Origin of the sequence: Psychrobacter sp. NPDC077938 (genome assembly GCF_044542635.1) — a bacterium.
Lineage (GTDB): Bacteria > Pseudomonadota > Gammaproteobacteria > Pseudomonadales > Moraxellaceae > Psychrobacter.
The window spans coordinates 57,672-173,014 of the sequence record NZ_JBITUW010000008.1 but is presented as its reverse complement, the minus strand read 5'-3'; the positions used below and the strand labels follow the sequence as shown (position 1 = coordinate 173,014).

General features: G+C 42.6%; 104 protein-coding genes and 1 pseudogene (2 of these 105 cut by a window edge). 43 read left to right on the top strand and 62 right to left on the bottom strand.

Annotated features, from left to right (window positions below; genetic code table 11):
- The 9 genes from pobA to ACIGBM_RS13145 all read right to left on the bottom strand — a co-directional run.
- A protein-coding gene (gene pobA, locus ACIGBM_RS13185; protein ID WP_397478058.1) for a 4-hydroxybenzoate 3-monooxygenase crosses the window boundary here: on the bottom strand, positions 1-272 show its beginning. The gene continues 919 nt to the left of window position 1, outside the view; the window shows 272 of its 1,191 coding nt (coding positions 1-272); it begins with the start codon at positions 270-272; its stop codon lies beyond the left edge, outside the window.
- 96 nt (positions 273-368) lie between these two features.
- Complete coding sequence (gene pcaG / locus ACIGBM_RS13180; protein WP_397478057.1) at positions 369-992, bottom strand: protocatechuate 3,4-dioxygenase subunit alpha; 624 nt, start codon at positions 990-992, stop codon at positions 369-371.
- Positions 993-995: 3 nt separating this feature from the next.
- Positions 996-1,724, bottom strand: a complete 729-nt coding sequence (pcaH, locus tag ACIGBM_RS13175) for a protocatechuate 3,4-dioxygenase subunit beta (protein WP_397478056.1) — start codon at positions 1,722-1,724, stop codon at positions 996-998.
- Between the two features lie 95 nt (positions 1,725-1,819).
- The gene (locus ACIGBM_RS13170) at positions 1,820-2,992 is read right to left on the bottom strand and encodes an alpha/beta fold hydrolase (protein WP_394123924.1); all 1,173 of its coding nucleotides are present in this window, start codon (positions 2,990-2,992) and stop codon (positions 1,820-1,822) included.
- Positions 2,992-4,203, bottom strand: a complete 1,212-nt coding sequence (gene pcaF, locus ACIGBM_RS13165; protein WP_397478055.1) for a 3-oxoadipyl-CoA thiolase — start codon at positions 4,201-4,203, stop codon at positions 2,992-2,994. The genes ACIGBM_RS13170 and pcaF (ACIGBM_RS13165) overlap by 1 nt, the downstream gene beginning before the upstream one ends.
- 215 nt (positions 4,204-4,418) lie before the next feature.
- Positions 4,419-5,198 (bottom strand): class II aldolase/adducin family protein, encoded by a 780-nt coding sequence (locus tag ACIGBM_RS13160; RefSeq protein ID WP_298810624.1) that lies wholly within the window; start codon positions 5,196-5,198, stop codon positions 4,419-4,421.
- Between the two features lie 14 nt (positions 5,199-5,212).
- The gene (locus ACIGBM_RS13155) at positions 5,213-6,130 is read right to left on the bottom strand and encodes a TauD/TfdA dioxygenase family protein (RefSeq protein ID WP_372863329.1); all 918 of its coding nucleotides are present in this window, start codon (positions 6,128-6,130) and stop codon (positions 5,213-5,215) included.
- A gap of 207 nt (positions 6,131-6,337) precedes the next feature.
- Positions 6,338-7,396: a TRAP transporter substrate-binding protein gene (locus ACIGBM_RS13150; protein WP_397478054.1), complete on the bottom strand. Its 1,059-nt coding sequence runs from the start codon at positions 7,394-7,396 to the stop codon at positions 6,338-6,340.
- 475 nt (positions 7,397-7,871) lie between these two features.
- Positions 7,872-8,669 (bottom strand): IclR family transcriptional regulator C-terminal domain-containing protein, encoded by a 798-nt coding sequence (locus tag ACIGBM_RS13145; RefSeq protein WP_227677028.1) that lies wholly within the window; start codon positions 8,667-8,669, stop codon positions 7,872-7,874.
- Between the two features lie 24 nt (positions 8,670-8,693).
- Between ACIGBM_RS13145 and ACIGBM_RS13140 the strand changes: the two genes are divergently transcribed.
- The 3 genes from ACIGBM_RS13140 to ACIGBM_RS13130 all read left to right on the top strand — a co-directional run bounded on the left by ACIGBM_RS13140 (position 8,694) and on the right by ACIGBM_RS13130 (position 12,514).
- Positions 8,694-10,058: a lyase family protein gene (locus ACIGBM_RS13140; protein WP_397478053.1), complete on the top strand. Its 1,365-nt coding sequence runs from the start codon at positions 8,694-8,696 to the stop codon at positions 10,056-10,058.
- A gap of 95 nt (positions 10,059-10,153) precedes the next feature.
- Complete coding sequence (gene dctP, locus ACIGBM_RS13135; protein ID WP_394124378.1) at positions 10,154-11,200, top strand: TRAP transporter substrate-binding protein DctP; 1,047 nt, start codon at positions 10,154-10,156, stop codon at positions 11,198-11,200.
- A 168-nt stretch (positions 11,201-11,368) separates the two neighbouring features.
- A complete protein-coding gene (locus tag ACIGBM_RS13130) occupies positions 11,369-12,514 on the top strand; it encodes an NAD(P)-dependent alcohol dehydrogenase (protein ID WP_397478052.1) in 1,146 nt (381 codons plus the stop codon).
- A 519-nt stretch (positions 12,515-13,033) separates the two neighbouring features.
- Here ACIGBM_RS13130 and ACIGBM_RS13125 read toward each other — a convergent pair.
- The 13 genes and pseudogenes from ACIGBM_RS13125 to paaA form a co-directional block, all read right to left on the bottom strand.
- A pseudogene (locus ACIGBM_RS13125) lies at positions 13,034-13,273 on the bottom strand (hypothetical protein); the annotation flags it as partial.
- Positions 13,274-13,513: 240 nt separating this feature from the next.
- Positions 13,514-14,113, bottom strand: coding sequence for a gamma carbonic anhydrase family protein (locus tag ACIGBM_RS13120; RefSeq protein ID WP_397478064.1), 600 nt, complete (start codon positions 14,111-14,113; stop codon positions 13,514-13,516).
- 51 nt (positions 14,114-14,164) lie between these two features.
- The gene (locus ACIGBM_RS13115) at positions 14,165-15,100 is read right to left on the bottom strand and encodes a PaaX family transcriptional regulator C-terminal domain-containing protein (protein WP_397478051.1); all 936 of its coding nucleotides are present in this window, start codon (positions 15,098-15,100) and stop codon (positions 14,165-14,167) included.
- A gap of 67 nt (positions 15,101-15,167) precedes the next feature.
- Positions 15,168-16,469 carry a phenylacetate--CoA ligase PaaK gene (paaK, locus tag ACIGBM_RS13110; protein WP_397478050.1) on the bottom strand — a complete coding sequence of 434 codons (1,302 nt, stop codon included), beginning with the start codon at positions 16,467-16,469 and terminating at the stop codon, positions 15,168-15,170.
- 65 nt (positions 16,470-16,534) lie between these two features.
- Positions 16,535-17,740 carry a 3-oxoadipyl-CoA thiolase gene (gene pcaF / locus ACIGBM_RS13105; protein ID WP_397478063.1) on the bottom strand — a complete coding sequence of 402 codons (1,206 nt, stop codon included), beginning with the start codon at positions 17,738-17,740 and terminating at the stop codon, positions 16,535-16,537.
- Positions 17,741-17,771: 31 nt separating this feature from the next.
- Positions 17,772-19,298, bottom strand: a complete 1,527-nt coding sequence (locus ACIGBM_RS13100) for a 3-hydroxyacyl-CoA dehydrogenase (protein WP_372886187.1) — start codon at positions 19,296-19,298, stop codon at positions 17,772-17,774.
- 2 nt (positions 19,299-19,300) lie between these two features.
- A complete protein-coding gene (gene paaG, locus ACIGBM_RS13095; RefSeq protein ID WP_397478049.1) occupies positions 19,301-20,092 on the bottom strand; it encodes a 2-(1,2-epoxy-1,2-dihydrophenyl)acetyl-CoA isomerase PaaG in 792 nt (263 codons plus the stop codon).
- A complete protein-coding gene (locus tag ACIGBM_RS13090; RefSeq protein WP_298810656.1) occupies positions 20,092-20,862 on the bottom strand; it encodes an enoyl-CoA hydratase-related protein in 771 nt (256 codons plus the stop codon). The genes paaG and ACIGBM_RS13090 overlap by 1 nt, the downstream gene beginning before the upstream one ends.
- Positions 20,863-20,959: 97 nt before the next feature.
- Positions 20,960-22,018, bottom strand: coding sequence for a 1,2-phenylacetyl-CoA epoxidase subunit PaaE (gene paaE / locus ACIGBM_RS13085; RefSeq protein ID WP_397478048.1), 1,059 nt, complete (start codon positions 22,016-22,018; stop codon positions 20,960-20,962).
- Between the two features lie 72 nt (positions 22,019-22,090).
- A complete protein-coding gene (gene paaD / locus ACIGBM_RS13080; protein WP_298810664.1) occupies positions 22,091-22,591 on the bottom strand; it encodes a 1,2-phenylacetyl-CoA epoxidase subunit PaaD in 501 nt (166 codons plus the stop codon).
- A 24-nt stretch (positions 22,592-22,615) separates the two neighbouring features.
- Entirely contained in the window at positions 22,616-23,371 is a 756-nt protein-coding gene (paaC, locus tag ACIGBM_RS13075) for a 1,2-phenylacetyl-CoA epoxidase subunit PaaC (protein ID WP_397478047.1), read from the bottom strand.
- Between the two features lie 15 nt (positions 23,372-23,386).
- A complete protein-coding gene (gene paaB / locus ACIGBM_RS13070) occupies positions 23,387-23,677 on the bottom strand; it encodes a 1,2-phenylacetyl-CoA epoxidase subunit PaaB (RefSeq protein ID WP_394123935.1) in 291 nt (96 codons plus the stop codon).
- A gap of 23 nt (positions 23,678-23,700) precedes the next feature.
- On the bottom strand, positions 23,701-24,639 hold the full coding sequence (gene paaA, locus ACIGBM_RS13065; protein ID WP_397478046.1) for a 1,2-phenylacetyl-CoA epoxidase subunit PaaA: 939 nt from the start codon (positions 24,637-24,639) through the stop codon (positions 23,701-23,703).
- A gap of 263 nt (positions 24,640-24,902) precedes the next feature.
- Between paaA and paaZ the strand changes: the two genes are divergently transcribed.
- From paaZ to ACIGBM_RS13045, 4 genes are all read left to right on the top strand, one after another.
- Positions 24,903-26,954, top strand: a complete 2,052-nt coding sequence (paaZ, locus tag ACIGBM_RS13060) for a phenylacetic acid degradation bifunctional protein PaaZ (RefSeq protein ID WP_397478045.1) — start codon at positions 24,903-24,905, stop codon at positions 26,952-26,954.
- Between the two features lie 239 nt (positions 26,955-27,193).
- Entirely contained in the window at positions 27,194-28,516 is a 1,323-nt protein-coding gene (locus ACIGBM_RS13055; RefSeq protein WP_201569033.1) for an MFS transporter, read from the top strand.
- A gap of 762 nt (positions 28,517-29,278) precedes the next feature.
- Positions 29,279-29,446 carry an antibiotic biosynthesis monooxygenase gene (locus ACIGBM_RS13050; RefSeq protein WP_224737664.1) on the top strand — a complete coding sequence of 56 codons (168 nt, stop codon included), beginning with the start codon at positions 29,279-29,281 and terminating at the stop codon, positions 29,444-29,446.
- A gap of 219 nt (positions 29,447-29,665) precedes the next feature.
- The gene (locus tag ACIGBM_RS13045) at positions 29,666-30,751 is read left to right on the top strand and encodes an L-dopachrome tautomerase-related protein (protein WP_397478044.1); all 1,086 of its coding nucleotides are present in this window, start codon (positions 29,666-29,668) and stop codon (positions 30,749-30,751) included.
- Between the two features lie 246 nt (positions 30,752-30,997).
- Here the strand turns inward: ACIGBM_RS13045 and ACIGBM_RS13040 are convergent, their stop codons facing one another.
- From ACIGBM_RS13040 to ACIGBM_RS13030, 3 genes are all read right to left on the bottom strand, one after another.
- Positions 30,998-32,680, bottom strand: coding sequence for an NAD-dependent malic enzyme (locus ACIGBM_RS13040; protein ID WP_101205849.1), 1,683 nt, complete (start codon positions 32,678-32,680; stop codon positions 30,998-31,000).
- Positions 32,681-32,976: 296 nt separating this feature from the next.
- Complete coding sequence (gene dld / locus ACIGBM_RS13035; RefSeq protein WP_397478062.1) at positions 32,977-34,743, bottom strand: D-lactate dehydrogenase; 1,767 nt, start codon at positions 34,741-34,743, stop codon at positions 32,977-32,979.
- 32 nt (positions 34,744-34,775) lie between these two features.
- Entirely contained in the window at positions 34,776-36,482 is a 1,707-nt protein-coding gene (locus tag ACIGBM_RS13030; protein ID WP_397478043.1) for an L-lactate permease, read from the bottom strand.
- A gap of 264 nt (positions 36,483-36,746) precedes the next feature.
- Between ACIGBM_RS13030 and ACIGBM_RS13025 the strand changes: the two genes are divergently transcribed.
- Entirely contained in the window at positions 36,747-37,652 is a 906-nt protein-coding gene (locus tag ACIGBM_RS13025) for a LysR family transcriptional regulator (protein WP_397478042.1), read from the top strand.
- 242 nt (positions 37,653-37,894) lie between these two features.
- Here the strand turns inward: ACIGBM_RS13025 and ACIGBM_RS13020 are convergent, their stop codons facing one another.
- The 6 genes from ACIGBM_RS13020 to ACIGBM_RS12995 form a co-directional block, all read right to left on the bottom strand.
- Positions 37,895-38,959 (bottom strand): hypothetical protein, encoded by a 1,065-nt coding sequence (locus ACIGBM_RS13020; protein ID WP_397478041.1) that lies wholly within the window; start codon positions 38,957-38,959, stop codon positions 37,895-37,897.
- A gap of 81 nt (positions 38,960-39,040) precedes the next feature.
- The gene (locus tag ACIGBM_RS13015) at positions 39,041-40,570 is read right to left on the bottom strand and encodes a YHYH protein (RefSeq protein WP_397478040.1); all 1,530 of its coding nucleotides are present in this window, start codon (positions 40,568-40,570) and stop codon (positions 39,041-39,043) included.
- Positions 40,571-40,888: 318 nt separating this feature from the next.
- Positions 40,889-41,623: a hypothetical protein gene (locus ACIGBM_RS13010; RefSeq protein ID WP_397478039.1), complete on the bottom strand. Its 735-nt coding sequence runs from the start codon at positions 41,621-41,623 to the stop codon at positions 40,889-40,891.
- Positions 41,624-41,966: 343 nt separating this feature from the next.
- Positions 41,967-42,512 carry a hypothetical protein gene (locus ACIGBM_RS13005; RefSeq protein WP_397478038.1) on the bottom strand — a complete coding sequence of 182 codons (546 nt, stop codon included), beginning with the start codon at positions 42,510-42,512 and terminating at the stop codon, positions 41,967-41,969.
- A 127-nt stretch (positions 42,513-42,639) separates the two neighbouring features.
- A complete protein-coding gene (locus tag ACIGBM_RS13000; protein ID WP_397478037.1) occupies positions 42,640-42,945 on the bottom strand; it encodes a hypothetical protein in 306 nt (101 codons plus the stop codon).
- A 26-nt stretch (positions 42,946-42,971) separates the two neighbouring features.
- Positions 42,972-43,268, bottom strand: a complete 297-nt coding sequence (locus tag ACIGBM_RS12995; protein ID WP_201569043.1) for a hypothetical protein — start codon at positions 43,266-43,268, stop codon at positions 42,972-42,974.
- 469 nt (positions 43,269-43,737) lie between these two features.
- Here ACIGBM_RS12995 and ACIGBM_RS12990 point away from each other — a divergent pair, with 469 nt between their 5' ends.
- Positions 43,738-44,664, top strand: coding sequence for a hypothetical protein (locus ACIGBM_RS12990; RefSeq protein WP_397478036.1), 927 nt, complete (start codon positions 43,738-43,740; stop codon positions 44,662-44,664).
- A gap of 367 nt (positions 44,665-45,031) precedes the next feature.
- Here ACIGBM_RS12990 and ACIGBM_RS12985 read toward each other — a convergent pair whose 3' ends face one another.
- Positions 45,032-46,093 (bottom strand): helix-turn-helix transcriptional regulator, encoded by a 1,062-nt coding sequence (locus ACIGBM_RS12985; RefSeq protein WP_397478035.1) that lies wholly within the window; start codon positions 46,091-46,093, stop codon positions 45,032-45,034.
- Positions 46,094-46,332: 239 nt separating this feature from the next.
- Between ACIGBM_RS12985 and ACIGBM_RS12980 the strand changes: the two genes are divergently transcribed.
- On the top strand, positions 46,333-48,051 hold the full coding sequence (locus tag ACIGBM_RS12980) for a GMC family oxidoreductase (protein WP_397478034.1): 1,719 nt from the start codon (positions 46,333-46,335) through the stop codon (positions 48,049-48,051).
- A gap of 122 nt (positions 48,052-48,173) precedes the next feature.
- Positions 48,174-49,625 carry a coniferyl aldehyde dehydrogenase gene (locus ACIGBM_RS12975; RefSeq protein WP_397478033.1) on the top strand — a complete coding sequence of 484 codons (1,452 nt, stop codon included), beginning with the start codon at positions 48,174-48,176 and terminating at the stop codon, positions 49,623-49,625.
- A gap of 217 nt (positions 49,626-49,842) precedes the next feature.
- Here the strand turns inward: ACIGBM_RS12975 and ACIGBM_RS12970 are convergent, their stop codons facing one another.
- The 4 genes from ACIGBM_RS12970 to ACIGBM_RS12955 form a co-directional block, all read right to left on the bottom strand.
- Positions 49,843-50,589 (bottom strand): glutathione S-transferase family protein, encoded by a 747-nt coding sequence (locus ACIGBM_RS12970; RefSeq protein WP_397478032.1) that lies wholly within the window; start codon positions 50,587-50,589, stop codon positions 49,843-49,845.
- A 39-nt stretch (positions 50,590-50,628) separates the two neighbouring features.
- Positions 50,629-51,372, bottom strand: coding sequence for an NAD(P)H-binding protein (locus tag ACIGBM_RS12965; protein WP_397478031.1), 744 nt, complete (start codon positions 51,370-51,372; stop codon positions 50,629-50,631).
- A gap of 118 nt (positions 51,373-51,490) precedes the next feature.
- Complete coding sequence (locus tag ACIGBM_RS12960; protein WP_397478030.1) at positions 51,491-51,931, bottom strand: antibiotic biosynthesis monooxygenase family protein; 441 nt, start codon at positions 51,929-51,931, stop codon at positions 51,491-51,493.
- Between the two features lie 272 nt (positions 51,932-52,203).
- The gene (locus ACIGBM_RS12955; protein ID WP_397478029.1) at positions 52,204-52,947 is read right to left on the bottom strand and encodes an outer membrane protein; all 744 of its coding nucleotides are present in this window, start codon (positions 52,945-52,947) and stop codon (positions 52,204-52,206) included.
- Positions 52,948-53,129: 182 nt separating this feature from the next.
- On the opposite strand from ACIGBM_RS12955, the gene ACIGBM_RS12950 reads away from it, so the two are divergent.
- Both ACIGBM_RS12950 and ACIGBM_RS12945 read left to right on the top strand, forming a co-directional pair.
- The gene (locus ACIGBM_RS12950) at positions 53,130-54,068 is read left to right on the top strand and encodes a LysR family transcriptional regulator (RefSeq protein ID WP_397478028.1); all 939 of its coding nucleotides are present in this window, start codon (positions 53,130-53,132) and stop codon (positions 54,066-54,068) included.
- A gap of 525 nt (positions 54,069-54,593) precedes the next feature.
- Complete coding sequence (locus tag ACIGBM_RS12945; protein WP_397478027.1) at positions 54,594-55,490, top strand: 3-hydroxyacyl-CoA dehydrogenase; 897 nt, start codon at positions 54,594-54,596, stop codon at positions 55,488-55,490.
- A gap of 164 nt (positions 55,491-55,654) precedes the next feature.
- Here the strand turns inward: ACIGBM_RS12945 and ACIGBM_RS12940 are convergent, their stop codons facing one another.
- Both ACIGBM_RS12940 and ACIGBM_RS12935 read right to left on the bottom strand, forming a co-directional pair.
- Positions 55,655-55,900 (bottom strand): hypothetical protein, encoded by a 246-nt coding sequence (locus ACIGBM_RS12940; RefSeq protein WP_057760113.1) that lies wholly within the window; start codon positions 55,898-55,900, stop codon positions 55,655-55,657.
- Positions 55,901-56,155: 255 nt separating this feature from the next.
- Entirely contained in the window at positions 56,156-56,407 is a 252-nt protein-coding gene (locus tag ACIGBM_RS12935) for a hypothetical protein (RefSeq protein ID WP_379544332.1), read from the bottom strand.
- Between the two features lie 364 nt (positions 56,408-56,771).
- Between ACIGBM_RS12935 and pqqA the strand changes: the two genes are divergently transcribed.
- The 6 genes from pqqA to ACIGBM_RS12905 all read left to right on the top strand — a co-directional run bounded on the left by pqqA (position 56,772) and on the right by ACIGBM_RS12905 (position 61,144).
- The gene (gene pqqA, locus ACIGBM_RS12930; RefSeq protein ID WP_082894360.1) at positions 56,772-56,846 is read left to right on the top strand and encodes a pyrroloquinoline quinone precursor peptide PqqA; all 75 of its coding nucleotides are present in this window, start codon (positions 56,772-56,774) and stop codon (positions 56,844-56,846) included.
- A gap of 71 nt (positions 56,847-56,917) precedes the next feature.
- Positions 56,918-57,829 (top strand): pyrroloquinoline quinone biosynthesis protein PqqB, encoded by a 912-nt coding sequence (gene pqqB, locus ACIGBM_RS12925; protein ID WP_397478026.1) that lies wholly within the window; start codon positions 56,918-56,920, stop codon positions 57,827-57,829.
- 42 nt (positions 57,830-57,871) lie between these two features.
- Entirely contained in the window at positions 57,872-58,630 is a 759-nt protein-coding gene (pqqC, locus tag ACIGBM_RS12920; RefSeq protein ID WP_102078380.1) for a pyrroloquinoline-quinone synthase PqqC, read from the top strand.
- Positions 58,627-58,923, top strand: a complete 297-nt coding sequence (pqqD, locus tag ACIGBM_RS12915; RefSeq protein ID WP_201547112.1) for a pyrroloquinoline quinone biosynthesis peptide chaperone PqqD — start codon at positions 58,627-58,629, stop codon at positions 58,921-58,923. The genes pqqC and pqqD overlap by 4 nt, the downstream gene beginning before the upstream one ends.
- Positions 58,920-60,092 carry a pyrroloquinoline quinone biosynthesis protein PqqE gene (pqqE, locus tag ACIGBM_RS12910; protein WP_397478025.1) on the top strand — a complete coding sequence of 391 codons (1,173 nt, stop codon included), beginning with the start codon at positions 58,920-58,922 and terminating at the stop codon, positions 60,090-60,092. The genes pqqD and pqqE overlap by 4 nt, the downstream gene beginning before the upstream one ends.
- Positions 60,089-61,144, top strand: a complete 1,056-nt coding sequence (locus ACIGBM_RS12905; protein ID WP_397478024.1) for a dipeptidase — start codon at positions 60,089-60,091, stop codon at positions 61,142-61,144. The genes pqqE and ACIGBM_RS12905 overlap by 4 nt, the downstream gene beginning before the upstream one ends.
- 79 nt (positions 61,145-61,223) lie before the next feature.
- Here ACIGBM_RS12905 and ACIGBM_RS12900 read toward each other — a convergent pair whose 3' ends face one another.
- On the bottom strand, positions 61,224-62,138 hold the full coding sequence (locus tag ACIGBM_RS12900) for a LysR family transcriptional regulator (protein ID WP_394123960.1): 915 nt from the start codon (positions 62,136-62,138) through the stop codon (positions 61,224-61,226).
- Between the two features lie 172 nt (positions 62,139-62,310).
- On the opposite strand from ACIGBM_RS12900, the gene ACIGBM_RS12895 reads away from it, so the two are divergent.
- From ACIGBM_RS12895 to ACIGBM_RS12885, 3 genes are all read left to right on the top strand, one after another.
- Complete coding sequence (locus ACIGBM_RS12895; RefSeq protein ID WP_397478023.1) at positions 62,311-63,285, top strand: hypothetical protein; 975 nt, start codon at positions 62,311-62,313, stop codon at positions 63,283-63,285.
- A gap of 303 nt (positions 63,286-63,588) precedes the next feature.
- Positions 63,589-64,245 (top strand): oxygen-insensitive NAD(P)H nitroreductase, encoded by a 657-nt coding sequence (nfsB, locus tag ACIGBM_RS12890; RefSeq protein WP_397478022.1) that lies wholly within the window; start codon positions 63,589-63,591, stop codon positions 64,243-64,245.
- Between the two features lie 168 nt (positions 64,246-64,413).
- Positions 64,414-64,803, top strand: coding sequence for an ester cyclase (locus tag ACIGBM_RS12885; RefSeq protein ID WP_397478021.1), 390 nt, complete (start codon positions 64,414-64,416; stop codon positions 64,801-64,803).
- A 114-nt stretch (positions 64,804-64,917) separates the two neighbouring features.
- Here the strand turns inward: ACIGBM_RS12885 and ACIGBM_RS12880 are convergent, their stop codons facing one another.
- The gene (locus ACIGBM_RS12880) at positions 64,918-65,811 is read right to left on the bottom strand and encodes a LysR family transcriptional regulator (RefSeq protein WP_397478020.1); all 894 of its coding nucleotides are present in this window, start codon (positions 65,809-65,811) and stop codon (positions 64,918-64,920) included.
- Positions 65,812-65,958: 147 nt separating this feature from the next.
- Here ACIGBM_RS12880 and ACIGBM_RS12875 point away from each other — a divergent pair, with 147 nt between their 5' ends.
- Together ACIGBM_RS12875 and ACIGBM_RS12870 are read left to right on the top strand one after the other, a co-directional pair.
- A complete protein-coding gene (locus ACIGBM_RS12875; RefSeq protein WP_397478019.1) occupies positions 65,959-66,834 on the top strand; it encodes an MBL fold metallo-hydrolase in 876 nt (291 codons plus the stop codon).
- Positions 66,835-66,967: 133 nt separating this feature from the next.
- Positions 66,968-67,582, top strand: a complete 615-nt coding sequence (locus tag ACIGBM_RS12870; RefSeq protein ID WP_397478018.1) for a GNAT family N-acetyltransferase — start codon at positions 66,968-66,970, stop codon at positions 67,580-67,582.
- Between the two features lie 88 nt (positions 67,583-67,670).
- Here ACIGBM_RS12870 and dddP read toward each other — a convergent pair whose 3' ends face one another.
- Together dddP and ACIGBM_RS12860 are read right to left on the bottom strand one after the other, a co-directional pair.
- Positions 67,671-69,023, bottom strand: coding sequence for a dimethylsulfonioproprionate lyase DddP (gene dddP / locus ACIGBM_RS12865; protein ID WP_397478017.1), 1,353 nt, complete (start codon positions 69,021-69,023; stop codon positions 67,671-67,673).
- 194 nt (positions 69,024-69,217) lie between these two features.
- Positions 69,218-70,087 (bottom strand): DMT family transporter, encoded by an 870-nt coding sequence (locus ACIGBM_RS12860; protein WP_238070073.1) that lies wholly within the window; start codon positions 70,085-70,087, stop codon positions 69,218-69,220.
- Between the two features lie 131 nt (positions 70,088-70,218).
- On the opposite strand from ACIGBM_RS12860, the gene ACIGBM_RS12855 reads away from it, so the two are divergent.
- Both ACIGBM_RS12855 and ACIGBM_RS12850 read left to right on the top strand, forming a co-directional pair.
- Positions 70,219-71,109 (top strand): LysR family transcriptional regulator, encoded by an 891-nt coding sequence (locus ACIGBM_RS12855; protein WP_397478016.1) that lies wholly within the window; start codon positions 70,219-70,221, stop codon positions 71,107-71,109.
- Between the two features lie 122 nt (positions 71,110-71,231).
- The gene (locus tag ACIGBM_RS12850; protein WP_397478015.1) at positions 71,232-71,978 is read left to right on the top strand and encodes a carbon-nitrogen hydrolase family protein; all 747 of its coding nucleotides are present in this window, start codon (positions 71,232-71,234) and stop codon (positions 71,976-71,978) included.
- Positions 71,979-72,149: 171 nt separating this feature from the next.
- Here the strand turns inward: ACIGBM_RS12850 and ACIGBM_RS12845 are convergent, their stop codons facing one another.
- Positions 72,150-72,737: a 2-hydroxychromene-2-carboxylate isomerase gene (locus ACIGBM_RS12845; RefSeq protein WP_397478014.1), complete on the bottom strand. Its 588-nt coding sequence runs from the start codon at positions 72,735-72,737 to the stop codon at positions 72,150-72,152.
- A 56-nt stretch (positions 72,738-72,793) separates the two neighbouring features.
- Positions 72,794-73,522 (bottom strand): SDR family oxidoreductase, encoded by a 729-nt coding sequence (locus ACIGBM_RS12840; protein WP_397478013.1) that lies wholly within the window; start codon positions 73,520-73,522, stop codon positions 72,794-72,796.
- Positions 73,523-73,624: 102 nt separating this feature from the next.
- Between ACIGBM_RS12840 and ACIGBM_RS12835 the strand changes: the two genes are divergently transcribed.
- Both ACIGBM_RS12835 and ACIGBM_RS12830 read left to right on the top strand, forming a co-directional pair.
- Positions 73,625-74,098, top strand: coding sequence for a winged helix-turn-helix transcriptional regulator (locus tag ACIGBM_RS12835; RefSeq protein ID WP_397478012.1), 474 nt, complete (start codon positions 73,625-73,627; stop codon positions 74,096-74,098).
- 1 nt (position 74,099) lies between these two features.
- Positions 74,100-74,345 (top strand): zinc-binding dehydrogenase, encoded by a 246-nt coding sequence (locus ACIGBM_RS12830; RefSeq protein ID WP_397478061.1) that lies wholly within the window; start codon positions 74,100-74,102, stop codon positions 74,343-74,345.
- Positions 74,346-74,511: 166 nt separating this feature from the next.
- On the opposite strand, the gene ACIGBM_RS12825 is transcribed toward ACIGBM_RS12830, so the two are convergent.
- The 3 genes from ACIGBM_RS12825 to ACIGBM_RS12815 form a co-directional block, all read right to left on the bottom strand.
- Positions 74,512-74,817, bottom strand: a complete 306-nt coding sequence (locus ACIGBM_RS12825) for a putative quinol monooxygenase (RefSeq protein ID WP_201569072.1) — start codon at positions 74,815-74,817, stop codon at positions 74,512-74,514.
- Positions 74,818-74,916: 99 nt separating this feature from the next.
- Complete coding sequence (locus ACIGBM_RS12820) at positions 74,917-75,966, bottom strand: zinc-binding alcohol dehydrogenase family protein (RefSeq protein ID WP_298810964.1); 1,050 nt, start codon at positions 75,964-75,966, stop codon at positions 74,917-74,919.
- Positions 75,967-76,153: 187 nt separating this feature from the next.
- A complete protein-coding gene (locus ACIGBM_RS12815; protein WP_397478011.1) occupies positions 76,154-77,017 on the bottom strand; it encodes an SDR family NAD(P)-dependent oxidoreductase in 864 nt (287 codons plus the stop codon).
- A gap of 458 nt (positions 77,018-77,475) precedes the next feature.
- Here ACIGBM_RS12815 and ACIGBM_RS12810 point away from each other — a divergent pair, with 458 nt between their 5' ends.
- Positions 77,476-77,781 carry a LysR substrate-binding domain-containing protein gene (locus tag ACIGBM_RS12810; RefSeq protein WP_397478010.1) on the top strand — a complete coding sequence of 102 codons (306 nt, stop codon included), beginning with the start codon at positions 77,476-77,478 and terminating at the stop codon, positions 77,779-77,781.
- 188 nt (positions 77,782-77,969) lie between these two features.
- On the opposite strand, the gene ACIGBM_RS12805 is transcribed toward ACIGBM_RS12810, so the two are convergent.
- On the bottom strand, positions 77,970-78,908 hold the full coding sequence (locus ACIGBM_RS12805; protein ID WP_397478009.1) for a response regulator: 939 nt from the start codon (positions 78,906-78,908) through the stop codon (positions 77,970-77,972).
- A gap of 33 nt (positions 78,909-78,941) precedes the next feature.
- Positions 78,942-81,299 (bottom strand): ATP-binding protein, encoded by a 2,358-nt coding sequence (locus ACIGBM_RS12800; protein ID WP_397478008.1) that lies wholly within the window; start codon positions 81,297-81,299, stop codon positions 78,942-78,944.
- A gap of 610 nt (positions 81,300-81,909) precedes the next feature.
- Between ACIGBM_RS12800 and ampC the strand changes: the two genes are divergently transcribed.
- The gene (gene ampC, locus ACIGBM_RS12795; RefSeq protein WP_397478007.1) at positions 81,910-83,085 is read left to right on the top strand and encodes a class C beta-lactamase; all 1,176 of its coding nucleotides are present in this window, start codon (positions 81,910-81,912) and stop codon (positions 83,083-83,085) included.
- 131 nt (positions 83,086-83,216) lie between these two features.
- On the opposite strand, the gene ACIGBM_RS12790 is transcribed toward ampC, so the two are convergent.
- Entirely contained in the window at positions 83,217-84,434 is a 1,218-nt protein-coding gene (locus ACIGBM_RS12790) for an acetamidase/formamidase family protein (RefSeq protein WP_397478006.1), read from the bottom strand.
- A 258-nt stretch (positions 84,435-84,692) separates the two neighbouring features.
- Positions 84,693-85,874, bottom strand: a complete 1,182-nt coding sequence (locus ACIGBM_RS12785) for an MFS transporter (protein ID WP_397478005.1) — start codon at positions 85,872-85,874, stop codon at positions 84,693-84,695.
- 265 nt (positions 85,875-86,139) lie between these two features.
- Between ACIGBM_RS12785 and ACIGBM_RS12780 the strand changes: the two genes are divergently transcribed.
- From ACIGBM_RS12780 to ACIGBM_RS12765, 4 genes are all read left to right on the top strand, one after another.
- Positions 86,140-87,519, top strand: coding sequence for a PLP-dependent aminotransferase family protein (locus ACIGBM_RS12780; protein ID WP_397478004.1), 1,380 nt, complete (start codon positions 86,140-86,142; stop codon positions 87,517-87,519).
- Between the two features lie 244 nt (positions 87,520-87,763).
- Complete coding sequence (locus tag ACIGBM_RS12775; RefSeq protein WP_397478003.1) at positions 87,764-88,726, top strand: EamA family transporter; 963 nt, start codon at positions 87,764-87,766, stop codon at positions 88,724-88,726.
- Positions 88,727-89,004: 278 nt separating this feature from the next.
- Entirely contained in the window at positions 89,005-90,435 is a 1,431-nt protein-coding gene (locus tag ACIGBM_RS12770; RefSeq protein WP_397478002.1) for a patatin-like phospholipase family protein, read from the top strand.
- Positions 90,436-90,857: 422 nt separating this feature from the next.
- The gene (locus ACIGBM_RS12765; RefSeq protein WP_298810842.1) at positions 90,858-91,289 is read left to right on the top strand and encodes a DUF6789 family protein; all 432 of its coding nucleotides are present in this window, start codon (positions 90,858-90,860) and stop codon (positions 91,287-91,289) included.
- A 191-nt stretch (positions 91,290-91,480) separates the two neighbouring features.
- Here ACIGBM_RS12765 and ACIGBM_RS12760 read toward each other — a convergent pair whose 3' ends face one another.
- From ACIGBM_RS12760 to ACIGBM_RS12750, 3 genes are all read right to left on the bottom strand, one after another.
- Positions 91,481-92,608, bottom strand: coding sequence for a M14-type cytosolic carboxypeptidase (locus tag ACIGBM_RS12760; RefSeq protein ID WP_397478001.1), 1,128 nt, complete (start codon positions 92,606-92,608; stop codon positions 91,481-91,483).
- Positions 92,609-92,816: 208 nt separating this feature from the next.
- The gene (locus tag ACIGBM_RS12755) at positions 92,817-94,361 is read right to left on the bottom strand and encodes an ATP-binding protein (protein WP_397478000.1); all 1,545 of its coding nucleotides are present in this window, start codon (positions 94,359-94,361) and stop codon (positions 92,817-92,819) included.
- Position 94,362: 1 nt separating this feature from the next.
- Positions 94,363-95,085, bottom strand: a complete 723-nt coding sequence (locus ACIGBM_RS12750; RefSeq protein ID WP_057760064.1) for a heavy metal response regulator transcription factor — start codon at positions 95,083-95,085, stop codon at positions 94,363-94,365.
- A gap of 256 nt (positions 95,086-95,341) precedes the next feature.
- Between ACIGBM_RS12750 and ACIGBM_RS12745 the strand changes: the two genes are divergently transcribed.
- Positions 95,342-95,626, top strand: a complete 285-nt coding sequence (locus ACIGBM_RS12745) for a hypothetical protein (protein ID WP_397477999.1) — start codon at positions 95,342-95,344, stop codon at positions 95,624-95,626.
- A 111-nt stretch (positions 95,627-95,737) separates the two neighbouring features.
- On the opposite strand, the gene ACIGBM_RS12740 is transcribed toward ACIGBM_RS12745, so the two are convergent.
- Entirely contained in the window at positions 95,738-97,045 is a 1,308-nt protein-coding gene (locus ACIGBM_RS12740; RefSeq protein WP_397477998.1) for an RNA-guided endonuclease InsQ/TnpB family protein, read from the bottom strand.
- A 74-nt stretch (positions 97,046-97,119) separates the two neighbouring features.
- Here ACIGBM_RS12740 and tnpA point away from each other — a divergent pair, with 74 nt between their 5' ends.
- From tnpA to ACIGBM_RS12705, 7 genes are all read left to right on the top strand, one after another.
- The gene (gene tnpA, locus ACIGBM_RS12735; protein ID WP_058025812.1) at positions 97,120-97,518 is read left to right on the top strand and encodes an IS200/IS605 family transposase; all 399 of its coding nucleotides are present in this window, start codon (positions 97,120-97,122) and stop codon (positions 97,516-97,518) included.
- 185 nt (positions 97,519-97,703) lie between these two features.
- Positions 97,704-97,982: a hypothetical protein gene (locus ACIGBM_RS12730; protein ID WP_397477997.1), complete on the top strand. Its 279-nt coding sequence runs from the start codon at positions 97,704-97,706 to the stop codon at positions 97,980-97,982.
- 194 nt (positions 97,983-98,176) lie between these two features.
- Positions 98,177-98,770: a c-type cytochrome gene (locus tag ACIGBM_RS12725; protein WP_397477996.1), complete on the top strand. Its 594-nt coding sequence runs from the start codon at positions 98,177-98,179 to the stop codon at positions 98,768-98,770.
- A 154-nt stretch (positions 98,771-98,924) separates the two neighbouring features.
- Positions 98,925-99,578 (top strand): DUF411 domain-containing protein, encoded by a 654-nt coding sequence (locus ACIGBM_RS12720; protein WP_397477995.1) that lies wholly within the window; start codon positions 98,925-98,927, stop codon positions 99,576-99,578.
- 117 nt (positions 99,579-99,695) lie between these two features.
- The gene (locus ACIGBM_RS12715) at positions 99,696-101,396 is read left to right on the top strand and encodes a copper resistance system multicopper oxidase (RefSeq protein WP_397477994.1); all 1,701 of its coding nucleotides are present in this window, start codon (positions 99,696-99,698) and stop codon (positions 101,394-101,396) included.
- A 25-nt stretch (positions 101,397-101,421) separates the two neighbouring features.
- Positions 101,422-102,504 (top strand): copper resistance protein B, encoded by a 1,083-nt coding sequence (locus ACIGBM_RS12710; protein ID WP_397477993.1) that lies wholly within the window; start codon positions 101,422-101,424, stop codon positions 102,502-102,504.
- Positions 102,505-102,547: 43 nt separating this feature from the next.
- Positions 102,548-103,015: a DUF305 domain-containing protein gene (locus tag ACIGBM_RS12705; protein ID WP_224737935.1), complete on the top strand. Its 468-nt coding sequence runs from the start codon at positions 102,548-102,550 to the stop codon at positions 103,013-103,015.
- A gap of 35 nt (positions 103,016-103,050) precedes the next feature.
- On the opposite strand, the gene ACIGBM_RS12700 is transcribed toward ACIGBM_RS12705, so the two are convergent.
- Positions 103,051-103,272 (bottom strand): hypothetical protein, encoded by a 222-nt coding sequence (locus tag ACIGBM_RS12700; protein WP_191115288.1) that lies wholly within the window; start codon positions 103,270-103,272, stop codon positions 103,051-103,053.
- 109 nt (positions 103,273-103,381) lie between these two features.
- Positions 103,382-104,521, bottom strand: a complete 1,140-nt coding sequence (locus ACIGBM_RS12695; RefSeq protein WP_397477992.1) for an alkene reductase — start codon at positions 104,519-104,521, stop codon at positions 103,382-103,384.
- Positions 104,522-104,691: 170 nt separating this feature from the next.
- Between ACIGBM_RS12695 and ACIGBM_RS12690 the strand changes: the two genes are divergently transcribed.
- A complete protein-coding gene (locus ACIGBM_RS12690; RefSeq protein WP_397477991.1) occupies positions 104,692-105,579 on the top strand; it encodes a LysR family transcriptional regulator in 888 nt (295 codons plus the stop codon).
- Between the two features lie 164 nt (positions 105,580-105,743).
- Here ACIGBM_RS12690 and cobA read toward each other — a convergent pair whose 3' ends face one another.
- The 5 genes from cobA to ACIGBM_RS12665 all read right to left on the bottom strand — a co-directional run.
- Positions 105,744-106,655, bottom strand: a complete 912-nt coding sequence (cobA, locus tag ACIGBM_RS12685) for a uroporphyrinogen-III C-methyltransferase (RefSeq protein ID WP_397477990.1) — start codon at positions 106,653-106,655, stop codon at positions 105,744-105,746.
- Between the two features lie 157 nt (positions 106,656-106,812).
- Positions 106,813-110,310, bottom strand: coding sequence for a molybdopterin-dependent oxidoreductase (locus ACIGBM_RS12680; RefSeq protein ID WP_397477989.1), 3,498 nt, complete (start codon positions 110,308-110,310; stop codon positions 106,813-106,815).
- On the bottom strand, positions 110,307-111,785 hold the full coding sequence (locus tag ACIGBM_RS12675) for an NAD(P)/FAD-dependent oxidoreductase (RefSeq protein WP_397477988.1): 1,479 nt from the start codon (positions 111,783-111,785) through the stop codon (positions 110,307-110,309). The genes ACIGBM_RS12680 and ACIGBM_RS12675 overlap by 4 nt, the downstream gene beginning before the upstream one ends.
- Before the next feature lie 52 nt (positions 111,786-111,837).
- Positions 111,838-113,787: a protein kinase gene (locus tag ACIGBM_RS12670; protein WP_397478060.1), complete on the bottom strand. Its 1,950-nt coding sequence runs from the start codon at positions 113,785-113,787 to the stop codon at positions 111,838-111,840.
- Positions 113,788-113,995: 208 nt separating this feature from the next.
- Positions 113,996-115,343: the 3' portion of a NarK family nitrate/nitrite MFS transporter gene (locus ACIGBM_RS12665; protein ID WP_397477987.1), read on the bottom strand. 161 nt of this gene lie beyond the right edge of the window; only the last 1,348 of its 1,509 coding nucleotides appear in the window; the start codon falls outside the window, past its right edge; it ends in the stop codon at positions 113,996-113,998.

Genomic DNA, 115,343 nt, shown 5'->3' with positions numbered 1-115,343 from the left:
TCTAGGTCTATATGATAGTGCTCACCTTGAAAACTAAAGTCAGTACCAGTGTGAACCAATCCTTCTTTATCCATTCGCTCACCAGCGCCCGACTCGCGAATCAGATTTACAGTGCCCTGCTCCAAAACGCCTGCACGGATACGTCCTAGGACATACTCTCCTGTTTGACGCTCTAAAATGATGTTGTCGATACCCGCTTTGGTCAGTAGTTGACCGAGCAATAAGCCTGATGGGCCAGCACCAATGATGGCCACCTGAGTTTTATAATTCATGAAATCCCTCTCATTACTTGATAAATTCCTATTTGCAATACATTTCTATCAACCGCTTCTTTACGAAAGCCATTAGCTATCCGTAAAAGTATTCACTTAAAAATCAAAAAAGACAGTCTCTCCATCACCTTGTAAGTAGATGTCAAATCGGTAGCGAGGTTTGCCATCGCCTTGTTCTTTTTTGGCTATCAATGTTTTTCGACGTTCTGCTGAAGGCACACTGTTCAATATTGGACACTGCTCATTGGCTTCTTGCTCATCATCGAAATAGGCTCTGGTTTGCAGATGTAAATTAATACCACGTGCAAAAATGGCGATATTGACGTGTGGCGCCATAGGCTTACCATAAAAATCTACTTGTCCAGGTTTGACGGTATGGAAATGAAAATCCCCATCTAAAGCACAAGCACTGCGTCCAAATCCGCTAAACGGTTCTTTGTTATCAAAATTACTAATATAATTACCGTGGCTGTCTGCTTGCCATATCTCGATCAATGCATCATGTACCGCTTCGCCATTACCGTCGTATACATGACCGACCAATTCTATGTGCTCACCTTCAGCACCCTCTTTGGCCAAGTCTTGCCATATCTCGTCAGATCGTGACTCAAAACCAGCAATTTCTAACGCCAAACCGATATGTACAAAAGGACCTGACGTTTGGGAGGCCGTCTCACGCAACAGACCACTGTCGTCTTGTAATTTGTATTGTCTGTACATGATTTACTCCTCAAAATAGGTTTGTAATGCGCCGCGTACCACGATATCAAAACGATAGGCCAAACAGTCCATTGGCTTGCTTCTAGTCATATCCAAGCGTGCAATCATCGTTTCAACAGCCTCTGGATCTTTTAGCACTTTTACAATTGGGCACAGTGGAATAAGTGGATCCCCTTCAAAATACATTTGGGTAATCAGACGTGTAGAGATTGAAGGACCCATGACAGATACATGAATGTGCGCAGGTCGCCAAGTGTTGACCCCGTTCGGCCAAGGATAAGGCCCTGGACGCACTGTACGAAAACGATAGCGACCTTCAGCATCAGTGATACATCGCCCAACACCGCCAAAGTTAGGATCTAGTGGCGCCAGATAGCCATCTTTTTTGTGACGGTATTTACCACCAGCATTTGCTTGCCACATCTCAACCAACGTATTGGGCACAGGCTTACCGAACTGATCGATTACCTGACCATGCATGATGATACGTTCGCCAATAGGCAGACCTGCTTGCTCACCTTCTGCTCGAAAATTCATCAATAAGTCATTGTCATACTGACCGATTTCTAAACCATCAAATACAGGACCACTACGCTCTGAATCGCTCGCTCTTTGGAGACTGACCAACGCTTGACGCGGTGAACGTGCCACCGAGGTTTTGTAACCCGGCGTGTAGGGTTCTGGCTGCCAAGTGCGATCACGTGATAGAAAAGAGGGATACTTATGGCTCATTACATTGCTCTCCGTTTTTATAAAGCAAACTTTATCAATATCGGGTGCTAACTAGCTGCTGTGCTAATTAACTACTGTGCTGACTCATTGCTGCCTTAACTGATGGGATTACCCCATCCATTATCTTTGGCTAAAGAAAACGCATGATTGGCCGCTGGTACGCCAGCATAAATCGATACATGCATCAGCACCTGACGTAACTGATCTTCATGAATACCTAGACGATGCGCGGTACGTAAATGCAAGCCCAGCTCACCATCACGTCCAAGGGCAGCCAATATGGCAGTGGTAATCATGCTTCGTTGTTGCACAGTTAGGCTAGGATCTCCCCATAACTCTCCCCAAGCATTGCGTGTGATAAATTGCTGAAAAGGTCCATCTAACGTTGTGGCATTTTTGGAGGCTTTGGTAACATGGTCTTCACCAAGGATTCGCTTACGTTGTGTAAGACCTTGCTCATAACCAATACCCGTCTGTCCAATAGAATCACGCATAGGGTTGTTTTGTATGTATTTGGCTAACTGTTTAGGCATTTCAACCGCTGGCACGTGTGCTAACCCGTCAAATACGGTTAGCTCAGCATCAGCAAAAGCTTCTTGCAGTGCGGCGAGTGTCGCAGGCGGTGTAGAGACATCTTCTGCACCTGCTAGCAAGGCAACCTTGCCCGTATAACTTGATAAGTGTTCACGATTATCAACGTGTGCAATGGCCTCACAAAGCTTGGCATAGCTCTCATCATCGTTGCGCGATAACTGTACTTGCCAGCCAAGCAGTGCATCAGGGTTTTGTTTAATATATGCAGGTGCAAACCAGCGCGGGACAATCCCTTCAGCCATTTGAGCCAAGCCCAAACTGCGAACGTTGGTAGCGCGTTCAGCCCACGCCTCAGCTGTCCCAATCACAGCACCTGTATTGGTGAGCCAAACCTGCTCTAAAGATTCTGGCGAAATTTGGCATAGGCTTTGTCCGATCATGCCGCCAATAGAAGTACCAATGAAACTAAAGCTTTCAATATCTAAAGCGCTTGCTAAGCTGAGTACATCGTAAGCCAACTGCTCTATCGTCAAATCTGCACAGGCAGCGCCACTGCTGCCATGGCCCGGCAAGTCCCAACGTATGCAGCGATAATGACCATGCAGCTCATCACATACTTTGTCCCATACGTTACGGCTCATGCCTAATGGATGCGCCATAAACAATGCTGGCAAGTAGGTTTCACCACTATCTTGGTAAGCAATGAGGTGTGTGTCTGTTGTCAAAAATACCATTATTGTTCTCCTGCTCTTGAAACCACTAAAGCAATACCTTGTCCAACACCAATACACATCGTACAAAGTGCACGATCTTTTTTGGTACGTTGTAACTCATGAATGGCTGAAATCAAAATCCGTGCACCAGAAGCGCCAAGTGGATGACCTAAAGCAATGGAGCCACCTTTAGGGTTCAGTCTTGGATCTCGATCTTCTAATCCTAGTTCCCTAGAACATGCCAGTGCTTGGGCAGAAAAGGCTTCGTTAAGCTCGATGATATCAATATCGTCTAAACTAAGATTAAGACGCTTTAATAGTTTTTGAGTGGCTGGTACCGGACCAATACCCATAATAGTTGGTGGCACACCAGCGGTTGCCATTCCTTCGATTTTTGCCATGGGTGTTAGACCATATTTTTTTACGGCCGCTTCACTAGCGATTAACATCGCAGCAGCACCATCATTGATTCCAGAGGCATTACCAGCAGTAATCGTCCCTCCTTCGTAGATAGGACGCAACTTTTCTAGAGTAGTCATATTGGTATTCGGACGTGGATGCTCGTCTTTATCGACGATTAACGCTTCTTTCTTGCGTCTCTCAATCGTGATAGGAGTGATTTCAGCCGCTAAACGTCCATCATTTTGTGCTTGAGCCGCCTTTTGTTGTGACCATACTGCAAAAGAATCTTGGTCTTCACGAGAGATATTATATTTTTCCACTAAATTTTCTGCGGTACGCGGCATCGCCTCTGTACCATATATAGTGTCCAGTTTCTTATTAATAAAACGCCAACCCATGGTCGTGTCTTGCAGCGTTTGACGACGATCATAAGCACCTTCAGGTTTACCCATCACAAATGGGGCGCGGGTCATTGATTCAACACCGCCAGCGAGTGCCAGTTCCATCTCACCACTGACTATCGCCCGAAAGGCCGTTCCTACTGCGTCTAGGCCTGAGCCACATAGTCGATTAATGGTTGTTGCCGGTACCTTTTCTGATAACCCTGATAACAAACCACTCATACGCGCAACGTTACGATTGTCTTCACCGCTTTGATTGGCACACCCCATAAAACTGTCTTCTATCGCACTATGATCAAAGTCAGGTGCATCATCAAGCACTGACTTTATTACTTGTGCTAATAGATCATCAGGACGAATATCAGCCAATGCACCGCCATACCGACCTACTGCTGATCTTTTTGGATGACAAATATAGACTGCTGTCATATCTTGCTCCTAGATATTTAGAGATACGCTGTTTTGTTCTTAATTAGAATTATTGTTCGTATAGTGAATTAAAATATACGTTTTATTGGCTTTTGTCAACAAGATTTGCTTTTTTTCCAAAATAAAAAACCCACGCTAATTCGTGGGTTTTCATTGCTAAAAATCATACTAATCTATGTAAGCAAACTGACAAAACATCAGGAAGAACAAGTAGTTTATCTTATCCAGTTAGGATCAATCCGATTCATCAACCGATAGTATGCTGGCCATTCAGGTAGCCTAACTTGGGCACCAGCTTGCGCCTCACCGCCCTCGAACTGCTCTCTGGTTTTAATCATTGCTTCATCACTGGCTTGAAGTAATTTACCACCAGAAGCCATTGCTTTTAGCTGAACCTCACAGCCTTGTATAATTTGGTACATTCGCATGAATGCCCATGACACATCAGGGCCAGTGGTAATAACACCGTGGTTGTTAAGCATGAGCGTGTGATTGTCAGTACCAATTGACTCAACAAGTCGCTCTTGTTCTGTTGCATCCAATACAATGCCTTCAAAAGGATGATAACCAATACGGTCATGGAACATATACGCTTCCTGGAATAAAGGTATAAAACCACACTCCAAAGCACTAACTGCCTGTAAATCTGTATTGTGAGTGTGCATCACACAATGAATATCAGGGCGACCTTTATGGATGGCAGTATGAATGACGTTGCCCGCTTTATTGATCGGAAACGGTGAGTCATCAAGTTTATTACCATCAAAATCTATTTTTACCAGATTTGAGGGGGTGATTTCGCTATATAAAAGCCCGAATGCATTAATCAGCAAATGATCTGTACCCGGAATTCGATATGAGATATGGTTATAAACTTGTGTGGTCCAGCCATAGTAGTCAACCATTCTATAGCATAATGCCAGCTCAATTCTCGCCTGCCACTCATGATCACTATAGCCAGGCGGCGTTACTATTGATTCAAAAATATCTTTCATTAAGCCATCCTTTTCTATTCTGGTTTTTCGCCCATGACGACTGCCCGATACATCTCTCTTCTGTAACCATCATAGTCATTAAACGCCTGATGCAAGCAGATTCGGTTATCCCACATGATAACCGTATTGTTATACCACTTAAGTCTGCAAACAAAAGACTCTTGGGTCACAAAACCTGCTAAGAAATCCAGTAGAGGACGTGACTCTTCTTCTGTCATACCTTCGATACCGCAGGCATAGGTTTTGTCTACATACAGTGATTTTTCGCCCGATACAGGATGTGTTCTAACCAGCGGATGATAAGATCCTTCAATCATTTTTTGTGTATCGACATCAAGCTCTAAACTGCCTAATTCACCAGATTTTCTTTGCTGTGATTGTTTTTCAGCTTGCATAGAGCTCACAACGTGTTTAGCACTCATCCACACTTTAAGAGGGGCTATCATCTCTTTCATTGCTGGACTTAAGCTATTGTATGCGAGTACAGAGTTTGCAAATAAGGTATCACCGCCATATGGAGGCATATCTTTACCATAGTTGATCGCGATTGCAGGCGGGCAGTCTAAAAAAGCGGAATCTGTGTGCCAGCCACTGCCAAACACCATTTTTGTTTCAACATTTGCTTCTTTGATGACCGGCTGGATGTTCTTATGCCCCTCTACACCTTTGGTATAAGCATCTGTTCCAAAATCACCAAATCTGAGCGTTATATTTTCATGATCCGTAAAAGAGATATCTTGCTCCCTAAAGAAGATAAGCTTATGCCTATACAAGGCCGCTTCGATCTCAGCAAAAGCGTCGTCGCTCACATTACTGAGATCTACGCCTTGTATTTCTGCTCCCATAGCTGCCGCTAAAGGAATAGCGGTAATATGCTTATAGTCTTTTGCGCCATTGTCAAACAGTCCGGTTGGATGTGTAATACTCTTCATAATTTTAATCCTTTAAAATTTTTTGTTGATTTTTATCAACTGTCGAATAGGAGATCAAAAAATACTTTTTTAGAGATAATCCCTTGTCAATCTTGAAAGTCACGCTTAGGCTCACCGCTTACAGCTAGTAAAAGGCTACATATTGGACAATCATTATGATTATCTACAATAATTTTGACTGTATACATGAGAACTACCTGACATTGTTTAAGCTTTACAGCCTGCACTGACCGTTTTTACCTTTTCGTAGATACCATCAGCATCTAAACCTAATGTTTTAACATCACTCAGATATTTCTGAGTGCCTTGCAACAAAGGCCCTTTCCAATCAGGATTATTGAGCGGATCAGGAATGTCAACCATGATATGTCCAGCAGCACGCGCTTCTGCCATATATTTAGCATCTTCTCTATCTGTTACTTCGCCTACCAAATCAGACATCACTCTTCCTGAATTGTCATCTAGGACTTTTTTAAGGTCATCAGGTAAATTCTCATATTTATTTTTGTTCATGGTCACGAGCAATGCTGAATTATAAAAAGGTATGTTGGTGTGTGCTTTAGTTAACTCGACCAGTCTAAAGTCACCCGTTGGCTGCCAAGGAAAGCTGAGGCCATCAATCACGCCACGCTGTAATGAGGTGTAGATATCATTAGCTGGAAGACCCACTGGTGTGCCGCCAGTGGCTTCAATGATATCGCCTGCAATGGCTGATGGTCGACGAATACGCAAGCCCTTCATATCAGAAGGAACACGGATGGGTTCACCAACCGTATGAATTGCAGCCGGTCCTGCGCCCATGAGAAATAACAAATGCGTATCTTCATATTCATTGGCGATAGTGCCATCGTCATAAAGTGTTTGTAGAATGCAGCCCATTTGGGTGGCAGAATTTGAAAGGCCGGGAAGCTCAGCAATCTGTGTGAGTGGAAAACGACCAGCACTGTAGCCGTGTGCCTGAGAGCCAATATCAATGACGCCTTTAGCAGCAGAATCATACATCACGTCTGGCTTGCTCAGCGTTGCTGATGGATAAATCTCAACCTTTAACTGGCCATTAGATTCCGTCTCAATTTTTTTTGCCCATGGCTCAAAGACTTCAACATGCATCGCAGAGGTTGCAGGCCAAAAGTGTGAGAATCTTAAAACGGTGGTTTCAGTTTCAGAGCTTTGCTCATTTGATTGACTAGAACACCCTACCATGCCTAATGCCAAGGCTATCAGTACGGACATGCTCTTCATTTTGACATTGTCTTTGATTTTCATTTGTATACTTTCCTTGTATATAAACAATACATGAGTCAGCTTGAAGGCGGTCAATGCCAACTGCTCTACCATCCTTGGCGCTGCAGTAATATATTATGAATCTATTAAAGGTAACCTGTCCTTTTAAAGTAAAAAGGCAGATGGCAGCAAATAATTATCTCAATTTTCTTGATAAATATGATATTATTTGTTCTTTATTAGAATTAATGTTCATATTATGAACTTCAATATACTGTCCTTTTACCATGCTGTCAATAATTTATCTTTTAGAAAATACAATTGTTTTGAGTGAGGAAACAGTCATTTTAATCCTAACTCTTGGCTGCTTAGGTTTACTAAAAGACAAAAAAAAGGTTTCCAATGCAATTTTATATAAAGCATTGGAAACCTTTTCATGATGCCCATTCAATCGTGATTTCTATCTACTCACAATGTCGTATAAACTCAGACAGGTGGCAACATTTAGCTCGGCTGACTAGATATAATACGTTTGGATTTTTTCAGCGCAATCACGCAATATGGGCAAAAACTCTTTAATAAGCGTCTCTTTTGACACGCGCATGGCATTGGTACTGATATTGATAGCACCGATGAGTTCATCATTTGATTTATAAACAGGCAGTGCAAGGGATCGCAGCCCAGTATCAAGCTCTTGATCGACAACCACGTATTGCTCGTCATGAGCGGCACTTAACATGTTTTTGAATTGTTCACGATCAATGATACTAAAGGGTGTATACGCGTTTAGCTCGATTTTGTCGACATAATCTTCACGCTCATCTTCGGGCAGGTTAGCCAAGATAGCACGGCCCATAGAGGTGTAAGCGACAGGAAGCCGAGTACCGATAGAGAGCGAAATAGATAGCAGGCGATGCTTTGCAGCAGACCGTGCGATATAAACCACTTCATCATCATCTAGTACGGCAAAGGAACAAGATTCACCCGTTTTTTCGGTCACACGTTCGAGATAGAACTGCACGATGTCGTGATGATGCGCACTACTTAGATAGCTCGAGCCAATACTGAGCGTTTTGGGAGAGAGTTTGAATTGGCGCTTATCCTTATGAACATAGCCTAACGCATGCAGCGTCAGCAGATAGCGCCGCGCTTTTGCTCTGTCCATATTGGTACATTCGGCAACTTCACTCAGCGTCATCGTCGAATGGTTGTCATCAAACGCTCGCAGAACACTTAGTCCACCTGCGAGAGACGTCACGAAATCTGGACTATCAAAGGGTATTTTCTTATCTTGTTTCATAGATATATTATTCATACTTATCAAAGTTAGGGATTCTAAATGAAAATCAATCGATTAATCAATCAGCCTTTTGTACATTCTGATGTTGCCAATTCGTTTTCTGATCGGGCTTTCGTTCAAGCCATGTTAGATTTTGAGTTAACCGTGCTAGAAGTTCGAGAAAAAAATCAGCTTATCCCAAAAAACATCTTTCAACAATCCTGGCAAGCGTTAGCCTTAGAATTGTTTGATATTGACGCCATTGGAAAACAAACATATTTGGGCGGTAACGCTGCTATTCCTTTTGTGACACAAGCAAAGTCTTTACTTCCAGCCAATATAAAACCGTTCTTTCATCAAACACTGACCAGTCAGGACGTGATTGATACCGCGCTGATGATGATGCTCAAACCGTCATTTAGACACATCCATCAAGATTTGATTGAAGTATTAAAAGCTTGTGAGGTACTGATTCAAACACATCGTGCAACACCCATGGCAGGCCGAACGCTAATGCAACAGGCGCTACCTATCACCTTTGGTACCAAAGTATCCCAATGGGCAGCTTCATTGATAACCATCATATCTAAGGTAGCACAATTAGAGCAGTCAGGGTTTTACTTACAGTGGGGCGGTCCTGTTGGTGTAAGTAATGAAGAAAACGAACATCATAATCTGCCGCAACAGGTAGCAGAGTCACTGGGTTTATCCGCTCCTCTACTCCCTTGGCACACCAATAGACAACCTATTTATGCCATTGCTTCTACATTAGATGCCTGTGCTGGGGCACTAGAAAATATCGTCGAAGACATTGCTTTGATGTCTCAATCTGAGCTGGGTGAAGTTGCTGAACCGTCTATTGAGGGAATGGGCGGCTCCTCATCGATGCCGCACAAGCGCAACCCTGTACTATGCGCTTTGATTAAAACCGCCACATTGCGAATGCATGGACATATGAGTGTGATTAGCAATAGCACAGCCCAGCCTTTTGAGCGCGCATTAGGACAGTGGCATGCTAGCTGGGTTCCTTTGACTGAGGGCACAGCTTTGATGGCAGGTGCTGTATCGTATTTGAAGACACTATTGCAAGGACTGCAAGTCTACCCTGAGCGTATGGCGGCCAACCTTGATTTAAATAGCGATGCCTATTTAATCAAAGGCCTAGAAAAACATTTTGAGGCAGACAAAGACAAAATCTATCCGTTGATTAATCAAGCGAGCCAACAAGCCCACAATCAGCATCAAGGGTTTACAACTACCTTTTTGGCTTTGCTATCAGAGCAATCTATAGGTTTGAGCAATCATGATGAGCTTAAAACAGTTTTATCGCCTTTGACCTACTGCGGTGCAGCGCAAAGACAATGTCAAACCATATTACAAGCTATTGAAGATATCACTTCAGGAATTGGGTTCTACAAGCAATAAAGCAGATTGACAGAAAAGTAAAAACAAGGTATTTTTAATTCACTATACGAACAAGAGTTCTTATTTAGAACAAAACATCGAAAAAGGATTTTATGATGCGAAAGATACTGCCCCTCAGTTTGACGCTAGCCGCTATGATTGGATTGACTGGCTGCTCGCAGTCGAACGAAGCCGCAACGGCGAGTACTGAAGAAGTCACCACGTTACGTTTTTCACATTTTTGGCCAGCAACGGCAGCCACTCATTCGGAAATCTTTGAGCCTTGGGCCAAAAAAGTCGAAGAGGAATCTGAAGGCCGTATTAAAGTTGAAATATATCCTTCAGCAACGCTGAGCAAACCTGATGCTACTTACGATGCAACTGCCAAAGGCACCGTCGATATAGGCTCTCAGCTACAAGGCTATACCAATGGCCGCTTTCCATTAACCCAAGTAGCAGAGTTACCAGGCCTTTCTAACTCAGCGATTCAGATGAACTGTATGCTACAGACTCTATATGATGATGGGGTGATATCGAGTGAATACGAAGACACTCATTTGTTATTTATGATGGGTACTGGTCCTGGCGGGATGCATACTATTGATAAAGCCATCCGCACACCAGATGACCTAAAAGGGTTGCGTATGCGTCGCCCATCAGCGATTGCTGGAGATATTATTGAATCTGCAGGCGGTACACCAGTAGGTCTACCTGCCACTGATATCTATACGTCTCTTCAACGTGGTGTTTTGGATGGCTTGAGCTTACCGTGGGATGCGACAGGCTCTTTTAGACTGATTGAGCTGACCAATACTCATACTAATATTCCTTTTTATAGCTCTGCCATCATGGTCACCATGAATAAAGATAAATACGAGAGCCTTCCTGACGATCTCAAAAAGGTCATTGATGATAACTCTGGCAAAGCCATGGCTGCGATGGCAGGCAAAGTCTTTGATGCAGAGGACGCAAAATTCATGGCAGAAGCCAAAGCAAAAGGCGACACTATGATAGACATTCCTGATCCATTAAATGACCCACAATGGAAAGGCCCATTAGAAGCGGGTACTAAAAAATACCTAAACGATGTCGCAGCATTAGGTCTAGACCCTCAAGCTGTCTATGAAAAAGCCAAAGAAGCTAGTGCGGCTTGTAAGGTTTAGTGACCTGTAGTTATTTTTTTGTGTTTAGCATCCCATATCTAGCGCCAGATGTTTAACGCTTTGTATGAGTAATCTAACTAGAATCACCCTATTAGGGTCTCTGAATATTATTCAAAATAGTTAAATATAAGGTACTCTCATCTTAATCGGCATACAAAAGGAATGATCATGACATATCAGTTACCTGACTCTTATATGGCAGCAGTAATTCGCCAGCAAGCAGGACAGTTCCAAATTGAGCAAGTTAAACCCACTTCTATCAGAGACGATGAGGTGCTGGTACGCGTAGTGGCAACAGGTATGTGTCATACTGATATGGTCGCACGTGATCAAGTTTTTCCAGTTCCGCATCCAATAGTTCTAGGTCATGAAGGTTCTGGCGTCATTGAATATGTCGGTGACGCAGTCACAAATATCGAGCCAGGCGATCATGTGGTCATGACCTTTTTAAATTGCAATAAATGCACAGCTTGCTACGAAGGTCATCCTGCTTATTGTGAAAACTTCAATCAGTATAACTTTTCTGGTCAAAGGAATGATGGATCGCACGCCTTGATCGCAGACGATGATACTGAGCTAAATGATCGTTTTTTTGGACAGTCATCATTTGGTGAGTATGCCGTGGCAAATGCTCGTAATGTTATTAAAGTGCGTAAAGATGCACCACTGGAACTACTTGGTCCGTTAGGCTGCGGCATACAAACTGGTGCTGGTACTGTGATGAACGCGCTCAAAGTGACTCCTGGTTCTAGCTTTGTGGCCTGGGGCGGTGGTGCTGTAGGTCTATCAGCCATTATGGCAGCCGCGGCCATAGGCGCAACAACCATCATTTCAATCGATATTGTCCCCTCACGCTTGGAGTTGGCGCTTAAATTGGGAGCAACCCATATCATTAATAGTCAAGAAGAAGACACCATCGATCGTATTCAAGAAATTACAGGTGGCGGCGCACAGTTTGCAATGGATTCTACTGGTATTGGTAAACTTGTATCAGACATGATGGTGTCTTTATGTCCGCGGGGTATTGGTGCAATTGTTGGAGCATCTAAACCAGGTACCACAGCGGCACTAGATTTGACAGATATAATGCAAAACTGTAAAAAACTTATTGGTGTGGTTGAAGGTGACAGTGTTCCCAGTATTTTAATACCAGTTCTAGTAGATCTCTATATGGCGGGCAAATTTCCATTTGATCAGTTAGTAACATTTTATGAGCTCAAAGACATTAATCAGGCAGCAGAAGATAGTGAGAAAGGCATCACTCTTAAGCCTATCGTTAGAATGGAGTCAGATGATATTTTTACTACAAGTTGATGAAACAGATTAGATAGTCTTTTTTTATGATTTAAACGCTTTTACTCCATAACAATATTGTTCATTCCAGAACACTTGAATTAAACTTGGGATAGATGAGCCAATAACTAGTTCTTAGTGAGCTGGTTCAGTTATTCATGTTGGTGAAGTATATTTATTTTATATAGGACAAGGTACGGTAAAACGTGCTATTTAAGCTTGGAAAGCTATAGCTGCACCTAACACGGTCTATTCATCATCGGCTTGCTCAGACAGTTGATTAAAAACCTACCCCTACACTAAATATTTGTATTTTTTATCTGTTTCTCAGCGACAGCAATGTACGAGCCAGAACATAACTGCTTAGGTGATGATGACCTCACTATCGAGGGACTGAAAATCTGATTATAATGAACGTATAAACTTATCTTTAGATATTAAAAATACAAAAGAAAGGTTGTCAACGCTATACCAAATATAGCTTCGGTAACCTTTTTTAATTTGGTTCTTTACTTAGGTGATATTGTTAATATTGGGGTTTGAACCCACGCCGCCTTCTGCGCCAATGACCAGTACTGATAAAGTATTTGTATTTGCATCAGCACTATTGTCACTTGCAGCGCCCTCAACGTTTTCAGAAACAAGTACCTGCAAGTGGTTGAACAGCATCTCCCAAGCAGTGATAATAGCGAGTAGTAATGCAGCCGCCTCAACAAATGATAAAGAAGCTAGCGTGTGCCCAACGATACGCTCATCGACCAACTGGTACTCAGCATTGCTGCGAAATTAGTTCGAACACAGAGCCGCTATCTGTTGCTAAAACAAATTCTTTCAGGTAACGATAGCAGTACTTTTATCGTAGCCAATATATCGATATTACATGAGCTATTTGAGAGACTGAAATATTCAAAGCCCTTAAAGATAGGCTGCATATGACATATAGACCTCTCAGACCTTTAATATTTTTAGGTGAGGTTGTTAATATTGGGGTTTGTTCGCAAGCTATGATGGCCTTTGTTATTAAAGTTCTGATTTGATATGATGTTGGGCATTAAATTGCTTATGTGTTAACCGCTCGTCTGCATCCATGGTTAAAGGCTCAACTTCCTTTAAAGAGTGCAAACAACGTTTGGTAAGATCTATATATTGCTGAGTACCATGAGCTTTCCAAGCCAACTCCTTTTCTTTAAGTTCTCTTATCACTTTTGTAGGGCTGCCTAATGCCATGACATTTGGCGGAATGATCATCTTCGCTTTGACGGTACTATTAGCACCAATAATGCTATTTTCACCTACTTCTGCTAAGTCTAAAATGACACTATTCATTCCGACTAGTGCATTCTTTCTCACAATACAGCCGTGCAGAATGGCTGCATGTCCAATATGTCCATACTCTTCAACCACTACTACATGGTTGGGAAAGCCATGTATAATGCAATTATCTTGGATATTGGCGTTTTTTTTAACACGAATACCACCGAAATCAGCACGTAATGAAGCGAATGGACCAATATATACACCTGCTTCAATCACAACATCGCCAATGATCACGGCAGTTGGATGAACATAAGCATCTGGGCTAATAACCGGTATTACACCGTCAATGGCATAGCAAGGCATCATCGTTTCCTTATCAAAAAATATCAATCAAAGTTTAAAGTCATCATTCGCTTAAGTTCCTTCAGCATACTTTAACCCGCCAAAGCGTTTATAAAACTGGAGCCTTGCTGGCGGCATGGTTCCCTCAGCAGTGCGAGCAATGTTAAGAAAAAATTCTTCTGACGAACTAATAATCATTTGGTACACATTACTGGTCAAATTACGCGCGGTCAGTGCCAGCCAATCCGATGGCAATAGTTCTAGAGGTAAATTCGGATCTTTTAATAAGATACGTCGGTACTGGTGAATCAGTAGAATACGAATTTGAAACGCTTGTAGTTGATTAAACTCACCATCTTCGATGAGGCTCAAAACATTACGAAAGTCGTTAATAAATTTATCATAGCGTTGATGCAGCTGCTCGATGGGCCAGTTCACCTCAATCATACGCTTGAGTGTTGGGTATGACTCTTGCCACAATTGCAAGGCTTCGGCACGAAACACTACAACTTGTTCGGTCATATTGAGATTAAATAGTAAGTTTTGCAGCTGCAGTTCATCACAGCTCGGATAGGCCATGAGATTGGTGGTAATATTGGCAAACCCTAACCACTCCAATTCTTTTTTGAGGAGGGTTTTGTTTCCAAGATCAACCGAGCTTAATAACACCAAATCCCATTTTTGATCCCATTCACCCTGATTTAAACCATAAATTTTTTCATGGGCGGCAGCAAAGCGTTCACGGCTGACTTCGGTAATGCGGTAGTAACTGGTACGCCCGATTTTTTCGGAGCTTAACCAATCATTTTGCACTAAGCGAAACACCGCAGTACGCACGGAGCGTTCGTTAAAACCTAACACATCCATGAGTTGAATTAGACTGGCTAAACTAATAACCCCTCCTCGTTGAAAGATACAATCACCAAAGATTGACATAATTAACGAGGTGCCACTTAATACGTCTTCACTGGTAAGCTCATCAATACATTGTTTTAATTTAGCATTCATATCATTTATTCGTCGTCTAAAAGGCACGCGATAATATCCAAGGGACTATCGTGCGGGGTTAATTACATTAGGCAGGTACAGCGGCATTGCGTAGGTCAACAACACGTTGAGCTTTACCTTCAGAACGAGGTAATATACCTTGTGGTGAGACTTCTACATGAACGCTGATACCCACCATGGTTTTTATTTTTTGTTTAAGTTTATTGGCCAACTGCATCACTTCGATACCACTGGCATCACTACGTGACTCAACATGGATACATAGGGTGTCTAAGTGACCGTGCTTGAGGATATGGATCTGATAGTTTGGCAGTAATTTTGGTACTTGTAAAATCTGTTCTTCGATCTGCGAGGGAAATACATTAACGCCACGAATGATCAGCATATCATCACTACGGCCAACAATCTTTTCCATACGACGCATCGTTCGTACAGAGCCTGGTAATAAGCGGGTCAAATCTCGGGTACGGTAGCGAATGATAGGCATACCCTCCTTAGTAATGGTGGTAAACACTAATTCGCCCAGCTCGCCGTCTGGTAGTACTTCCCCGGTCTCAGGATTGATGATTTCTGGGTAAAAATGGTCTTCCCAAATGGTTGCGCCGTCTTTAGATTCTAAGCATTCCATGGCGACACCTGGGCCCATGACTTCTGACAAGCCGTATATATCTAGCGCATCAATACCTAAACGCGTTTCGATTTCTTGGCGCATGGCGTTAGTCCACGGTTCAGCCCCAAAAATACCGGTTTTGACAGAACAGTCTTTGGCTGTACCAAATTTTTTCTCTAGTGCTTCAATAATGTTCAAGCAATAAGAAGGGGTAACCATTAATGCGGTTGGTTTAAAGTCATGGATTAGCTGGGCTTGGCGATCAGTTTGGCCACCTGACATTGGGATAACCGTTGCACCTAATCGTTCAACACCATAGTGCGCTCCCAAACCACCAGTGAATAGGCCATAACCGTATGATACTTGGATGGTATCTTTGCTAGTGAGGCCAGCCGCACGCAGTGAGCGTGCTACAACATCCGACCAAGTCACGATATCTTGCTTGGTATAACCGACAACGGTAGGTTGGCCAGTAGTACCTGATGATGCATGAACACGGACGATCTGTTCACGTGGGACGCTAAACATACCGAACGGGTAATTGTCGCGCAAATCTGATTTGGTGGTGAATGGGAATTTGGCTAAATCTTCTAATGATTGACAGTCTTCGGGGTGGACACCGACTTGGTCAAATTTCTTCTTATAAACAGGGTTGTTTTCGTATGCGTGTTTGAGTGTTTCTTTCAAACGTTTCAACTGTACGCTACGCAATTCGTCTACTGATGCGGTTTCGATGTGTTCCATAACGTTATGATTCATGTAAAACTCCTTTTCGTAGTCATCCTGACTACATTTCCAATTAAAAAGCTCTGTTAAAGCCGTGATTAGACGTTTTCTATCACCATTGCCACACCTTGACCCACACCCACACACATGGTGCATAACGCATACTTACCGTTACGACGTTTTAATTCTTTCATTGCGGTGATGACCAAACGTGTACCACTCATTCCTAGAGGATGACCTAGCGCAATGGCTCCACCATTTGGATTGATACGTACGTCATTATCGGTAAGACCCAGTTCGCGAATTACGGCAAGGGATTGCGCGGCGAATGCTTCGTTGAGCTCGATAACATCCATCTGGCTTAATGTTAGTCCGGTTTGCTCAAGCACTTTTAGTACTGCAGGCACAGGGCCAATACCCATATAGCGTGGCTCGACACCAGCACTCGCCATACCAACAATACGCGCTTGCGGCGTTAGATTGTGTGCTTGACCAAAGCGTTCGCTACCCATTAGCACACAAGCAGCACCGTCATTGATGCCTGATGCGTTACCCGCAGTCACTGAACCGCCCTCCTTGCGAAATGGGGTTTTGAGACTCGCAAGGGCTTCTAAGCTAGCATCTGCACGTGGGTGTTCGTCTTGGTCAACAATCATGCTGCCTTTTTTCGTTTTGACTTCAACTGGTAATATCTCTTCGGTAAAGAGACGCGCCTGTTGGGCAGCCGCAGTTTTTTGTTGGCTGCGTAGCGCGAATAGATCTTGGTCTTCGCGGCTGATCTGATATTTTTCAGCCACGTTTTCGGCAGTTTCTGGCATGCTATCAACACCATACGCTGCTTTCATTAGTGGGTTAATAAAACGCCAACCGATGGAGGTGTCAAAAATTTCTGGTGCGCGGTGAAAGGCACTGGTCGGTTTTGATTGGACATAAGGTGCGCGGCTCATGCTCTCGACACCACCAGCCAATACAAACTCGGCCTCACCCGCTTTTACCAAACGTGAGGCGATGCCAATCGAGTCCATACCAGAGGCACAGAGACGGTTAACGGTGATAGCAGGCACCTTATCAGGCAAGCCTGCAAGTAAAGTTGCCATACGCGCTACATTACGGTTGTCTTCGCCAGCTTGGTTAGCACAGCCAATGACTACCTCATCGACCTTATCCCATGGCAAGTTTGGGTTTTGAGCTTTTAGGTGTTGAATAGGCAAAGCTGCCAAATCGTCCGTACGAACACTACTTAAGCCACCGGCATAGCGCCCGATTGGGGTGCGAATGGCGTCATAAATATATACTTGTTGCATCATAGTTTCCCCTTACAATAAATTAATAAGCTTAAGCGCTCGCCGTGTGACAGGTGATGGCTTTTTTTACCAAATACAGGCTGGCACGATAACGTTCTTCACCATAAATACGTTGTAAGTTATTAAGCGTGTTAAGCACGGTATCGTAGCCGAGCATTTGTGCCCATTCAAACGGGCCTTGGGGGTAATTCACGCCGTACTTCATGGCCGCGTCGATGTCTGCTTCAGAGGCGATGTTATGTAACACTGCTTCACAGCCTTCATTAATGAGCATAGCAATGGTACGTAAAACATATAGACCAGGATGGTCGGCAGACCAAATAACATGCACGTCAAAGCTGGCAAAGGTTTGTCTCACCAGCTCACGTTCATCATCATTACAGGCCATAGAGGCAGCCAATACAATAGCGCGGGCTTGTGACCAGTCCGCATGCCAGTCCATCAGCATGACTTTAGCATCACCATGATCAATCACCACGGATTCACCCAGTGATAAACGAATGCTGACATCACCAATTTCGATACTGTTCTGGTCTGCATCTTCAAGAGTCACTGTGAGGCTATCAGCAGCTTGTAAGCGTTCAACCAAACCTTTGGCATAAAGCCAATCACCACGTATAATAATGGTAGGCAGCGCGGCATCGGTTGCTTCAACGGCGGGTAACGCATAGGCAGGGATTGCTGGCGTTTGGCTATAGTCATAGAATCCTTGGCCAGATTTACGGCCAAAGCACCCGGCATCGACCAATTCTTTTTGTACCAACGATGGGCGGTAACGTGGCTCATAGAAGAAAGCCTGGTAGACGCTTTGCGTCACCGAGAAGTTGATATCTTGGCCAATTAAGTCTGTTAGCTCGCATGGCCCCATGGCAAAACGACCTGATTCACGCATGATAAAGTCAAGCTGCGCAGGTGTGGTCGCGTTTTCTTGCAGTGCGCGAAAACCTTCGGCGTAGTATGGACGCGCCACACGGTTGACGATAAAGCCTGGGGTAGACTTGGCGATTACTGGTACCTTTTTCCAAGCACTCATCAAGTTAAACAAGCCATCCGTAATCTCAGTCGCTGTTCGTAAACCGCGAACAATCTCAACAAGCTTCATCACTGGGGCTGGATTAAAGAAGTGTAAGCCCACCACACGCTCAGGGTTTAGTACTGCTGAGGCAATCGCTGTAATCGATATTGACGACGTGTTTGATGCAAAAATCGTATCATTAGCACAAATATCAGCCAATTGGACAAAGAGCTGCTGTTTAATGTCTTGACGCTCAACAATCGCCTCAACGACCAACTGCACCGCTGCCATCTCATTAATATCTGTAATAATAGATAAATTCTCTAGGGTGCTATCAAGTAGCACTTGAGACATTTTGCCTTTTTGGACACGTTTGGCAAGTTGGCTTTCCAGACTCGCTAAGGCGGCTTGACTTTTGGCAACATCTAGGTCAAAGAGATAGGTCGTGTGACCGTGCATGGCGGCCAACTGGGCAATGCCAATCCCCATCGTGCCTGCCCCAATAACAGCAATGGTTGCGTTTGATAAATCCCTCGTTTCCATGATTAACGTCCTTGATAAATTGGGGTGCGTTTTTGCATAAAAGCTTGGACACCTTCTTTATAGTCAGCTGAGCGGCCAGCAAGTCGCTGCAAGTCCCGCTCTAAGATTAGCTGGTCTTCTAGGCTATTGTCCGCGGATACATTGATGGCTTTTTTAATGAGGCTGAGGCCATAGGTCGGTTGGCTGGCCAAGTGTTCGGCCAATTTACTGGCTTCGCTACGTAGCGCGTCATCTTCGACCACTTGCCAAATCATGCCCCATGCCATCGCTTGTTCAGCAGATAGCTTATCGCCTAACATGGCTAAGCCCATCGCGCGGGCGCGGCCGACAACGCGTGGTAGGAACCATGTACCGCCTGAATCAGGTACAAGCCCAAGATGACAAAACGCTTGGATAAATGAGGCTGATTTGGCCGCCAATACCAAGTCACACGCTAAAGCGATGTTCGCGCCGGCACCGGCAGCCACGCCATTCACCGCACAGATCACAGGCTTTGGCATATCAGTAATCAGCTTAATCAGTGGATTGTAGTAAGTCTCGATGGATAGGCCCAAATCTGGCGCATCAGCATTCGGGGCAACTGCGCGATCGCCTAAATCTTGACCTGCACAAAAACCGCGACCTTCAGCAGAAAGCACTACAGCGCGAATGGTGCTGTCTTTTAACCATGCTTTTAGCACGCTGACCACTTCTTTGTGCATGGTTTCATTAAAGCTATTAAGCTGTTTTGGGCGGTTTAAGGTAAGATAGCCGACGGCATTTTTTTCTTCGACGAGAATCGTTTGATAGTCCATTACATACCTCTAAAAATTGGTTGACGTTTTTCTAAAAATGCACGTATGCCTTCTTGGCGATCTTGGGTGGCGGCAAGCCAAACAAATAGCTGACGTTCTTGCTTAAGGCCTTGGCTTAAGTTCACTTCGTGGATGGTTTTGAGCGACTGTTTGATGGCGTGAATGGCCAAAGGGGCTTGTTTGGCGATTTTGGCCGCCAGATCAATGGTGTATTGTACGGTCAACTCGGTTGGGCAGATTTGGGTGGTAATCCCATGTTGTTGTGCGCTTAATGCACTAATCCTCTCACCTGTCATCGCCCAGCGCATGGCAAGCTGCTGACCCACTAGGCGGGCGAGGCGCTGGGTGCCCCCTGCCCCTGGTAGCATGCCCAAGCCAATTTCAGGCAGCGCAAATTGGGCGTTTTCACCCGTGACCACGATGTCACCATGTAATACCAGCTCAAAACCGGCACCGAGTGCATAGCCATTGACTGCGATTAATAGCGGCTTGCTAAATTCATCGATTCGCTTCCATAAGGTTGGGCGAATATCAGTTTGTAAGCTAACGGTATCGAGTTGAATAAGTTCGTTAAGATCTGCACCCGCAGCGAAGCATTGGGTGTTGCCAGTAATGACGACCGCTTTTATATCGGTATCAGCGTCATAGGCTTGAAGCCGTTCGACAATTTCTTGCAAAGTGGCGTTATTTAGGGCGTTGCGTTTTTCTGGGCGATTTAGCTCAATCAGTGCAACGCCTTCTTTTGGACTGGAGGTTTTAATGTAATTCATCCCTGAATCCTAATAAAAACAATGAAATAAGGAGTTTTTGCCAAACCCTACGTTGTATATAAAAACGATAAATGGCTAGGGTGCTAGCGTCTCGCGATTACGCGTCAAAGCTCAATCGTATGTTGGCTGATACAGGTAATGCTTGGCAGCTGAGTACGTATCCCTTATCTAACTCTTCTTGCTCAAGGCTATAGTTAACGGCCATTTCGACTTCACCTTCAATCACCCTGCATTTACAAGTGGCACACACACCGCCTTTACAGGCATAGGGTAAGTCAGCACCCGCACGTAATGCCGCATCTAAGATGCTATCATCTTGTTTTGACACTTCAACGATCAGTTCACGTCCGTCCAAAATGATATTGACGCGTTCTTCGCTACGTTTTTCGATTTGCTGGGCGGTTGGTTTGTTGACAGTCCCCGTATGGAAACGCTCGGTATGGATGTTGTTGCGATCGATACCAAGGTTTGGCAATACGGTCTCAACGGCTTCCATCATCTCTTCTGGGCCACAGGCAAAGCAGTGGTCAACATCAGCACTGATAAGTTGGGCGTCAAACAACTGTTGTAATTTGTTCGCATCGATACGGCCATTAAAGATCTCGCTGTCACTCATCTCACGTGAGAAAATGTTGACCAGTTGTAGGCGCGTTTTAAAACGGTCTTTAAGGTCCATGATTTGCTCAGAGAACATGGTTTGTTTCCATGACCGATTGCCGTATACCAAGGTAAAATTGGCATCTAGCTGGGTATTTAACACCGTTTTGACGATAGATAAAATTGGAGTAATACCACTACCAGCAGCAAAGCCTAGGTAGTTTTGACCACCAGCTTTAGCGGCTTTTTGAAAGAAAACTCCTTGGGGTGGCATAACTTCTAGAGTATGGCCTACTTTTAGGTGTTCGTTTGCCCAAGTAGAAAATTGTCCTTGATCAATCTTCTTGATGGCAATGCTCATGTCTTCTTGCACATCACTACAGATTGAGTAGCAACGACGGATTTCGCCATTATCTGTCATGTGACGGATGGTCAAATGTTGACCTGGTTGGTACTTAAAGGCTGCCACGTCTTCCGAAGCAAGGTCAAATGCAATACAAATCGCTTGCTCAGTTTGTGGCTGGATAGACTTGATAGTTAGTGGCAAAAATTGACTCATGCGAAAATCCTTCTTTCATTTTGCTTAGTTAATGATCTGACTGTCACGTGCGATCTCGCGACTACCCCTATCTTAGATACATTTAAAATAATCAAACGGTTCAAGACAATCGAGGCACTTATACAACGCCTTGCACGCAGTTGAACCAAATTCGCTAATCAGTCGGGTTTTTTGACTGCGGCAATGCGGACAGGTCACACCATCGGTTAGCGCCACGTGGGTACCACAGCTGTGTGAATCGCCTTGCGGCGGTGCAATGCCATATTCTTGCAGCTTTTGCTTACCTGCCTCACTCATCCAGTCGGTCGTCCAAGCTTCAGACAAGTCAATCACCACCTTTACAGGGCTCAGCCCACGTTCGGTAAACGTGTTGGTAATATCATCTTTTAGCATATCAGTTGCTGGGCAGCCGCTATAGGTTGGTGTTAAACGCACCACGATTTCGTTATCTGCGTTGATTTCAACGCCCCGAATCATGCCTAAGTCAAGCACGGTCAAAACAGGTATTTCTGGATCATGAACCTGATTAAGGGCTTGCCAGCAGGCATCTGTGACTTGTGGAATTAACCGCATACTTTGACTCCCTGTCTTGTATGTTTACCAATTCATATTTGGGTAAGCACGTTGCATGTACTGTAATTCTGCCAAAATATAACCCAAGTGTTCGGTATGAGCGCCTTGTTTCGCACCACGGCGGTATGCGCCGATCTCAGGCAACGTTAAGTTCAAACGTGCCAATCCACTTTCAATCTGCGCTAACCATTCAGCTTTTAGAAGATCGAGTTTCGGTAAGACGCCATTATCAACTAAGGCTTGTTCGTCAGTGGTGAGTTCAAACAATTCAGCAGTGAAGCGCCATAGGTTGTTCAGCGCTTGTTGCGTTTTGTGGTGTGCCTCATCGGTGCCTAGGCTTAAGCGTTCCATCCATGCATGTGAGAAACGTAAGTGATATTTTGCTTCTTTTAATGACTTGACACCAAAGGCTGCAATATCTACGTGGCTGCTTTGGCTTAACGCGTCAAGTAATAATACATGGTAATGATCCATCAACCATTGACGTACCATCGTTTGGGCAAAATCTACATTGGGCTGTTCACATAGCAATAGGTTGCGATATTCACGTTCGGTACGTAAAAAAGCCAAGTTGTCTTCATCACGGCCCAAGTCTTCGATTTGTCCAGCTAGACTCAGCACCGTACGGGATTGACCCAATAAGTCTAAACCGATATTGGACAAAGCAATATCAAGCTCAAGCTCAGGGGCATGTCCACACCATTCAGACAATCGGTGCGATAGAATCAATTGGCTATCACCAACATGAAGTAAGAATTGTGTTAACGTTTGGTTATTCATCGATTATCTCCTATCTTAAATATGCTCAATACCGTCTGGAATTTGATAGAAGGTAGGATGACGATATACCTTGTCGAATGATGGCTCAAAAAACTCTGGTTTATCCTCAGGTTGCGATGAGGTAATCAGCTCTGACTTCACTATCCAAATGCTCACACCTTCATTACGACGAGTGTAGACATCACGTGCGTTTTGCAGAGCAATTTCATCATCTGGCGCGCGCAAGCTACCAACATGACGATGACTTAAACCTTGTTTGCTACGGATAAACACTTCGTAAAGTGACCAGTTGTTTTTGCTTTCCATGGCTAATTTTCCTTTAAAAAATATTAAGCGGCTTCTTGAGTATTGGCGTGTTGTTTCTGTGCATAGACAGCAGCAGAATCACGAACCCATTTACCCTCTTCCCAAGCTTTACGTCGGGCTTCGATACGCTCGTGGTTACACGGGCCTTTACCAGCAATCACGGCAAAGAGTTCGTCCCAGTTGATTTCACCGAATTCATAGTTGCCCGTTTCTTCGTTAAACGTCAAATCTTTGTCAGGAATAGTTAAACCAAGTTGTAACACCTGTGAGACGGTATTATTCACGAATTTTTGGCGCAACTCATCGTTACTAAATAGTTTGATTTTCCAATCCATGCTAAGAGCACTGTTGGGTGAATTATCATCATTTGGACCGAACATCATCAGCACTGGCCACCAGAAGCGATCGACTGCATCTTGTGCCATGGCTTTTTGTTCAGGTGTACCATTCGCCAATACCATCATGGCTTCGAAGCCTTGGCGTTGGTGGAAACTTTCTTCTTTACAGATACGAACCATGGCGCGAGCATATGGACCATATGACGTCCGGCAAAGCGCCACTTGGTTAACGATAGCGGCGCCGTCAACCAACCAGCCGATAGCAGCGATGTCAGCCCATGTTAGAGTTGGGTAGTTAAATATTGATGAGTATTTCATGCGGCCGGCAACGAGTTTGTCCATCATATCGTCACGATCTGCGCCTAGGGTTTCAGCTGCACTGTATAGATACAATCCATGACCTGCCTCATCTTGGACTTTGGCCAACAATACGGCTTTACGTTTGAGTGTTGGTGCACGCGTAATCCAATTACCCTCAGGTAACATACCAACCACTTCTGAATGCGCATGCTGACCAATCTGGCGAATGAGCGTTTTACGATAAGCATCTGGCATCCAATCTTTTGGCTCAATTGAAATGTCCTTCTCAATCTTGTTGTCAAATAATTCTACTTGCATGTTCATGTGATACCTCGTCCTTAACAAGTGTTAGTGCTATCTAATCTAAAGCGATACTGTTTTAAAATCAATGCCTATTTTTATGTATCGTTTTATTTTTTAGCTGTTTTATTAATAAGGTATTGTTTTATATAGATATTTATAATAATAAATTTTTAAAAAAATATTAATAATTATAAAAATGCTTGACTTTTCAGCGATTTAAATACAGATTACGACACGTTAAGTTTTTATTTTTATCTATAATGTATCGTAAAAGGAGTTGTTATATGTCAGACATTAAAACGTTAAGCTCACTCGTCCTCAGTAAAGCCTACGTTGCACAAAGCGATTTTCGCACTGTGCATCATGCGGTTACCGGCGAACCAATTTATCAAGTCAGTAGCGCTGGTATCGATACCAAAAAAGTAGTTGAATACGCTAAAGAATATGGCTCAGCGCTTGCAAACTGGACATTCCACCAACGCGCTAATGCACTGAAATTGGTCGCACAATATCTACTTCAACGTAAAGAAGATTTTTATGCATTGGCCACGGCAACTGGTGCGACACGCAAAGATGCCTGGGTCGATGTTGAAGGAGGTATCGGTACCTTATTTGCATATTCGAGCCTCGTGCGCCGTGAGCTCAGCGATGAGACTGCCTTAGTTGAAGATGCTTGGATTCCTCTATCAAAAAATGGTACGTTTGGCGCTCAGCATATCTTGAGCCCGAAAACGGGCGTGGCCATTCATATTGATGCGTTTAACTTCCCTATCTGGGGCATGTTAGAAAAAGTCGCACCGACTCTATTAGCTGGTGTCCCTTGTATCGTCAAGCCTGCAACCGAAGGCGCTGAGCTGACTCATGCCGTGGTAGCCGCGATTCATGAAAGCGGTCTATTGCCAGAGGGTTCATTGCAGCTGATATGTGGACAAACCTATGACTTGTTTGACCATCTAAATCCCCAAGACACCATTACCTTCACAGGTTCTGCAGTAACGGGTCAAAAACTACGAGCCCATCCACACTTGAACGCCCATTCAATTCCTTTCACCATGGAAGCCGATTCGGTGAACAGTGCCATTTTAAGCCCAGCTGCCAACGATGAAACTATCGATTTGTTTGTACGCGAAGTCTTCCGCGAAATTACTATCAAAGCTGGACAAAAATGTACTGCGATTCGTCGCGCGTTTGTTCCTGCCGCCTTGCTAGAAACAGCGCAAACTCGCCTAGTTGAAAAACTACAAAAAGTCGTGGTCGGTGACCCAAACCGTGAAAACGTGACCATGGGTACATTAGCTAGCGTGAAGCAAAAACTTGACGTCGCAGAAAAAGTCGAGCAACTGAGCCAAGAAGCCGAAGTGGTATTCGGTAGTCACTTACGTGAAGATTTCACTTTACAAGTAGACGACGCAGAAAAATCAGCCTGTTACCCACCAACCGTGTTGGTCTGTAATAACCCAAGCCAAGCCGAAAATATCCATCGCATCGAAGCATTTGGTCCAGTTGTCACCCTAATGCCATACGGCGATCTAGATGAACTTGGTGCACTTGTAGCACGTGGTGAAGGTAGCTTAGTTGCCTCTATCGTGCGCAATGCAGACGAAAACATCGAAGCCTTATTGAAAAAAATTGCCCCTTGGCATGGCCGTGTACATATCCTAGATAGCGAAAGTGCTCGTGAAAGTACGGGTCATGGTTCACCTCTCCCATTACTTGTACACGGTGGCCCAGGCCGTGCCGGTGGTGGTGAAGAACTTGGTGGTCTGCGAGCCGTTAAACACTACATGCAACGTACTGCCATCCAAGGCTCGCCCAATGCCTTGACCCAAGTCGGTCACAGCTGGACAGCTGGTGCACAAGTGTTCGAAGATCGTGTCCATCCGTTCAAAAAATCATTCGATGAACTTCGTATTGGAGAGCGTCTATTGACCGCACGTCGTACAGTGACTGAGGCAGATATCGTTAACTTTGGCTGCTTAAGTGGTGACCACTTTTACGCTCATATGGACAAAATTGCGGCGGCAGATTCGTTCTTTGGTGAGCGTGTCGCCCATGGTTACTTTATCGTATCAGCGGCCGCTGGCTTGTTTGTTGACGCATCACCTGGTCCAGTCATCGCTAACTACGGTATGGAAAACCTACGCTTCGTTGAGCCTGTCAAGATTGGTGACACCATTCAAGTTGAATTAACTTGTAAACAAAAGACGCCAAAGGCACAACGCGACCCAGCGGAAAAAGCTCATGGCGTTGTAGTATGGGACATCAAAGTTAAGAACCAATGCAACGACTTGGTCGCAACTTACGACATCTTGACCTTAGTTGAGCGTAAGGCTTGATACCTATATGGATCTGCAAAAAAGGAGTCGTCATGACTCCTTTTTTGCAACTAAAGCAAACTTTATTAATAAAACATATTGACGTCAGGTTGTAGAATAGCTAAATTATAAAACCAAGTGATACATAATTTTATTTTTAATAAATAAAAAGTATCATTAATTTATATTAGATAATGTTTGGCTAGGATAGCTAAGCTGTCGAGTCGTTTCTAGGACAATATATAGACAAGGAGTCACTAATGACAACCACCACCGCAATGGCTGAAAACGCCTCGCTTGCTATACATCAGGATAAAAAAGTACTCACTGCCACCCTAGTTGGTACTGCGATTGAATGGTATGATTTTTTCATCTATGCACAAGCCGCAAGTCTCATATTTGCTCCCCTGTTTTTCGCTGAAGTCAGCAAATCAAACCCTATGCTCGCCCAAATCATCGCTTTTGCGACCGTTGGTATCTCATTTCTATTTCGCCCATTAGGCGCAATCGTATGTGGTCGCTTGGGTGACAAGTACGGTCGCAAGATGGTATTGGTAACGACCCTGATTTTGATGGGTGCGTCAACGACCTTAATAGGCTTCTTGCCGACTTATGCGCAGATTGGTGTATTAGCACCCTTGGCTTTGGTATTTTTACGTATTATCCAAGGCTTTTCTGCAGGTGGTGAATGGGGCGGTGCGGCATTGTTATCTGTCGAGCATGCACCCCTTGATAAACGCTCACTATTTGGGGCTTACCCACAGATTGGCGTGCCCATCGGTATGATTTTAGCGACTGGTGTCCTGCTGCTCTTAAATTTGATTTTGGGTAAAGAAGCCTACCTCGAGTGGGGTTGGCGCATTCCATTTATATTATCGATTGCATTAATCATCGTGGGCACCTTTATCCGTCGTTCGGTTAAAGAGTCACCAGTGTTTGAAGCCATGCATCGTCGTAAAGCAGAAGCCTCTGCACCATTGTCATTGTTATTCAAAGATCACACACCAACAGTTCTTAAAGCGGCTTTAATCTTTATGGGAGTGAATGCAGGTGGTTATATTCTCATCGCTTTTATGGTGGGTTACGGTCAAAAAGCCTTAGGACTTAGCCCTACTTTAACCATGCTAATCGTAGTTGCGGCTGCTTTCTCTTGGTTAGTATCAACCCTTTGGGGCGGCATGTTAGGTGATAAGATTGGTCGTCTAAAGATTTTTAAATTAGGCTATATCTTATTGTCGTTATGGTCGATTCCAATGTGGTTTTTGATTGATACCAAATCTCCCATTTTATTTATGCTAGCACTAGTGGTTTGGGCTATTCCCCTAGGTTTTACTTATGGTCCATTATCAGCCCTATTTGCTGAAATGTTCCCTGCAAAAGTACGTTTTTCAGGGGTGTCCATCAGCTATGCATTAGGTTCCATTATTGGTGGTGCGTTCGCTCCGATGATTGCGCAATGGATTATGGCAACTTATCAACAGTCATGGATGATTGGATTGTATATTACTATCGTCTCATTAATTTCACTATTCACACTTTACACGATTAAAAAAGACCCACAAGGCGTTGATCTATCTCTCTAAATAAATTTAGAGAGATAGTGGAAAATGTCACCATGTAAATGGTATAAAAATTTTATCAGCATACGAAAAAAAATCAGCCCCACCTTACCTTTAACGGTTAAAAAGCTGACTAACTATTGAAATACCGAAGTGTCGTGATTGAAAAATACCAAACGCAAGCCCTCAATCAGCAGGTTTAAGCCTAAAACGAACAAACTGACTTGAGGGCGAGTGTTTGACTTTAGCTTGCGTTTTAAAGGTTTGTTTTTAGTAGCTTAAAGATATCTATTAGTGTCTTTATAATCTCAAATATATTATCTTGCTTTGTCTATCTCCCTCTTTCATTTCCTCAACATACTTTCTGATACAAAACCTTAATTCAAGCTATAACCTATTAGAAGGCACATACACCAATGCAGTGGCATCCAAAATATCAGGTCACATTCCCATATGCCATGGATTTATTTTACTGTGATGAGTCGAAAAATCCATGCATGCTATTCTTTGTATAGCATAGAAGGCTGAGGCATGAAATTCACTTTCCCTAAGCCTTGTTATCAATACCGCGGTTTGGTCAATAAGAATTTTGGCAGCATTAATTATGATAAACAACTACTTTCAAGATAACATTGAAAGTGTTTCTTGAGTTAAGCCTCTACCTCTACTATAACTAGCTATATATAATCGTTTTAAAGCAGTCGATTAACTAACGATATCTTTTGACTTGATAAAGTTTAACATTAGTGGTTAAAAATAATTCTATTATGGCTAGATTAACCATCGTTGCTAATATCATGGCCAAACCAAATCGAAACGGTCAAAACAGAATTGATAAAACTTATTGGTGTTACTCGCACTAAAAAAGTGTGTATCAATTACGACTTACATCAAGATAATAAAAATCCTGCTCATTTTATATTCTACGAAAATTGGGCGTCACGTGAACTTTGACAGGCTCATATGAGTAATAAACATTTTGACGATTACTCAAAAGCCACTAAAGGTGCAATAGAAAAATTCACTTTGAATAAAATGATCGTTATTGGGTAACTGACATCAAATAAAAGATATTAATAACTATTAGTGAATAAATAGTATTAGGTGCTAAACGTCATACACTCAATATTATGCTTGAGTACCTATATACATCAATAAATACAGGAGATTCAAATGAAATATGTAAAGTCACTACTGGCTATAAGTGCTGCATTGATATTAGGCACAGCTCATGCCAACAATATTGAGGTCGTTGCACAAATAGATGATACTCGCCCTGGTAATATCACGGTAACTCAACAAGGACGAACATTTTTGTCCATGCAACCCCTAGATAACCCTGAATACCGTGTGGTTGAATTGATGAGTGATGGCTTAACTAAACCTTTTCCAAACGTAGACTGGGCTGACGGTCCAGATAAAGGAGATGTTGGATTTGCTTCAGTTATTGGTATTGAAAGCACTCCAGATGGAGTGGTTTGGATTCTAGATATGGGTAGCAAAAATTCGCCTGCTCAAATCGTAGCTTGGGATACCTTAAATAACAGACTCTTTAAACGCATTGAGATCGATAGTGATGCTACTGTAGACAACTCGTTCTTACAAGACTTTGTGATCGATACTAAGCGCAATAAAATATACATAGCTGATACTAGTCTCGGTAATTTGTCAGGAGCACCTGCACCTGCTTTTGTAGTCGTTGACTTAGACACAGGTAACTCTCGCCGTGTTCTTCAAGCAAATAAAGCACTTTTAGCACCTGAGCATGACCTTATTATTGATGGGTCATTAATGGCAACTAAGCGTGAAAATGGTAGTTCTGATGCAATTTACCTAAGTTTAAACCCAATCACTATGGATGCCCAAAATGAATGGGTATATTTCGGTACAGTGAATGGTAGTGTAATTTACCGCTTGCCTGCCTCATCACTTGCTAATGATAATTTAACAGACAGCCAACTGAGTAAAACCATAGAGTTTTATGGTGAAAAACGTCCTAGTGATGGGATGATTATGGCGAATAATGGAGATATCTACGTTGGAGATATTGAAAAAAATGCCGTCAGCATCGTGACTAAAGATGGCTTTAAGACCTTTGCTCAAGATGACAATCTACTATCATGGGCTGATGGGTTTTCAATTCAAAATGGCTACTTATACATCACTCAAAACTCACTACATCTTAACCCTGCGTTAAATCAAGGTGAAGAGGGCTCTGTGAAGCCATACCATATCTTACGTATAAAGTTGAATCAATAATTGGGATTACTTCTAACTTCAACGGTTAATTAACACCTTTTTCTTTAAGCAGATGCATGCTTGAATACTTAAGCTTAGCTATACTGAAGGAATGGTAGAAGTAAACTTGATAAACTAATGAACTTTGATAGAAATAAAAAAGGTTGCCAACACTATATGTAATATAGCGCTAGCAACCTTTTTTTATTCAGTACTTTATTTAGATAATGTACCTAGTATTAGGAATTTTTATATCTAACTTCTAACTTAGAAAGAAGTACGGCGATAGTTACGATATTCAGGTAACCAAAAGTTCGCTTTTAATCGGCGTTGTAAATTCTCCGATGTGATAGGTAGTGCTAGCTTATCTTGAGCTGCTTGTAATGCCACTGCATACGCTATTTTTTCACTGATCTCTCTGATAACTTTGATCGGCGGTAAGATGGCACCAGGTGCTTTTTCGTATTCCATTGATATATCTGCAAGGGCTTGGCTTGCTGCCGTTAGCATATTATCGCTGATACCTGTCGCACGTGCTGCTAAAACACCTAGACCAATACCAGGGAAAATATAGCTGTTATTACACTGAGAAACCTCAAAAGACTGACCGTTATAAGTGGTATGAGGAAACGGACTACCCGTCGCAACAATTGCCTTACCTTTACTCCAATTCATGACTTCTTGCGGCGTTGCTTCCACACGAGACGTTGGATTTGAAAGTGGTAGTACAATTGGGTGCTCAGTATTAGCACATAGCGACTCGATCACTTCTTGGGTGAACAGACCTTTTTGTCCGCTAACACCAAATAATACGGTGATTTTTGCTTGTTTAACCACCTGCGCTAAACCAAGCTTCTTACTTTTGTCCCAGCTTGCGATAGCTGATTCTTTTTGTACTAATGGTTCTTGGAATTTTTGCAGCTCTGTCATGCCATCTGTTAGCAAGCCATAACGGTCAACCATGAACACTTGACTACGAGCTTGCTCTTCAGTCAATCCTTCACGCTGCATTTGGCGAATAATATGCTCAGCAATACCGCAACCCGCAGACCCTGCGCCTAAAAATGCGATATTCTGTTGACTAAGTTTTTGACCTTTATTTAGACACGCTGCGATCAAAGTGCCGACTGAAACCGCAGCAGTCCCTTGAATATCATCATTAAAGCAGCATAGCTGATCACGATATTTATTCAATAACGGGGTCGCGTTTTCCTGAGCAAAATCTTCAAATTGCAATAACACTTCTGGCCAACGGCGCTTAACGGCCTGAATAAATAAGTCCACAAATTCATTATATTCATCGCCAGAGATGCGCGGATTTCTCCAGCCCATATACATAGGATCGTCAAGCAGCTGTTGGTTATTGGTGCCGACATCCAGCAAAATAGGTAGACAATAAGCTGGGCTAATACCACCACAAGCCGTATATAAAGACAACTTACCGATTGGAATGCCCATACCGCCAATACCCTGATCTCCTAGGCCCAATATACGTTCACCGTCAGTAACAACGATCACTTTAACGTTTTGTTTGGTGGCATTTTGTAGCATGTCGTCGATTTTGTGACGCTCAGGATATGAGATAAACAAACCACGTTTACGACGATAAATTTGCGAGAATTTTTCACACGCCTGACCAACGGTTGGTGTATAAATGAGCGGCATGACTTCTTCAATATGCTGCTCAATTAGATGATGAAATAAGGTTTCATTGGTATCTTGTATATTACGCAAGTAAATATGCTTATCCATCGCATCAGTGAATGAGCTAAGTTGATGATAAGCACGTAATGATTGCTCCTCAATCGTTTCAATATTATGAGGTAATAGCCCCGTTAAATTAAAGCTACTACGTTCTTCTGATGAAAATGCACTACCTTTATTCAATAAAGGTGTCTCTAAAAGAGCGGGTCCAGCAACAGGAATATATAAAGGACGCTTGTTTGACATAATGTAATCTTCTTATTAAAGGCATATGAGTGAAAGCCATACTGAGTGAAAGCTATGCTAGTGCTGCATTATACATAGCATCGACTGGTATTTAACAATAGATAACAAAATCATTTTGAATAAATGTGCTTCTGAACTCGAGGATACTGATGCATTTACCGAGAAATAATAAAAAAGCACTACCCATCGGCAGTGCTTCCTAGTACGTATTGAACATTTATAATAAACAAACACTGAACTATTTAGCTACTTAACCACTCATAAATAATCAGGCCAATGCCAGTTTTAGAGTCCAGTTATAAACAGCATGAGCAGTTACGTTTGGTTTTCGACATTTTACCAATACCTGGATTAAAAGTGTTGGTTGGGTCTAAACTTTTATAGAAGTTTTGCAGATCAGGTTCTGCTTCGTATAGATGCCCTACATTATGCTCAGCAGGATATTTGGCCCCGCGGGCGCTCAGCAACTCTAACATCATCTTTTTAACAAGGTGTGCATCACTACCCTTCTTCAGAATATAGTCTTGATGAAATACATAACAAAAGAAGTGTCCATAATAGAGTTTCTTTTCCAAATGCTGTTCAATGTCTTCAGGTAACGTTTCAAGCCATTCCAATTCGTTACGTGGTATAGCAATATCCAATGCCAATATATCGCCGACTTCTTTTTCATGTATGACTTCATATCTTAGTGCGGCACCTGCAGCGGCAAAGCGATGTAAAAAGGCGCTTTCTGACTCTTCTTGACTACATTCAAAATAGTTACCCGTATTTGAAGCGTCGAAAAACACCTTTAGAAAATCCTGTGCTTCTGCTATGCCATCATCACTCATTTTTAAGATTAAATGGTGCTCATATTGGTTGCGATACTCTAGCATTCGCTTCGGTAAATGCTTTGGAAATATATTGGCGACGAACTGCATGACTTTGTCAGTGAAATGCTTTGGCATCCATGACCATTTATGGAATTTTGCGTCAATAGCGCCTTTGATAGAAAATAGTCTAGGTAAGGCGTTGGTACCGAGATGCTTAATACTCAGGAACGTGTCTTTTCCGTATTTAGCGGATACATCGAATATATCACGATGCATGTACTCACCCACTTCAGGGATATTATCGAAGCTTGATAATATTTGTCTTCTGAGCTGTGCAAGCTCACTCACACTGTTGGTACCTATATAAAATGTTTTCTCTTTTACAGCTGTTGGATAGGTATCAAGACGTACTGCAAATACCGCCAGCTTGCCAGCGCAACCGCTTGCTTCATACAGTCTTCGCTTATCCGCATTAAAACGACTTGGTGTGCTTGCATCAACGTCTTTGACTCTGGCGATATATTCTTTATCAGATGCGAGCTTGCCAGTGTCAGGTAGTTCTCTTTTATCAAAATTGCCTGTTTGCAGATTAGTGAGTATTTCTTCTGGAGTATCGCCTAACTCGACGTCTAGATGATTAACCAATACTAGCTGACCGTGCTTGTCTATTTGGGCAAACAAAGCCAGCTCGGTATAAGCAGGACCTCTTTTAACCAGTGCACCACCAGAATTATTAGAGACACCACCAATGATAGATGCACCTAACGTCGATGAACCAATGACCGAGTGAGGTGCTCTATTTACGGCTTTAAGCTCACTTTGCAACTGATGCAACGTGGCGCCAGGTAAGCTAATCACTTGCTCGTTATCATTCACCAAATACAACTGATTCATTGCAAGGGTATTGATCACAACCACTGGTCTATCGTAGTCGTTACCGCTCGGGGTTGAGCCTTCCGTCAGTCCCGTTTTTGCTGCTTGCATGATAATGATGCAGTCGCCTTCCACACATATTTCTAGACTACGCCAAATCTCCAGCAACGTTTGTGGAAACAAAACAGCCAAAGCGCTGCCGCCACCAGAGCGCCACCCCATTCTATAGTGTTCATTTTTTTCTGGATCAGCCTGTACATGGCTGGCTCCCAGTAAATGGGTTAGTTTGTCTAACACTTGCTCAGGATGGAGTGTGTCTTGATGCGCTATATTTGATGAGAAAAGGTTTGATGAAGCTCTATTTAATGACGGCATATGACGCTCTTTATTTAGTGATTGTGTGTCACTCATGATGCTAAAGGCCCTTGAAAACCAAAGAGGTAAATGGCAGCCATGACGATAATCCCGCAGAACAACACATAATAGATGGTAGGTAAAATAGTACGTCTAAGTGTGGCGCCCTCCATACCGAGTAGGCCCACCGTTGCCGATGCAGCCACAACATTATGTACTGCAATCATATTACCAGCAGCGGCACCAACTGCTTGAGCCGCGATGATTAGAGAAGGTGAAATATGTAAGCTCATGGCGGCTTCGTATTGGAATTGACTGAACATCATGTTGGATACGGTATTAGACCCCGCGATAAAAGCACCTAACGCACCAATGGTTGCACTGATTAAGGGGAAAACACTACCAAAAGTACCCGCAAACAACTCTGCACTGGCGACAGGCATACTCGCCACATCTGATAAGTTTACGCCTGAATTAATAAAAATCCTAACCATTGGAATCGTGAAAATAAGGACAAACCCAGCCCCTACTACAGTCTTGCCTGATTCTTTAAAGGCATTGTTTAGTGCACTGGCAGGTTTGTTCGTTTGAAAAGCTGCGGCAACCAAGGCGCTGATTAATAACAAGCCGCCTGGTAAGTATAAGGGACTAAAGCTGGCACTGATATCTGCCTCACTTAAAATCGAGGTTAGGTCTACTGTCGCGCTGTTCAGCAAAGACTGAAAGCCTGTTAATACTCTAGAACACACCAATAAAAGGGCAACTAATAGATAAGGAAACCACGCCATGACCGTGGACATCTTTTTATCACTCAACGCAGGAGTGATGTCTTCTTTACTGACCACTAGCTTACCAAGCCATTCACTTGGCCAGCTTTTTTTCGGTTCAAAATCCCATGTGGTTTTTGGTACTAAAAATCCACGTTTTGCCGCATTAACAACGATAGTGATACTGACCAAACCGCCGACCAATGATGGAAACTCTGGCCCTAAAAAAACACCTGTTAGGGTATAAGGAACTGTGAATGCTAAACCCGCAAAAATAGCAAATGGCCAAATAGCGAAGCCTTCTCTCCAGCTTTTATTTTTACCAAAAAAGCGCGTGAGCATCATCACCATAAAAAGTGGCATAAATGTACCAATAACGCCGTGCATAATGGCTACTTGGCTGGTAATCAGTTGTAAAAAATCGCCCCACTCTAGTCCTTGTTGTGCCAGTTGGGCGCTAATGGCTACTGTATCTAACCCCTTGTTTACTCCAATAACGATAGGCGTACCGACTGCCCCAAACGATACAGGCGTACTTTGGATCATCATTCCCATCAACACAGCACCTAGCGCTGGAAATCCTATCGCGACGAGTAAAGGCGCGGCAATAGCGGCCGCTGTACCAAAACCAGCAGCCCCTTCAAGAAAGCAGCCAAAGCACCATGCAATAATAATCGCTTGCACCCGCCTATCTGGCGATACATTGGTAAACCCAGCACGGATAACGGCAATGGCACCCGTATGCTTCAACGTATTCAATAAGAAAATAGCGCCGAATACGATCCACAATACTGAAACCGTAATGACCATTCCTTGAATAATCGATGAAGACACGCGATTAAGCGTCATATCCCATACAAAGAGGGCAAGCGCGGCAGTAACCGCCAAAACGATTGGCATGGTTCTTTTGGCTGACCATTGCAAGCCTATCAAAAAAATACCACAGAGAACGATTGGCAGTAATGCCAACAGTCCATATATTGTTTGATTCAAAATCATAATCCTTTTTTATCGTGTAATCTTCCTTGAACAACTTCATCTAAGCATTTGTTTTTATAACTTCATGCTGTCGGTCAGACGAAGCCGAAAACAATCTCTGTCAGTGACATGATAATAGAATGGTTAAATAAACAAATGCTCAAAATTCCCTAAAATATTCTACGCCTTGTCGATACATTGATATATTGCATCAAAGGACAATGTTATTTTCTTTTTTTGCTATAATCTAAAACGTATTATACCAATTGGGGAACAAGTATGGGCAAAGCTGACGATATGGTTTTATTCGTCCAAGTGGTTGATGAAGGGTCATTTTCTCGGGTCGCTGAAAAGCTGTCATTAACGAATTCAGTGGTAAGCAAACGCATTGCAAGATTAGAAGAAAGCTTAAATGCACAGCTACTGTATAGGACAACCAGAAAGTTAAGCTTAACCGATGCAGGAAGGACGCTTTATAACAAAGCTAAAATCGCTAAATTTGCCTTTCAGGAAGCTGAAAATGCTGTAACAGGCTATGGTGAGGACATGAAAGGCAACATACGTATAACCATGCCAGCGGTCTCTGCAAATCTAATATTGAGCGAATCCATTGCCGAATTCTGTAAACAACACCCAGAAATATCAGTAGATTTACAGATTACCAATCGATTGGTTGATTTGATAGAAGAAGGATTTGATCTGGCGATAAGGACAGCAGAGCTTGAAGATTCATCACTCATTGCAAGACGTCTTATAGATAGCCAGTGGGTCATATGTGCGACACCAGACTATTTAGAGCGACACGGTACACCTCAAACCCCTGAACAATTACGGAGTCATGAGTGTTTGGTCTATAAGTTTGATCATACGGCGAATGGTATATGGCCGCTATATATAGATGGTACAGAGCAATTGCTTCCTGTACAGGGGCGGTTTCATAGCAATCATCTTAATGCGATTAAACAAGCGACGCTCAGCGACCTAGGTATCGCCTTTTTACCACAAGCACTTGTTTATGAAGAAATGCAGCAAAATACGCTCACTCAAATTTTGCAACGCTTTACACGAAAGAAAATGGGCATGTATGCGGTTTACCCCAAGGCACGGCAACCGGACCAAAAGTTGAAACTGCTTGTGTCACATCTGCGAGAATCACTACATCAAAAACAGGCTTACTACTGCTAAGTAATAAGCCTGTTTTTCATATGAATAAGCAAAGATGGATGAGAGTGTTTGACGATAATAGTCATATATGTCGACTTCGCTTTAATCAAAGCAAAGAATGCCTGAGCACTATTAGCTATAAGTATAAAGTGCTCAGACATGAAGTTCAGTTGTACTAGATAATGTTATCAATATAGGCGTTTAATAGCTGCAACTTTATTGCTTAGTAGCTTTCATAAAGGCTGAACAATCTAAATAAAGTTTTATAATCCATTGACTGTGTAGCGTACGATAACTTCATTATCGAGTACTACATTGGTTGACCAAATGAATTCAGCATCTGCTTTTTCATTATCAAAAATATCTATGAAATTGGTATAAGCTGATTTATTGTCTACCCCAATGGTTTGGTTACTATAGGTAGTAGCGTTCGGCCAACTAGAGTCATCAAAGTCTGCTTGTTGCCAGTTGGTAGGCAATTCCCAATGCAGGCCATAATCTGCCGAACTATCTTCCACATTACCTGTGGTAATACAATTACTAGATAGGCGCTCGCTACCTGACTCACTAACACAGGACAAGTCTCTAATCGGCGCGGTATAAAAGGTTTGTGCTTTCCAGTTTTCATCGGTCTTGGCGATGATGTTGTTATCTTTATCTTTGATCACAGCGACTAAACCACCATCTCCTGCATGAAATTCTGAGCCATTATTACTCTCTGAACCAACACCTAAGTTTTCTTCCCAATCCACCAAATGCATAGCAACGGTAAACGGTGCTTTTGCTTTGAAACGCACTATGTTTGAATTGAACTGAGTAAATGGTACATTGTCACGTCCGACGGCTACGCCATTTACGTACATCTCAAAATAATTATCTGCAAAGACGTAAGCGGTATACACTTCGCCATCTGCATCTATTTCAATGATGTCTGAGCCATCGAGTTGAGATAAAGCTTCACTGGCGGTGCGATAGTCGTTGCCCGTACAAGGGTTGTTTAAGTCGGATGCCACTGGGAAATCTGTATTGAGCAAATTGGTCGCTGCTGGTACTGTCCATGTTTTACCGTCAGTTGACTGGATACTACCGATGTTGGTTTGACGACCGCGATCACATTCATAGGCATTTGTCACATCAGTCTGGGCAAGCCCTTGGGTGATGCTAGCAGTGCCAGTATAACTGCTGGCATCTGCACTACTGTTTATTGATGCTGTCGTTTGCTCATTGGCATCGGTAGCTGCTGAGTCTATTTGAGTTTGGCTACACGCCGCTAGCAATACAGCAGATATTGTCGTGGTTAGCAAAGCAGGTATTAAAATAGGTTTCATTAGGATTCCTTAGCATTATATAAGATGGTCTAAAACTCAGCTTATTTGTCTCTATAACTGATCATTATCGTTAGATACACATTATTTTTTCTGTATATTATCAGTGCGTTTATAAGTCTGTACGGTCGTACCCTCTGGATCAATAAATTCAAAAGTATAAGTATCTTTAGTCGCTTCAGTAGCGCCCCAACCGTAATTCAGCTTATGCTCTTGACCGTCATGGGTATACGTTAGACTATATTGAGTCGGGCTTATAATTTTGTAATCTGTGATCTCAGCTCCGCGCAAAGGCATCAGCGCTGGGCGAACGCCATGAGTATGTGCTTGCGGTGCAATTTCATTTTCTGGCGCTGTCGTATCTGGGTTTATAGTGACCTTACCGCGCAAACCGGCAATTAAATACGGAAACTCTGAAGTAGCATGGTATTCATAGCTACCGTCTTCATTGAATTTTCCTAAATATTCATCCAGTTCATCATCCGTTTCACCATAGACAGGAAAACCGTCTAGTGCATAAGCAATAGGCTTACCTTCACCAACTTGTGACTGTAGGTGGGTTGGTGCAAGATGATAATGGTAGTCATCAGCACGTCCAGAATGCCCGCCCCAATTGTCTAATTCTCCGAAGGCCTTGGCGTCCTCACCACGATTGTTTAATGGGTTGAATATAGGAATGCCATTAGCTGCAATAGCGATAGCCCCTTTCATAAAATTGTCTTTGGCCATTAGAGGCTCATCGGCAAGCTCAGGCTGTAAGGGAATGACCCAACTGTTCTCATTGGTATAATCCTGGTCGATAGGTACTTGCTGTTGCCAACTGGTGATACCTGTCATCATTTCGTGGCTTGGGACACCGTTTGATTCGACATACAGATATTTATCATCATGATGGGTACTGACGTTATCAAATGAGCCAAATACTGAGGTCATAAAGTCAATATCATTGGCTGGTACTGGCAAATGAGCGATCGCCTCTTTAGTCTTTTCACCGATATTTTGAGCCGTCTCAGTACTGCTACAAGCCACAAGCAAAGCAGCTGAACCCAATACACCAAAAACTGAATAAGCTACTTTTGAGGTTCGGTTTTTTTTGTGGCGTATATTCAAAACATAAAAGCATACTAAACCACTCGCTAAGACCAAGCCACCCAACAGGTAAAAGAATAAGACAGAGCGTGTGTCACTGTTACTCGTCATAACAGACGTTGCCGCATCAGCTTTATTTAGTGCTGTTCCATTATCGTTAGCGGTATCGCTTGGATTTTGGATAGCCGTTAATTGATTACTACTTACTAGATTTTCAATCACTGCTAGCTGATTGATCGCTTGAATATGGGCGTTTTTTTCCAAAATATAGGTTTGATCATCGGCTGAAAAGTCCGACAAATCAAAAGAGAGCAACTGATGGTGGCTATCCGTTAAATAAACAGTACCGTCTTCTAGTTTGATGAAATCAGCAGCGACACTAGGTTGGCCTGTGATCTGCCATACTTTGGCAGCGATGGTATGTTCACTAAGGTCATGGGCGTAGGCAGAGGTCAGTGATGAAACCTGTATGGCAGTGACAATAGCAAGCAAGCTGAAAGCTCGAGCCGTTTTTATAAGGGTCATAACACGCTCTCGTTCGGATTGATATTTGAAAGTTAGTAATGGTCAGACGGATATGCGTATACGCACCTGTTTAAATGTCATAACTGTTTATCGTTACTCACACAAAAAATTATAGTGATCAAAATAATAGGTCTATTATATTAAAAAGATAATATCAATTTTTACTTTAGAGAAACTTTAAGAAGTGTTAAGCCCTATTACGCTTTTTACTATGGAAATCACGTAGACTATATCTTCGCCTGATGTACTATCATCAATCACTATGCAACGTATGGCGATAACTAGCAGTGTTCTTATATAAGAAAGCATCGTGCAAAATCAAAAACGCATCCCAATATCTTCTAAACATTGCAGCGGGTTTTTATCAGACGCACAAGGCTGAATTTTGTTAAGTTCATCAAGCGATAGATATTCAAAATAATTGGTTAGTGCAACACGAGCATCGGGGTCATCTATAAAATAGCCGTCATCATATATTTTATCTTTCCAGCTTGGGTTTACTCGATACAAATAAGACTTATAGTCTATATTAACTAACGCCTCGTCAGGAAGCTGATCAAAAGGGCCATCGTAATAGTTGTTTTTATAAACATTATTGGCATTAACGCCTACTAATATGGCAAATTTTTCCATAGGTAGGTAGACAAATTGAGTCCTAGCACCCACTTTAAGTACCTCGCCAACAGGATAATAAAACTCATCATCTCTGGATAAAGGATTAATATAATAGAAGTTATTGGTAGTAGGATGAAATGCCAAATAGAGTGTGACTCCCGAATCATCCATCATGGGTAGGTTGACTTCAAAACCTTGACTCTCAAGCGTCTTTACAAAATCAGCATCTGTCTCTATCTGATTAATCTCAAGGTTTTTTTTGATATTTTTGAAGGTTAATTGATATAAGTTAGGTTGATATTCTTTCAGGCTAAATATCTCTGATGACTTATATAGTTTATGATGCGTTTTAAACTCACCCCGTTCTTTGCCGGCTATGTCATAAAAATAGATAAAAGATAAGCTGCCCTGCTGTCTTAACTTATGACCTACCAACATATTGCCTCTTATTAAGTTGCCCTGATGGTAAAAATTAAAGTAATAATAGCCCTCTGAAGGGTAAATAGTGAGGGTATCGTCAGTCTGTGATAGCACGTATGCAAAAACGTCATCTACATTATCAATATCAAGCTCAGTATCTTGATACAGTTCATTGATCATTTTCTCGTTAGTATTTAGGGCATTGGCTTGAGCAGAGTACAGAAAAAGCAGACTCACCAGTAGGTAACAAAAGGTTTTCATGAATACTCTCCAAAATGTGGCTTAGTACATAAAAAATGACAGCTAAACGTTTAACTGTCACTTTGTTCTACTCGTAGATAGCATATATAGCATTGCTCAATTATTTTGCTAGTTTCATAGACTCAAGTTCAACGTTTTCATCGTTGATCCCTATTTTGGTAGTGATACAGTTATGTTTTTTTCTGGTCTTCCCAAATAAATGACCTGCGCTTTGCGCCAGTTCTTCTTCACCACTCGTAAATTCACGTGCTTTAAAGATCTTAAATGACTTAGTGGTCCAATGCGAATCAGACTTGCCCCAGCGATGTCCTTGCGATTTAGTCTCTGCCATTTGGCTCTCCATAAAAGCGCCACAAACATCACCATAGCTTTTTTCAATCATGTTATTTTCTTCAGCAAACTTAGTAAGAGCTACTTGCGCTGCATCCTCTCTTAATGGCACGTTCACCTTTGAAGACACCATGTTTGCCTTGCCCTTTTTCTTCTCTTTCCCAGTGGTGCTCCAATTATGAGTCCACTCCGCAATCGCACTGTTCTCCGTTACAGTCATACCACTTTTGGCACCTGCCATATCATCGGCGGCATGGCTGAGCCCTACTAAAGACATGCTCAGTGTCAGTATCGTTATTTGCTTATAAATATTCATAATATACATCCTTGTGTAAAAGTATTTAATATCAATAAATCACTGTGAACAGCTGAAACTACTGTAAGTAGCTACGTTAAATTTATCGTCAAATGATCCACATGACGGACTATCTGCCCGAGTGTCTCTAGGGCCTTGGTTGATTCTTAAAGTCTTCGATAGCTTCAAGAGCCTTGTCTTTTCTGCTTTGCCAAGGCCATCTAAAGCCCTCTTCCTTATCTACTTCAACATCATTTGAATTATTGATGGCACTTGATTTATTATCTATCGGTACTTTTTCTTTTTTCTGCATACTTGAGGGTGTAGCGTGATTGACACTCATCATTGAGGTTTCAGAGATGCGTAAGTTTTGGGTATTGACGTCTTCAGCATGAGAGATGATAGCTAACGGAAAAATAACAATGCTAGTTAAGATGGCTTTCCATAATTTCATCGTGGTAGTCCTTTATAGTTAATGAACTAACAGCACTTTGGACGCTCAGGTGTCGCTACTTCTTTATTCTTCTTTTGCCAAGGCCAGCGCCACGTTCTTTCTTTGTCCACTTCTACATCGCTGCCGTCTTGAATGGCGTTCGATTTTTCGCCCATATGATCATTATCATTGTGCATTTTCATGGTTGCTGGTGCTGCTTCATTGACGCTCATCATTGAGGTTTCAGAGATACGTAAGTTTTGAGTATTAACGTCTTCAGCATAAGCGATGGTGGCTAACGGTAAGATACAGATGCTGGCAAGTACAGCTTTTGCTAATTTCATAGTTATCGTCCTTTATGGTTGCTTAACTCCGATACGTGAGATTAAAAATCCATATAGCCAATTAATTTAATTAGATAAACTAACCAAATTAATTAGTATAACTAGGTATAGCAGAAATATTCATCATTTTCTATGAATATATTTCATATGATAAATATAAATAGCCTGCCTAAAGCTAGCTAAAAAAACGATACGATAATCTTTTCCATTAATAATCATTCACTTTTTACCTATCAATAGTACTTGTATCAATGCCTTTTTATCTTGCTATAAATCAGACCATTGCTATTAGCTGCTCAAATGATACAATTTATAAATTGTAGATTTTTAATAAATAATCAGGACAACCTCACTAAGTAAAATATATTACAATTGTAGCGATAACGTTAAGACTGAAATTTTGTTTTGCAATTTATTATAGCTTTAACTATGATTACTTTCTTACGGGAAGCTAACGATAGGTAACAATATGCAAATTAATAAATTATATACGGGCCTCGCATTGGCTAGTGCCTTAGTACTTACTGGATGTGGCGGAGATAGTGACGGTCAGTACGTCGCAAGCAATGGAGACGATGGTGGTCCTATCGTTAATAGTGAACTGAGCTATACAGAGTTTGATCCCTTTACTGATATATCAAATAACCAATATAAAGATGGATGGGGTAAGCTCGCTTATAGACTTAGCAATAGCGGCTTAATGCAGACAATATCTACTATTGTAGGAAGCTCACCTACTGCATATCAGGATAGCGTAGGTGATGTCTCTGAATTAGAGTTTTACGCTGGCCAAAATTTGTTCATTGCGGTTCCTGAGGATTTTGATAGTCAGTTTTATAACATTAGCTTTGTTGATAGTGATACGTTCAAGCTAAATATTCGTTCAGGAAATGCTTCCGTCAATTCAACTTATGACATTGTAACCCTTGACCTTGAAGGCGTAGGCAAACAGCCATCCAACGCTAAAACAGGTATTGACACTGAGTTATCTTCTTTTCCTAGCAGTGTTAACCCTGTTTTTCCTAATGGCTCTCAATGCTATATATTCCTAGAGACACCTAATCAAAATTTCTATACTTTTTCTGAAGACGAAGATGAAGGTAGCATGACTATAGATGAGTGGATTGCTAACGAGAAAACGTATAACACTGTCACCAATCTTGTCAAAGAAAACATCGGTATCGACAACGAGCTACCAGCTGCTCGGTATACTGATGAAGATGGCGAGATCGTGGCAGCTGTCAGATACAACGGCTTGATATATGATGCTTTCTATAATCAAAGCGGAGTCCAAGAAAATTTCAATACTAACCCTGACATCGAAGAAGTTTATTGTAGTCTGTACAATGACGTCGCGGCTAATTTCTTAGAAACACAAATCAAAGCCAACTACTAAAAATAGTTTTTGCCAAAAAGCTATCATGAGTTTTGCTTATTAAATAGAATAAAAAATAGCGCCTGTAATGGGCGCTTTTTTTATGTTTGATCACTAAAATCAAACTCAAGCAAAGGGAGATGCACTGGCTAATCACTTGATCATAAAAGTACTCAATAGCTTATAAGCGTTCTATATGTTGGTCTTTATATAGAGTCTGACATCGCTGAATTTTTAGCACTATATAAACCTTGACCCGAATTAAGACAGTATTAACTTTCCTTGACCTGAATATGCCTACTTTCAAAAGATATCCTACGATACAGTTAGTAAATCAAGGATGATCATGCCCTCGCTGCTATAGTCAAAGCATATATATAACGAGCTGTTAGTCACTGAGATAACATTCTTTATATGCTCTTGGCGTCATCCCAAACCAGCTTTTAAAAGCACCAAAAAACTGACTATTAGAATGATAACCAAGTAAAAATGCCGTATCTGTAGCTGATAACCTCTGCTCTATTAAGTATTTATAAGCTAACTTTTTTCGAACTTCCAATAGTAACGCTTTAAAAGAAGTACCCTCTTCTCTTAGACGCCTTTGCAAGCTACTAACACTCATATTGAGCACCTGAGCAACTTGCTCACGAGTCGGCTCATGCAGACCCATGATTGTTATGAGTATATGCTGACAACGTTGTTTATAGCTGGTGTCGGTGAAGTTCTTATCAAGCATATGATGCAAAGGGTTGATAAAAAATGTACTTCCTACAGTGTTTTTTGCGTGTTCCGATGAGTAGTAAATGTGATCAGCCCTATCGATTCGATACGTTAAACTATTGACTGTTTTAGACATTTCTGCTGGAGCACCTAAGAACTGTTTATATAGCTCAAACCCTTGGGAAGACTGCCGATGCGCCAAAGTAAGCTCTACAGGTTTGAGTGAGCTAAATGTCGAGATAATTTTATAAACGGAAAAAATAATGCCATCAATTTGATGTTTATTAACCTGTTCAGGCACGCTTGGATTGAACTCAAGACGGATTAAATCTTTTCTCTCAAATAAATGAACCTCGATTGATTCAGTCATGACTTTGAAGTAACGCGAAATCAAACGGCAGAGAACAATAAGAGGAATATCAATATTGGCATTTATTAGAGGAGTGATACATTGGCTTATTCCCTTATAAAAAGGAAGAGACTCAATCTCGATATAGTTGAAAACTTTTAGCCCTATATAATCATCTTGGAAGAAATAGGTAGCCAAATTGAACTCATTCGTGACGACAGCTAGTGGCATTCTATCGCCTTCAAAATCATCGAGATCACTAAATTGTGACATAATTTTGGGTATATCAGATGAGCGATTTATCTGTATTAGATACGTTGCTACGGCTTTTCTATAACAGAGCGCTGTCAGCTTATGAACTGTATATTCATTGAGTTCCATAGATTTACTCTGTGTTGAATTTGACTTGATTTAAAACTGCCGTTCACTTTTTGGAGTGTATTTAGCATCACTGTTAAAACACTTTTAAGTGATGATAGGTTATACAAAAGTACATGAATGAAAAATATTGATCAGTTTTATCAGTGTTTTGACTGTTTGACCCGTTAGATTATATATCTAACTTTAGCAAAAAAAGCCTAGCAGTAGCTAGGATAACCCAAGGAAGGAGTTAACTAATCATGGAATTTGATTATATTATCGTTGGTGGTGGATCTGCAGGATCCGTGTTGGCAAGTCGATTAAGTGAAGATCCTCAAGTCACAGTGTGCCTTTTAGAGTCAGGGGGTGATGGCAAAGATCTAGTAGTACGTTTACCTGCGGCAGTTATTGCCCAAATGAGAGACAAGCCAATTAAGATAAACAATTGGTGTCTCAGTACTGTGCCCCAAAAGCACCTAAACAATCGTATTGGATATCAACCTCGTGGCAAGTGCTTAGGTGGCTCATCAGCTATTAATGCGATGGTTTATACCCGTGGTAGTGCAAAAGATTATGACCGTTGGGCTGATCAGGGCTGTGACGGTTGGGATTACGATTCACTCTTACCATATTTCAAGAAGGCAGAAAACAATGTCCGCGGTGCAAATCATTTTCATGGCGACAGTGGACCGTTAAACGTTGCCGACCCTCTTAGCCCTCGGCCTATTACTAATGCTTTTGTCGATGCATGCATCGCGAATGGCTTAGATAGAAATGACGACTTCAATGGTGATAAGCAGGATGGAGCTGGCCTTTACCAATTAACTCATTTCCATGGTGAAAAACAAGGGCAGCGTTGTTCAGCTGCTGCCGCTTATCTACACCCTGTAGAAGACAGACCCAACCTAACTATTATTACAGATGCCATTGCTTCTCACGTTCTCATAGAGAACGGAGTAGCATCAGGAATGGTTTACCTCAAAGATAATCAAGAAAATACTATTAAGGCCAATGCAGAAGTCATTCTGTGTGCTGGTGCTTTCGGCTCTCCAAAGATTTTGATGCTATCAGGCATTGGTCCTAAAGAAGAGTTAGAAAAGCACGGTATTCGTGTTGTCTACGACTCTCCCAATGTTGGTAAAAATCTCCAAGATCACCTTGATGTTGTGTTTGACTATGAGGTGAACACAAAAGACGTATTTGGCGTAGGTTTTGCTGGCGGCATCAGCCTTATGAAAGGAGCTCGTGATTGGAGAAAAGACGGGACTGGACTGCTATCAACCAATTTTGCTGAAGGGGCTGCTTTTTTTAGTGCCACAAATGCCACACCTAAAGACTGGCCAGATACCCAGCTTCACTTTGTTATTTCTAGAGTCATCGATCATGGACGTCAAGTTAAGTGGGGATATGCGGTATCTATTCATAGCTGTTATCTCAGACCTGAAAGCCGTGGCACCGTAAAGCTCGCGTCCTCTGACCCAAATGCCGCGCCACTAATTGATCCCAACTATTTAGACCATCCAAAAGATGTGGAAATGATGGTGGCAGGTGCTCAACGTACGCGCGAAATCATGCAAGAACAACCTATTGCCAAATATATTACTAAAGACTATGCAGCTTCCGCACTGGATAAAGACGGCTTGTTAGGTTATATCCGCAATAAGTCAGACACTATATATCATCCGGTAGGCACGTGTAGGATGGGCTCAGATGCTGAATCCGTGGTGGATCTAGATCTCAAAGTAAGAGGTGTAATCGGACTACGTGTTGTGGACGCCTCTATTATGCCGCACCTTAATAGTGCAAATACTAACGCTCCAACGATAGCCATTGCAGAAAAAATCGCTCAGGAAATAAAGATGGAGCGTTTTCATCTAAACCACGGTAGCACAAGTATTGAAACTGAAGATTCCGTTAAATTAAATGAAAACATGCCCGACATGGTAGTGGCTAAAGGCCATGTAAGCGTTGCGTATTGAATTAATAGTGACTACTGCAATAGTACTACCAGATTAATATCTCAATTACGCAAAATCCTAGGAGTATGATTATATGCCATCCTCCTAGGATAATTTCATAAAACATTTCAAGGATGAAAACGATGGATAGCACTCAAATTGATAACAGCTCTTCGGTAAGTAGCTTACCCGCAATCATTACCAACAAGAAAGATCTACAAACCCAGTTTTTGAGACTGCAAAAACTGAGTCGCAAAGAACCTATAACTGACTGGGATACTAGAAAATCTCAACTTGAAACTCTTGAAACCTTATTAAGTAAAAATAAGGATAAACTTACTAGCGCTATCAATGCAGATTTTGGTCAACGTAGTGAAGGTGAAACTAAGTTTGCCGAATTATTTTCAAGTTTTACAAGTATCAGTCATGCAAAGAAACATGGTGAGTCTTGGATGAAAACTCGAAAGGCGCCTGTTTCAGCTGTTTACTTGCCAGCTCGTAATGAAATAGAACCGCAACCATTGGGCGTAGTAGGTATCATGGTCCCTTGGAACTATCCACTATATTTAGCGATTGGTCCAATGATAGATGCTATTACAGCGGGAAACCGTATTATGGTCAAAATGAGTGAAGCTGCGCCAAAATTTGCTCAGGCATTTGCTGAAGCTATTGAAAAGCATTTCTCACCAGAGATGATAAATGTTGTTGTAGGTGATGTTGATATCGCGGTGGCTTTTAGTGAGCTTCCTTTCGATCATTTGATTTATACCGGCTCTACAGAAGTAGGCAAAAAAGTCATGGCAGCAGCGGCTCCGAATCTAACGCCAGTTACTCTTGAGCTTGGTGGTAAATCTCCGGTGATTGTACTAGATGATGCCAACTTAGAAAGTGCCGTAAATAGAATTATGACGGGTAAAGCGCTAAATGCTGGACAAACTTGTATAGCACCTGACTATGTACTGTTAAATCGCAAGTATCATGAGCAGTTTACTAGTCTAGCCAAGAAATGGATGCAAAAGCATTACCCAAAAATCACGACAAACAAGGACTATACCCACATTATCAATACTGCTCAGTTTGTTAGAGTTCAAAAGTATCTAGACGAAATACCGAAAGAGAATGTTCACCATACAACTGAAGTGAAACCAGATATCAACTCACGCTTAATGCCTCCTATTATCGTAACTGAACCTACATTAGATAGTGCATTAATGCAAAATGAAATATTTGCACCAGTACTACCACTCATACATTATGAAGAGTTAGATGAAGCTATCGCATTTATCAATGAACGCCCTAGACCATTAGCGTTATATATATTCGGAAATTCAGAAAAGGATATTAAGCGTATTCGCTCCCATACGGTATCTGGCGGTGTCTGTATTAATGAGATTGTATTACATGCCCTGCAGCATGAATTGCCTTTTGGCGGGGTTGGACATTCCGGTATAGGAGCTTACCACGGTAAGATTGGCTTTGAACGCTTTAGTCATATGAAGCCCGTTTTGGTACAGCCCAAAGTAAATGCTATGAATTTATTACAACCTCCTTATGGAGTTGTCTTTAATAAATTTATGTCTATGTTCATCAAATAGATACCTTAACCCATATTTATATTTTAGCAATGATTACTACTAATAGCTCAAAGAACCATGAATGCACCTCGCTTCGATGGATTTACAGACGTTATAAGTTTATGTCGATGCACATAAAAAAATCACCTTAACTTGAATGTTTAGGGTGATTTTTTTAGTTTGAGATACTCTTTTAAAGTGCATTTTATTATAGTCTTACCGCTGTCGTCACTCATCTCTACTTCAGCCAATCAGTAACTGCTTGTTTAAAACTAGGGCGTGCCACAATTGCATTTTTCCAGCGCTCAAAGTGTGCATACTGAGCAAAAGGATAGCCCGCTCTACCTAAAACAACCAGTTGCGGAATCCAAGTAATATCCGCCAATGAAAAGGCATCGCCAACTAGCCAACCACGATCTTTGAGACGCACGTCCATTTTTGCAAAACAGTCATCAAGCACTGCGGTTGCCTTATCAATATCCTCTTGACTAAAACCATGTGTACTACGATGCTCGTGAAACGCTAACAGTGCTTTGTCGTAAGTTTGATTTTTGCGGTATTCTGTTAGCTCTTTTTCGCTAAGACCCGTGGCACCTAATTTATAATACATATAAGTTTTTATGGACAGATGATTATCTTTTGCCATATGCATCCAATCATACATGGCCTGCATTTCAGCTTCACTATCAGGACGCAACGAATTGGGTTCATAGGTGGTGTCTAAATAATCAATGATATCGGTCGAATCAATAATAACCACACCCTCATCTACCAAGGTTGGTACCACACCATTAGGATTGATTCCTAGATATTGCTTGCTACGCTGTTCACCTTTGGATAGATCAATAAGATGGCTTGTCCACTCTAACTGCTTCTCCGCTAATGCAATCCTTACGCGCATAGCACAGTTGGAAAATGGCGCGTGATACAAGTGTAAACCTTCGAATTTAGTAACGGATTTATTTGTAGGCGTAATCATAGGCATAGTAGTTTTCCTTACATTTTGCATTACGTAAGATAGCAGTCATTTATCGCGTTCAAAAAACTCGCCTAGTTCATCAATACGGTCTTGTTTGTACGCCTCCACGGTCATATGACGATAACTAAACGTTGTACCAAACCTGTCATTCAAGTACTGAGTGAGCTGCTTCTGGGTAATGGATTCACCATTTAAATTATAAGTATTGGCATTGTGCTTAGCATTGATTAGCATTTGGCTATAAGCGACCGCCAATTCTTCATGAGTGGTATAGCCACACTTACCCTCACCTGCACAGTTGGCAATCTCACCCTGCGCCTTATAGCTATCGATATAATCCACATCAGGCTCGATATAGATACCATTACGGCCTATCACCCAATTGAGACCACTATCTTTGATATCTTGTTCTGTTTGCTGATTACTCTTCACAATCGGCGCAAACGCAGTTTGAGTACTAGAACCCTGAATACTGGTATACACGATTTTTGTCACACCATTTTTTTTCGCAGACTCAATGACATTGCGGTGCTGACCAATACGCTTAGCAGGCTCATCCATACTAGACACCAGTAAAACGCTATCTATACCTTGTAATGAATTCTTAAGCTGTTGTACATCATCATAATCACCTGCTCTGACCTCTATGCCATACTGCTTGGTCAAAAACTCAGCTTTGGCAGGAGTGCGTGCCAGCGCCACGATGTCTGTCGCGGCATGCGCCTGTAGTAGATTCTCAATAATGGCAGACCCTAGTTTTCCATTAGCGGCTGTAACTGCGATTTTCATAGTGCACCTCTTTGATTCTCTTAACTAGAATGAACGTCGATTAGGGTTAATAGATAAACCCTAATCGATCTACTGGTTTGCAACCGATTGAAATTGCTGTTTATTTCAAACCCATCCACTAATCTACTAAGGTATAGCGATTCATTGCCATCGTCTTCAAATCTATACTGCCCATAAATTCAGCTGCCATAGGTGTTTTAGTAAAACTTGTCATGGAAGCATCCGCATCCGCTAACGTTTCCCAATGCACCACAACCACCCATTCGCCGTTTTCGCCCATTGCTGACTCACGAGATACAAAGCCTTTTTGTTTTGCCACATGATTGACCTCAACGCTATGATCAAGAACGGCAAAATCATCGTAAGAGATACTAGGTTTAAGTTTGAAAGAGGCAATCTCAATCACTTTAGCGTTTGATACTACGTCAGCACCTTGATGATGGCTATTATGCTGTGTATGCTTTTGAGCTTGATGAGCAGGTTGTAAGTTGTTGCAAGCGGTCAATGCAAATGTACTAATAACAACAGTGGTTAATAAAGCAGCTTTTGAAACCTTCATAGTGATACCTTTTGGATAGATTGATGATTTAAAATTTGTTTTAAGTATTTAGATATAGATGAAATATCGAGACTAGGGCGTGTCCTCATTTTAAAAATGGTGATAAAAATGAGATAAATTGCCGTCAAACGAGGAAAATAGTGCAGATAATATCGAGATATTGACCAACTATTTGACGATGTTTGGCAAAATTTAGCTGTTTTTAGCCCATTTAGAGGACACTCGTTTGAATTGAGGACACGCCCTAAGATAAGTTAATAAATTACAAAACCTTAAAACTGATAGCGTAAGCCTAAGTTAAATTCATGAGCAGAGGCGTCGTTGATCTCAAAGCCATCGCTGAAGCCGTCTTGCCCTGTTTGTACGTCGCCACCAAAATCGATGTATTGATACTCTCCATATAAATGGGTGCTTGGGGTCAATGCATAGCTTGCACCTGCTCCGATATTCCATGTAAATTCGCTAGAGTCGTCATCAGCGTAGTTGTCATAATAGCCATCTGCTTTGCCATCAAATGCATCAAAACCTGCTACGCCAGTTCCGCCCAATCGAGCAGAATAGTCATTTTTTGAAAGTCCAATACCTGCTTTAGCGTAAGGGGTAAATGAGGCACTAATTGGGAAATCGTAAAACCCTTCAAGAGTCATCGTTAAGCTTTCAAACTCACCATCTAAAATGTATTGCTCGCCATCACGAGCGCCTGTACCGTAACGTGAGTCATCAATATCAAAGCTACGTTTTGCCAATCGACCTTCTATACGTAGGTTCTGGTTAAACTCATAACCCAATCCTATACCGCCGACCATACTATTATCAGCTTCAAATGAACTTGGGAAATCGTTATCGTTTGCAATATTATTACCGTAGGCTTTTGAATCAGTGTCCGCAATGCTATAGCCCAGTTGTGCTGTGCCATATAGACCTTCTGTCATATCTGCCATGGCGACTGTAGGTAGTGCAAATAAGCCCAAAACAGCAAAAGTAGATAATGCTTTTGCGTTGGTTAAAGATGTCATAAGTGTTCCCTAATTAAGAATGTAGTCAAAGCCAATGGTTAATGACTGATTTATTAAAGACCTAATGTTTGATAAAGCAGTATTTAATGAAACAGTGTTTAATAAAGCAATATTTAAGACTTGGGATTTTTGGAATATTAAATTCTTGCAACCCGATGACAACCATCATATGCTACCAACTCATGAATAAAAACAGAGGTTTATTCATACTTATTATGAAAGATTTCGATTATTTAGCGTTAAGCGGACAGCACTTGTTGGTATTCACCACCTTGCACGAGGTCGGCACAGTAACTAAAACTGCCGAACAACTGGATCTGACACAATCGACCATTAGCCATAGTTTGCAAAAACTAAGGCTAATATTTGACGATGAGTTGTTTGTGCGTTCGGGTAGAAGCGTGATGCCGACCCAAAAAAGTGAATATTTATATCAAGAAATTAAGCCGTTATTAGTTCGGCTAGATGAGTTAACGCATACCCAAGAGTTTGAGCCAAAGCTGGCTCATTTTGATTACACGATTTTGGCAAATGATTATCAGGTGGGTGTGTTTTTAACACAGGCAATGCAACAAATTAGCGCACAAGTGGCCTCATTTCGCTTAAATATATTGCCTTCTCGCAAGCCTAATATTGAGCAACTTCGGCAACATAATGTTGATGTGGCGTTTTCCCCCTTTGCCCCTGATCACAATGACATTATGAGCGTGCGCTTATTTGACGATATGGCACGGTGCTATTATGATCCTGCGTACCGCTCACCTCCTGTAACCGAGCAAGATTTTGATAATGCCCGCTACGTGGGACTGAGCTTTACCAAAGGCGCGTCTGCCAGCCAAACGGATAAACACATTATTCAAGCGATAGATGCCAATACCGTCATACGCACCAATAGCTTTGCGACGATGGCAACGTTCGTTAAAGGGTCAGAATTAATGGCTATTGTCCCTAGTAAATTGAATACGTTGGGATTTGAGCATTTAGACAGCGTGGCATTACCTTATCAACCCACACCGATTACTATGCGGATGCTGTGGCACAAGAAATATCAAAAAGATCCTAAGCATCAGTGGTTTAGGGAACAGGTTATCGCGTCTACTGATATTTTTAGAACGTACTAGGGCGTGTCCTCATTTTAAAAATGGTGATAAAAATGAGATAAATCGCAGTCAAACAAGGAAAATAGCGAAGATAATATCGAGATATTAGTCAGCTATTTGACGCTGTTTGGCAAGATTTAGCCATTTTTAACCCATTTAGATGACTATCGATTGAATTGAGGACACGCCCTAAGGTCTGTTGAATATTCCTACATCACTGCTTATGTCATTCTTCACGTCGATAGAATTTTGACATCAACAGTCATTAAAAATGTCGTTATGATATGAAATTAGCCTTCAATTAACATAAAATCATTAAGTATGAAGTTAGTAATATTATTAGCAAGCTGTTGAATTAGTTGGAAATATAATAAGTCAAGTAGTGTAAACTTATCTGATACCTGCATAGTGGTATTTTTAGGTTCTCTTAAATGTTTTTATAAAAATTAAGGTTGAATAATAAGGTAAAACCATCTAATAATAGGTCTATAAGTTCTAGACATTTATCTAGCAACTTATATCCACTACTATTAGGAAATAAATACAATGACGTATAAAAATGTAACTGTCGCGGGAAGCGGCATCCTAGGCTATCAGATTGCTTTTCAGGCCGCATTTCATGGTTTTAATGTCAGTGTCTATGACATCAATGATGAGGTTTTAGAAAAAGCAAAGTCAAAATTTCAATTGATGTGTAAAGCCTTTCGAAAGGATTTGAGGGCAACTCAAGAGCAGTTGGACATGGCCTTTGACAATCTGAGCTATACCTCAGACTTAGCAAAAGCGGTCAAAGATGCTGACCTAATGATTGAAGCCATTCCCGAGATTCCTGAAATTAAAATCGAATTTTATGAAAAACTTGCCAAACTAGCACCAGAAAAAACCATCTTTGCGACTAATACTTCCACCTTACTTCCTAGTCAGTTTGCAGAATCAACGGGACGACCTGCGCAATTTTTAGCGCTACATTTTGCCAATAAAATTTGGATGCATAATGTCGCTGAAATCATGGGGCATCCTGGCACAGATCCTAAAGTATTTGATGAGGTTGTGGCTTTTGCTACTGCCATCGGTATGGTGGCAATGCCGCTGGATAAGGAGCAACCCGGCTATATCATGAACAGCTTGTTAGCGCCTTTTATAGATGCAGCTTTGCAATTGGTTGCAAAAGAGGTTGCCGATCCACATACGATAGATAAAACGTGGATGATAGTAACTGGCGCGCCGTCAGGTCCCTTTGCCATATTGGACACTATCGGTATCAACACTGCCTACAACATCACAAAACTATCTGCTGAAAAAACTCAAAATCCTGTGAGGTTCAAGGCTGCTCAATATTTAAAAGAGCAGTTAATCGATCAAAACAAACTAGGATTCGCGACTGGTGAAGGATTTTATACGTATCCAAACCCAGCCTTTATGCGCCCTGAATTTTTGAAATAATAGATAGCTTTCAAACTGGATCTAAAACACAAAAGGCCATTCAAGCTTTAGGTTGCATCGCTTGAATGGCCTTGTCAGTCGCGCACTTTATCTAACTAAATATCTTAATATTAGGATTTACTTTCGGCGATGACTATTCAAACCTATCTAAGTTATGTTGTTCACTAAAGAGAAAAGTCATATCGCGTTAATGCAATTATTTCAATTGGCACTGCATACTTCCAAGGCATACCGCCCGTACAATAGAACTGGCCATCTTCAAAAGCCACAATGCGAGATGTGAAGTCATTACCTACCTGATCTTCTAGAGCATTCTCATCACTCTCATCACTTACAGCACACCATATATTTTTATGACCGTCCTCAAGCATTGAACGAGTTAGTTCGCTTCCAACAATTACCGTATCCATGTTGTTACTCCTATTCAATGACAATGATTAGTAAGCTAAACAAGCGGTTTTGTAACAGCAATCACTTGAGCATCTTCGAACCTGTTTTATCTATCGTTGAAAAATATTGATGGTTAGACAGATGAGCTTATAAATAGATAGTACAGATGTATTGTCAGCTAGAACAAGAAGTTGTAGACAGATGGTAGATTTTCATGCATAGGCTGTAAAACTAATCTGTATGTAGAACGTAACAGTCATTATATTGATAATGAGTTATAGCCCTACATCATCATGAGTAAGTGCCACTCTCTTTACTGAGACAGCGTACTCCCATAGATCACCTTTATCACAAACGAACTGGTCGTTATTGAAAGCTACTATAGGAACCAATAATTCGTAGTAACCATTATCTATGGTTGCGATAGCATAATCATCGCTAACGTTGCTGACAGCACACCATACATAGTGGCTGACATTTTCCAAGATGGCTTTGGTTAACTCACTGCCCTGTAATTCAGCAATCATCTTCAGGCTCCAGTATCTATCAAGTTAATCTATTACTTTATAGATAAATTCGGTTTTTGCAATATATCTGTATAACTCATAAGTTCTCGAAATACACCTGACTTCCCTCGAGCAGATTTTTTATAGTTAGAATTTATACTCAAACTATTCAAAGATATTTTTAATCTTATGCTCGATATACTGTCTTTTTAACATGATAAATCGGCTTTCATTTATGCTATAAAAGACTGCTTGAACGATGCCCGTTAACGCTTTACTAACATCTAAGAAATTGACAGCGGGGGGCAGCTTATACTACCCTTTATCACTCATTCACTTTATTAATCTTACTTCTTAAATAGTAAGATCGTTCCGGAGTAATCCCATGCAGTGGACCAAACCAGCTTTTCAAGACATTCGTATCGGTTTCGAAGTGACTATGTATTTCGAAGCACGCTAAAACTCATTAGCACTCAATCCATTAAAAGCCCTAGATGATTAGGGCTTTTATTTTTTTGGAAATATTGATTTATGTATATTCACGTTTTAGGCTCAGCTGCTGGTGGTGGTTTCCCGCAGTGGAACTGTAACTGCGGTAATTGCCACGGTGTGCGTCAAGGCACGATTCAGGCAAAAACCCGTACCCAATCTTCGATAGCCATATCAGAAAATGGTGTGGATTGGATCTTATTCAACGCATCCCCTGATATCCGCCAACAATTATTTGAGTTCAAGGCAGCACAGCCAGCACGTCAATTGAGAGATACAGGCATCACCAATGTAGTCTTGATGGACAGTCAGCTTGACCATACGACGGGGCTATTGACCCTGCGTGAAGGTTGTCCAATTCCTGTTTGGTGTACTGACATGGTCTATCAAGATCTAACGACAGGATTTCCTCTCTTTAACATGTTAAAGCACTGGAATGGCGGCTTGCAATATAATCAAATTGATCCAGAAAAGACGTTTAAGATTGAAGGATTTGACAATTTAGAATTGACGCCTTTAGTGATTAGAAGCTCTGCACCGCCCTACTCTCCGCACCGCAACGACCCGCATGATGGCGACAATATTGCCCTGATTGTAAAAGACTTAAAAACACAAAAACAACTCTTTTATGCGCCAGGTCTCGGTAAAATTGATGAGCAAGTGATGCAGATTATGAAAAGCTCTGATTGCGTAATGATTGACGGTACGCTCTGGACGGACAATGAAATGCAAGAGTGCGGTGTCGGTACGAAGACCGGCCAAGACATGGGACATTTGCATATTAGTGGTGAAGATGGCTCATTGCATTATTTAGATCAGCTCGATAACGCGCGCAAGGTGCTCATTCATATCAACAATACCAACCCGATATTGAACGAACAATCCGAACAGGCTGCGACATTAAAACAACATGGTGTTGAAGTAGCATTTGATGGTATGCAGATTGAGCTTTAAGACAAACGGTAAGGCAAAGATAGCAATCGTAAGGTGAGAACAATGCAAGAAGAAAACACAGCGCTAAGCCCAGAAGCGTTTGAACAAGCGATTATGGCTAAGGGTCAGTATTATCATATTTACCATCCCTTTCATATCATGATGCATGAAGGCAAAGCGACCCAGCAGCAGATCCAAGCGTGGGTCGCTAATCGATTTTATTATCAGATCAATATCCCATTGAAAGACGCGGCCATTATGGCAAACTGTCCTGATCAGCGCGTGCGTCAAGAATGGATCCAGCGCATGATTGATCAAGATGGCGTCTATCCTGACGGCGGTGGTCGTGAAGCGTGGTTGGGTCTGGCAGAAGCAGTCGGTTTGACTCGTGAGCAGGTGATTTCTGAAGAGCTGGTGCTACCGGGTGTGCGTTTTGCTGTCGATGCTTATGTGAACTTTGCACGGCGTACCTCATGGCGAGAAGCGGCGAGTAGCTCACTGACTGAGCTGTTTGCCCCGCAGATTCACCAGTCACGTTTAGAGTCGTGGCCCAAGCACTACCCTTGGATAAAAGAGCAAGGCTATACCTATTTCCGCTCACGCTTGAGTCAAGCGCGCCGTGATGTTGAGCATGGTCTGACCATCACACTCGACTCATTCAAAACAGCCGAGCAGCAAGAACGCATGCTTGAGATCCTACAGTTTAAGCTCGATATCTTATGGACGATTTTGGATGCCTTGAGCTTGGCCTATGTGCATAATCAAGCTCCTTATCAAAGCGTTACCACTGACAATGTCTGGCATAAAGGATTGTTCAAATGAGTATACCTGCTAGTTTACCTAAGCTGGATCAATCCATCGTACCGGTATGGCGTCACGGTTATCGTTTTCAGTTTGAGCCTGCGCAAAACGCGTATGTCTTACTGTACCCTGAGGGTATGATTAAGCTCAATGACAGTGCCAGCATCATTGGGCAACATATTGATGGTCAAGCGTCCATTGCTGATATTATCCAAAAGGTGCAAGCTATGTTTGGCGATATTCCCGAAATCGAGCAAGACATCATCGAATATATGCTGGTCGCCCAGCGTGAACATTGGATTGATTTAGTATGACTGCACCAGTCGGGCTACCGCTATGGCTGCTTGCTGAGCTGACCTATCGCTGCCCCTTACAATGCCCTTATTGCTCAAACCCCATTGATTATGCTCAGTATAAAGAGGAGCTAACGACGCAAGAATGGTTTGATGTATTTGATCAGGCGCGGCAAATGGGCGCGGTGCAGCTTGGTTTTTCTGGCGGTGAACCACTGGTTCGTCAAGATCTAGAAGAATTGGTCGCTTATGCGCACAATCAAGGTTTTTATACCAATTTAATCACGTCAGGTATGGGATTGACTGAGGCTAGAATTGCGCGCTTAAAAGAAGCAGGTCTTCAGCATATTCAAATTAGCTTTCAAGCCAGTGATCCAACGGTCAACGATGCCTTGGCAGGTTCAAAACATGCCTTTGAGCAAAAGTATGAGATGTCACGTCTGGTTAAGCAATACGACTATCCGATGGTACTTAACTTTGTGATTCATCGGCAAAACATCGATCAGATTGACCAGATTATTGACCTCTGCTTAGAGCTGGAAGCCGACACGGTCGAGCTGGCTATTTGTCAGTTTTATGGTTGGGCGTTTGAGAACATAGAGGGTTTACTACCAACCAAAGCGCAAGTGGTCCGAGCTGAACGCATTACCAATGAATACCGTAAGCAGATTGAAGAACGTGGTATCAAATGCAAACTTATTTTTGTGGTGCCTGATTATTATGAAGAACGTCCAAAGCCCTGTATGGATGGCTGGGGCAAGATTTTCTTAACAGTCGCACCAGACGGTACAGCCCTACCTTGTCATGCTGCAAGACAGATGCCAATACAGTTTCCTAATGTACGACATACACCACTGTCGGATATTTGGTATGAATCTGCGAGCTTCAATCAGTTTCGCGGTGACGATTGGATGCCCGATATGTGCCAAAGCTGCCCAGATAAAGAGCGCGATTATGGCGGCTGCCGTTGCCAAGCGTTTATGCTAACTGGGGATGCCAAAAACGCCGATCCTGTCTGTGGCAAATCGCCTTATCACTACCTGATTGAGGAGGCACGTATCAACAGCGAGACGCCTGTACCTTTTGAAGAACTGCGCTTTCGCAATCCAAAGAATTCTAAATCACTGAGTAACAAGCAGCTGAATAAAGACAAATTGATTCCTACTCGTATGGTAACAGGTGAAATATGAATGCTAATACTAAGCCTGTGATATTTGACGGACATAACGATCTATTGACTCGACTTTGGCTAAGTTCAGCTGCCGATCCGGTACATGACTTTATTTATGGTACATTACCAGGACATTTGGACTTACAACGCTGCCAAGAAGCGAATTGGATGGGCGGATTATTTTCTATATTTTTACCGCCCTATTCTTATGTGAAAAACAACCATCCTGACAAATTAGCCAACCCCTCACATTCAGACTTCACTCCGCAAGAAATCGTCGATATTTGCTGTGCGCAATTGAAACTGGCTCAGCAACTAGAGGCAAGATCTGACGGTCAGATTCAGATTTGCACCTCGTTAGAACAAATCAAAGCCTGTCAGCAGAATAAGCAACTGGGCATTGTATTGCATTTGGAAGGTGCTGAGTTTTTAGCCATACAGCCTGACCTACTGAATGTGTTTTATAAGGCAGGGCTTAGAAGTATTGGCCCACTATGGAATAGAAAGAGCCTCTTCGGTGATGGCTTAAATGCGTCTTTTCCACACTCTCCAGATACTGGATCTGGGCTGACTGCTCAGGGCAAAGACCTCATTCTTAAGTGCAGTGAAAAGCATATGCTGATAGATGTGTCGCATATGAATGAACGCGCTTTCTGGGATACGCTAGAAATTGCCTGCCAGCCGATTGTTGCGACACATTCAAACGCACATACTCTCTGTCCGCAAGCAAGAAACCTAACCGATCAACAGCTGGCTGCCATCAAACAAAATGGTGGTATGGTTGGGGTGAATTTTGATGTGGCGTTTCTTCGTGCAGATGGACAACGTAATACGCAAACCTCGCTTGATGTGATTGTCGACCATCTTGATTATTTGATCGACCATCTAGGCGAAGATCATATTGGTTTTGGCTCTGATTTTGATGGTTGTCTACTACCTGATGAGTTATCTGATATCAGTCAAATCTCTATGCTAATTGAGCGAATGCAACAACGTCACTTCTCAAACCAACTTATTGAAAAGGTGACGTCAAAAAACTGGTTTACGGTGCTTGACAAGGTATGGCAATAATCATAATAATCAAGCAATTACTGTCTAGGGACTACTGTCTTGCTCGTCTGATCAAACAGGGTAATCATTAGTTCTCGTTTTACCTTAACACCTGCTCTACTCGTTCAATCAAGTATTCTTTGACCGCATTAAACAATGGATCGATTAAGCGCCGTTCTGGACAAATCAAATACAGCGGATAGTTGGCCACTTGCCAGCCGTCCAACTCTACCTCGACAAGTCTCTCTGCCTTTAAATCGCCGGCTATATCTAACTGAGACTTTAATGCGATGCCTTTACCCGCCACTGCCCAGCGGCGTACAACGTCACCGTCTTTACTTCTGCGATTGCCATCCACGGCCACACGTTTAGTCTTGCCCGCTTTCTCAAAAGTCCACTCGCTCAAATACTTTTCATCATGCCCCAAACGTAAACAGTTATGCTGCGATAAATCTTCTGGCATTTTTGGGATACCGATACCCTTATCAATTTTGCTCAAATATTCCTTTGACGCACACAGTATAGGGCGATTATTCAATACAATAGGTAATGCGACCAGTGACGAATCTTTGGGTGCGCCGTAACGTAGTGCCAAATCAATCTGCTGACCGTACAAGTCCACATAGCTGTCTGACATATGTAGCTGCACCGTCACTTTTGGGTGAATGTCTATAAAATCGTCCAGCCAAGGCAAAATTAGGTTTCGTCCCAAATCTGATGATGCCGACAGTCGAATGGTACCCGTCAGCTCGGCATCATTGTCATGTAGTCCTGCATAAGCATTGTCTAAGATAGCCACCGCATCTCGGCAATGCTTTAAGTACTGCTCACCCTTGCTAGTTAGACGCAGCCTACGAGTAGAGCGAACAAATAATACCGTCTCAATTTCGGCTTCTAATCGCTTGACCGCTGCACTCACAACTGCAGGCGACAGATCTAAGTGCCGAGCACAGGCAGATAGGCTGCCTAAGCGAGCGGTCTCAATAAAAATACGTAAATCCTGCAAATTTTTCATCGTCATGCCTTCGTTCAATTAGCGTCTAACTTAGCAACCACCATCGCTTGCTGCTAGCCTCATTATTATATAAAAATTATTGAAACTGTTTCTCTAAACCTGCTGATTATCAAAATCATTAATTATAGTAGCATGCACCTATAAGGTTTACTCACACATTTGGAGATACACGATGGATACTATAATACGGCCTACAAGCACACAGGATACTCAACACCATAGCCACCATGATGGAGATAATCAACAAAGCGCACTACAGCAAGCACGCAACTTACCACTACCTTCAAAATCAAACATGCTTAGACGTGCACCATCGGTAGAGCATTTCTGGCATCAAAACAGCCAGTTATTAGAGCAAGCATGGGCAGAGTGGGAAACCACTGAGCATGACTTGCCTGTACTTGATGACTCATTATTTGATCCAACTCTACGTGATGCAGTGACGCAAGCATGGCGCACTCCTTCTACGGAGATGGCTGTTAAAAATTTATGGCAAGAGATACTACCTGACGTATATCAGGGGCAACTCTTTGACCCAACACAACTATCAACGCTGCGCCATTATCTGCAAGCAATCGCAGACGCTAACATTCCCATACGTCCTCCTTATGGTATCGCATTGAACAGTAATGGGGCCATGCTAGATGCGCGCTCGCTAGGCTATCTGGCCACCCCTAATTTTCAGGCGTTTTATCATAAAGTCATGAATCAATATATGCGCCCTATCGCTCGGCTATTATTTGCCAATGTTTATGGCTATGACACTCAGACCTTTGGGTTCTCGATTCAATACCAGCCGACAGGCGACACATCGCTACAACTTCATACTGATGCTTCAGCGGTGACGATGAATATTAACCTAAATCTGCCAGGCGAAGACTTTACTGGATCAGAAGTTGACTTTGTCGATCGCCATTTAGGGCAAACCAAACGTGCCATCTTCAAACCTGGCATGGCGATTATTCATAGAGGCTCGGTGCCGCACGCCGCACATCCAATCACTAGTGGCAAACGTACCAATATGGTGCTTTGGTTGTATGGCGATAATATGCAAGTACCACGAGGAGTTGGGCTTAATAGTCATATTGATGCCAATCAACGTTGGACTGCTACGCACAGTCAGCCTGATAATTTCGCCCCCTTTTAAGATGAGCTTATGCGTTTAATGGATTTATCAATTGATAAATCACCTTCATTATACGTCCTAACATAGCTAATAAATAACCTTTAGATAGATTAAAAACGCTATATTCTCAAAATAATATTGAAAGTGTTTTCTCTTGTAGCTAGTGGCTCTAATGTATGAACTTTACTATTATGAGTCATCACTAGGACGGACTAATCAATTAACTTAACGATGAACGCTAAGGATTGAGTAGCACCGTTTGTTAAATCCGTTTGTATTACCAGCTGACTAAAAAACTGAAACTTACTTTACTTAAGGACAATCATGAAAACCATTAATGAAGCACTAAACTGGCGTTACAGCACCAAAGTATTTGATGTCAATAAAAAGATATCTGCTGAAGATTTTGAGCAGATCAAAGACATGCTACAAATGAGTCCATCAAGCACCAATATTCAACCATGGAGCTTTGTCATTGCAGATGATGACGCAGGCAAAGCGCGCATTGCCAAAAGCACGCAAGGTGCCTTTCATTTTAATACACCTAAAGTCCTAGATGCCTCACACGTGGTGGTTTTCTGTACTCGCATCCATGCCGACGATGAATACATGCAGGCGGTGTTAGAAAAAGAAGATCAAGATGGTCGCTATGCGCAGCCAGAATTCAAAGCACAGATGCATCAAGGTCGCCAATTGTTCTTAGATATGCATCGCTTCGATACCAAAGATGAGCCACATTGGCTTGCCAAACAGGTATATCTCAACATGGGCGGGGTACTATTGGGCAGCGCGCTTTTGGGTATTGATACCGTCCCTATGGAAGGGGTTGATTTACAGGCGCTTGATACGGAGTTCGACTTACGTAGCAAAGGATATTCTGCTGTGGCAGTGGTATCGTTTGGCTACCGCAGCGATGATGACTTTAATGCCAAAATACCTAAATCACGCTTGAGTGAAGAAACTATTTTTATTAAGGCTTAAGCAATCATTAGGGTCTAAACATTATCAAATGGTCAATAAGCATAATTTTAACGTTGCTATTGGCCGTTTGAGTTTCTGCTATAGATTTTCTGACGTTTTTTGATAATATTTCTTATTAATTTACTGTATTGCTTTTAAAATAAACATAAATAATAACTGGAGACGACGATGAATTTGGCAAACAATAAAAAGAATGCTATCGCGTTCTATAAGACCGCTTACGAGGGTAATCCACAAAAGGCCGTCGCTGATTATGTGGGCGATGATTATATTCAACACAATCCCGCTGTAGCCAATGGTAAATCAGGATTTATTGAATACTTTGAACGGATGCAAGCACAGTATCCGAATAAGTCAATTGAGTTTGTACGTTGTATCGCTGAAGATGACTTAGTCTCATTGCATACCCATCAAGTCTGGCATAATGAAGATAAAACCATCGATGAATTCGTGACGATGGATTTCTTTCGATTTGATGATAGTGGGAAAATTGTCGAGCATTGGGATTCTATCCAACAAATACCCAAAGATTCTGCTAATCATCAAACCATGTATTAGTTCATATATATAGAAGCGATGACCCCTTTTATGCGTAATCAGACTATGCATAATCTACGCCTTTAATCCTTAATCATAGTAGTAACAAATACCTATTGGCTTATGAGTTTCTTGCTACCAATAAGGCGAACGCTTTATTTCTTCGGCAAGAAAATCAATAAACTTTCTTTGTAGTGGTGTCACCTGCTTTCGATTGGCATAAACTACATAAACACCTAAAGTTTTGGGTTTCCATTCAGGCAATAACTCAATAAGTTGTCCAGATGCAATCAAAGACTTGACTGCGCCAGATGGCTGTAAGCTGATCCCGTGTCCACGCAACGTGGCAGAGAGCAAGACTTCAGAGATATTGGCGCTGATATTGCCAGAGATAGGAACAGACTCTGGACCATTTGGCCCATCAAACACCCATGCCGACCGTCCAAAATACGCAAATGATAGACAGTTGTGATGTACAAGCGACTGTACATCTGTAGGTCTGCCACGACTTTGTAAATATTCAGGTGCAGCGCATACGATAGAGTGGCACTCACCGATACGTCTGGCAACGACATTTAGCTCCAAGTCATTGGTGATACGAATCGCCAAGTCGATACGGGCATCAACTAAATTGACTGAATCATCAGTGGTAAGAATATCAATTGCTGTTTGAGGCCAGTGAGAAACAAAGCGACCAACCACATCCATCAAAAGGCTATCAATCAGCGAAAAGCTGGCAGTGATTCGCAGCTGACCTTTTAGCTCCAAAGTATTCTGATTGCGTATCTGATCCAACGAGTCGGTCAATCCAAGCAACTGGTACGCCACCTCAAGAGTCTGCTCACCAGGTGCAGTGAGGCTCAGACTTCGAGTCGTGCGATGTAATAAGCGCATATCCATCCAACTCTCAAGCTCTGTCAGATAGCGCGTTACCTTAGCTCTAGACATGTCTAAATTGTCCGCGGCACGGCTCAAGCTACCTTGTTCAACGATCGTAACAAACACCTGCAACGCGGTCAGCCTATCCATCTCTCCATCCTTATTTGCGCGAAAACTGAAATAGTAAATGCTGAATTATAGCGTATTTAAACGAAATACAATCGAATAGAATAGCCATTAACAACGAATACCGCTATTAACGCGGTCTATTTACTCAAACGAAAATATAGGTGAATTATGAAAAAATTAATGACAGCTTCTATGGCGGCCAGTGTGCTACTGCTCGCAACCCAAGTAAACGCAGCCGATCTACAACTGCAAGCATATAAACCAGATCAAAATGCTATTTTCCCAGTGACCTCTGTGCTGGCAAGTGGCGAGAAAGATGCTATTTTGTTCGATGCACAGTTTAGTGTTAAAGATGGTGAAGCATTGGTTGATATGATCAAAAAAAGTAATAAAGACCTAAAAATGATTTATATCACGGCAGGCGATCCAGATTACTATTTCGGTCTTCAGCCTTTAGTCAAAGCCTTCCCTGATGTAAAGGTTATGTCTAGCCCTTCTATTATTAAACACATTGAAGCCACTAAAGATGCAAAATTAAAGCATTGGGGCCCAATCCTTGGTAAACATGCGCCTACCAAGATCACAGTACCGCAAACACTTGATCAGTCTACACTGACCCTAGAAGGTCACAAAATCGAAATCAAAGAGATGGGAACCCATCAAGCATATATGTGGGTACCAGAGTCAAAAACAGTTTTCGGCGGTGTGTCAGTAACATCAGGTATGCATGTGTGGACTGCTGATACTCAAACTAAAGAAGCTCGTAGCGAGTGGATGCAATCATTGGAACAAATGAAGCAGTTAAAGCCAAACCTTGTGATACCAGGTCACTATTCAGGCAACCTACTCAAAAAAGACTATGCTGTTGATTTCACCCTCAGTTATCTAAAAACCTTTGAGCAAGCACTGGGTGAGGCAAAAAAGCAAAACTCCAAGCAGTCAGAAAAAGTGATTTCTACCATGGAAGCAGCTTATCCCGCGTTATCTGGGGATACTAGTTTACAAATAGGCAGTAAAGTAAATACAGGTGAAATGAAGTGGTAAATACGGACTATTAGGTAAAAATTATTATATTTTGCTAAGTCCGTTAGCGAAATACGAGTGTCAAAATGCTGGCGTATGAATGCTTGATCAATCAGCATACGCTAGCACTTTTAATGATAGATGAGAGTAACTAATGACAATACAGTATCGTCGTGCTACGCCTGAAGACTTTACAGCCATTGTCGACCTCTTTGTCGTCAATATGAATTTGAGTGTATTTACTACTGCTACAGATAAGCAGGTTCTAAAGCAACTGGCTACCCTATTTCTTGCGAAAGACTGTCATCATGCTACTTTTATACAAGTTGCAGAATATGATGACATCATTTGTGGTGTGGTGATAGGGAACACTAGACAAGATCCACATAAAGCTTTGTCATTCGATGATAAGCCTATTATTGATCAGATAGAACACAAGCTGGGTCTATCTGAACAAGGTCGACAGGTATTAAGTGATTTACAGAAAAAAGAAACGGCTGGTGCTAAACGAAAAACAGTCAATTTTGATAGCGAGCTACAGTTCTTCTGTGTAGATCCAGACTATCGTCGTCACCGTATTGGAGCGACGTTGATTCAAGCATTTGAGACTTATCTCGTGGCACAGGGCGTAACCACGTATGCATTACATACAGACACTTTATGTACTTATCAATACTATGACAACAATGGCTATCAGCGTGTTGATGAGTATCCCAACCATCTAAACCCGCAGATAATGCACTTCACCTATATCAAACTCTTGTCTTAACAAGTTTATAGAGACAATCATCCATGATGACCAAACAAGCATAATCCAAAAGCTCTGAGACAATATTCGGACAACCAATAAACTATCTTTAATTAGCCAATAAAGCGGCTTCGAATGGATAGTTAGTAAGGTTTTCAAACCCAGTGTCTGTAATAATGATTTGATCTTCAAGTTTGACACCATTTTTACCACCAACTCGACCTACATACGCTTCGACGCAGAGTGCCATACCCGGCTCAAGCACACCACTATAGCCATGGCATTCAAGGTCTTCGGGGTAACGAATAGACGGGTATTCATCACAAAGACCAACGCCATGCATCATCACACCATATCTTTGCGCTCTATATTCTTCAGGCAGCAATAAACCAGATCTTGTCACCTCCTCAAATGTCATTCCTGGTTTTAATATAGTCATGTTGTGTTGGATATGTTCATAAGCTACCTGATAGAGATGCTTTTGCTCTGCACTTGGCAAGCACTCTCCAATCATCCAAGTTCGAGACAAGTCTGCACACATTCCATAAGGGCCAATCAAATCTGTATCAAATGCAAGTAACTCACCCTCCTTCACAGTTCGAGGGCCACTTTCTTGAAACCAAGGATTGGTTCTCGGCCCTGAAGAAAGAATTCGACATTCTATCCACTCACCACCTCGACGAATATTTTCCGCATGAAGAATAGACCATATGTCATTCTCAGTAATACCGGGTACTGTTGCTTCTTGCATGCACTTCATCGCCACCTCTGTTGAGGCAATTGAACATCGCATGGCATTGATTTCATCTTCGTTCTTAATAGATCGAGCAAACTCCATCACTTCCTGACCATCAAAAACATCGATTCCTAACTGTTTTATCTTATTGAAACCAGCAATTTCAATTTTATCGATAGCCAATCTTTTATTGTCTCCAGCATGCTCCTGTAAAATAGATTGAATTTCTGAAGCAAATCTAGAGGCATGTTCGTCAGTTCTATCACCGGTTTCAAAGTAGAAAAAAGAAGCGCCTCCTCTGACTTCTTTGATCAAAGGAAGGTGTGCTGATAAGTGCTCACAATTGTGAAAATCCCATAAAATAAGATGTCCTGATACAGATACAAAACAGGCTCTAGAGTGATTGTGGGTTACCCATACCTGCATATTTGTGGAGTCAGTCGCATATCTAATATTAAGAGGATCAAACAATAAGATGCCGCCAAGATCTCTTTTCTGTAGTTCTTTTACGATTCTTTGGAGGCGGTATTCGCGCATTCGTGCAAGGTTAGGAGGTGTCAGCCCTAGCTCAGCCCACTCATTGAATGCAAGATCTGTTGGACCTATCTCGACACGGTCATTGTCGTTAAGAGAGCCATCAGCTTTGAACGTGCCACCTCGACGCCGTGAAGGGTCGATTTTTCGATTTGAAGATGTCACTGAGAATGTGGTTATATTGCTCATCATTTGGCCTCCCTATAGTAATAACTCCAACAAACACAGGCTCCATTGAAGACTAGAGCCTTGCCTGAATGGTTGTATCTATAGTAATTTGCCACAGAAAATGAGTATGAAAAAACGATTTAAACACACGAATTCATGACATAAAGTCATGCTAATATTATGACGCTTTCTTTCTCCGCTCTCTATGTTTCAAAACGCTATAAGGCTGTTCTTTTATATTTAATAGACTCAAGCGTGGCGAGCCAAATTAAAGGTAAGACAATAAGAGCCGAACCTATCAAAAGACTGATATCAGGTATTTCATCAAACCATACGATGCCGATAACCACCGCTCCTAACAGACCAGTATATTCTGCACTAGATATTTTATGTGCTTCAACCGCTCGGTAGACCAGTACGCAGATACCCGCATAAATCAAAATAAACAAATTTGAGCCTGCTGCTATCCATAGCGCGTACCAACTCAAAGGAGCATTTTCCCAAATAGCCAAACCAAGCCCCAACGGTATTCCGACTAAATTAGTCAAAAACAAGGTCTGAGCAACGGTGTGATTCGAAGGCAATTTACGCACTAGTAGGTTGTTTGTCGCCATGGTTAAGGCCACGATCAGCGCAAATATAGCACCCATATTAATTTGTGTTGGTTTTACCACGACAAGAATACCTATAAAGCCTAGTATTGCCACAATGATGCTTGGTGCTGTGAGTCTGTCTTTATAAAACAGAAACCCTAAAGGCAACATCAGTAAAGGCGCAGTATAAAAAATCGCATTGACCGTGGCTAGCGGTAGCGCTTGGATAGACAACACCATAAATACCGCGCCAAACAACCAAATATGCCCACGTACAAAATGCCATTTTACGTTACTAAGTAGCTTGGCTTTTTGGTTAAATAAACAAAACGGTAGTAGCATCAAGACAGCTGTTAGCTGACGCAATAGCACAAACTGATAGACCGCTGCACCATCTGGCAACTCTTTTATCAGTGCATCTGAAAGGACTGCAATCATGTTTCCTGCAACCAACAGTATCATTGCAAATCCAACACTCATCTTCGGCATTATCATGCTTATACCTATCTCAAAATACATAAAATTTTAAATTAAGCCATTTAATCTAATGGTCAGATAAATAGTATATTCGCGTATACTCATGACGTATAATGATATAAAAACGTTTAGTATTAGTTGAACTCATAATGAAACTCCCCCCATTACGTGCCATACAATGCTTTGAATCTGTAGCAAGGCTTAATAGTTTTTCTAAGGCAGCAGAAAGCCTCAACGTGACGCAAAGTGCCGTGAGTCATCAGGTTCGAACGCTTGAAGAATATCTTGGTGAAGCGTTGTTTTATAGGCAGGGCCGAACCCTTTCTTTAACAGATATAGGCGAGCGTTATTTCACAGAAGTAAATCAATCGCTGACGGCTCTGTCCAATACCAGTCAGGCCATTCGAAATGACCAGCCTGGGCATATTCGCCTAGCACTGTATAGTTCAGTGGCTGTCAATTGGTTGATTCCTCGGTTAGAAAACTTCCGCGAACAGCACCCAGAGATTGAGCTGACCTTAAATATGGTGACAGACCAAGACGACTATAATGAGCAGTGTTCGGATTGCTTTATTACCGTCAATCCACCGAAACGCAATGTAGTCAGCAAGCTTTTATTCGCTGAGAAGCTATTTCCTGTCTGTGGTCAAAAGCTTTGGGCAGAAATGAAGGATCAGCCATTGCCTGAGGCGTTATGGCAACACCCTATACTGTCCGTAAAATATTCTGACAAAAGTGAAGGTACGGCTAATGATTGGCTAAAATGGTGTAAAGCAGGCGGGTTTGAGCTGCCAAGCGAGGTAAAGATTAATCAATTTAGCCATGTACTGCTTGCCGCACAGGCTGCACGTTATAACTTAGGTATTACGCTTACCGACAACTATATGATGCTAGAACAAACACATCAGCAAAATCTTGTCAAAATCCCAATGCATGAATTACTCACTGGCGACAGTTTCTATTTTTTTTATAATGACTTAAAGTCAAATCAACCAGACATCATTAAATTGAGTCGTTGGTTAGAATCACAATGTCTTTAAAAGTGTTTTAAATAGCATTTTAAATAAGCTTTTCTAAAGACCGTCATTAACGAGTATTACCTATAATTGCGACCAATAAGCACTGTGAAAGTATCAACTCCCTACGATAAAGAGCAAGACCTATGCAAATAATTCTCAATCAGATGGATATTACCGATTACCAAGTATCAGTAAATGCTTCTGCGATATTAAAATCAATCCATGATAATCAAGTTTGTGATGGCTTTATGATTTTTCCAGAACTTGCTTTGACTGGCTTTCCGACGCTAGACAATATTGAAGCGTTGTATCATCAATCAACAGAGCACTTTCACAGCATATTGAAAGCAAGCAAAAATACAGATTCAACCATCATTATTGGACATATTGACAAACAGGATCAACTTTTCTATAACGCATGTTCTTTTATAAAAAACGGCAAAATCATTCATAAACACCGAAAGTCAAAACTTTGGCTTGATGATGTTGGGGTATTTACAAGCGGAGAAGACTTATCAGTGGTTAGCATTAATGATATGGTTTGTGGTGCTCAGATTTGTTTTGAGCTAGAGTTTCCAGAAGGCTCAAGAGCACTGGCAAAAAAAGGCGCACAGATCATATTTATGCCAAACGGCAATATGTCTCCCTATGCAAATACCCACTATGTATTGACTCAAGCTCGGGCTATAGAGAACCAATGTTTTGTGATTACCTGCAATGGTGTCGGCGTCGGTCATGGCGGTCAGTTTGTAGGAGAGAGTCTAATGGTCTCTCCTACGGGACGAATCATCAAAAAACTTGGTTCGTCGCCAGATATAGTCACAGTAGATATAGATTTAGAGGAACTAGAGCAGTCTAAACAAAACTATCACTATATAGACTTGTCTTAATGTAACCATAGAGCTTCATCATTAAACTGAGTGGCAAGGTTGTTTTCTAGAGAAACCACAGTGAAGAAAAATCACGGTTACGTATCGCGGCTGATGTTTGGTGGCTTGAGAGCCGATGGATTATCGTTGAGCTAGTACAGCGCAGTCTATATATCCTATGACTTACTATTCTCAGTCTCTCAAAGCATCTTCAACAAAGCTCAACCGGTCTTGACCAAAGAACATTTCACTATTTACGAAGAAACTTGGTGCCCCAAATACGCCTCGTGCTACTGCTTCTTCGGTACTAGATTTTAAACGCGCCTTGACCTCAGGCTCACTAATACGCGCCATAAAATCAGTCGCCTCAATGCCCACTTTCGACAGAACTTCAGCCACGACTTCTGGTGATTCCATATTTAACTTTTCAGCCCATAGCGCATTAAAGACAGCGGATAAATAACTCTCAAATTTGGGTGTCCCCAAATAAGCGGTAACACCGCGCATAAGCTGCATCGTATTGACTGGGAAAAATGGATTGAAGCGAAAAGGCACGTCATAGATGGCTGAAAAACGCTTAAGGTCTTTGAGCATATAAGCGCCTTTAGCAGGTACGGCAGCTGGTGAGGTGTTACCAACGGCTTGAAACACTGCGCCAAGTAACATAGGTCGCCAAACAATCTCGGCATTGTGACGCTGCGCGATACTCGCTAACTGTGTCCATGCCAAGTAACTGGCTGGGCTACCCACATCAAAGAAAAACTCTACTTGCTTACTCATCCTGGCATTCCTTGCAATATATATTAAGAATCTTAAAGATTACTAACTAGATAAGATTAAAAAGTTTCCATCCATGGGCGCAAATCCAGCTCATGTGTCCAGCTATCTCTTGGCTGACAGTGCAACTGCCAATACTGCTCAGCGATATGTTCTGGATTTAAAATACCGTCTTGGTCTTTTAGCTCATAGCGCTCAGGAAAGTTGTCACGAATAAAATCAGTGTCAATAGCACCGTCAATGATAGGGTGTGCGACATGTATGCCTTTAGGTCCCAACTCGCGCGCCATGCTTTGTGCCAATGCCCGCAGAGCAAACTTAGCGCTCGCAAAAGCTGAAAAACCTTTACTACCGCGTAAAGACGCTGTTGCACCCGTAAAAATAATTGTCCCCCTCTCACGTGGAATCATGACTTTTGCCGCTTCTCTACCTGTCAAAAACCCAGCCAAGGCACCCATCTCCCACACTTTTCGATAGACCCTCTCTGTCGTATCTAAGATAGAGAAATGAACGTTTGCCCCGATGTTAAACACTACTACTTCAATCGGCCCAATGTCTTTTTCAATATGAGCAAACAGCTCAACCATCTCTTGCTCGACACGTGCATCACAACCGAATGGCTTGACCACTCCCCCAGCCGCTTCGATATCACTGACTAATGCCTCTAGCTTCTCAACAGTCCTTCTGGTCACGCACAAAGTAAAACCTTCTCGCGCAAAACGTCTGGCAACAGCGCTGCCAGTGGCATCGCCTGCGCCGATTACAACTGCTACGGGTGCTCTGTTCATATCTATTTCCTTATAGGTTCCTTTTTAGAACTAACAAAAACATAGCTTTATTTTTGGACCCTGTCAAGCTAACCTATAGCTTAAAGATAAAGGAGATAACCTATGCGCTGGGATGAACTGGACCAACAGTCTTGCTCAGTGGCTCGCACTTTAGCAGTCATTGGTGATCGTTGGACGCTCATGATTTTACGCGATTGTTTTTTGGGAGTCAGGCGATTCGACGTATTTGAGCAACGCTTGGGCATTACACGTCATGTCCTATCTAACCGTCTTCGCAAACTGGTTGAATACGATATTTTAAAAAAAGTCGCCTATCAGCAGCGGCCGCTACGTGAGGAATATAGACTGACAGAGTGTGGATTAGATTTGCACTCTGTCGTACTAGCATTGGTCAGTTGGGGTGATAAATACATGGCTGATGAACGCGGGGCGCCGCTGTTGCATAGACACAAAGCATGTGGTCACATTATGCATCCTGTGACAGTATGCTCCGAGTGCGTTGAGGCCGTTACCGCACGTGATATTGAGGTTGAAATAGGTCCCAAATGGATCGGTAATGATGGAGTGAGTATTTAATATAGTAGCGGTTTATAAGCCATTAGAGCTAGATATCAGAACACTTTATTTAAAAGACTTAACCTTTTACGGCTGTACCGTACTTCAGCCTGAAGTATTCCAAAACCTTGTTAACTGTATCGAACAACGTAAAATAAATCCAATCGTGGCGTGTACCTTTCCATTAAAAGAGATACATACTGCTCAAGCGGTTTTCTTAGAAAAGAAACATGTCGGTAAAATCGTTTTGAACGTTGCTCAAGAATAATTATCGTTCAATAGCAAATAAATAGTGCATAAATGGCTTTGAATGTTTTATTCAAAGCCATTTATATCTAAATCAATAAACGCTGTTTTGAAGCATAAAAGTCAACCTTATCAGTCATGACTTTCAACCATTCATTTTATTGTTAGTAGCAGAATATAGATCAAATCTATGAGATAACTGTCATTTCAGTAACGACAAATTCATCGACCATCCCATCTGTTACTTGTACATAGTTTTGGAAATGCGGGCTTTGTACATGTTGCTGAAGACACTCGTTGTTTTCCCAAATCTCATAAACCACGAAACCGTTACTATTTGCATTTTCTTGATGTAAGTCATATTGAATACAACCTTGATCATCTTGTGATGCTGCTGTCAGTTTAAGCAGCTCAGTTTTAACTTGTTCAACGTGCTCAGGTTTGGCTTTGATAGTGGCGACGATGGTAAGTGGTTTGTTTGCTTGCGTGCTCATCTATTTATCCTATATTTGTTATTATCATTGATTTAAATAGGTCCAACGTGTCTGCTAAAAGCGTCACATTGGACCTATTAATCTAAATGGCGTTATGCGTTATGCAGACCAGCCTTCTAATACAATCTTGCCATGCGCTTGCTGTTTTTCTAGCATTTGGTGCGCACTACGTAGATGTTCAGCGGTGATAGCCCCAAGGTTGTGAGCGACCGTGGTTTTGATCTCGCCTGCATCAATCAATTTTGCCACCGCATTTAATAAATGATGCTGTTCAATCATGTCTGGCGTATTGAACATTGAGCGTGCAAACATAAACTCCCAGTGCAGACTTAAGCTTTTGGTTTTAAGAGGGTTGGCATCTAATGATTTTGGATCATCAATCAGTCCAAGCTTACCCTGCGGCTTTAAGCATTTAATGATTTCTTCATAATGATCTTCAGTATTATTGAGACTCACAACATAATCTACTTCAGCAATACCTGTTTTTTGTAGTTCATCAGACAATGGGTTGCGGTGATTGATGACATGATCAGCACCCAAATCTTTGAGCCACTGCACGCTCTCATCTCTCGAAGCTGTACCAATAATCGTGGCAGATGTTCTTGTTTTTAATAACTGAGTTAAGATAGATCCAACGCCGCCCGCTGCGCCAATGACCAATACTGAGACGTTATTAGCATTCTCGCTACTACCGCTGTCATTCGCTGCGCTATCAGAGACAGGCACTTGTAAACGATCAAATAACATCTCCCAAGCCGTAATCGTTGTGAGTGGTAATGCCGCTGCCTCAGCGAAAGACAAAGAGGCTGGCATGTGTCCAACGATACGCTCATCGACCAACTGATATTCAGCATTGCTGCCTGAACGGGTCAAATCTCCAGCATAATAGACGTTGTCGCCTACTGAGAATAAACTGACATCTTCACCGACAGCCGTCACAGTACCAGCAGCATCCCAACCAATAACAGCGTACTCACCCTCTGCAGCAGGACGCCCTTCACGGATTTTGTAATCTACTGGATTGACTGATATGGCTTTTACTTCTACGAGGATATCGCGGCCTGAAGCAACTGGTTTATCAAGGGTAATGTCTTGTAGCGATTGTTCGTTATCGATAGGTAGATTGTTTTGATAACCAATGGCTTTGATAGTTTGCATAATATTGTGTCCTGTTTTTAATGAGAAAGTTTTTAATAATAAAATTTGAAAATATAGTTATTTGAAAATATAGTTAGTGATGGTTCAATTGTTCGAAATTTATTAATGCTGCTAAATGCAAATTTTATGCATCTTATGCATCTTATGCATCTTATGCATCTTATGCATCTTATGCATCTTATGCAAAAATTGACTGCAATACTGTTTGAGTCTGCTGCTCAAGCTCTGTAATGGCTGCTTGGTTTAGAGCATCAGCATGTGGTCGTCCAAACGCCCCTCTTGCATCGCCATGTGCGCCATCTTTTATATCGTTATCAAAGTATTTACCAGTATCGTTAGCGAACTCATCGGAGATGGCCAACTCCGTTAGGATATTTGCGCCCTTGTCTGCTGATGACCAATGCTGACCATACGCTTCGTTAGCCATTTTTGTGTTCAGCAGCGAGCCTGGGTTGACAGCGATGACATTAATAACGTTGCTAACGACTGTGTCAGCTAATGCCATACTCCACATGGTTAATGCCAGCTTACTTTGGGCATAAGCATCTTTATCATCGAGGCGGGTTTGACCTGCAAGTGCTTGATAAGATATTGACGCTTGCGCAGCTGAGCTTAAGTTCACAATACGCGCTTTATCAGACTGCTTGAGCAAAGGCAACAAAGCATTGGTCAGCTCATAAGGCGCTAGGTAATTGACTACGAAACGTACATCCAAACCGTCTTTCGTCATTGCTGATGCCGTGGTATAAATCCCTGCATTATTTATGAGCACATCAAGCTTTGGCAGTTTTTCATTGACGTCTGCTGCCATCTTTAGCACATCCGTTAGATCAGAAAAATCAGCCACAAACCCATCAATATTATCTACTGCTGCGCCTGTCGCGACTGCTTGAACTTCTGCAATGACGCTAGCAAGTTTGTCAGCATCGCGGCCATGCAAATACACTTGGTGTCCAGCTTCTGCCAGTTTTAAAGCTGCCAATTTGCCAATGCCATCTGTGCTGCCAGTAATTAAAATTGTTTTAGTGGTGTTCAGAGTCATAAACCGCCCTTATTATTTGTTTGAATTATTGTTTCAGTTTTGGATACCTGTTCTATTTTATCCGTCGTGATAGCGTCCATTGTAATGAAAGTGTTGTGGGTCAAACAGTAGTCATCACCTAAAACACTTTCAATATAATTTTGAAAGTAGGTTGTTTTTAAGGGGTTATTTAGATCGATATCTAAGCGGTTGTTTGTTATATTTGAGACAATACAACCGTCCTGTTTAGTCTGATGTTTCTCAAACGAGGGCCTGTCCTCCATTAGCGTATCTCAATAGGACAAATTGTTCATCCGCTTGACGCGCAAGCTCCGCCTTACTAACAAGGGTGAGCAGCTTTTACAGCACTGTAAGGATGCACTGGGCATCTTGGACAATGCCTATGTACTTAGAGAAGTTTGGTGAACCTAAGACACCGCCAGCATTGGCTGAACACAATTGTCTGTGTCTGGGACACAATGACAAATATTTTAGTCAATGGACGTTTGAAGGCTTGGGCAAACAAGCGAGCGTCGCTGTATCGGGCAGAAGATGGTGACGTGGTCAGGCGTTGGGCAATAATGGAATATGGTCTTGCACTAAAATCTCGTTTAGACATTATTTCTGATATAAAAGAAGGACGGCACATTGAAATTAAACTAGGGGGTTGGCAAGTTGCCCCCTACCCACTATATTTGATCTGTCCTGAACGACGATTGATTGACCCACTGTTCAATGCCGTAAAGGAATATTTAATCGACTGCGTGCAAAATGTTTTGGCTTGAATAGCGTTCGACCTTAAACAAAATACAGTCGACTCCTCTTAAAGAGCATACGGTTCTACTGGGATAAATATTGTGCAGCCTCTGTTATGCTTGCGAGCAGCCAATGAGAAAACTTATAACCATCAGCACATAGTAAAACCTACTAGCAAGATGATAATCATATGTATCACTTTTATGTTGGATTGACGTCACCTTCCAATACGCCAACCTCTAAATTTGGCAAAAAAACGGTTTATTTTGTCAGAAAAGTTCAACGTCTCTGATTCTGGCACTGCTTCAACATGATGGCGAGCTGCCAATATCGGTTGCTGTACCAATCTTTCGTGATGATCAAACGCCCGATCAAGACTGATACTCATCATAGAAAAATTGGTCGGTCGTGGTAGGCAGCGATATACCTGACCTTTATTAATCAAATCAATCACCATATGTGCATCTTTGAACTCGGTCAACATGAGCACCATCAGATCAGGCTGAATATTTTTTAGTGCATAAACAATGGGAGTGATGTTTTCTTTATTGAGCATCGAATCCGTAATAGTGACGCCAAAGCGTTTTTTTTGTAATAAGCTTGCAGCCTGCTCAATATTGCTTGCCCAGCTCACGGTATAAGCGCTCTTAAAATGACTTTTTATTTGCTGATAGACACTCTCATCATCATCTAACACCAATATACTACGCTTGCTATCAATGCTGGCATGAATACGGTTTTGAGTATCATGATTTTCAGTGACATTTTGGGTGATTTCTTGGGTTTTTTGAGCAATCTCTGTGGCTTTATTAACGGTTTTTTTGAGTTCATCATTCTGCCAAGGCTTTGTGATATAGCGATAAATCTCGCCTTCATTCACAGAATCAATCACTGCATTCAGATCTGCATACCCCGTCAATAAGATACGAATAGTATTCGGGGATGCCGCCTTGATATCACGCAACACTTCTGTACCTTGCTTATCTGGCATGCGTTGATCGCTGACGACCACTTGTACCTCATTCGCGCTGATATATTCCATCAGCTCAGTAGCATCAGTAGTGATAAACACATCGTGTGACTGTCGGAAGTGCATTTTTAAACTGCGTAAAATGCGTGGTTCATCATCGATAAAGGCAATTTTTGGTTTTTGCATGAGGCTCTCTTTAAATAAGTAGTTGGAAGTCTCTCAACTTTCAAATAAGGCCTGTGAAGATTCGGTTTTATGAGCGATAGACTGTATCGGCAGCAGGATGGTAAACGTCGTTCCAGTGCCAACGATTGAGCTGACCTCGATGCGACCGCTATGTTGTTCGATAATTTGTGCTGTGATAGCCAATCCCAACCCTGTGCCATCACCAGCTTTTTTGGTAGTAAAAAAGGGCTCAAAGATCTGCGTTAAAATACTCTCTTTGATACCAGCACCATTATCTGTAATGCTGATTGCCACGTATTGTCGCGACTCATCAACAGACGAGAGGATCTGTAATGCCCCTTTATGATCCATTGGCATGGCTTGGGCGGCATTATTAAATAGATTGAGTAATACTTGGTTGATTTGCGAAGGATTGCATTGAATCAATGGTAGCTCAGCCAGACTGGTGCTGACATCTAGAGTTTTTAGATTATTACGTGCCATCACCAAAGACGTGTTGATACAGTCATTGATATCGACCTCTTTTACCTTGGATTCGTCAATTCGAGAGAAATCAAGCAAACTCACGACCAACTCCGCAATCTGATCGACGCCATACAGGCCGTCTTTGATCAAATCTGTCAAATCCTCACTGACTTCATCTTCTTTAATTGCCTCACAACACTGCAAGGTCTCCTCTATCAATTGAGTCACTTGTGCTTGGTCAGCCTCTGGTTCTTTTAACGCATGCAATAATTGATCGGTATGCTGTATCAGCTCATCAAAACGCATGAGGTTATCACCGACCAGCTCCATATTGCTACGCACATAGCCAAGAGGCGTATTGACCTCGTGCGCCACGCCTGCCACCATCTGACCGAGTGTGGCCATTTTTTCGGAGCGTACTAGGTGCACTTGTGAGGCTTTTAATTCGTCCATGGCTTGCTGCAAATCTTTCGTACGGGCGGTCACTTGGCTCTCTAGATGGACATTTATTTCAGCAAGCGCGCCTTCGTTTTCGACGACACGATCAATCAGTTGATTGGTCTGCTCGCTGATGACTTGGATTTCACTGACATTTGAGTGTGGCAATTTATGCACGCTTAATTTTTGATATTGTTTTTGCTCAATCAATGTGCCCATATCAGCCACGGCCATTGCCATGTGCTTTAATGGACGCGTAAAGTAGCGACGAAACACCCATGCAGTCAGTAATAAAATCGGAATAAACCCCAATAGCATGGCTTGAATCAGCTGGTTTGACAGTGCATTTGCCACGCTCATCATGTCATTATCAGGCTTAACGATGACCATTTTCCAATACGTAAACGGCATACGAAACACAAAAGCGGTGGCAGACTGCTGCAACACAAAATCATTGGGCACAGCGATGGTATCGACCAAATGACTGCCGACTAAATTAAACGTCTGATCGATGTTCAATAGCAATAATGCGGAGAGTAATTGGGATTCTTGTTCGCTGATTTTGTCCAAATTGGTCGTGCTCAAAATACTACGGGCGGCGAGCGTGAAACGGCCTTCATCTTTGGCAGTCGCTTCATCGATCAGTGTGCGATTAATACTATCTAGGCGATCAGCAATAGGTGCAAAGCTAGGGTTTTTCTTGGCCAATTGATGTGCGGTTACCATTTCGCCCTGAGGATTATCTTCCGTCACTTGAGTGACCATCGACTGATCAGGAAAGGTCAAAAACCGATTGTCCAGGTCTACCAAAAAGACGTAACCACCTACCTTATCTTGCCATTTTTGCATGGCATCATCGAGATTATCCAATAACAAATTAAAACTCACCACGCCATCAAAAGCTTGGTTACGACTGTCATATAACGACTTGGCACAAGTCATCATCGGCTGATTGCTCACGGGATCCACATACGCACGGCTCCAGACACAGTGGTCATGACGTGCATACATCGCTGGAATGTACCACCAATCTCGATAATAAGGATTGGGTGTTTGGCTCACTTGATTATAGCGTTCTGATGGTTGCATGTTGCCTGCCTCATCACGCGCCCACACAAACGACTGACGCTCTCGACCTTGCTCATACATATTGGGGTCAAACCATACACCTCCGCCCACGATTCGCAGGTCCGTCTGCTGCATGAGATTGCCAAAGGTTTCTTTATAAAGAACGTCTTCTTTTGGCAAGCCACCAGCCATCGTACTGGTCGCCTTTGCCAATCCATCGACATGGCTGATACTCGCCATGATGCTATTGATTGCTTCATTACCCGTTTCAACCACTGTTTCTGAAGTCATCTCTAGTAGGCGCGGCTTCGCTTGGGTTTCAATAACCCAGTACACCATCAGAATAATCAATAAAAAAGCCAATGCCAAAATAATCAGCATGCGCGTGGAAATACTACCAAGCCGATTAGCCACACTCATAAACAAACCTTGTATTGATGCGCCTACTGTTATCAATGACTCATACAATAAGTCAAGACATCAGCCATACGCAGCCACCATTCATAGTGAGCTCAAGGATACGATGCGGTTATGACAAGATAATGACAAAAGTTGTGTTTTTAGGGTTTGTCCTCATTTTAAACATAACAAAAAAAATGCGCCAAATTGCTGTCAAACAAAAAAAAACAGCGCAGACAATACCATAAGCATTTTGATTACTATTCATCATTTATCCCTGATTAATTTATTTAGTGATAAGTTAAGGTTTATCATTGACGACATCCCTTGCCTGTAGACTATAATTTCATAACAGCGCTTAGAAGTTTGTCGCGCACACGACAATTCCTCAATAAATGAGAGACAAATACGTTTAAACATTCATAGTAGAGGTATGAATTAGCCCTTAATCCGTGTTCAATACACCGATTTCAGCTTGCCGGAATATTGGTATTCTGTAAAAATACGGAGGTTCTGTAAAAATAAAATAGGGAAATACGAAATGACATTCTCGAAGTCAGTAACCTATTTGCAGACTCGCTAAAGGAATAGACCTCCGCTACTTCTAACAAAACGGACAAGTAATATAATCATGAAAAAATCAGTGCAAACACTTTTTAGCCGAGTTGGTCTGACTGCTGTCATTGCCGCCTCATTGATATCTGGACAAGTGCAAGCAGCAGACAGCGACAGTCATCTGAAAAGCACAGTAGATGCACAAGCCAAGTCGCTAATGAAAGCACATGATATTCCAGGTATGGCGTTTGGCATTATTATCGATGGAAAGTCGTCTTTTTATAACTATGGTTTGGCTGACAAGCAATCTGGTAAGGCTGTTTCAGAAAACACTATCTTTGAGTTGGGCTCTATCAGTAAGACCTTTGCCGCGACTTTGGCCAGTTACTCAGAGCTCAATGGCACACTCGACTTGGAGGATACCGCTGATAAATACATTCCTTATCTACAAGACAGCTCCATTGGTAACACCAAGCTTATCAACCTAGCCACCTATTCGGCAGGTGGTCTACCACTTCAAGTACCTAACGATATCGAAAACAACAAGGAATTGTTCCGCTACTATAAGTCGTGGCAACCTGCCTTCCCTATCAACTCAAAACGTCTATACTCTAACGCCAGTATAGGACTGTTCGGCCATATATCAGCCTTGAGTATGGGCGCTGATTACACACAGGTGATGGAAGATAAAATACTGCCCTTACTCAATATGCCTAGTACCTTTGTCAATGTTCCTAACGACAAAATGGGCGATTATGCGTTTGGTTATAACGCTGCTGGAGAGCCGATAAGAGTTAACCCTGGTATCTTGGACGCCGAAGCCTATGGTATTAAATCAACCAGCGCGGATATGACCCATTACATGGCGGTTAATATGGGGTTAATCCCTTTGGATAAAGATATTCAACAGTCATTGCAAAACACTAGAAAGGGATACTATCAAGCGAGCACTGTTACACAAGGATTGGCGTGGGAGATGTATCCATTCCCCACTCAGCTAGACACACTGCTTGAAGGTAATTCAACGGATGTGGCACTCAAGCCACAGCACATTACAGCAAACAATCAGCCGACACCTGTTTTAAACGATGTATGGGTGAACAAGACAGGCGCTACCAATGGTTTCGGTGGATATATCGCTTATATTCCCGCAAAAAAATCTGGTATTGTCATTTTGGCAAATAAGAACTACCCCAACGCAGAGAGGGTCAAAGCGGCTTACACCATCCTGCAAAGTGCGATGGCTAATTGAAGTAGAAGAAAATAGAACGTTACTGTGTTTCTAGTGACGCTCACCTTGTTTAAACCAATATAATGAATGTAAAAAAGTCCTTTATATCAGTATAAAGGACTTTTTTCTGAAGTTGAGAGTGTTAGTTCTTACTATTTTTCAAACTCTTTAAAATCTGCTTTACGAATTTTGGCATGAATACCTTTGGTCTTATCCACGACCTGCGATACTTCAAAATCTGTCGCTGCACTTAGGTAAGCATAAGCGATCGCCTCGTCAATGCCATACTCTTGATTCAAGAAACGAATCGCTTCACGAGTAGACTTCTTCATCGCCTCATCCAAATCTTCATCTAGCCCTGGCGTGATCCAAAATTCAGCATTCTCTGCCAAAGGTTGCGCAATCTCTTTACCCGGAATCTTATCCTTACCTGCTTTTAGCAATGTAAATTTAAAAGTGGCGCGAGCAGATGCTTCAAGGGCAGTCAATGCAACCTCGCCATCGCCTTGGGCAAAGTGGCTGTCACCTGTATAAAACAGTGCACCTGCCACTTGTACCGGATAATAAACCGTTGCCCCTGCACCCAATTCGTTGATATCAATATTGCCACCATACATAGCAGGTGGAACTGAATGTACTCGCTCTGAGGTGTTTGCTGCGACACCCATTAGACCCATAAATGGACTGAGTGGAAAACGTATAGACTTACCAGAATCTGTTTTTAGGATACCTTCGTATTCACCTTTGGCATTTTTTTCGATAGGCGTAAATACGGAGACATTGCCGTAGCGCTCAGGGTGAGCGGCAGACGCGTTGTCTTGTTTTGCTTTTTTGGGAAACTCGCCTGCCAATGCGCCTTTGCCATGGCGGTTAGAGATGACACCATACGGCACGCGCGGCTCAACGTTGATGACTTCTACTTTTAGGATATCGCCTGGTTGCGCCCCTTTGATTTCGATAGGGCCTGTCACGATATGTGGACCATCTTTATCAAAGTCATGTTTTAATTTTGATTTTGTTATTGTTTTTGCTTCATCTAAAATAAAGTCGTCTTTGACCCCTTTTGACTTAAAGTATTTTGCTGCATCACGGCCCTGATCTTCGAGCAAACCTTCGTGTGAGACGGTATCAAAAGTCACCACACTACCAGAGGTAACAGACATAACGGGGCTGGCGTCTCTGTTGGGCAAATATCCCCATGTTATGGTGTCTAAAGTAGAAGGTACATAGTAATTGCCTTTATATTCACCACTACTCAACTGAGTAGGTTTATCTGCTATTTGCTTGAGAACCGTAAAGTCTTCTGCTTGGGATACTGATATACCAAACGCGCTTAGAATAAACAGTGAAAGAATGGTTTTTTTAAACATAGAACATACCCTCTTTAGTTAAAACATGACAATATTGTCATACCTGTATAAGGGCAAGTTCTATGCCATGGGCAAAACGGTGTTTTCTATTAAACTTAGTGGCAAAAGCACTATATTGATACAATTGTTTGCTTTATCGTGGTGCCTCAGCAAAAAAAGAGCATTATTTTAGAGCATAGACATTGCGTGCAGAGGTATTAAATTAAAAAATATTAAATGAAAAGATAATGGATAGAGAACTGCATTATCAATCTTATTTTAAGACACGCTATGCAAATTGGCGTTCGAACGACGTCCAATTCTCAATATAGGTTGACTGGCAAATAAGACAATCACACCAACTAATGAAAACACACCAAAGGCGTAGAACGCAGTAGCAGGACCATACCTATCCACAATCAAACCAGTAAAGATGACGGGTACACTAAACCCTATATATGCCATCAGAAAATAGCCTGCACTTGCACGTGCCTGCTCATTGCCGGCAGAGCGTGCGACTCCTAACATACCGCCTAAATAGACAAAGCCATAGCAACTAGTACTGGCCAAAAATGCCGCCAAAAGAATCACTGGTAGATTGGCATTCAACGTCCCCCAAGCCAATAAAGCATAAGCTGGTAGTAAGATCAGAAGACCAAGCTTGCTTGAAACTTGAGGGTCAAGTTTTCGGGCGATTGGCTGAACGATCAATCCACAACTGATGGCTAACATAGAGGATATCCCTGCATATTTAGCGAGTCCATGCGTGGCCAGTACTGAGGGAATAACTGACAATACCAATCCTGTCGTCGCCCAACAAATCAAAATACCGCTGCCATACCAGATGACCTCACGGTTAAAATAAGGTAGCCGTAGCATAGAGGTGGGCAAATTAGTGCGTTTAGGTGCCGTCTCTGGTAATTGATATAACAAAAACATAGCGAGCAGCCCGCTCGCTAGCAGTAAGAAAAAACTGGCTGGCTGATCGGTTTCATAAAACATCAAAGAAACCGTCGTCAATACAGGGCCAAGACCAAAACCTATCGTTGTACTGGCCGTTACCCACGCTGTCGCACGCATCGCATCTGTTGAGCCGAGCAGCTCAATCATATAGGCAGTCGCCGTAGCAGCCATTAGAGCCGTTCCCACACCAAGTATGAATCGTGCTACTGCTAATGCTCGCGTGTACGGATAAAACAACATAAGAGCCGTCGCTGCTACCGATAGGGCTAGAGAGATTAAAATCACCTTGCGCCGTCCAATTCGATCAGACAATCCACCAAAAGCTAACAATACAGGTATGACGCCTAATACATAAAAGGAAAACGCTATCGTAGTTGCTAGTACGCCATAGCCATCATTGTGTGCGTAAACGGCATAAAGTGGCCCTTGGATATTGACGCTTGTCGTTATCACGCATAAGGCAAAGGCCAGATATTTATTATATTTTTTTGTAGTCATATATCGCTGCTTTTTGAAGAATAATCGTTGAATTGACTGAGGTAAGTACGTTTCACAATAGAATCACACCTACCTCCACATCGTTTACGTTCAATAATTAAAACAAAAGCACAGTAGGTTATCTATATACAATACAGTACAATTAGACAGAACTGTTTGGTCTATAGAACCCATACAGTTCGAACATCAAATCAATATACTGTCCTAGTTGTAACCTTGAGATAAGACCTTCATAAAAGCCGCCTTACCAAAAATTGTAAAAAATATGAATAAGAAGCTAACACGCATCGAAGTTGTCATGGCTGACGTAAAAGAGAAAATAGCGACCGTTATCTACATGCCAGAGTCGCGACTACCCTCCGTCCGTGCCGCTGCCAAAGATTATGGGTTCTCACCTTCTACGGTGGTTGAAGCCTATGAACGCCTGCAAACTGAGGGCATTATTTACTCCCGTCCTGGTGCAGGGTTTTATGTGGCAGAGACGACAGCGCCGCTAACATTGACAGATATAGCACCGAAAATTGATCGAGTGGTAGATCCATTGTGGGTATCACGGCAGTCGCTGGAGCCACCCGATGGTGCACTAAAGCCAGGCTGTGGGTGGTTGCCAGCGGACTGGCTATTTGAGGCAGGTATACGCCGTGGTCTGCGAAATGTGGCAAAAGCTGACGCGTCTATTATCAGTGAGTATGCAACGCCGCTAGGACTGTTAGCATTACGTCAACTACTCACGCGGCGTATGGCAGGATTGAGTATCAATGCAGAGCCATCACAGGTCATATTGACGGATTCAGGCACTCAGGCGATAGATTTGATTTTTCGATTTTTACTAACGCCGGGTGATACGGTTGTCGTCGATGATCCTTGCTATTTTAACTTTCGAGCACAGCTGCTTGCCCATCGGGTCAAAGTGATTGGCGTGCCTTATATGCCAAACGGGCCAGATGTAGAGGCCTTTGCAGTGATTTTAGATGAGCATAAGCCGCGCCTATACATCACCAATGCTGCCATTCATAATCCTACGGGCGCAACGTTATCACCTGCTACGGCATACCGTGTATTACAATTGGCTCAGACTGCTGGTTTGTACATTATCGAAGACGATATTTTTGCAGATTTTGAAGTCAAGCCTGCGGCGAGATTGGCGGCTTTAGATGGATTATCACGAGTATTCTATATCGGCAGTTTTTCTAAAACGTTATCCGCATCCCTACGCTGTGGTTATATTGCAGCGCCTATAGAATGGGTTGAGAGCTTGGTAGATTTAAAGATAGCGACTGGCTTTGGTGGCAGTAAGTTGGCGGCAGCTGTTGTTTTCTCAGCACTGACTGATAGCGGCTACCGTAAGCATATGAATGATATCCATACTCGGCTGGCAAGCGCGCATACTCATACGCTACCACGATTGGCCAAATTAGGCATCGTACCGTGGCTGCTCCCACAAGCAGGTATGTTCCTATGGTGCCGATTACCTGAGAATAATAATGCGACCGAATTGGCCAATCGCTGCTTATCACAGGGTGTGGTATTGGCACCGGGCAATGTTTTTAGCCAATCGGACAATGCTGAGAACTTTATGCGGTTCAATGTGGCACAGATGAATCATTCAAAAGTTTTCGAGGTATTGGCTCAATCGTTAGACTGACCAATCAGAGACTTGTATAGTCATTCCACTATAAAAGTATTACAGCGTTAACCTCGCTTGAAGTATCACATGTACATCTATAGTCGGTTGCCTTGTACTACTTTTAAATTGAATCGACTATGGTGCTAGTACCGTCCTATTATATAGTGACCTTTCGACTATAATTCTAAGCCTAAATATCAGCCAAACACAATCAAATCTAATCACTTCCGACAACGGATACTATTTCTCTAGGATAGCTCATATGTCCCCTATATATACTGCATTGGCTGTACTGGTTACCTTTATCTGGGGCGTAAATTTCACTTTTATTGCGTGGGGTCTTGAGAGCTTTCCGCCATTGATGCTTACCGCCCTGCGTTTTTTCTTTACTGCTGTGCCTCTGGTTTTATTTCTAAAGCCGCCTAAATTCAACCGTACCTTGTTTATTTATGCCATCGGTACATTTGTCATGCAGTACGCCTTTGTCTTTACAGCGATGCATCTGGGTTCATCCCCGGGGCTGACGGCACTACTGCTACAAATTCAGATTTTTATCACGGTATTGCTAGCATACTTTATATTGGGCGAAGCAGTCAGCCGCATGCAAATCGTCGGTATGTTGGTCGGTGTACTAGGACTCAGCGTGATTGCGTTAAACCTTGGCGGTGATATGCCTTTGGCAGGGTTCATCTGTATCCTGATAGCTGCCATCGGTTGGAGCTTTGGTAATATTGCCTCCAAGCAAGCATCAAAACAGGCCTCAGAAAAAGCTGCCCTACAAGAGAGGCAGCAAGGAACAAGGGTATCTGTTGCCCCATCTAGCACTGGAAAAAATAAAGCCTCTGCTCTATCTGCGTTAGCACTGGTAGTCTGGGGCGGTCTCATTGCTTGCGTGATGTTGACGATATCTTCTCTTACATTTGAGACTGATGCATGGCAGATGGCGACGTTTACTGAAGCATCACTCAAGTCTTGGCTCTCACTTGGGTTTATCGTCTATATCTCAACCTTAATTGGCTTTGGTCTGTGGGCACACTTACTCAGTCAAAATACCGCGTCCAAGGTTATGCCGTTTGCACTATTGGTGCCCGTATTCGGTATGGTGACCTCAGTACTACTCACAGGAGAAGTGGTGACTTGGTGGAAGATGCTGGCCATGATGTTGATCTTATCAGGGCTGCTATTAGCAAATGTGAAGATGAAAATGAAAAGAAGGGCTATTTGAATGGTTACTCAGTTTTATGTTGACTCGCTATTATCGTCCAGTTAAGGTTTATTCATAGTAATTAAATTGCTCACCGTGACTGATACTAGTAAGAAATCAATCTATATCAGCTTTGTTTTATATACGTCATATTTAGAAGATGCCCACTGCTCTTAAGTTTACTGCTCTTAAGTGTTAAGTCACAACCGACATGGAAGTCGAAAACTGACGTGGTTTGCTCTGTCATCAAGTAAAAAATACAGAGCGCACCGTAGTCTACAAACTTTGAGGTGATTTGCATGCGTATAGACATACCGACTTACTATGATCGTCTGCTGCAGAAACTCTCAAAGCTGATGGTTTCACCTCGATTATGCTTTGCGTTTTTTCTATTCATCATCATTATTATCTCGCTGTTATTCACTGGTTGCGCAAAACGAGTCTGGAACAAGCCCATTGTAGAGAAGAGCACTGCTCGCTATGATTTTCATAACAACCTCCCAAAAAACTCAGACGAAGTCTTTGTTGTACTTGCCTTTTCTGGCGGTGGTACACGGGCAGCAGCACTCAGCTACGGGGTGCTAGAAAAGCTACGTGATACACCAGTAACTATCAATGGCGTAGAGCGCCGACTATTAGATGAAGTCGATGTCATCTCTTCGGTATCTGGCGGGAGCTACACAGCAGCATATTACGGGCTATTTGGCGATGACATTTTTGAGAAATTTGCTCCAGAATTCTTGTATGAAGACTGGCAATCACGACTGATTAGACTTGCGATACGTCCGCAAAGCCTAATAGCGATGAGCAGTTCTGAATACAATCGTGGGGATTTGGTGGCTAACAATTTAGACAACAGTCTATTTCAACAAAAGACCTTTGCTGATATGAGCCGTGGAAAATTGCCTTACGTTATCCTAAATGCAAGTGATCTAAACAACGCCATGACTTTTTCATTTACTCAGCAACAGTTCGACTTTTTGTGTTCGGATTTATCAAGCTACCCAGTTGCCAATGCGGTGATGGCCTCTTCCTCAGTCCCTGGCATCTTTGCCCCTATTGCCCTACACAACTTTTCTGATTGTTCGCAGCGCTCGCAGCCTTGGGTCAATGACGCACTAAATCAAGACAGTCATTTGCCGCGTAGTTATGCGATAGCTCGCGCGTTAGATCGGTATTCGCAGCCAGAGCGGATGCCAGTAGTGCGCTTGGTAGATGGCGGGGTAACCGATAATCTTGGCGTGCGCGGCTCAATGATGAGTCCTGTGACCCAATATGGCGATGTGCCCAACATGGCAGGCGCTTTCAGTCCTGCGAAATTACGCCAAGTCAGACAAGTACTGGTCGTTGTGGCCAATGCTCAGACCTATTCAGAGCATGAGTGGTCAGTAGAAAATAAAGACCCGAGTTTTCTTGATACCATTTCAGCGGCGAGTGAAGTCGCACTAGGCACACTAAATAACGAAACTGTCTCATTGGCCAAAAAAGAGTTTTTACAATGGGGAGAGCATGTAAATGCTCAGCGACCTGCAAGTGCGCCTCAGGTAGAAGTGCATTTCTCCGTATTAACCTTCGATCAAGTCAAAGATAAAACAGAGCGTGCAAAGTTCGATGCCATGCCGACCACCTTTCATTTACAACCTGAACAAGTAGATGACTTACGCTATTTGGGCAGTGATTTACTTGAACAATCTAAAGAGTTTCAAAATTTCCGCAATGCCCTCCAATGACCGTCATCGTGCTTGCCAATAACCAAGTATGCGTGACTGTCAAAATTCCTTAGCAGCATCATGACTGATAGCATGCCAGCCTATATTTACCGCATTTTTCTATCTCTGCCTGATATATTCATCTCATTTCTCTTCTAACTGAATATTCATAGCGTGCTTGTGGTTACAAGTAATATTGAACGATTACTCAAAATTACTTGAATGACTGTTCAAGACCTTTTATCGTAGAAACAATACATATTGGGGTTTTTAATACTTGGCAGGTAGTACACGATAGTCTTGAAGATTACCCATATTCTTCAATATCTCTACCGTATATATAAGCGGCCGTCTATCTCCAATGTATTACGACTGGATAATAACCAAAATTAAAAACGTTAAGAAAATAATAACGATTCAAACCTGAAAAAGGAATGACTACTATGAACAAATATATGGCTGGAATAATAGCTGCTTTTATCGCGACCATCGTTATGTCGCTACTTCTCATGCTAAAAAGTGCAATAGGCCTCATGCCTGATTTAGATATTATTGCGATGCTTGCATCGATGATGGGTGGCAGTCACATAATAGCGTGGATTGCTCACTTTATGATCGGATCGATCGGCTATGGTATCGTCATGGCATTGATAGCAGGTACGGATAGAAGTAAGAACTTTACGCTGACTGGCGCAATGGTAGGTGCAATTGGTTGGTTTATGATGATGATTGCTATTATGCCTATGATGGGCAATGGCTTATTTGGTTTATCTATGCCAAGCGGCATTATGATCCCCATCGCTACTCTTATGCTACATCTCGTATTTGGTGTAGTATTGGGCAAAGTTTATGCCAAGCTGGTTGCCGCACACTAAAAACTTAAACACCAATCAGCTATAAGAATATTTGATTGAAACTCGATATTAAAAATCAACATTAAAAAGTGACATTAAAAGTATAAATTTAAGTGCCTTTATAAGTATTTAAAATACGCTGCTAACGATGACCACTAAAACACTTGGCCATCATTAGCAGCTTTTTATTTTCTGCAGCTTTTTTTCTATAGTTATCGTAAATCATCCACGACAGCTAGCATTGCTACCAGTGATGCTTCGCCTAATTTGATAGAACGCTCTGGCGACCAACCCATCTCTTCATCGGGCAGATTATCATTGTCTTTAAATGGCATCTCTAACGTATTAGCAAGGCAATCAAAACGCTCTGCTACCCAATTGGTGGCAACGGTCATATTGGCAGCACCTGGTGCATCAATCTCATAGCCAAATTCAGACTGAAAATCAGCACTGGCCAGCTTTAATACCTCTGAAAATCTATCGCGCAGACCAGCGAGACGGTCACTATAGCTTGGCGTCCCTTGCGAGCCAGCGAGGAATACGTAAGGCAATGCTTCATCACCATGCACATCATAAAACAGATCAACGCCTGTCGCTTCCATTTTATGAATCACATGAAACACTTCAGGGCTTTTGTCTAAGCTTGGACTTTGCCATTCACGGTTTAGATTGGTTCCGGCAGCGTTAGTACGCAGGTGTCCGCGCACGCTGCCGTCGGGGTTCATATTGGGTACAATATAGAAGTTTGCTTTGTCTAGTAACTGTTTTCCTGTTGCATTATCGCTATTTAACAAGCTATACAACAAGCCCTCGATCAGCCATTCAGCCATCGTTTCACCTGGGTGCTGACGGGCGGTAATCCATATGTTGCGCTTGTGGGCAGCACCGTCACCTATTTTGACTAGGGTCAAGTCACGTTTATCAAGCGTTTCGCCTAGATGCTCTAACGTCACTAGCGGATGCACTTGCACGGCGGCCAATAAATCTTGATGACGCTCATAGCTATAAGGCGCAAAATACGCAATCTGAATGGTTTCGCATTCTAACTCTGCCACGATGGTCAACTTGCCATCTTTATAAGAGGTTGGCAGACGGAACCAATGCTGACGATCATAAGAAGCCACCGCTTGGTAGTTCTCCCACCCTTTTAGATAAGACGCCTCTCCTGCATTCAGAATATTGAGAACATACTGCTTCCCTATTTGACCTGACAAACGAAAGTTAAACCACTGGAAAAACTCGCCGCCAACATCTGGACGAATCGCTAATTGAATGTCGTTTTTGTCATCTGCATTAATAATGTCAATGTTGCCTGCATCAAAATTAGCCGTGATATGCATAGTCATTCTCTAATTGATTTTTATGATTGTGTTTTAAGTATTATGTTCGTTATCGACTTACTATTTTACCTATTGCCTTTTAATAATCTCTAGCTTTATATTGGGCATTAGACATACATTTACTTGGTCATTACCAGCTCGTTTTCAAGGCAATCACTTGCCAAATCTATCTATTCAGATTGAATATCTATCGTTGACTACTAAAAGATTAAACGTCCGTCAATAACTCGACACTCACTTGAAAGTAATCATCGTCTTTTATAGTAATACTGACGTTACCGTTATGCGCCCCAACGATAGACTGTACGATAGATAGACCCAAACCTGTTCCTGTATGGCGATCTATTGTTTTATGATGTCGATAAAAGCGCTCAAACAACTTATCTGCCTCACTTTGTGTCAATGGCTCATCTAATTGGTTGGTGATGGTCATTCGTAGAACGGCTTGTTTTGATTGTTGAAGACTGCTTATCGTTGTGTCCACTATCTCATCTGAGTTTATTTTATCTGCAGTAATGGTTATAACGCTATCTTGAGCAGCATAATAAATCGCATTCGATATCAAGTTAGCAAAGAGCCTTTGTAATAAACTTTTGTCTCCTAAGACAGCGCCAAACTCACCTTTGGTTTCAATAGCGATACCTCGGTCTTCTGCAATCATTTCGTAGTAATCAACGAGCTTGGTGATTAAACTGTCCGTATCCACGTGACTGATTTGCGAGTCACTCAATCCTTTTTGGGTTTTTGCCAGCAGCAGCATATTATTTATCATGGCCGACAGCTGCTCTAAGGTGTCATGCTGATGGTGTAGCTGCTCAATGTATTCATCACCCGTTCTTGGTTTGTTTAACATGACTTGCGTTTGCGTGCTGAGTGTCGCTATTGGAGTGCGCAGCTCATGGGCGATATTGTCTGAAAACCGAGACAATGATTCAAAATTACTTTCAAGCTTGGCCATCATCGAATTGTAAGATTCTGCTAGTGGTCGCAGCTCTAACGGCATATCGCTGACCGTGACTCTATCATCCAATCTGTCAGGATTCATTCTTTTCATTTTTTGGACGATGGTCGCCAAAGGTGCAAAACCCCAGTACACACCCAATGCCGCTACTGAGACGAGCAACAAGGTAATCGCGAACAAAATCATACTAAGCTGACGATTGAACTGTAATAAATACTGATGATGCACATCTATAGGCAATGCGATAAGCGCGAGCATTTTGTCATCTTCAATGACCATTGCTCGATAGTATCGACTGTTGATATTCATCACAAACTGTTGCTTATCATTATCTTGTTTCAGTGATGACAGATTAAACCCTTCCCCTAGCTCTTGAGCAAAGTTATTGGGTGTACTAGACAGTATCTGCCCTTCTTTATTAGCGATAATGGTTTTTAGATCGTAATCTAGCCAAGAAGAATGCTGATGATCAGCTTCCTCTGATATCACTGCGGTAGAAGTATTTCCATCAAATTTTATGTCAGGTGCCGCTCTTAGCGGCTGTTGACTATTCAATGGATTTTGAGAGCTAGGTAGGGTTTGAGAAGTTATAGGGCTACTATCTATCACTCGTTTACGTAGATTAAAAGCCGCATGGGTCATAATCTCAGCGTCCATTTGCTCGAAATGGCCTTTAACAGAACGCTGTATCCATATATAAATAATAACCTGCGATATAACAACAAATATCGTGAGCAACAGCACAGTACGCCATAATAGCGGCAAGCGCCGATTATCAAACCTATATTTCATATTAGACATTGCCAGCTTCGTGAGATGGTTTGCTATCAAGCGCTGTATCGACCGCTTCTAACCGATAGCCCATCCCGCGCACCGTATGAATCAGCTTTGCGTCATGATCATCGTCTATTTTTATACGAAGACGCCTTATCGCCACATCAATCACATTGGTATCATTTTCAAAGTTCATATCCCATACTTGGGAGGCGATGATTGAGCGTGGAAGCACTTCACCGCGGCGCTCTAATAAAAACTGTAGTAAGGAAAACTCTTTTGCCGTGAGCTTAATAGGCTTATCTCCTCTATGCACCGTGCGCTTGCCAATGTCCATCTTGAGATCCGCTATTTGCATAATCGTACTTTGATAGTCGGCTTGATTGGCACGTCGTAATAAGCTTTTCATCCTGACGATCAATTCTGCAAAGGCGAAAGGTTTGGTCAAATAATCATCACCACCAATCTCAATCCCCTTTATCTTGTCACTCAAGTCATCTTTTGCGGTTAGAAATAGCACAGGTGTATGCTTGCCTGCCGCTCGGTAATTACGCACCAGCTCAAAACCACTAACGTCAGGTAGCATCACATCCATCAATATCACGCTAAATTCTTCCGTCATCAATGCATGATAGCCATCTAATCCTGTTAGCTGATGATCCACGATAAACCCAGCCTCGGTTAAGCCTTTTTTTATATACTCGCCAAGCTTCAATTCATCTTCTACCAGCAGTACTTTCATTGTAATTCCTCAATACGGTCATGATTGTTTAACGTTCTAACCAGCACAGGTGACAACATTGATGGGTAACTGACAAAGATGTCATGTGCTCGTAATCAGACTGTCAGTTTTATTTTGCTAACCTATATAAACGGTACATAGGTTCTCGTTTCCAATGCCTAGCTACTATTCAATCCTTAGCTACTATCCAATACTTAGCTACGATGAATTATTTTTATCGGTAATCAATGTAAACAACTTACAAAAGAGGTTTTATATGAAAATTCACGGTTCATTAAAAAAATTAACACTGCTGTCGGTATCTATACTTATCGGTACTACCACTGCCAATGCGCATACGACTGATCTAAGCACTTCAATCATCAACAACTGCGATGCTGTGACTGAGTTTGCAAAAAACTTGGATCATAACGATGCTCAGCTCTCAAATTCACAAATGAAAAGTTATATCGATGCGAGAGTGGCTTGTGAGATTGAACACAAAGATCAACATCTACAGTCTGAAAAATACTTTATCAATAAATATGGTAGCGATAAGTAACATCAGCTCTGATGTCATACTAAAGGATTACTGACAACATTAAAAACCATAATTGACACACTCCCACCACTTTCGCGAAGCTCAAGTGGGGGATTCTAAAAGCAGATGCTCTTAGGCGACTTTCTCACGAAGGTCGCTTATTTTCTGTTTCAACGGGCGACCTTTACTGCATCCTCCCTCCGCAGACAAAACGGCATGTCCTGCCGCTAATATGTTACGAGCCGCATTAAAATCAGCGTTCGCAACATACCTACATTTGACGCACTCAAATTTTGACTGAGTTTGTCTGTTATCGACAGCGATATGCTGGCATTCAGAGCAGGTTTGGCTAGTGTATCGTGGGTTTACCTTAATCAGTAACCCACCGCGCCATTGTTGCTTGTACTCAAGCATATTGACCATCATGCCCCAGCCTTGATCTAGGATGGATTTATTTAATCCTGATTTGGCTTTGACATGATGACCTTTGTTCTCCACCGTACCACTGGCTGATTTTGACATATTGGCGACTTTTAAATCTTCACAAGCAATCATGGCGTGGCTTTTGCTGATGCTGGTGGTGATTTTATGCAAGTAGTCATGTCTGATATTGGCAATGTGGCTGTGGAGTTTTTGAATCTTGCGGTTTTGCTTTTTCCAGTTCTCACTGAATTTTACTTTCTTTGCTAGCCCTCGTTGCAGCTTGGCAAGTTTGAGTTGATTGGCTTTAAAGCTATTCTTAGGTTTAATATATTCACCGTTTGAGGTGGTGAGTAGTTTGCTGATGCCAACGTCCAAGCCAATGGCGCTTGTGGCAGGATGGCGTGGGTTCTCATCCAGTTCGCGCTCTGTGCCAAACGACACATACCAGTGCCCCGATTTCTTGCTAATGGTGACATTTTTAACCGTGCCGATGATGTCTTGCGATTTTCTAAACTTCACCAAGCCCACGCCATTCGGTAGTTTTACTCGATTGCCCTCAACACGGCAGTATTTGTCAAACTGAACCAAGCGAATTGAGTCACGCCCATCTGATTTGCGCTTAAATTTTGGCATCAACGGGCGTAGCTGGATTTCTGTGCCATCAGCCAGTTTAAAGAACTTGGGTTTGCGAGGTTTCTTTTTATTTTCTTTCAATCTGGCATGTACTTTGGGATCAAAGAAACGCGACCAAGCCGATGCCAGATCACGTACTTTTTGTTGTAAAGATACAGCGTTTGAGCTGGTTTTTAAGAACTCGAAATCAGGGTTGCTCTTTAGATCCATGATTTTATTAACAAGGTTCGTGGCATTGATAAACTCATCTTTAGCAAACATCTCAAATGAGATCGCTAGCATTTGATTCCAAACAAAACGTGCAGAGCCGACAAGATTATTTAGAACAATCTCCTGCTCCGCATTAGGCTCAAGCCTAAATTTATACGCTTTGTTGATTTTCATAAATGCGTTATTTATTAATGAGTGTGTATTTGATATTATGCTTATAATACTAGCATTTAAGGATATTTATTGCAATGAGTGAGGTATATAAAAACCGCCATGCTACCTTTAACCTCCACGTTCATTTGGTTTTTATCACTAAGTACCGAAAAAAAGTTTTAGGTGAGCTGCATCATGATTATTTCAGTGAGTGTGCTGCTGAGGTATGTAAAAGTTTTGATGCTGAGTTGAAAGAATGTAACGGTGAGACAGATCATATCCACATGCTTATCCAGTACCCGCCAACGGTGCAATTAAGCAAATTGGTTAATAACTTGAAGTCAGTCACAAGTAGACGAATGAGGGGTGATTTCATTGATTTAAGAGCAGCTTATTCCAAGCCTGTGCTTTGGTCACGCTCCTACTTTGCAAGCTCTTGTGGCGGTGCGGCATTAGATATTATTAAGCAATATATTCAGAACCAGCGAGGCTAACCAGTGATGCGAAATTCACCTCCACCCTAATGTCAGGTGGAGTCCTCTTTCGTTTTTTTGATAGTAGGATGACAGAATTGTAATCTTACCGTCATCTCTCTGTCAGAATCACTAAAGTATGCTTTAAAGTAACTTAATATCTTAAAGTCTTTTCGACTACATACCAAATCAAATAAGGATTTACCATGTCACTATTCAAATCAATGCCACTGCTCAAATCAATCGTAGCAACTGCTATAGCTTTAGTTGTTTCAACCTCTGCATTGGCACACGATCCAAAAATGCATGCTGAAAAAGACCAAATGAACTGTGAGAAAATGCAAAAGCATATGCAGATGATGCAAAAAATGGATCATAGCAAAATGGATATGAATGATCCTGCTATGAAAGCCATGATGGCTAACATGAGCAAAATGAAAGCGATGTACCAAAAGCACTGTGTGAGCAGCGATAGCGACTCTTAAATATCAATTTATAAGTTCAATACTATAGTCAGTTCAATATAATTTCGATACAAGGAAACCGAGTGCAAGTTATACATTAGTATGCTTAGCGAGGATGACGCTGTAGCGGATTTATATAGACTTGACTATATTGTTAGAGAAGCTGATCAAGCAGTAATGGGATATTAAAGAAAATGGATTTTTAGGACAAACCTATGAAGTTCTTGTTAGGAATACTTTTTACTGTCTTTGTCGCTATTACGGGTATTTTTATTACTGTGACTAGTGGCATGATAAATATCGGTGCTGATCGAGCTCATAGTCCGCTGGTTTACGATTTTTTAGAAACTGCTCGCACACGCTCAATTGAACATGCCAGTAAGAATATTTTGGTTCCCAATTTAAAGAAGGCGGAAATGATCAGCTCGGGCGGTGCAGATTACAAAGATATGTGTGCAGGCTGTCATTTGTCTCCCGGCGTCAACAGCACAGATTTAAATAGCGGTATGTATCCAAAGCCCCCTAACTTTACTGAGGCGGATGTCGTTAAGCGCTATCAAAACGAGGCTGGTGCCAGACAAAGCTTTTGGGCGATTAAACATGGCATTATGGCGTCTGGCATGCCCGCTTGGGGCGCTACTCACGATGATGACAGGATATGGGCGATGGTCGCTTTTATTAGATCGTTACCTGACTTAAATGAAAACCAATACACCATGCTAACGACTCGGCTAGACGATAGTATGTTGGATATGTCATTTGATGGTGAGATGGATATGTCAGGTGATGGATCCGGCATGCAACATTGATTTTTTATACAAAATGCAGTGCTCAATAGTGCTGCTTTTTGCGATTTGAGTTTTAAGCTTTACTAACATTATTTTGTCCAGTGCTATTTTATCCAGTGATAGGGCTTTAATTTTATAATATTTAATCGTCAGACAGACGCTCGGGAGTGGTTTTATGAGACGCTATACTAATAGATTTATTAATGAACATCATCTGATATCTGGCCGTGTGCTCTCGGCGATCATGGTATTGCCATTATCATTAACGATTGCCGCTTGTAGTCAACCTAATTCCGCTGCTGCTGACTCAACACCAGCGACTGAGCCAACTATTGCTACGCAAAACGTGCAAACTACGCACACGGAGCAGCCCACAACTGAAATAATGCCAGTCAGCGCTCCTTCAGATACCCAATCAACTATCCTAAAAAATATCTCAGCCATCGTCTATAAAGATGCCAATTGTGGCTGCTGCAAAGAATGGGTCGGTTATGCCGAAGGTCATGGTTTAAACGCAACTGCACAGAATGTCGAAGACGTGTCCTTGTTTAAAGAGCGATACAGCGTACCGCAGCAAATGCGCTCTTGCCATACCACCGTTACTACTGATGGCTACGTATTCGAAGGTCATGTCCCTGCAAAGTATATGGCGCAGTTCCTAAAAAACCCGCCAAGTGATGCGATCGGACTTGCTGTACCGAGCATGCCAGTCGGTAGCCCAGGTATGGAATACCAAGATAAATTTATGCCATATAAAGTGATGCAGCTTAACAAAGATGGTTCAACAGCTATTTATGCAACTATTGACTCACCGCAGCAGCAAATCTAGCTTGGTTGTCGTTTAAATAGCTTATCCAGCTCTATTAATAAGCGGCCAAAGACATAGGCTTAGCTGATAAATACAGACTCAACTCTCACTTTATGGACATAAATCAGGTGAATAATTATGAACAAAACTATGCTTAACCGCAGGCGTTTTTTGACAGGATCTTCTACCTTGTTAGGGGCATCCATGCTGTCCACCCTACCGTCTATTGCCAATAGTGCGCTCGGTAAAGGCCAGCAGAATGTAGCCGTCAACAGTGATAAATCTGACCATATCGTACCTATCCTAACTGGGAATGAGTTTGACCTGTATGTCAGCAAGAAGCCCGTTATCGTCAATGGCAAGTCGAGTATGGCAACACTGATTAATGACTCATTGCCAGCACCAACGCTAAAGATGCAAGAAGGCGATACAGTAACTATCCGTGTTCATAACCAGATGAATGAGTCAACCTCTATCCATTGGCATGGCTTGCTCGTCCCTTTTGAGATGGATGGGGTGCCAGGTATCAGTTTCGATGGTATTCCTGCAAATAGCACCTTTACCTATAAATTCAAACTTAAACAATCAGGCACCTATTGGTATCACTCACACAGTGGCTTTCAAGAGCAAACTGGTATGCTTGGTGCCATTGTGATTGAGCCAAAAGGCCGTGAGCGTCATCCAGTCGCAGAAGACCATGTAATCGTGCTGAGTGATTGGACGCACCGCGATCCACACAATCTCTTGAAGTTGCTCAAACAGCGCGCTGACTTTGATAATTATCATCTGCCAGATTTCAAAAAACTATTGTCAGATATCGCCGCAACAGATTTAGAAGCCGCTTATGACAAGCGCAAAATGTGGAATCAGATGCGCATGATGCCAACGGATTTTACTGATTTATCTGGCGAAAAGACCTTTACCTATCTGATGAATGGTAAGACCACAGCGGCCAATTGGACACAGCTAGTAAAAGCAGGACAGCCCGTTAAATTACGCTTTATCAATGCTTCAGCGCAAACCATTTTTGATGTGCGTATACCGGGTCTCAAGATGACTGTGGTAGCAACAGATGGTATTGATGTCGCACCCGTTGCGATTGATGATTTCCGCATTGGCGTGGCTGAGACCTATGATGTCATCGTCACGCCTACTCAAGATGCGCATACGATATTTGCCCAAAATATCGACCGTTCAGGCTATGTCGCGACCACGCTTGCGACCAAAAAAGGTACGCGAGCTGCCATACCGGCTATGGACAAGATCGAATGGCTAACCATGTCCGATATGATGGGTGCGATGGGTGATAAAGGCTACAAAGCAAAGCATGCTAAGACCGAATATGACTTTAAATCTGACATGCGTGTCGACAGTCCACGTATGAACCTCGATGATCCCGGTATTAACCTGCGCAATATTGATAGAAAAGTCTTGACTTATGACCAATTACGTTCCGTAGATGAGGCTATATTTGCAGAGCAGCGCAAGCCTACTAGAGAGATTGAGCTACATTTAACGGGTAACATGGAGCGCTATATTTGGGCGTTAGATGGTGTCATGTTTAAGGATGCAACGCCTGTCAATATTAAGCCTAACGAGCGCGTGCGTATCACCTTAGTTAATGACACGATGATGAACCATCCTATGCATCTGCATGGTATGTGGAGCGACTTGCGCACGCCATTTGGAGACTTTCAGGTACGTAAACATACGATTGTGGTGCAGCCAGCGCAAAAGATTAGCTTTGATGTGACGGGAGAAGTTGGACGATGGGCGTGGCATTGCCATCTGCTTTATCACATGGAAGCCGGTATGTTTAGAGAAGTTGCCGTTGTTTAACAAACCTTCGAATATGAGGCTTATTATGAAAATATCTAAGAAAAATCTGCCATTCATTGGTTTGTCGTCGCTAGTCTTGCTCACATCATCGTTTGCAACGGCTGCTAATATGTCTGGTATGGATCATAGCGGCATGGATATGTCAGGTGATATGTCCAATATGGATCACAGTGGCATGGATATGTCAGGTGGTATGTCCGATATGGATCATAGCGGCATGGATATGTCTGGTATGGACCACAGCGGCATGGACATGTCAGGTGATATGTCTGATATGGACCACAGTGGCATGGATATGTCGGGCGATATGTCTGGTATGGATCATAGTGGTATGGATATGTCGGGCGATATATCTGATATGGATCACAGTGGCATGGATATGTCTGGTATGCAAGGTGGGCAGCCACCAGCCGATGCTCGCAGTCCAGACTATTCAAATGGGGTTCCCTACGGACAGTATGGTAAGCCAATGATGATGGGCAGCATGCCATTATGGGGAGTGTCAGTAGACGACTTGGGCTATCAGTTTGATGAAGACCAAATCAACTTTGAAGCTGAAGGTTGGTATGGTACTGATAGCAATCGTATAAGACTACGCACGGAAGGTAGTGCTCAGACTAAAGATGATAAAGAAATAGATAGCTTGAGCTCCCTTGCTTATTGGAAACCACTGAGTATTTTTTGGAATGGTGAAGCTGGTGTCGCTTACGATACTGAAAACGATAACGCTGCAATAATGGCAGGTATTGTCGGCACCGCGCCTTATTTTATCGAAACGGATGCGAGAGCCTACTTATATACCGATGGTCAACTTCGTCTTGATTTGGGCGCAGAGTACGAATGGCGTTTGGATCAGCGTTGGGTGGTCATACCAGAGGTAGGATTGACTGCCTTTAGTAAAGATGACCATGATAATGGTATTACCAAAGGCTTTAATGAGATGGAAGCTGAGGTTAGGCTGACTTACGAGACGTTCAGTCGCCAGCTAGCACCTTATGTGGGGGTTAGTTATGAGACAGCGCTTGGCAAGGCTCGTGGTCAACGACGTCAAGAAAATGAATCGGTTGATAGCAGTAGTTTGACTGCGGGAGTTAAATTCTGGTTTTAACTGTCTACCCATTTTAATTTAACAAAACAATGGAGGTCATATCATGGAAGCTGCTAAGCAAAAAAATATGAACCCTTATGTAAAATTCACCTTAATGATTCTGACATCGACTGTCATCATGTATATCATGATGTACTTCAATACCTACCAGTGGGATCACATTTACTTTAGTGAAACCCGAGCGTATATGGCGCTTTACATGGGTGCCGGTATGGCAGTGGTCATGTTGGCATTTATGACCAATATGTATAAGAAGACCAAGGTCAATTTGATGATCTATGGTCTGAGCGTATTGATGTTTGCTGTTGGTATTTGGGGCGTCAGATCACAAGCAACGGTCGACCAAGTCGATTGGATGCAAGCGATGATACCGCATCACTCGATTGCCATTCTCACCAGTAGCCGCGCTGATATTGAAGATCCGCGTGTGCAACAGCTTGCTGATGATATTATAAAAGCCCAAAAGCGTGAAATTGATGAAATGAAGCAGTTGATTGATGAGCTTGAATAAGAGAATGGTGTACCAGTGAACGCTGCGAAAAGTGATCACTCTTTTCTGCTCAGACGCTCAATGACCCAGCCTGCTAGTGGGAAAGACACCAACTGTGTCAGTGGAACAAGTATGATGGTTTCAATTAATACCACCACTGGCAGGCTTAAACCCTGAGTTATAGGCTTCAATAACGTTAATACAATTAGGAGCGTTGGATACAGCCCTATATATCCTATTAATATGCGTATAAGTCTGTCTTTGGAGTTCTGATTCATGACATGATACCGACTGATAATTAAGCCTCTGCTTATATAAAAGCGTTAAATTTGTAAATAGAAATAAGGCCATTAATGGCCTTATCTTATTCATTGTTTAAGTGCTTCGCTACTCTTGATAGCGAGGATAATCACTATAGCCAACATCGGTACCACCATACATCGTGGTAGGATCTACTTCATTGAGTGGCCAGTTATTGGCGATACGCTCAGGTAGATCTGGATTAGCGATAAAAGGACGACCAAACGCGAATAAATCACCGTAGCCTTCTTCTAAAATGTTTACGGCTTTTTGTACCGTGTATTTGCCAGCATAAATAATACGGCCTGAAAATTCTTCTCTGACTGCTTGATAAAAAGTGTCTGGTAAATCAGGCGCATTATCCCAATCAGCTTCTGCAATGGACAAATAAGCAATACCCGCTTGCTCAATGACTTTAATCGCCTCAATATACGTATGATGGGGATCTGACTCTACCAAGCCTAAATACACACGCGTCTCATCCGTACTCGCAAACAAAGGCGCAAAACGCACGCCTAAACGATCAGCACCGACCACATCACTGACAGCAGCCACGATTTCTTTTAAGAAGCGCAAACGATTGGTCAATGACCCACCATATTGATCATCACGGGTGTTGCTATGCTCAGAAATAAACTGATTGACCAAATAACCGTTAGCACAATGCAGCTCTACCCCATCAAAACCCGCTTCCAATGCATTGCGCGCAGCTGTCGCATACATCGTTACCAGCTCACCAACTTCATCGGTACTGAGGGTGCGTGGCTCACTTGGATCGGCCAATGCGCCTTCACCTGGACCTGTTTCAATAAATACTTTGACGTTATCAGCAGTAATATCAGAAGGCCCTACCGGCTGAGCACCATTAGGCTGCAAGCTGGTGTGCGACACACGGCCTACATGCCAAAGCTGAGCAAAAATAATACCGCCTTTGTCATGTACTGCTTGCGTGACTTTTTTCCAACCTTCAACTTGGGCTAATGAATGGATGCCTGGCGTCCAAGCATAACCTTGACCTCTTGGCTCAATCTGCGTACCTTCCGTCACCATAAAGCCTGCTGACGCACGCTGTGCATAATAGCTGGCCATTAAGTCATTAGGGATATTGTCAGGTTGCGTGCTACGAGAGCGTGTCAATGGTGGCATTACGATGCGGTTTTTTAGCGTATAAGGCCCAAGTTCTACAGAGGAAAATAGTGTATTTGTATTTAGAGTGGTTTGTGTCATAAGTGTCTCTTTTAAAGCAGCTGATGGCTTATTATTAAAGGTATTCGGCCTGTTTTGATGCTTAATAGCTCATTTAGTGGCTACTTAAGCAATGTTAGTCAGCATAGCGTTTTGAGGGTACAATTAGAAACAACCAGTTATTGTTTAAGATACAACTATTAATGGTATGCATGATGAATGGAATGAATCGGCTCGATATTAAGCAGCTTAGAGTATTACAAGCACTGCTTGATCTAAAAAACTTGTCACAAGTCGCACGCAAGATGGGGCTGACCCAACAAGCCATCAGTGAGCAGCTGCGTAAGTTACGCGAGGTGTTTGATGATCGCTTGTTTATTCGTCAAGGGAATAGCATGGTGGCAACGCCAAAGGCGCTATCGATGCAGCAACCCCTTGACCATATATTAAAGCAGTTGGAAGATTTGTTAGAGCCAGAGGTTTTTATGCCGCAAACCTACAAGGGCATCTTTACGATTAGTGCGACTGACTATGCGACGCAGGCATTATTACCGCAATTGTTTAATATTACGCGACGCGACGCACCAGACTTGAAGTTGATCGTACGTGATTTTGCCTCAGACAATATCAATCAGCTGATTGCAGCAGGCGAGCTTGATTTGTTGATTACCTTTCCTGAATTTATCCCTGATAACTTATCGTATGTGACTTTATTTGAAGAACAACATTTATGCGTGACGGGTTGTGAAAATACCTTTACCACAGAGCCATTAACGCTGGCGCAAGTGGCTGCACACGCGCAGCTAGTCGTGTCACCTTCGCGTGCTAATTTACGTGGCTCTCATGATCAATGGTTTGCAGAAAAAGGTCTAAAACGAAATATTGTGATGTCGGTTCCTAGCTTTTCGGCCGTACCCAATATTTTGCACACGACTGACATGATTGCGTTTTATCCTTCGCGGCTATTGCCGAGCAGTAAGGTCAAAGAGCTTAAGGTTGAAGCGTTGCCGCCTACTTTTAAAGTCATCGCGGCATGGCATCCACGTACTGCTGACAGTGGCATACATCGTTGGTTAATTGAGCAGTTGAGAAATCTATAGTAATTAACTTAGCTATAGCCAACTTTGAAACGACATCGAAAGTTTTTAAATTTGATGTAAGTATTATCTAGATTAAACATGGTCCTACACAAAATTCTGGACAGGTTCACATAATTACCTTAGTAACAGTTTCTTAAAATAACAGTCTTTTAAACATAGTTATCCTACCCAATACTCTCCAAATCGGGTATTAACTCATTACTGCTTATCACTTTATCAACATCAATAAACTCACCTTTACCCATGGCGCCAAGATTATAGTCTGCAAACTCATGATATAAAGTGACCACATCACCCATAATCAATAGTGCAGGGGTTGGTAGTTTTGCTTCAGCTTGCTGATCAGCGATATCACTTAATGTGCCGATAAGTACTTGCTGCGTTGGCATACTGGCATGACTAATGATAGAAAAAGGAGTTTCGCTGTCGCGCCCCGCTGCTATCAACCCTTGTGTCATCTCATGCAAACGGTGCAAACCCATGTAAAACACAACTGTCTGGCTGCTGTCCATTAGCTCACTATAATCGTTATTAGGCGCGCCATTTTTTTTGCAAGCAGTGACAAACTTGACCGATTGAGCATGGTCACGGTGCGTTAGTGGAATTCCCGTACGGCTAGCAGCGGCACTTGCGGCAGTAATACCTGGAATAGACTCAAAATGAATGCCATGACGCACCACTTCCTGCAGTTCTTCGCCGCCGCGCCCAAAAATAAAAGGGTCGCCACCTTTTAAGCGAACCACCATTTTACCTGCCAGCGCGTGTTTGACCAGTAGCTCGTTAATATTCTCTTGTGGTAATGCATGATTGGCGCGGCGCTTACCAACGAATATCTTTTCAGCCTTGCTCGCACACATATCCAAAATATCCTCAGACACCAGACTGTCATATAACACCACTTCTGCGCGCTGCATCACTCGCCACGCTTTTAAGGTTAATAGCTCAGGGTCACCAGATCCTGCGCCAATCAGATGCACAGTGCCTCTTTTGGTGCAAGTTTGCACGTTTTCTGCGCAGTGTTGATCCATTAGCTGATAGGTCTCATGCGTTGAGGTAGCGGCAGATATATTGGTCATGGTGGTGACTCCTGATAACAGCGTGAATACAGCAAAATGGGCAACCACAAGCAAAGTTGTCAATAAACCCCTATTCTAAAATGGCTGATTGTTCATAACACAACACTCAACCAATAATTGCATATAAAAGATTGCAAGCGACGTGCCACACGACTATCTAAGCTTGCGCCAAGGAGGCGCATTCTGCGATTAATGCATTGATTTGCCCAACGCAAGAGCCACAATTGGTACCTGCTCGGCACTGCTTACCCACTGCCATCGCACTAGTACAACCATGCTGTGTGATAGCGTTGAGAATAGTGTTTTTTCCAACCGACATACATGAGCATACCAAGGGTCCTGGATCAACATAACCACTGGCAGGCCGCCCCGCGAGCAACCATTTATATCGTTGATTGACAGGTATTTGGCTAGTATCCGTAAAACAGCTATCGAGCCAGCGGACACTCGGTAATTGCTGTTGCGTTGGGGCAACATAAATAGCCATAATCAGTTGTGTACTGGGCCTCTCATCATCAGATGACCCACTATTTATGGCAGCGTTGTTTGAGTCTGTCTCAGGCGCAGATTGTGTCACAATAAAACGCAATTGATTCTGTACATTATCGACCGTAAACGCCGTATGCATGACACCCTCTTGAGAGTTTGGCTGTGATAATGATTGCATAGACGCTATAAACTGCTGCCAAAACTCGGGGCACGCTAAGGTACTACTAGCCTCCACCATCGGGCTAGCGAGATTGATCAAGACGCTGTTATTTTGATGACTCAAGCTCCAAGTGATTGCAGGTAATGCCTCTGGTAAAATGTTGTTTGAACGTGCTTCGCATTTTGTTTCAGACAATCCTTTCTCTGACGCTTTGGCAGAAAAATTGTCCAAAATAGTACGTAGTTGCACTATAACGGCGTCTTGCCACTCAGGATGCACCAAAATCTTGCCAAATGATTGCATAGGAACGGGCGTGACACTAATCGCCGAATTTTTGAGCTCTGGCTGCCCTGAATGCGGATCGACGACTGTTGGAATAAGGGGGCCTACACGAGCAAAGCTAGCAAAAGCATTGCTCCAATGCATGGGCATAAACGCATCACCAACGCGCAACGTATCGCTAATGGCAACTTGCGCCATTACGGTAGTTGCGGGCTCGTTGCCATCCCTAGCCGCACTCATCGCGGCGTCACTGACTACGCCATTACTAGTCACGCCGTTATCATAACTTTCATGCTTTCCGTAGTTTTCATACCTACGATGCAGTTGCACAAAGTCATTGTCTTGAACACCCAGTTGCTGTGCATCATTAGGATGTATGGTCAGTGTCGGTACTGGCTGATGTTGATTTAACTGCGGTGCAAGGCCAGTGCGAGTCATGGTATGCCATTGATCACGCAGCCTGCCCGTAATCAGGCGTACATGAACCACATGGTTTTCAGGTTGAGTATCATGCTCAAACTCGTGTTTAGAGGGTGATTGATGCTCACCAATCAGTTGGGGTTTTTGCCTTGTTTGACGTCGATGTACATTGGCTACGCTCGCTTCATCAGAGGGCGTAATAGCGATTAACTGTGACTTGGTAACAGTGGCAGCGGAATTAATGATCTCATTTTCTAAAGGTTTTATCTTATCAATCATAGAGATACGCGTGCCACCCCATTGAAATGGTAACATCTCTTCGTATGCTTGCTGACTGAGTACGATTGGCTGATGTATTTGATTGCCGTTCTGGCTAATATGCTGCCTAATATATTGTTGAGCAGGTTTATCGGCTGGTACCTCATCTGTCATTAAAGCAGACAAGTCTTTGCTAAGGTTCAGATAACGAGGGTAATTCTTATTAGATTGAGATGTTCTGTAGTTATTGTTATGCGTATTACCATAAGCGGTCAATGCCACATGCTCATTAAATATCTCGCTAGGATGTTGGTAATCAAACCCCGTTAACCCCATGCGTGTGGCAACTTGAGACAGTATCCACCAATCTGGTTTGGCAAGCCCTGCTGCAGGCATTAATGTCCGCTGCCGAGAGATACGCCGTTCAGAATTGGTGACCGTTCCAGATTTTTCGCCCCACCCCTGGGCAGACAATACAATGTCAGCACACTTCACCGTGTCACTGTCTACCGAGCAGTCAGAGACAATCACTAGATCGCATTTGGCAAGCGCTTGGCGAAAATTATCGGCATCTGGCAAGCTAACCACAGGGTTGGTAGCCATAATCCAAATGGCCTTGATACGACCATCTAATATGGCAGCGGCTGCATCACAGGCTTTGACACCCACGTTTGGGGAGATAGGTTGAGGCGACTGCCAAAAGTCTGCCACGAGCTGACGATGATCGGCATTGTCTAGTTCTAAATGCACCGCTAACAAATTGGCAAGGGCGCCGACTTCTCGTCCACCCATTGCATTAGGCTGTCCAGTAAGTGAAAACGGACTGGCCCCTACTTTGCCCACACGCCCCGTGAACAAATGGGTATTGATAATAGCATTGACCTTATCGGTTCCGCTTTGTGATTGATTGACACCCATACTAAAGGCAGTGACTGTTTTATCAGTGGCGGCAACGCATTCATAGAACTGGCGGATACTTTCCGCAGACACTTGACAAGCACTGGCGACTTTATCAATGCTCCATGCTTTGGCCGCATTCACCGCATCATCAACGCCCAAGCTTTGGCTAACATATTCATCATCTTGGCAACCCTGCTGATCTAAGTAATGCAGCAACCCATTATATAAATGTGTATCCGTGCCCGCAGCAATTGGTAAATGCAAATCGGCAAACTCGCAAGAGTCCGTACGGCGCGGATCTATCACAATCAGTTTTTTATTGGGATTGGCTTTTTTGGCTGCTAAAAATCGACCAAATAAAATAGGATGGCACCACGCCATATTGGAGCCTACCAGTACCAATAAATCACAAGCCTCTAAATCCTCGTAATTACCCGGCACAAGATCTGCGCCAAACGCACGTTTGTGCCCAGCTACTGCGGACGACATGCACAGCCGAGAGTTCGAGTCGATGTTATTATTACCGATAAACCCTTTTATAAATTTATTGGCCACGTAATAGTCTTCAGTCAGCAATTGACCTGAGACATAAAACATAATGCTGTCTCGCCCGTGTTTGGCGATAGTGTCATTTAAACGACTGGCAACGTCCTCTAGTACGGTATCCCAGTCTGTCTGCTTTATAAGTGGCTTGTCAGATACGTCTTTAGCATTAAAATCATTACCCAATTGCATAGGCTGATGCTGTTGCATGACTGCGTGCTTGTTTTGATAATATGGCTCGGTCAAGCGGCGCGCGGTGCCCAATGTTTGTGCCAGTGCACTCCCTTTGGAGCACAATTTACCAAAATTAGCCGGATGCTCAGGATCTCCTTTAACGCTCAGCACCTCTGTCTCATTCACGCTCGCTAAAACACCGCATCCCACTCCGCAATAAGGGCACGTCGTGCGGATAGTAGTTATCGAGCTATCAATCAAATCGCTATCAGAAGACGACAGTGCTTTTTTTGTATTTTTGGCAGCACTTATATCATGTGTTTCAATGACGCGGTCTGTTGCTTTTTGCACGCTATTAGGTAGGCCGTTCGATTTATTAGCTGATACTACTTTGCTTGCAGCAGATTCATTGGCAATAGCGTCATTCATAATGCATCCTCTAACAGTTCAGCCGCTTTATGATGATCGACGTTCCTGTCTGTCTCATTAAATTCTATATCTACTTCCGTAGTTGGCGAATTGCTTGGCATTATTTCATCCAAATGACAATATGCTTCGCCAAATATGAGTGTGTCTTTGATGGACGTAATATCAACGTTATCTATAATTAACTGACTGTAAAAGCTGCCATCGCTGGTGTCCCCATAAAGCACAGCACCAATGAGTTTGTTTTCTTTGAGGTACAGACAATGATAATGGTTTAATTCAGGCTGACGATATACGAGGGTTTCAACAGTATCAGCGGCTTCGTCATCAAAAGCGATTTGCCCTGCAGAAAATGCCGACATACCAGATACTTTTAATTTTAATGACAACGGTTTGCTCACAAAAGGAACCCAGTGATCTGGTACGGCAGTTTTATTGTCTATCACATTTGTATCGTTTTCTATCAAGTCATCTTTTAAAACCGTGACCAATGTATCTACCTGCTGATTGACCGGCGCCACCATTCCAAATAGCTCGCCCTCTCGCTCTATACACTCACCAATGGCATAAACATTGGGACAACTGGTATGCATAAAATCATCGACCACAATACCGCGATTAACCTCAAGCCCGCTTTGCTTAGCAAGCGATGTATTGGGTATCACACCCACTGCCATCACGATAAAATCGGCCGCTAGCGTGCGCCCGTCCTTTAAAGATAATCCGCACACTTCTCCTACATCATTCATTTCGATAGCCTCAGTATGTGCAGAAACCGCGAGACCAACCCCGCGGCGACTGAGCTCAGCTTGCAAAAGCTCGGCAGCTGGCAGGTCTAATTGACGATTGAGTACATGACCATCCATATGAATGACCGTCATGCTCGCACCCTGGGCCGCCAACGCGCAGGCAGCCTCTAATCCCAGTACGCCACCGCCAATCACCAAACCCGTTTTTCCTTGGTGGGCATAGTCCATCAGAGCGGTCACATCGGCAAGGTCTCGAAATACATGTACGCCTTTAGCCATGTGGTTGGGGAACGGAATGACTCGAGCAGTCGACCCTGTTGCCATCACTACCTTGGCATAATTGAGTGTTTGCCCATCATCTAGCTCAATACACTGGTGCCTGGTATCTATTGTCTCTACCGCAACCCCAGCCAGCACAGTAATACCCAGCTGCTCATACTCTGCTTCGTCGTACAAATAAGTATCTTCAAATGCTGTGTCGCCAGCCAATACTGGTGACAGCATAATGCGGTTATAGCCCACGTGCGGCTCTTTACTGATTAACGTAATTGGCAGACGGGCAGTGTCATCATTTGAGTGCGTGCGAGCAAGCTCAATGGCAAAACGACTGCCTGCCATACCCGCTCCGATAATAACGATGCCAGCGTTTTTTTGATGGTCTGATGCTAAGGCGTGAGTATTGGTATGAGTATCTACCGTAGTTGCGGCTTGCGACATAGATAGCGACATAAACAGAAAAGTCCTTAGCCGCGCGGAGCAGCATTGAATGCAAAACAGCGTGTCATGAAAAGTACGCCAACAACAATAAAATGATGACAAACTCTATGAAGCAAATGCCATGCCATACCAGCAGAGGGTTACGCTTAATGAGGGGTTCTGGGTCACGGCTGTGTGCCTTATTATCGGGGTTAAAATCCTGTAAAAACTCACCAATGGCTTGATAGCGCGCGTTAGTGTTGACATGCAGCGCACGCATGAGTGCCTGTTGGCTGGCATCAGGTACGTTCTGCTGCCGTAGCGGCTGCGCGGGCATAAGTAATGTTTGATTTGGCATCATTAGTGTCTGGGTATTAAATGGCAATTGTCCCGTCAGCAATTCATAGCCAATCACTGCAATCGAGAACAAGTCAGAATGCACACCTTTTGGTGCATCGGTGTAATATTCTGGTGCAGCATAGTGCAAATCACCATTTGGTGGTCGGGTGCTGTCTTTTAAGATAGAGGAACTGGCGGAACCAAAATCAATCAGTTTGACCGCACCTGATTTGGTCAAAAGAATGTTTTCGGGTTTGATGTCTTGATGCAGCAGATAGTTGCGATGCATGACTCGAACCGCCATGCCAATTTTGGTGAGTAAATCAAAGGTTTGCCACACATCACAAGGCGCATGACGATCCATAAAGTCCCGTAAACTCTCACCGGCGATATATTCAGTCAAATGATATAAGTAGGTGGTACTTGCTGGTACTGGATAGTAACGCAGCAGCCCCGACTCACTGAGCCCAGAGCCGACGTTATGACCAATATTGTTGGATGCAGAATTGACAGGCAATCGATTGGGATCAGCTTGATTGTAAGCCGACTCTCCTGCGCGGCGATGTTTTGATAGGCTCAAACCAATTTTACGTTCTTTTAAAAAATCACGCAGATAGTGACCATCGGCAACAGAGTCTAAACTGGGTGATTTTAAAACAAAGTCATGGTTGTCTTCATCTTGTACCCAGTACACGTGACTGCGAGCAGTACGAGCAATGATACCAATCACAGTAAAGCCATCAATATGATCGCCTATCTGTAAATCGGTTGGAAGCTGGTAGCGATTCACATCACGTATGACTGTATCCAGATTATCAAAGTCCATACCATCAAAATGACCAATACCCTTTGAGCCATTGATAGAAGTAAAATGGGCTGAGCGTGTGTTCATACTCAGCATGACCATGCTTAGATTATCATGACTGCCTGCACTAAAGGCTTGCTCGCACACGGCTTGACTGGTGTTAAACCCTAGCAGTAATTTATGTGTAGTAGCCATCAACTGAAATATATCAGTCGCACTGCTGCACAGCTCAAATTGCAACTCTGTGGGCTCTATATGCTCATAAACCCCATCTGTCATAATGGCCAAACATTCGTTTTGATGAAGGGTAAATACCGATTGTTGTAGCTCTAACTGGCTATCTGCGCCGATAGCTGCAGCAAGCGCTCCTTTATCTTGGCCGCGGTGCACGCGGTGATCTTTGCTCAATACTGTCAGACAATCTACCCCAACGCGGTATATTCGAGAGTCGCCTGTATGAAACAGGTGAATACGGTCACCGATACAGAGCAAGCCTGATAACGTAGACAACAACGGCGGCACCCGTTGATACGATTGAGGAAAATATAGAATATCGTTGGCTTTGTTGACTGCTGTTTTGATGATAGTGGCGACTTGATCATCATCAAAACTGATGGATGACGTCTCATCTTGTGATTGTGCCAGTGCAGTCAATCCTAATGTGATTTTGTGGGCAATGGTATTCACTACCAGTCGACTTGCCTGTTTTGGAAACTGACAAACGCTGACCCCATCTGCCATCAGCACCAATAATGGGGCTGATGAGGACGGGTGAGATCTTGCTTGAGATATTGAGCGATTAGCATTAGATGATTCTGCACCTGAATATTGATGGGGCAAGCAGGTGGTGATAAGTAAGCTGTCTTGGTTTTCCGTCTTGCGACCTGCCATAGTGAAAAAATCAAGCCACCATAATGCAGTACTGGCATCAACAATATCTTTATTTCCACCAGTCTCATCAATAGCAACAAACTGACTTGACTCTATCAAAGATGACGGATTGCCTTTATTGAAATGAACAGCCATCTCATCCGCATTTTGACTATTGTTTCTATTGGCGTTTGCTGCATGTGTTATCGTCATCTGTCGTCACCCCATACTATCTATGACTCACTTGTATTTCGGCAAATGTGCCATCTGGCATCTCTTCAATAATAATGCCTTCTGGCTCTTTTAAGAGAAACAATGCAAAGAATCCAGCCACTGCTGTCGCGGCAATTACAAAGAAAAACACTTGATAAGACACTAGGCTCAGCACCGTTAAATACACCACTGACCCAACATTACCATACGCACCTGTCATCCCTGCAAACTGCCCTGTCATACTACGTTTGATCAGAGGGATTACCGCGAAAACAGCGCCCTCACCTGCCTGTACAAAGAATGAGCAAAACATTGTGATTAACAATGCCAATGCCAGTGGCCACGTTGAATCAAGGAAGCCCATTAATAGATACCCGATGGCCAAACCAGCTGTCAAAATCAACAAAGTAATTTTACGACCAAACTTATCACTGAGCCAACCACCACCTGGGCGTGACATGAGATTCATAAAGGCATAACTCGATGCCAATACCCCTGCCATCACAATCGATAAACTAAAAGTTTCTTGGTAAAACAAAGGTAGCATCGACACGACGGCGAGCTCTGAGCCGAACGTGGCAAAATACAAAATATTTAAGATACCTACTTGCTTAAAATCATAACGATGCGCCACTGGTACAGGCGTGGTGAAAACCTCTTTATTAAAACGGTAGCTACTAATGAACTCGTAAACATACAATATCGCAAGGCCAATATAGACCATGGTGACACTAGACTGGCTCAGTAAGCTCACACCATCAGGTGATAGTTTCCATGCCAATAATGCCAATGCCAAATACATAGGCAGTTTAAAAACCATCATTAACCAAAAATCACCCGATGACGTCACCATCATGGCACCTGATTTTTTGGGTTTAAAATAAGTAGCCCCTTTGGGTGTATTACGCGCCATCTTATAAAAAATGATGCTATAAATCGCCATCACTACCCCTGACGTGGCTGTTGCATAGCGCCAACCTTCATCACCACCGAACACTGCTGCGGCACCAATCGCGATAGTCGGCAATAACAGTGCCGCTGCTGCCGAGCCGAAATTACCCCACCCCCCATAAATGCCCTCAGCTGTTCCCAATTCATTGGTTGGAAACCAATCGCTCATCAAACGGATACCCACCACAAAACCTGCACCCACAAAACCCAGTAAAAATCGAGACAGTGCCAAGGTGTTGTAATCCTGCGCGAACGCAAAGGTAAAACAAGGAATAGCACCAATGGCTAAAATGGCGGTATAAACAATACGAGGGCCAAAACGGTCTGTCAGCATCCCGATAATCACGCGGGCAGGAATAGTCAATGCCACGTTTAAAATGAGTAGTGTTTTGACTTGGTCTTTACTCAGATTG

Excerpts from the sequence above, each read along its gene's own strand:
- pcaG (WP_397478057.1), bottom strand. The coding sequence starts at position 992 with ATGTACAGACAATACAAATTACAAGACGACAGTGGTCTGTTGCGTGAG.
- pcaH (WP_397478056.1), bottom strand. The coding sequence starts at position 1,724 with ATGAGCCATAAGTATCCCTCTTTTCTATCACGTGATCGCACTTGGCAG.
- ACIGBM_RS13170 (WP_394123924.1), bottom strand. The coding sequence starts at position 2,992 with ATGGTATTTTTGACAACAGACACACACCTCATTGCTTACCAAGATAGT.
- pcaF (WP_397478055.1), bottom strand. The coding sequence starts at position 4,203 with ATGACAGCAGTCTATATTTGTCATCCAAAAAGATCAGCAGTAGGTCGG.
- ACIGBM_RS13160 (WP_298810624.1), bottom strand. The coding sequence starts at position 5,198 with ATGAAAGATATTTTTGAATCAATAGTAACGCCGCCTGGCTATAGTGAT.
- ACIGBM_RS13155 (WP_372863329.1), bottom strand. The coding sequence starts at position 6,130 with ATGAAGAGTATTACACATCCAACCGGACTGTTTGACAATGGCGCAAAA.
- ACIGBM_RS13150 (WP_397478054.1), bottom strand. The coding sequence starts at position 7,396 with ATGAAAATCAAAGACAATGTCAAAATGAAGAGCATGTCCGTACTGATA.
- ACIGBM_RS13145 (WP_227677028.1), bottom strand. The coding sequence starts at position 8,669 with ATGAATAATATATCTATGAAACAAGATAAGAAAATACCCTTTGATAGT.
- ACIGBM_RS13140 (WP_397478053.1), top strand. The coding sequence starts at position 8,694 with ATGAAAATCAATCGATTAATCAATCAGCCTTTTGTACATTCTGATGTT.
- dctP (WP_394124378.1), top strand. The coding sequence starts at position 10,154 with ATGCGAAAGATACTGCCCCTCAGTTTGACGCTAGCCGCTATGATTGGA.
- ACIGBM_RS13130 (WP_397478052.1), top strand. The coding sequence starts at position 11,369 with ATGACATATCAGTTACCTGACTCTTATATGGCAGCAGTAATTCGCCAG.
- ACIGBM_RS13120 (WP_397478064.1), bottom strand. The coding sequence starts at position 14,113 with ATGCCTTGCTATGCCATTGACGGTGTAATACCGGTTATTAGCCCAGAT.
- ACIGBM_RS13115 (WP_397478051.1), bottom strand. The coding sequence starts at position 15,100 with ATGAATGCTAAATTAAAACAATGTATTGATGAGCTTACCAGTGAAGAC.
- paaK (WP_397478050.1), bottom strand. The coding sequence starts at position 16,469 with ATGAATCATAACGTTATGGAACACATCGAAACCGCATCAGTAGACGAA.
- pcaF (WP_397478063.1), bottom strand. The coding sequence starts at position 17,740 with ATGCAACAAGTATATATTTATGACGCCATTCGCACCCCAATCGGGCGC.
- ACIGBM_RS13100 (WP_372886187.1), bottom strand. The coding sequence starts at position 19,298 with ATGGAAACGAGGGATTTATCAAACGCAACCATTGCTGTTATTGGGGCA.
- paaG (WP_397478049.1), bottom strand. The coding sequence starts at position 20,092 with ATGGACTATCAAACGATTCTCGTCGAAGAAAAAAATGCCGTCGGCTAT.
- ACIGBM_RS13090 (WP_298810656.1), bottom strand. The coding sequence starts at position 20,862 with ATGAATTACATTAAAACCTCCAGTCCAAAAGAAGGCGTTGCACTGATT.
- paaE (WP_397478048.1), bottom strand. The coding sequence starts at position 22,018 with ATGAGTCAATTTTTGCCACTAACTATCAAGTCTATCCAGCCACAAACT.
- paaD (WP_298810664.1), bottom strand. The coding sequence starts at position 22,591 with ATGCGGTTAATTCCACAAGTCACAGATGCCTGCTGGCAAGCCCTTAAT.
- paaC (WP_397478047.1), bottom strand. The coding sequence starts at position 23,371 with ATGAATAACCAAACGTTAACACAATTCTTACTTCATGTTGGTGATAGC.
- paaB (WP_394123935.1), bottom strand. The coding sequence starts at position 23,677 with ATGGAAAGCAAAAACAACTGGTCACTTTACGAAGTGTTTATCCGTAGC.
- paaA (WP_397478046.1), bottom strand. The coding sequence starts at position 24,639 with ATGAACATGCAAGTAGAATTATTTGACAACAAGATTGAGAAGGACATT.
- paaZ (WP_397478045.1), top strand. The coding sequence starts at position 24,903 with ATGTCAGACATTAAAACGTTAAGCTCACTCGTCCTCAGTAAAGCCTAC.
- ACIGBM_RS13055 (WP_201569033.1), top strand. The coding sequence starts at position 27,194 with ATGACAACCACCACCGCAATGGCTGAAAACGCCTCGCTTGCTATACAT.
- ACIGBM_RS13045 (WP_397478044.1), top strand. The coding sequence starts at position 29,666 with ATGAAATATGTAAAGTCACTACTGGCTATAAGTGCTGCATTGATATTA.
- ACIGBM_RS13040 (WP_101205849.1), bottom strand. The coding sequence starts at position 32,680 with ATGTCAAACAAGCGTCCTTTATATATTCCTGTTGCTGGACCCGCTCTT.
- dld (WP_397478062.1), bottom strand. The coding sequence starts at position 34,743 with ATGCCGTCATTAAATAGAGCTTCATCAAACCTTTTCTCATCAAATATA.
- ACIGBM_RS13025 (WP_397478042.1), top strand. The coding sequence starts at position 36,747 with ATGGGCAAAGCTGACGATATGGTTTTATTCGTCCAAGTGGTTGATGAA.
- ACIGBM_RS13020 (WP_397478041.1), bottom strand. The coding sequence starts at position 38,959 with ATGAAACCTATTTTAATACCTGCTTTGCTAACCACGACAATATCTGCT.
- ACIGBM_RS13015 (WP_397478040.1), bottom strand. The coding sequence starts at position 40,570 with ATGACCCTTATAAAAACGGCTCGAGCTTTCAGCTTGCTTGCTATTGTC.
- ACIGBM_RS13010 (WP_397478039.1), bottom strand. The coding sequence starts at position 41,623 with ATGTTGGTAGGTCATAAGTTAAGACAGCAGGGCAGCTTATCTTTTATC.
- ACIGBM_RS13005 (WP_397478038.1), bottom strand. The coding sequence starts at position 42,512 with ATGAATATTTATAAGCAAATAACGATACTGACACTGAGCATGTCTTTA.
- ACIGBM_RS13000 (WP_397478037.1), bottom strand. The coding sequence starts at position 42,945 with ATGAAATTATGGAAAGCCATCTTAACTAGCATTGTTATTTTTCCGTTA.
- ACIGBM_RS12995 (WP_201569043.1), bottom strand. The coding sequence starts at position 43,268 with ATGAAATTAGCAAAAGCTGTACTTGCCAGCATCTGTATCTTACCGTTA.
- ACIGBM_RS12990 (WP_397478036.1), top strand. The coding sequence starts at position 43,738 with ATGCAAATTAATAAATTATATACGGGCCTCGCATTGGCTAGTGCCTTA.
- ACIGBM_RS12985 (WP_397478035.1), bottom strand. The coding sequence starts at position 46,093 with ATGGAACTCAATGAATATACAGTTCATAAGCTGACAGCGCTCTGTTAT.
- ACIGBM_RS12980 (WP_397478034.1), top strand. The coding sequence starts at position 46,333 with ATGGAATTTGATTATATTATCGTTGGTGGTGGATCTGCAGGATCCGTG.
- ACIGBM_RS12975 (WP_397478033.1), top strand. The coding sequence starts at position 48,174 with ATGGATAGCACTCAAATTGATAACAGCTCTTCGGTAAGTAGCTTACCC.
- ACIGBM_RS12970 (WP_397478032.1), bottom strand. The coding sequence starts at position 50,589 with ATGCCTATGATTACGCCTACAAATAAATCCGTTACTAAATTCGAAGGT.
- ACIGBM_RS12965 (WP_397478031.1), bottom strand. The coding sequence starts at position 51,372 with ATGAAAATCGCAGTTACAGCCGCTAATGGAAAACTAGGGTCTGCCATT.
- ACIGBM_RS12960 (WP_397478030.1), bottom strand. The coding sequence starts at position 51,931 with ATGAAGGTTTCAAAAGCTGCTTTATTAACCACTGTTGTTATTAGTACA.
- ACIGBM_RS12955 (WP_397478029.1), bottom strand. The coding sequence starts at position 52,947 with ATGACATCTTTAACCAACGCAAAAGCATTATCTACTTTTGCTGTTTTG.
- ACIGBM_RS12950 (WP_397478028.1), top strand. The coding sequence starts at position 53,130 with ATGAATAAAAACAGAGGTTTATTCATACTTATTATGAAAGATTTCGAT.
- ACIGBM_RS12945 (WP_397478027.1), top strand. The coding sequence starts at position 54,594 with ATGACGTATAAAAATGTAACTGTCGCGGGAAGCGGCATCCTAGGCTAT.
- ACIGBM_RS12940 (WP_057760113.1), bottom strand. The coding sequence starts at position 55,900 with ATGGATACGGTAATTGTTGGAAGCGAACTAACTCGTTCAATGCTTGAG.
- ACIGBM_RS12935 (WP_379544332.1), bottom strand. The coding sequence starts at position 56,407 with ATGATTGCTGAATTACAGGGCAGTGAGTTAACCAAAGCCATCTTGGAA.
- pqqB (WP_397478026.1), top strand. The coding sequence starts at position 56,918 with ATGTATATTCACGTTTTAGGCTCAGCTGCTGGTGGTGGTTTCCCGCAG.
- pqqC (WP_102078380.1), top strand. The coding sequence starts at position 57,872 with ATGCAAGAAGAAAACACAGCGCTAAGCCCAGAAGCGTTTGAACAAGCG.
- pqqD (WP_201547112.1), top strand. The coding sequence starts at position 58,627 with ATGAGTATACCTGCTAGTTTACCTAAGCTGGATCAATCCATCGTACCG.
- pqqE (WP_397478025.1), top strand. The coding sequence starts at position 58,920 with ATGACTGCACCAGTCGGGCTACCGCTATGGCTGCTTGCTGAGCTGACC.
- ACIGBM_RS12905 (WP_397478024.1), top strand. The coding sequence starts at position 60,089 with ATGAATGCTAATACTAAGCCTGTGATATTTGACGGACATAACGATCTA.
- ACIGBM_RS12900 (WP_394123960.1), bottom strand. The coding sequence starts at position 62,138 with ATGAAAAATTTGCAGGATTTACGTATTTTTATTGAGACCGCTCGCTTA.
- ACIGBM_RS12895 (WP_397478023.1), top strand. The coding sequence starts at position 62,311 with ATGGATACTATAATACGGCCTACAAGCACACAGGATACTCAACACCAT.
- nfsB (WP_397478022.1), top strand. The coding sequence starts at position 63,589 with ATGAAAACCATTAATGAAGCACTAAACTGGCGTTACAGCACCAAAGTA.
- ACIGBM_RS12885 (WP_397478021.1), top strand. The coding sequence starts at position 64,414 with ATGAATTTGGCAAACAATAAAAAGAATGCTATCGCGTTCTATAAGACC.
- ACIGBM_RS12880 (WP_397478020.1), bottom strand. The coding sequence starts at position 65,811 with ATGGATAGGCTGACCGCGTTGCAGGTGTTTGTTACGATCGTTGAACAA.
- ACIGBM_RS12875 (WP_397478019.1), top strand. The coding sequence starts at position 65,959 with ATGAAAAAATTAATGACAGCTTCTATGGCGGCCAGTGTGCTACTGCTC.
- ACIGBM_RS12870 (WP_397478018.1), top strand. The coding sequence starts at position 66,968 with ATGACAATACAGTATCGTCGTGCTACGCCTGAAGACTTTACAGCCATT.
- dddP (WP_397478017.1), bottom strand. The coding sequence starts at position 69,023 with ATGATGAGCAATATAACCACATTCTCAGTGACATCTTCAAATCGAAAA.
- ACIGBM_RS12860 (WP_238070073.1), bottom strand. The coding sequence starts at position 70,087 with ATGATAATGCCGAAGATGAGTGTTGGATTTGCAATGATACTGTTGGTT.
- ACIGBM_RS12855 (WP_397478016.1), top strand. The coding sequence starts at position 70,219 with ATGAAACTCCCCCCATTACGTGCCATACAATGCTTTGAATCTGTAGCA.
- ACIGBM_RS12850 (WP_397478015.1), top strand. The coding sequence starts at position 71,232 with ATGCAAATAATTCTCAATCAGATGGATATTACCGATTACCAAGTATCA.
- ACIGBM_RS12845 (WP_397478014.1), bottom strand. The coding sequence starts at position 72,737 with ATGAGTAAGCAAGTAGAGTTTTTCTTTGATGTGGGTAGCCCAGCCAGT.
- ACIGBM_RS12840 (WP_397478013.1), bottom strand. The coding sequence starts at position 73,522 with ATGAACAGAGCACCCGTAGCAGTTGTAATCGGCGCAGGCGATGCCACT.
- ACIGBM_RS12835 (WP_397478012.1), top strand. The coding sequence starts at position 73,625 with ATGCGCTGGGATGAACTGGACCAACAGTCTTGCTCAGTGGCTCGCACT.
- ACIGBM_RS12825 (WP_201569072.1), bottom strand. The coding sequence starts at position 74,817 with ATGAGCACGCAAGCAAACAAACCACTTACCATCGTCGCCACTATCAAA.
- ACIGBM_RS12815 (WP_397478011.1), bottom strand. The coding sequence starts at position 77,017 with ATGACTCTGAACACCACTAAAACAATTTTAATTACTGGCAGCACAGAT.
- ACIGBM_RS12810 (WP_397478010.1), top strand. The coding sequence starts at position 77,476 with ATGACAAATATTTTAGTCAATGGACGTTTGAAGGCTTGGGCAAACAAG.
- ACIGBM_RS12805 (WP_397478009.1), bottom strand. The coding sequence starts at position 78,908 with ATGCAAAAACCAAAAATTGCCTTTATCGATGATGAACCACGCATTTTA.
- ACIGBM_RS12800 (WP_397478008.1), bottom strand. The coding sequence starts at position 81,299 with ATGAGTGTGGCTAATCGGCTTGGTAGTATTTCCACGCGCATGCTGATT.
- ampC (WP_397478007.1), top strand. The coding sequence starts at position 81,910 with ATGAAAAAATCAGTGCAAACACTTTTTAGCCGAGTTGGTCTGACTGCT.
- ACIGBM_RS12790 (WP_397478006.1), bottom strand. The coding sequence starts at position 84,434 with ATGTTTAAAAAAACCATTCTTTCACTGTTTATTCTAAGCGCGTTTGGT.
- ACIGBM_RS12785 (WP_397478005.1), bottom strand. The coding sequence starts at position 85,874 with ATGACTACAAAAAAATATAATAAATATCTGGCCTTTGCCTTATGCGTG.
- ACIGBM_RS12780 (WP_397478004.1), top strand. The coding sequence starts at position 86,140 with ATGAATAAGAAGCTAACACGCATCGAAGTTGTCATGGCTGACGTAAAA.
- ACIGBM_RS12775 (WP_397478003.1), top strand. The coding sequence starts at position 87,764 with ATGTCCCCTATATATACTGCATTGGCTGTACTGGTTACCTTTATCTGG.
- ACIGBM_RS12770 (WP_397478002.1), top strand. The coding sequence starts at position 89,005 with ATGCGTATAGACATACCGACTTACTATGATCGTCTGCTGCAGAAACTC.
- ACIGBM_RS12765 (WP_298810842.1), top strand. The coding sequence starts at position 90,858 with ATGAACAAATATATGGCTGGAATAATAGCTGCTTTTATCGCGACCATC.
- ACIGBM_RS12760 (WP_397478001.1), bottom strand. The coding sequence starts at position 92,608 with ATGCATATCACGGCTAATTTTGATGCAGGCAACATTGACATTATTAAT.
- ACIGBM_RS12755 (WP_397478000.1), bottom strand. The coding sequence starts at position 94,361 with ATGAAATATAGGTTTGATAATCGGCGCTTGCCGCTATTATGGCGTACT.
- ACIGBM_RS12750 (WP_057760064.1), bottom strand. The coding sequence starts at position 95,085 with ATGAAAGTACTGCTGGTAGAAGATGAATTGAAGCTTGGCGAGTATATA.
- ACIGBM_RS12745 (WP_397477999.1), top strand. The coding sequence starts at position 95,342 with ATGAAAATTCACGGTTCATTAAAAAAATTAACACTGCTGTCGGTATCT.
- ACIGBM_RS12740 (WP_397477998.1), bottom strand. The coding sequence starts at position 97,045 with ATGAAAATCAACAAAGCGTATAAATTTAGGCTTGAGCCTAATGCGGAG.
- tnpA (WP_058025812.1), top strand. The coding sequence starts at position 97,120 with ATGAGTGAGGTATATAAAAACCGCCATGCTACCTTTAACCTCCACGTT.
- ACIGBM_RS12730 (WP_397477997.1), top strand. The coding sequence starts at position 97,704 with ATGTCACTATTCAAATCAATGCCACTGCTCAAATCAATCGTAGCAACT.
- ACIGBM_RS12725 (WP_397477996.1), top strand. The coding sequence starts at position 98,177 with ATGAAGTTCTTGTTAGGAATACTTTTTACTGTCTTTGTCGCTATTACG.
- ACIGBM_RS12720 (WP_397477995.1), top strand. The coding sequence starts at position 98,925 with ATGAGACGCTATACTAATAGATTTATTAATGAACATCATCTGATATCT.
- ACIGBM_RS12715 (WP_397477994.1), top strand. The coding sequence starts at position 99,696 with ATGAACAAAACTATGCTTAACCGCAGGCGTTTTTTGACAGGATCTTCT.
- ACIGBM_RS12710 (WP_397477993.1), top strand. The coding sequence starts at position 101,422 with ATGAAAATATCTAAGAAAAATCTGCCATTCATTGGTTTGTCGTCGCTA.
- ACIGBM_RS12705 (WP_224737935.1), top strand. The coding sequence starts at position 102,548 with ATGGAAGCTGCTAAGCAAAAAAATATGAACCCTTATGTAAAATTCACC.
- ACIGBM_RS12700 (WP_191115288.1), bottom strand. The coding sequence starts at position 103,272 with ATGAATCAGAACTCCAAAGACAGACTTATACGCATATTAATAGGATAT.
- ACIGBM_RS12695 (WP_397477992.1), bottom strand. The coding sequence starts at position 104,521 with ATGACACAAACCACTCTAAATACAAATACACTATTTTCCTCTGTAGAA.
- ACIGBM_RS12690 (WP_397477991.1), top strand. The coding sequence starts at position 104,692 with ATGATGAATGGAATGAATCGGCTCGATATTAAGCAGCTTAGAGTATTA.
- cobA (WP_397477990.1), bottom strand. The coding sequence starts at position 106,655 with ATGACCAATATATCTGCCGCTACCTCAACGCATGAGACCTATCAGCTA.
- ACIGBM_RS12680 (WP_397477989.1), bottom strand. The coding sequence starts at position 110,310 with ATGAATGACGCTATTGCCAATGAATCTGCTGCAAGCAAAGTAGTATCA.
- ACIGBM_RS12675 (WP_397477988.1), bottom strand. The coding sequence starts at position 111,785 with ATGTCGCTATCTATGTCGCAAGCCGCAACTACGGTAGATACTCATACC.
- ACIGBM_RS12670 (WP_397478060.1), bottom strand. The coding sequence starts at position 113,787 with ATGGCAGGTCGCAAGACGGAAAACCAAGACAGCTTACTTATCACCACC.